We start from the raw sequence: 115,343 nt of genomic DNA, 5'->3' as shown, positions 1-115,343 counted from the left end.
TTGGGGAGAGGGGGGGAAGTAAGATTCACTGCTCATACCTCTCCACCTCACCATAAATCACCCCCAACACCACATCCGTATGCTGCAATATTTCATTATTCCAAAACCTCAGAACCCTGTAGCCCTGACGACTCAACCAGGCATCCCTCTCCTCATCACTGACCGAATCATTATGCTGCCCGCCATCCGCTTCAACGATCACCTTTGAACCAAAATGCACGAAATCAACAATATAAGGCCCAAGGGGTTGTTGGCGACGGAAACGTTTGCCGTTGAGGCGGTAGGCACGTAGGTGATACCAGAGGCGTTGTTCGGCCTCCGTCATGTTTTGGCGGAGGTGTTTGGCGAATTGCTTTTGGTGCATGGTTCTTCCTTGAATTATTGGGGGGCTTCCTGCCCCACCCTCTCTCCCCCGACCCCTCCCCCTCGAGGGGGGAGGGGAGCTCATTGGTCGCTGTATGCGGGTACCTACTTTTGGCCTATCTCTCCTGGCGTGAGAGGAGCTTAATCAGTGATACCCGCGTATCCCAAACCCATAAGCTCCCCTCCCCCCTCGAGGGGGAGGGGTCGGGGGAGAGGGGGAGAATGCAAAGCGGCGGCTCTACAAGAGCCAACATCCTTAAACATAAGGAATCAAAGACTCCCCATACAAATGCAACTCCTCCAAAACATGCCGTTTCTCCGGCGTCAGTTCCGGATCGGCCGCAAGGCGCTGTAATTCCTTCGCAAAAGCCTCCAGCGAACGCCACCCCTTCTTCGGCTGCATCAACCTTTGCTGGCGAAATGCCTCCCACTTTTCCATTTCTTCGCCAATCAGCGTATTGGGGTAGTTCCTGGCCCGGTAGCGGAACAGCAACTCCTCCAGGCGGGCATCTTCAAACCGCACCTCCTGCTCCGCCAGCGTCTCCACCGGTTGCTGCAGCAGCCAGTTAAGCTTTTCCCGGTCGGTTTTGCTGATAAAGCCGCCGGCGTAGAGTTGTTCGTCCGGGTCGGTCAGGTCGCCTTCGTGGGGCTGGTCGAAGGCCTGGGCGATTCGGGCGGGCAGGTCCGGGGCTTTGCGGAGGATGGCCAGGTGTTCCCGCAGTCTGTCGCCGTCCAGTTCCAGCTCCGCCAGCCGCTCTTCGGAGAGCGACTTCAGCATGGTGGCGGGGGCCATCACCGGGCACTTGTTCAGTTGCACGCCTTTGAGGGGGAATCGGCTTGTGCCCTCTCCCAGTTCCGCCTGGGAAGTGAACACCCGCTCACGGATCTGCTCAGGGGTGGCGTGGATCAGCTCACTGGGGTCTTCCCGTAGGTCGTAGACAATCACCAGGTTTTTGTTGGTGGGGTGATCCGCCACCGGCGCCACCATGGCACAACAGCCCCGGGTGGCCGGGTACTTGGCGGAGATGTGGAACACCGGCTTCATGGTGGCGGTGTCCAGCATGGCGCGGGCGGAGTGCTTGTCCTTGTTCTGCAGCACGAAGTCGAACAGCTTGGGCTGCTTTTCCTTGATCAGCTTAGCCACGGCAATGGTGGCTTCCACGTCCGACAGGGCATCGTGGGCCGCTTCGTGGGCGATGCCGTTAGCCTTGGTGAGTTCTTCCAGCTTGAAGCTGGGGCTGCCGCCTTCCTTTTTTGGCCAGTTGATGCCTTCCGGGCGCAGGGCGTAAGTCAGCCGCACCATGTCGATGATGTCCCAGCGGGAGTTGCCGTTCTGCCATTCCCGGGCGTAAGGGTCGCGAAGGTTGCGGTACAGGGTATGGCGGGTAACTTCGTCGTCGAAGCGCAGGCTGTTGTAGCCCACGGCGCAGGTGCCGGGCTGGCTGAAGGCTTCGTTGATCCGGGCGATGAACTCCGCCTCGGGAAACCCCTCTTCCAGGGCCTTCTGCGGGGTGATCCCGGTAATCAGGCAGGCTTCCGGCGACGGCACGTAATCGTCCGCGGGCGCGCAATAGATAATCAGGGGGTCTTCAATAATGTTCAGGTCCGCGTCGGTGCGCACACCGGCAAACTGGGAAGGGCGATCGTGTATCGGATCGACACCGAAGGTTTCGTAATCGTGCCAGTAGAAAGAGCGGATCACCGAAAGGACTCCTGCATTGTGTTAATGGGGCGAATGCAAGGTAGTGTAATGGAAATGATGGGAAAAATCGGGGGTTGATTGTCGGATTACGCTTCGCTAATCCGACCTACGGGGTTGGCCATGGCGGTACGGGATTGGCCATGGCGGTACGGGGTTGGCCATGGCGGTACGGGGTTGGCCATGGCGGTAGGTCGGATTAGGCGAAGCCGTAATCCGACAACCCTCAAAACATCCCCGTACCACGATCCACGTAGTGGGTGCGCTCCCGCTGCACACCATTCTGAAGGGTCTGCATATCCAGCGTCATACTGGTGGGCAGGTTCATGAACACCCCTTCCGGCCCCTGGATCACGTTGGAGCCGTCCAGGTGCTGCCAATCCACCGATTCGCGCTGGAACGCCAGGAACAGGTCTTCTGTGAAGCCAACAGTGCCATCGCCATTATCCACGCCAATATCCATGGACAGGAGGTTGGTCAGCGGCACGCATTCACTGCAGGTTCCGTCTTCGGCCGCCAGGCCTATCTGGGTAGCGTGGTGGTTGGTGGCTTCTCCAGCATCGTTGAACAGGGTCGCATCCACCGGGGTGCCACTGGCATCGTTGATTTTCAGGCCCAGGTTGCCGCTGAAGCTGGCAATCTCGCCGGAGAGCGTGCCCCGCGCCTGGTTCAGGCCAAAGCGAAAGCCGGAAAGCTGGCCATCCCGTTCAGCCAGTTCCAGGTAAGGCTCAATACCCTCAAACGGAACCACCTCATCCACGTTGTAGGTATTGCCGTCGATCTGAACGCGGGTATCGTCCCGCACATAATGGCCGAGCGCGAAATTCGCGATATCGATGTCCGAGCCGGAGTCATCCCCGCCCATCACCACACTGTCTGCATTCAGCCGGGTTTCGGCGTCAACGCCCAGTGTTACTCGGGTAAACCGATGGTTGGTTCCATCCACATGATCTACCGACATCATTGCCTGCCCTTGCACCTGGCTCATTTCCTTCTCGGAAATAAGCTCCAGATCTGCCAGGGCAACAGGCGACATACCCAGGCAAATGGTGAGAGGGACAGCATACCAATAAGCATCCTGTCTCATAGTGTTGTGTCTCTGAATAATTTCTTATTATGACCGCCGAACCACTATATCCCAGGCGCCCGGGCCAATAGAGTGAGATAGTTCACAGGGCATAGAATTCACTGGGGCCACTGCTATACTTTGGTAAATCACTAACGGAGCCCCCATGACCGCCCGCGTTCTTATCTGCGACGACTCCTCACTGGCCCGAAAACAAATGGCCCGTGCCTTGCCGAAAAACTGGAACGCTGAAGTTACCTTCGCATTTGATGGCCGTAATGCCCTGGAAAAACTCCGCGCCGGCGCCGGCGAATTGATGTTCCTGGACCTCAACATGCCGGAAATGGATGGCTACCAGGTGTTGGACGCCATTCTGAAAGAAGATCTCCCTGTACTGACGATCGTCGTTTCCGGCGATATCCAACCGGAAGCACGAGCTCGAGTTCGTAAACTCGGCGCCATCGAATTCATTAAAAAGCCCACGGACACTGACCTGGTTTTCAAGCTGCTTCAGGACTACGGCTTTCTGCGCCCTGAAGATCTGGTTAAGGAGCGTGAACACCCTGCCACCGACGCCCCTGATGCCCCTGCGGCCGAAACCCCGGCCAACCTGAACGAGTACCTCCAGGAAATTGCCAACGTCGCCATGGGCCGATCATCGGACTTGCTGGCAAGGCTTTTGCGCGTCTTCGTGAAACAACCCATCCCCCGGGTGGAAATGATCGCCCGCACTGAACTCAGCATGGCCATCTCCGCCGCCCAGGACGACAGCAGCTATTCCGCTGTATGCCAGGGATTCACCGGGGCCGGAATCGCCGGCGAGGCGCTGTTACTGTTCGCCGATGCCAGCTTCAACGACATGGCAGAACTGCTTCACTACGAAGACCTGGACACCGAGAGCATCCAGGTAGAGGTGCTGATGGACATGTCCAGCATCCTGTTCGGCGCCTTCCTCAAAGGCATCGGCGACCAGCTGGACCTCAAGCTCGGCCTGGGGCACCCGACCGTCCTGGGCCAGCACCGACAGATCGGAGACCTCCTGGAACACCACAGCACGCGCCAGGAAAAGCTGCTGTGCATTGAAATTAGCTATGAACTGGAAAACAGGGACATCAGTTGCGACATGCTGGTACTGCTCACAGAAGACTCAGTACCCTTCCTTGAACAACGACTGCAGTACCTGGTGGATTAGTTATGTCCATGAACGAGAAACAAGCAAGCACCTTCCACTGGCTGGTGGACATGCTGGAATCGGTGGAAGTGGGCCTGGTAGTACTGGACCTGGAATTCCGCGTACAAGCCTGGAACGGCTTTATGGAACACCACAGCGGCATCACCGCCAGCAAGATCCGGGAAAAAGTCCTGTTCGACGTGTTCCCGGACATCCCCAAGGCCTGGCTGACCCGCAAGGTAGACTCCGTGGCCATGCTCAACACCCGGGCCTTCACGTCCTGGGAGCAACGCCCCTACCTCTTCCAGTTTCGCAACACCCGGCCGATCACCGGCACCGAAGACTACATGTTCCAGAACCTGACCATCAGCCCCCTCTCCGGGCCCGACGGCCAGGTCGAGAAAATCTGCCTGATGGTCTACGACGTCACCGACATCGCCACCAGCAAACAGGCACTGGAAAAAGCCAACGAACAACTGGCCAAACTCAGTATGACCGACCGCCTCACCGGCCTGCTCAACCGCGGCACCTGGGAAAACCTCATCGACGCCGAATACGAGCGCTACCGCCGTTATGGCCACAGCACCTGCCTGGTGATGTTTGACATAGACCACTTCAAGCCGGTCAACGACACCTACGGCCATCTCGCCGGTGACGAAGTGATCAAATACACCGCCAGAGTCATGAGAGACAACCTGCGCCAGTCCGACAGCCCCGGCCGCTACGGCGGTGAGGAGTTCGGCATCATCCTGCCGGAAACCGACATAGAGGGCGCCACGATCATATGCGAGCGCATTCGCGAAGCCATCCAGAACAGCACCGTACAAACCACCGCCGCACCGATCCAGTACACCGTCAGCATTGGCATAGCGCCGCTAACCGATGGGCCGGAGAATCATATGCAGTGGTTACAGCAAGCGGATGAAGCGTTGTATGCAGCGAAGGAAGGGGGAAGGAACCGGGTGATGGTGTTTGGGGACAAAAGTAGGTCGGATTAGCCAAAGGCGTAATCCGACACACCCTAAAAACTACTCAATCAATCCTGCTGCCAACTCTGCACAGTTTCCTTCCCATGCTTCTGGCGCCACTCGTTCAGAACCTTATGGTTACCACCACGGGTCTTGACCACTTCCCCGGTGTGCGGGTTCTTGTAGGTCTTCATCGGGCGCTTGGGACGGCTACCAGTTGCTGTATCAGCCTTGGCACCGGAAATGGATGGATCAATCGCGCCCAGGATCTGAAGAACGTCTTTGGGCGACTTGTCATACTTCTTCATCAGTTCGCGAACCTTGTTTTCAAACTCAAGTTCGCTCTTCAGCGCCTGGTCCTGTTCCAGTTTCGCCAGTTCTTCAGAGAGCTTTTCCATAAGCTGCTTTTTCTGGTAGTAATCGTTAATCTTTGCCATGGATACAAACCCTTATTTAAATAACTTCTATTGATTTGCCGATATTCGCAGCCTGCCATTAGATTGGATTGCTAAATACAGCGCTTACGAATGAGGTAAAGCCAGAATATGACCAAAATTCACGGTAAATAATAAGCTATAAATCACATCAAGGCAAAATAATTCATTTACAAAACAGTAACCCATAAAAAAACCAGCCCGAAGGCTGGTTCTTATTTAAATAGCAATCAGGGTCACAGGCGCAAATCGGCCTCACCCAATGGCAATACACCCTTGAGATCAAACAACACGCCATTGTCCTTCAGGTATTCCCGCAATTCGCCGGAAGAACGCGCTGCATATTCCCGGTGCGGCACGGCTAGCAATACCGCGTCGTAGTATGCTTTCTCCGGATTCGGGTGCAGGGAAATACCATATTCATGCTCGGCCTCTTCATTGTTTGCCCAGCAATCCGTTACATCCACCTTGCAACCAAACTCCGACAACTCTTTAACCACATCAATTACGCGGGTATTGCGCAAATCAGGACAATTTTCTTTAAAAGTAAAACCCATAATCAGAACGCGGGCATTTGCCACCGTATGCCCGGCCTTGATCATAGCCTTCACCAGTTCAGACGCCGCATACGGCCCCATATTGTCATTCACACGGCGGCCCGCCAGGATGATTTCCGGATGATAGCCAATGGCCTGGGCCTTATGGGTCAGGTAATACGGATCCACACCAATACAATGCCCACCAACCAGGCCCGGCTTGAAAGGCAGGAAGTTCCATTTGGTGGAAGCAGCGGCGATCACTTCATGGGTATCGATCTTGAGCTTCGAGAAAATCATCGATAACTCATTCATCAGCGCAATGTTCAAATCCCGCTGTGTGTTCTCAATCACTTTCGCCGCCTCAGCCACCTTGATGGAACTCGCCTTATGGGTACCCGCTGTAATAATGCCGGCATAAAGTTCGTCCACTTCCGTGGCGATTTCCGGCGTCGAGCCAGAGGTAACCTTTTTAATCGTCGTCACACGGTGTTCTTTATCACCGGGATTAATCCGCTCCGGGCTGTAACCGACATGGAAGTCCTGGTTGAAAACAAGGCCGGATACTTTTTCAAGGATAGGAACACAAACCTCTTCCGTGGCACCGGGGTAAACCGTGGACTCATAAATAACAATATCACCACGCTTGAGAACCTTCCCCACACTCTCGCTGGCCTTAACCAGCGGCGTTAAATCCGGAGCCTTGAACTCATCAATCGGCGTGGGCACTGTCACTATATAAATCTGGCAATCGCGAATGGCTTCCAGAGTGTCCGCAAATGACAGCCCCTTTGATGTCGCCAACTCCTCCCTGGAAACCTCACGGGTAAAGTCCACGCCGTCCTTTAATTCAGCGATCCGCTTTGCATTGATATCAAAGCCAACAACATCGCGCTTTTCCCCAAAAGCTGCTGCTAACGGCAGCCCGACATATCCAAGGCCGACAACGGCGATTTTCTTCATGATTCCAACAATCCTTTAATAACAAATAACAGGTTCAGGCCAAACCAGGGATCATTATCCCCGTTAACCCAACGGAATGAAATTGGCTTTTCAGTGATTCTTTGGCTTGCGCATCCCCATGCACAATCCGGATTTCTGCAGGTGGCAGTTCAATACCGCTCACAAACCGAACCAGATCCGACTGCCCGGCATGGGCGGAATAGCCCCCCACCTGGTGTACCCGGGCGCGGATATCGCAACGCTCGCCATCGAACTCTACCCAGCCACCCCGTGGACCATAAGTCAGGATATCCCGCCCCGGGGTGCCCTTGGCCTGGTAGCCTACAAACAGCACATCGTTGCGCTTATCCGCCAGCATGGCCTTCAGATAGTTCACCACCCTGCCCCCGGCACACATACCGGAGCCAGCCAACACCACACAGGGCCGGTGTGAGTTTGCCAGGTACTCGACGGCATTGAGGTGGTCCTCGTGGCTATCGATAACGGTGAGCTGTTCAAAAGACAGAGGGTGTCGGCCCAGGCTCGCCAGTTCGGTGGCCTCATCATCCCAAAAGGGCTTGAGGTCCCGGTAGATTCGGGTGAAGGTGGCCGCCAAGGGCGAGTCCACAACGATTTCGAGATTCTTCCAGGTAAGCAGGGATGTCGGATTACGGCTTTGCCTAATCCAACCTACGGGGTGTGTGGCCTCATCGTAGGTCGGATTAGCATCGCCCCGCGATGCGTAATCCGACACCCAGTCATCCGGCCCATCACCAACCCCCGAATCCCCGAACTCAGCAATCAGGCTCTCAATCTCATACAACAACTCCTGCGTCCGCCCAATACTGAACGCCGGCACCAACACCGTTCCCCCATCTTCGAGGGCATGCTCCAACACCGCCTTAAGGCGATACCGCCGGTCTTCCCGGCTCTCATGGTCCTTGTCGCCATAAGTGCTTTCAATCACCACCCGGTCCGCACGCTCCGGCGGCTTTGGCTCAGGCAACAACGGCGCATGAGGTGCACCAAGGTCACCACTGAACACAATCCGCTCGAACTCGCCATCGCTCTCCGCTTCACACTCCACATAAGCCGAGCCCAGAATGTGCCCTGCCCGCTGCAACCGCACGGAAAGCGACTCGCCCTCGCCGTCAAACACCGAGTGCCACTGCCCATAAGGCACCGGAACAAGCCGCGACCGAATCAGTCCAAGCACCCGCTCAATCAAGGCCCGGTCCCGGGTAAACCCTATCTTCAGGGCATCCTCAAGAATTTCCGGCAGCATAATGGCCGAAGGCTCCGAACAGATAATCGGCCCTTCAAAACCGGCAGCCAGAAGATAGGGAATGCGACCGACATGGTCGATGTGCACATGGGTGACCACCAGCGCACGGATGTGGCTAATGGGAAAATCAACGGAGAGATTCGACGCACTCGCGCCGTTACTGGCCTCCTCGCCCTGGAAAAGGCCGCAGTCAATCAGAATGCCGGAACTGCCAACAACCAGCTCGTGGCAGGAACCGGTTACGCCTGCCACCGCTCCATGGTGTTTTATGTCAATCATCAGAAACGTCCTTGTTAATTTAACGACTGCTCTCTAATAGTTTGTCGGATTACGGCCCAAAGGGCCTAATCCCGACCTACGGGAGATACCCTCAAAACCTGTAGGTCGGATTAGCGAAGCGTAATCCGACAAATCCCAAAATCACCTGCAAAGCCGGAATCGGACCGGGGGTGGGGGTACCTTTTCTGCCAGAAAAAGGTGTCTGAGCGCAGCGAGTTCTTTTTCCAAAGAAAAGGTACCCCCACCTCCGGGCCAGCCTCAGAATCCATCAGGCCAAAAAATGTCGGATTACGGCCCGTAGGGCCTAATCCGACCTACGGGTCAGAAGGCCCAGACGAAGGGGATCAGGGCGATGGCGGTTGAGCCTACCAACAGGCTGAGGGGGAAGCCGAGGCGCACGTAGTCCATGAACTGGTACCGGCCGGGGCCGTAGACCATCAGGTTGGTTTGGTAGCCCAGCGGCGTAATGAACGACGCCGAAGCGGCGAACATCACGGCCACCGCAAAGGGCAGGAAATTAATCCCCAATTGCTCAGACACCGCCAACGCAATCGGAAACATCAGCACCGCCGCCGCATTGTTGGTGATCACTTCGGTAAACGCCGCCGTCAGGATATAAACCAGAGCCAACGCCAGCCAGGGCGTCAGCGGCCCGAACAAGCCCAGCAGGCCGTTGGCCACCCACTCCGCCCCACCGGTTTCCGTCATCGCATTACCCAGGGCAAAGGACGCCGCAATCACCACCAACACCGGCAAATCCACACTGCGCCGGGCACGGCTGGCGGTAATGCAACCGGTCATAATCATCGCGCCAGCCGCCAGAAACGCCGCTTCAATAATCTGCAACAGCCCCGTGGCACTGGCCAGCACCATCAGTAACAAAATACCCAACGCCCGCGGCGCCCGGCGGAAATCCGGCGGAGTGGAATCGTTCAGGGCGCTAACCAACAGAAAGTCCCGGCGAAAGCGGTATTGCTCCACAAACTGGTGGCTGGCCTCCAGCAACAGGGTGTCCCCCATCCTGAAGGTAATAGCCCCCAACTTGCCCGGCACCCGATTGCCCTCGCGGGATACCGAAAGAATCGCCGCATTGAAACGGGTACGGAAACGGCTTTCCCGTACCGTCTTGCCCAAAGCCGGGAATTCCTGGCCCAGCACCACTTCCACCAGACAGCGCTGATGATTGGCCAGGTCCAGCTTCTGGATACTGGCGTGGGCAGGTTTCAGGCCCTGGATCCGGCGCAGCTCACTGGCGCACTCCGGCGCCCCCACAAAATACAGCTTGTCGCCAGGCTGCAACATCCGGTCCGGCTCCACCGCCGTAATCAGCCGGCCACCCCGGTCGATTTCCGTCAGGTAGCCGTAATTCAGCGCCCGCAAACCAGCCTGGGCCACGGTTTTTCCCACCAACGGGCCAGTGGCGTCCACTTCCACCTCAACCCCGTATTCCCGAACCTGCTCCAGCTCTTCCCGCATACCACCCCGGTCCGGCAGTATGCGGGAGGCCATCAACACCAGGTAGCATCCGCCCACCAACAACAACGGCACACCCACCCAGGCCAACTCGAACAGCCCCAGGTTAATCCCCAGGCGCGCCTGCAGCATGCCGTCCACCACCAGGTTGGTACTGGTGCCAATCAGCGTACAGGTACCGCCCAGAATAGCGGCGTAACTCAGGGGTAAAAGAAGGCGGGAGGAAGGAATGCCCAGGCGCTGGGCCCAGTCCTGAATGGCGGGGATGAACATGGCCACAACGGCCGTATTGTTCATAAAACCGCTGAGAATACCGGTGGGCGCCAGCATCCGCAATTGCGCGCCCTTCTCGGTTTTTGGATGCCCCAGCAGCAAACGGGCAATCCACTGCACGGCACCGGTTTCTTTCAGGCCGGCAGCCACCACGTAAAGCGTGGCAATGGTAATCACACCCGGGTTCGCAAACCCTGCCAACGCCTCAGCCGGCCCAAGGATGCCGGTAATCAACAGGAAGGCCAGGGCCGCCATCAATACCAGGTCGGCAGACACCCGGGTAACCACCAGCGCCGCCAGAACCGTGAACAGGGTAAGCAGGGTAACAATGGCTTCCCATGCCATAGCTACTTACGCTCCGGTGGCTTGCGACGGGGCAAAGATCAGTTGTCGATCAAGCAGGTAGCTGATTAACCGGTTCACACAGTCATCAACCGACATCTGCGATGTATCCAGGCGAACTTCCGGCCGCTCCGGTGCCTCGTATGGGGAATCAACACCCGTAAAGTCCTTGATCTTGCCAGCCCTGGCTTTCTCATAGAGCCCCTTCGGGTCCCGCTCTTCACAGGTCTCAAGCGGCGTATCCATGAAAACCTCAATAAACTCCCCCGCCGGGAACAGATTGCGCACCAGGCGCCGGTCAGTGGTGAAGGGGGAAATAAACGCACTGAGCACGATTACGCCAGAATCCGTAAACAGCTTACTCACCTCGCCAATACGGCGAATGTTCTCAACCCGGTCCTCATCAGAAAATCCCAGATCCCTGTTCAGGCCATGGCGTACATTATCGCCGTCCAGCAGGAAAGTGTGGTATCCGCGCTCAAACAGGGCCACATCCAGCGCATTGGCAATGGTGGACTTACCGGAACCACTCAAGCCAGTAAACCACAACAGGCACGGGCTCTGGTTCTTGATGGAAGCCCGGTCCGCCCGGGTGACTTTCTGGTGATGCCAGACGATATTTTCAGACATGAACAGCAACCTTGCTTTTAACGTCACTTATTGGTAGCTGGTCAGAAGCTAGCCAGCTATTGAGGAAGGATGTAGCCAGGAATCGACTTTCGAATCATCATAACAATATACTTTGGAACGTGCTTTGACTGAATAGTCTTTCTAAGTGCCTGACCCGCTACCCGAAGGTTCAAACGGCCCGGAGGTGGGGGTACCTTTTCTGCCAGAAAAAGGTGTCTGAGCGAAGCGAGTTCTTTTTCCAAAGAAAAGGTACCCCCACCTTCGGGCCAGCCCCCGGAACCCATCAGGCCAAAGAATGTCGGATTACGGCTTTGCCTAATCCGACCTACACGGACAGGCGGCGTACCTTCTCGTCCTGGCGATCTGTTGCCACCACGTCTGACTGCCCGTTGCACCACACCAGGTCCTCCAGGTTGCCATTGGGCGCATAGCCCGTCTTGGCATTCTTCAGCACGTCGATAATAGCGCCGCAATCGAAGGATTGACTGGCACGCTGTAGCTGGCTGAGGAAGTCTTCAACCTGCTCCCAGGGAAGGGACACCTCCCGCGCCATCATAATGCGAGGGTGTGAGGTACCCTGCGGGTCGTCACCAATCAACAGCTCTTCATAGAGCTTCTCCCCCGGGCGAAGGCCCGTAAAGGTCACTTCAACATCGCCGACAGGGTTACTCTCCGTTTTCTCTTCCAGCCCCATCAGGTGAATCATCTTCCGGGCCAGGTCCGCAATCTTCACCGGCTCGCCCATGTCCAACACAAACACCTCACCGCCCAGGCCGATGCTGCCAGCCTGCAGCACCAGTTGACTGGCTTCAGGGATAGTCATGAAGTAACGGATAATATCCGGGTGAGTAACGGTAACCGGGCCGCCATCACGAATCTGGTCCCGGAACAGGGGCACCACGGAACCGGAAGAGCCCAGCACGTTACCAAACCGCACCATGGAGAAAATCGTCTTCTGCTGCCGCTGGGCCAACGCCTGCAGCACCAGCTCTGCCAGCCGCTTGCTGGCCCCCATCACATTGGTGGGGCGAACCGCCTTGTCCGTGGAAATCAATACAAAACGCTCAACACCCGCAGCAATAGCAGCTTCCGCCGTATGCCAAGTGCCGAAGACATTGTTCTGCACCCCCTCAATCACATTGTGCTCAACCAATGGCACATGCTTATAAGCGGCGGCGTGGTACACCGTCTCAACGCCAAACGCCCGCATGGCGGACTCGCACCGCCGGCGATGGTTCACGTTGCCAAGCAACGGATGCAGCTCCACCCCAAGCGCCTCAACCCGGTTAAGGGAACTCAACTCCCGCTCAATGGCGTACAGGGAAAACTCGGACTGCTCGAACAACACCAGAACGCGCGGGCGGTGGCGAATAATCTGGCGGCACAGCTCGGAGCCGATCGAGCCACCCGCGCCGGTCACCATTACGGATTTCTGATACAGGCTTTTGGCAACAACAGCCGAATCCGGCCGAACCGGATCTCGCCCCAGCAAGTCCTCGATTTCCAGATCCCGGATGTCGTTAATCCGCGCCTGACCAGCCACCAGTTCCGACATGGAAGGAACGGTCTGTACTGGAATGGAAAGCGGCTCGAGTTGTTTCAGGAGCTTCTTGCGGTCAATCTGCGAATGCTCATCCAGCGCCAGCAATATCCGCTGTACACGGTGCTTCGGCATATGCTTGGCGATGTGATTAATGCTCACTACCGGCAAGCCATTGATCATGGACTTGTGGTTGGCACGATCAAACGTCACGAAGACCACCGGCCGGTATTCCGTGCCCTGCTCCAGCGCTGACGCCAGTTGCATGCCGGTTTCGCCTGCGCCAACGATGGCAACCGCCTCCTTGGCCATCTGTTTGGGGTGGTTCACAATCATCCGCACACCCAGGCGGGTGCCGCTTACAAACAGGAAAGCCAGGGCGCCATAAATGATGGGCACGGAACGGGGCACAAACACCTGCAACAGGTAGCCCAAGGTAATCAGGGCTACGCTGGAAGCAATCACTCCGTAGATGATAGTGAGGAAAGCCCGGTCACCCAGATAGCGGATAACCGCCCGGTAAAGCCCCAGGCGAATAAACACGGCAATGGTAAACACCACCGTAATGGCTGCAATCGTCAGTTGCTCTCGAGTAGGCAACCAAAGGTGCTGTTCCAGGCGCAGAGCAAACGCAGCCCAGATCGCGAAGAACAGGAAGAACGCATCCGACAGCACGGAAACAACCCGTTTATAAAATCTGGGAAGGTTCAGAAACGACCTGATCATAAGATTGCCATCTCTATGCTTGGCCAACTTGTCCCTGTTCAAGCGATTGCCTCCTCCATTACCCGTGCGAGTACCTCGCACGTGAGTTTGATTTCATCGGCCGTCAACGTGGGGTGAACCAAAAACATCAGGCTGGTATCACCCAGTTCCCTCGCCACCGGCAAGCGCTCCACCGGGGCCATACCTGCATCCTGTATCGCTTTCTCAAAATACACTTCCGAGCAGGAGCCGGAAAAACAGGGCACGCCGGCACCGACAATCTCCGACATTACCCTATCCCTGTCCCACTCTGATCTAAGAGTAGTAGGCTCTACAAAAACATAACACTTATAACCGGCGTGGCCGATGTGTTCCGGAACGTCCGGCACTCGCAGCCCTTTGCACTCCCGGGCTGTCTGCCAGATAGCCTCACAGTTGGCCCGGCGGCGTGCGGCCCATTCAGGCATACGCCTTAACTGAATACGGCCGATAGCAGCCTGCATTTCAGTCATTCGCCAATTGGTCCCAAAACTTTCATGCAACCAGCGAAAGCCCGGCGGATGCTCGCGCTCGTAAACCGCTTCCCAGCTCTTGCCATGATCCTTGTAGGACCACATGCGCGACCACAGTTCCAGGTCATTAGTGGTCACCATGCCACCCTCACCACCAGTGGTCATGATCTTGTCCTGGCAGAAGGACCAGGCTGCTACGTGCCCCAGGGACCCGACCGGTTTGCCCTTGTAGGTCGCACCATGGGCCTGGGCGCAATCCTCGATCACCGATAAGCCATGGCGGCAAGCCAATTCATTCAGGCCATCCATGTCACAGGGCCAGCCCGCAAGGTGAACCGCAATGACCGCCTTGGTGTTGTCATTAATCAGCGGCGCAACCGTCTCAGCCGAAATCCCCTGAGAATCCGCATCCACATCCGCAAACACAGGCCAAGCGCCCGCGTTAACAATACACGTTACCGAGGCCAGGAAGGTTCGGGAAGTGACAATTACTTCATCACCGGCGCCAATACCCAGCGCCTTCAGGGCAAGATCCAAAGCGACCGTACCGTTCGCCACAGCCACGGCATAGTCAGTGCCGGCAAATTCCGCGAATTCCCGTTCGAACTCACGGCATTCCTGACCTGTCCAGTAATTGACTCGATTGGAGAGCAGTACTTGGGAGGCCGCGTCGGCCTCTTCCTGAGTATAGGAGGGCCAGGGAGAAAATGATGTGTTAAGCATTAAGGCGCCTTTTAAATCTACAAGAACTACTAAAAACTAGAGAGGCTTGGCAGGATTACCGACTACAACCTGGCCGGCAATTACGTTCCGGAGTACAACACTTCCCATCCCTACAACCGCTTCATCACCGATGGAGACCTGTTGTTTAACGCACGCATTAGCGCCTACCCACACTAGTCGGCCAAGCACTGCCCCACCCGCCAACGTGGCGTTGGGGCTAACATGTGCGCACTCACCCAAGAGACAGTCGTGCTCTATAACAGATCCGGTGTTAATAATGGCCCCTAGCCCAATTACCGCGTCAGCATTGATCACTGAATTCGCGAATACAACGGAACCTACTCCGAGCTTTACATACGGGCTTACCGCTGCATAGGGGTGGATGACAGAAACAATGTTAGCGCCGGCGGCACCGAGCTGCTGGAGCTTTTGGCAGCGAATGCGGTTGTCACCGATACCCACCACAACGCCATCATACTTCTCCAGATTGGCCAGGAGTTCCGCACTACTTCCAACCACTGACCAGCGACCGTTCGAAGTCAGCTCAGGCCAGGCATCATCAAAAAAGACGATGCTACCCCAACCACTTTGCTCTGCCGCATCTGCGATAACTTTTCCATGGCCACTCGCACCCAGGATAGCGAGGCGATTCATTTGTCTGAGTTTCCGGTAAATTTAGACATGGTCGCTTCACCTTCGCCACTTATCCCGTCTCTGGCCAAGACTTTTTTTACGGTGAGATAGAGAATTTTTATATCTAGCAGAAAACTCTGATTGTCTACATACCAGACGTCTAGCTTGAACCTGTCTTCCCAAGAAACCGCATTGCGACCGTTCACTTGTGCCCAACCTGTAATGCCTGGACGTATCTCATGGCGACGATACTGGTTTTTTGAATATAACGGCAAGTACTCCACCAATAGTGGCCGGGGCCCAACAAGACTCATGTCGCCTTTCAACACATTCCACAGTTCGGGAAGCTCGTCCAGGCTGGTTGAGCGAAGAAAACTACCAAACTGTGTCATTCGTTGATCATCCGGCAATAGCTCTCCCCTCGCATCAGCCGCGCCCAGCATCGTACGAAACTTCACCATCTGAAAAGGTCTACCGCCCTTACCTGGCCGAGTCTGACGGAAAAACACCGGGGAACCAAGCTTGACGCGCACCAACATGAAAACAATCAGGATTACCGGAAGTAGTGCTAGCAAGACCAGTAGTGCGCAAATTACATCAAACAAGCGCTTCATCATCGGGCTACTCCTGTCACCCAATCCACCCACTCGCTAGCCATTATCTCCCGATCAAACTCTCTCTTGGCCAGCGCCTTAGCTCTCTGGCCCATTGCTGGTAACAATTCGCGGTCATCCGCAGCCTGCTCCAATGCCTTTGCAAAAGCGACAGCGTCTGCTGGCGGCACAACAAATCCACACTGCTCACGTTCGATCATCTCAGCCAGCCAGCCGGGGTAATTGTTCAAGACCGGAAGTCCAGCAGAAATATAATCAAAGAACTTGTTGGGGGAAGTGCCGTAATAAAAGGCAGGCACATTGGCCAACACCTGCATGCCAAGATCTGCTGCCCTCATTAAACCTGCTAAATCTGCCTTTTTCACTGGGTCGTGAAACACTACATTGGTCAGGCTTTCACGTTGCGCCCTAGCCTGCAAAGCTGGCTTGAGTTTGCCATCGCCAATCAGCAAGATCTTAATGTTCGTGCGCTCACGTCTTTTCAATTCCATGGCTGCATCCAATACCGCATCTAGGCCGTTCGCCACACCATGAGTGCCAGCAAACACCGCCACGAGGTCTGACTCCAGAACACCTTTGGGGAGCCAGGGCTTCGCTTTCTCAGTGAAGATATCGAGGTCACATCCATTCGGTACCAAAGCAATTCGCTCAGCAGGCACACCCCGCTTTCGGATGCCCTCAACAATCCCAGGTGACAGTCCGACCAGCCGATTGGCGGACCGATAACTGGCCCACTCGAGTATCCCCATGGCCCAAAGCACTGCTGGATTGGTGATTACCCCCATTTCCCGGGGAAGCTCCGGCCACAGATCCCGGACTTCAAACACAAACGGCTTTTTTCTCAGCCAACGCGCAAAAATGCCAGGAATACCAGCCGTAAGCGGAGTCGTGGTTGCAAACACCACATCGTATTTTTCGGTCAGCGCAATAATGATGCTACGCCATGCAAATAATAGAAATGTCAGCGCCCGTTTCATGAAGCCATCGTTATTCGAGTAGGCAAGATCAAGCTCTACTACCTTAATGCCATCTACGGTGCCCCGGCGCTGACCTCTGTGGAACGGTCCCTCAAGACCGGTGGTCCCCGTGGTATTGCTCCCACATACCATCGTGACGGTGTGACCTTGTTCGATCAATTTTCTAGCCATGGCATAGGATCGAATTGCGCCTGCGCCTTTCGGCGTTACAAAGTGCTGATGAAAATAGAGAACTTTCAAGACTGATTCCAAGTAATATCTGTGACAAGGTGACCAACGCGGGCCACCTCAACTTCGAGGACGGGCAAGGGCGTTTTCAGGCCGTAATACCGGGATTCCCAGCCTTCAACCAATTCCACACGTTTCAACGGTACGTCGGCACTTACTTCAATCTTTACCCCCCTCAAGGCTACGGAATGCCCTGACACCTCCCAATCGCCCGGCTGCAATCGCCAACGCAATATCGCCCTCTCGCGAAAGCCGCTGACATCGTCCTCGATTCGAAGCATACTATCAGAAAGGCTCAGCCTCCGCGTATGGCGTGCGCCCAGATAATCCCTGTATCCGGCTGCCACCCGCTGGCCTTCGCTGGTCACTTTAAGTGGTTCAAGCGTAGATGTTTTCAGCCACTCCCCAAAAAGAAACCGACTGATTCTCGGCATTGGCTCCCTGTCGTCAAACTGAACTGTATTGTGGGCCCTCACACCGGGGAAATAGCTTTGCAATGGCTCTGTGGTGTTGTAGCTAAAAGATCCCCCGTCACGCAGAAGATTTTCGCCATTCAACCAAAGGTCAACATGTAGGGCGTCCGCATGCCCGGGGCGAAAGCGAAAGCGCGGATACCGAAAAAGAACAAAACATCCTGAGTCCCGCATTATTGCATAGCCGCCGCAATCGAAAAGCTGACTCTCCACTGCTGGAGCCTGACGCAGCGGAGCATCTACGCCTAACAGCTTTAAAGCTATGTCCCACTCTCCGACCTCTGGCACCGCTCTTTCATTCCTGAACAAGGCCGCAGCCATCTGCACCGATGGGCGAAAATCTCTATAATCGGTCGCAGCAAGAGGCAATAAACGGGCGCCATCGTTTGCGCCAATATTTGGAACATCACCGTTTGACTGCAGCATCGCCCAAAGCCAATTGGTTGCCGCCACCGCTTTTTCGTACCAATGCTTGCTGAGTTCAGGCAACGACAATTTGCGCCGCCAAAGCTCTACCATAGAAAATGTATCGAGCACGACCCGGTGATAATTGACCGAATACTGGCTAAAGCTACCATCCGGCTCAATCAAACGGCGTGCCCGATTCTCCAGCCACTTTCGGCCTTCGTTTTGCCAGTATTCACCTTTTGAGCTCCCGTGACTAGCGAGCCAGCTTCCTCCAATAAATAATGCCGCCGCCTCCGAAGTGCCATGATTATTGTCTTGCGCAATCGCATAGAGGATTGTTGGAGCAATACGCTGCAGGTGTACCTCAATCAAGTGAAGCAGAGACGCCTCTGGCTCATCAACCTGCTCAAGTATAATTGCGGTCATAGCCAAGTGCATTGTACGAATCGAAGCTTCTTGCCCACACTTCCAGTTCGGGCCGTAATAAGGAGGGTTAGCTCTTACCCAATCCTCCAGCCACCCCTCCAGCTTGGCGAGCGATGTGGTGTCACCTTCGCGATGCTCTCTGGAAAACCCCAAAACCCAGTCAAACCGAGACAGCTCCCAGACACCCTTGATGTCACCTAGCTCTGTAGTGAAATCAGGAATAGAAAACCATGGCAGCTCCGAGTCCAGACAGCGATTACCCGTCAGGATATTTAAATGCCAATTGGGGGGAACTAGGCTTGTCCCCAGAGGGATATAACCAAACCCCATCGTTACATATTCATAACCTGAACTGGCTTCTTCAAACAAAACCTTGGATTTGAAAAACGGGCCTTTTGGTATGACAGCACGCAAGCGCCTCACTGGATTGAGACTCAAACGCACACAAAGACGAAACCATATAACCCTGAAAACATTTGCAATCCCCAGAGCAAACACGGCCTTAATTTTGGTTAACATAGGCAGCAAAATCTCCTAATGACGATTTTTGGGCCAGCAAATTAAGACAGGTCATAGATTATTTGCTGAGAGCATCGTGATAATTGCAGGTTTATATACCCACTACTTGGGCAAGGAAGAATCGTCCCAATTACCTTTAAACCATTCGATTTGGCCAAGAAACTCCGGGATTTCATTGTCCCTCAGAAGATTCGCGATACGGTTTTAACCAAATCGAAGACTCAACCACAAAGCAACTTCTCTAAGTTAGTCACAATACGTTCACCGGTTTTTCCATCCCAAAGCGGAGGTATGCCGCCCTGTTTCCAGTCGCCTGTAAACAGTCGCTCCAGGGCCGGCGCAAGTGCAGCAGGGTCAGTGCCTACCAATTCGTTCGTGCCCTGCTCCACCGTTTCCGGTCGCTCAGTATTATTTCTTAGCGTCAGGCAGGGAACACCCATCACGGTGGTCTCCTCAGTAATACCGCCGGAATCCGTAATCACCGCTTTGGCATGCTTGACCAGATAATTAAACTGCAGGTAGGGCTGAGGTTCCGCCAGAATGAAGTTTTCAGGCAAATCCATCATATCCCTAAGGGTTTTAGCAGTACGTGGATGCACCGGGAACACTACTGGTAAACCACGGGTATTACGCCCGATGGCCTGCAACATCTCGGCAAAATCCCCAGCGGAATCCACGTTGGCGGGGCGATGCAAAGTCACTACGAAGTATTGGCTGGGTTTGAGCTTATACCTTTCCCAGAAATCTGGCGGGCTAAACCTAGGCATGTTGGCCATAAGCGTATCGATCATGGTGTTACCCACGAAAAAAATCCGCTCTTCTTCAACGCCAGATTTCCGAAGATTGCCGCCGGCCCACTCACTGGTCGTGAAAAACCAGTTGGTAATACTGTCCGTGACCATCCGGTTGATTTCCTCCGGCATGCTCCAGTCGCCGGAGCGGATACCCGCTTCCACATGAGCCACTGGAATCCGCAACTTCTGAGCCGTAATTGCGCATGCCATCGTAGATGTTACATCGCCTACAACCAGGCACAGGGCACCAGGTGCTTCCAGAAGCAGGCTTTCATAGCGGGTCATAATGCCGGCCGCCTGCTCAGCCTGGGTGCCGCTCCCTACCTCAAGATTCACATCCGGCTCAGGAATACCCAATTGCTCAAAAAAAGCCCCGGACATACTCGCATCATAGTGCTGGCCGGTATGGATCAGGCGGTAACTTAACTTACTGCCTGCTTCCTGGCGAACCTGCAAAGCCCGAATAATCGGAGCAATCTTCATGAAATTCGGGCGGGCGCCTGCAATGATATCAATCAGCATCAGCTCTGCTTCCTCAGTTGTTCTGCGACTTCCAGAGTTACCCGGGACACCTCAAAAATCTCTTCCCGAGGTATGGGCGACTGACCACCACCGGAAACCGCCTTCACAAACTCATTGGCACAAGCGCCCTGCCCCTTATTCTGGCGCCACAGGCGATTATCTTTTGCGCCTGGCCAACCATAGGTTTTCAGCTTGCGGAAGTTATCCAACTGCAGCACCCGGCCTGCGCAGAATACTTCCAGCCGTTCTTTGGGAAAGCTTTTGTCGCCGTTAGCAAGGTAATGAATGGTGCCGACGGAGCCATCGGCAAAGGTCAAGGTGATGGTAGCTCTATCTTCAGTAATTTCGACGGCAGGGTGGCGCCCCACAGCAATACTGTAGTGACCGGTAATGGACGTTCCCACCAAGTGCCTCAACAGATCAATAAAATGACACGCTTCGCCCACAATACGGCCACCACCGACCTCCGGATCCTGTGTCCAGTGGTCCACAGGAATAGCGCCGGCATTTACCGTCATCACCATATTCTTAGGCTCAGCTACTGTCTCCAGAAGCGCCTTTGCTGTGACCACATGAGGGGCAAAGCGACGATTGAAACCGATCACTAGTAATTGTTCTGGCCGTCCGGCAGCTTCTGCCTCAATCTCTGTCAGTTCCTCATGGGTTAAGCAAAGTGGTTTTTCGCAGAAAATATGTTTGCCTGCCCTCAACCCGTCAAGCACCTGGCGGGCATGACTATCATGGCGAGTGGCGATAACCAGCGTGTTAACAGATGCATCTTCCACTAACGCCTTGCCATCAGTGGAGGCCTGCCGGAAGCCGTGTTTCTTGCCGTAATGAACAGAACTCACTCCGCCACCACTGACAACGGTATGCATTTCAGCCCCCGCAGCCTTGAATGCAGGAATAAGCACCCGCCCCGCATAATTACCCGCACCCAGGAAACCAACTGTTGCCTTTCCGGCAGCCGGTGCCCTGTTCACCACCCCGCCGTCACTGCCACTTCCCTCGTTGTCTGTAAGCGACACCACCCGGGGGCCCACGCCTTGTTGCTGCGGGTATTCCAACAAAATTCCCAAAGACGGCTCACCGGAAGACAAAAGGTCGTAGGCTTCTTCTGCCTGTTCCAGACTAAAGCGATGGCTGATCAAGGACTCTATATCCAGAAGACCAGAGGCCATCAGATCCAACACCGCCTCAAAGTTACGCTGCTCTGTCCAGCGCACAAAGCCAACGGGATAATCCTGGCCGCCCTGCTCATAGGCAGGGTCGTACCGACCGGGCCCATAGGAGCAACTGACCTGAAAGCTGAGCTCTTTCTCGTAAAAATCCGCCCGGGACAGCTCCAGCCCGGTGACACCAACCAGCACGATACGGCCACGTTTGCGACACATGGTCGCAGCCTGGCTGACAGGCTCATTGCTCTTGGTGGACGCGGTAATAATCACCGCATCTACGCCCCGCCCTCGGGAAAACCCTGCAGCAGCTGCCAGCACGTCCTCACCTTTGCCGGGATTCACTACCTCCGCGCCGAATTTGCGGGCCAGTTCCAAGCGGGCAGGGTCAAAGTCTATACCCAGAACCCGGCAACCCTGTGCCCGCAGCATCTGTACAGTAAGCAACCCAATCAGGCCAAGGCCGGTTACCACCACACATTCACCAAGCGTTGGGTTTACAAGCCGGATACCTTGAAGCCCAATAGCCGCCAGGACCGTGAAGCTGGCCTGCTCGTCGGTAACGCTGTCGGGAATTTTTGCAGTGAGATTTCTAGGCACACACACAACCTGCGCATGCCCACCATTACTGACAATACGCTCTCCTAAGGCTAAACCGTTGATTCCAGCGCCAACTTCAGCAATAGCACCGACGTTGCAATATCCCAGCGCCAAAGGCTGATCAAGTTTGCTTTGAACGGCGTCCAGTGTTGTTGCCAAGCCATCGGTACGAACCTTATCCAGCACCATGCGCACCTTGTCTGGCTGCTGGCGGGCCTTATCGACCCAGTTAGCCTTACCAAAACCCACCAGTGTCCTCTCGGTTCCGGCGGAAACGAGGGTATGAGAGGTATTAATCAGAATATGGCCGCTACGCATAGACGGGGCAGGCACATCGGCTACCGTTGTTTCGCCGGTTTTCAGGCTTTGTAAAATCTGTTTCATAAAAAACCCCTAATCCAAAAACTGCTGACACCAAAACTCAAAGCACAACGATCCGAAATCAGGGTCAGAGTAATCTGCCTCGTTAGCACCTTGGCTTTGATCAGTTGCTGTACTCTCTAAGGTATAAAACACTGCGTTGGGAGGCTGTTCTTCACTCAGGCAATAACCCACCATCGGAGCGAGGTCCGTTCTTAGTTATGTTCATAGCGGTGCGGCGAAGCAGGCTTTAGCCCGATATATGATCCTCAAATATAAAGAGTTTTCTGCGGCCTATGTGAGAATTCATTATCCGGCATGGCAAGCACTCCAGATTCAGGCTGGCAGAATACCGCATAGAGTTGACTTCGTAAGGGTGGTCTGTGGCCGGGTCGCTGAGATCGTTGAATAGCTGAGTCCCGAGAGTCATCTTCTCCCATCCGCTCCAGAAAAATCTTGCTGCTAGTCTTTCACTTCTTAATTCTTGCACTCAACCTTGGAGAAAGTTGTCTGATCCATGATGGCAACGACTATTATACGATTGGCGATTACCATAATATCTCTGATCTTGGAGACCTATTCAGCATCGCCCTAATTTTTTCAACTGTAAAATGATTTTAATCAGTTACGTCCGAGACTGTTCGTTCAGTTACATCAGAGATGATCTGACAAATGCGCTCAACAGCTGGCTCCACACCATAATTCGAGGCTGCGAGCTCATGAGCGCAATAGGCGAGCCTCGTCCGAAGCTCATGACCATCAATAACCTGACTTAGTGCGGTTTGAAGTTGCGCGACATCGTGTGGCGTAACAAGCAGACCATTCTCGCCGTTCTTGATCACATCGGTGATATTTCCCACCGATGTCACTACCACTGCCAGGCGAGCGGCCATCGCTTCTATCATCGCATTCGGTAAGCCCTCTGCCCAAGAGGGCAACACAAAAATATCGGCATCACGGAATGCCTGAATCAGATCATCTCCATTGAGCCAACCGGAAAAGTGAATTACGTTAGTCAAACCCAGTTGTTGAACTCGTTTTCGGGCTAGACTTGAAACGTTTCCTTCGCCGACAAGATTGAGTTCAAACTTGTGATCTGGGGCTAGCTTTTCACAGGCTTCAAGTAAATCTAAAACACCTTTTTCACGGTCTAGCCAGCCGACAAATAGTACCCGGACGACTACCCCTGCTTCTGGCATAACAGGCCGCCTTCCTATCTCCAGCAGATCAGGGGTGGCTGTCCAGTTTCTCACTATAGGCGCATCATTTAGCGAACGCCCCAGGGGGCCAGTCACAAAATCCCGCCAGGCCTCGCCCTGACACAGAACCTTCTCTGCTCCTGAGAAAGCAAAATGGGCGGCTAAACGAGTCACCCAAGAACGCTGGAAACTGTCAATTAGCCGTCCGCCTCGTGGAAACAGCAATGCAGGCACTCCTCGCAACTTCGCGTACCAAGCCATAGAGCCCTTCTCTATAACGCTAGCTCCAACTGAGGTAAAAAGTAAAACTGCATCAGGTCTCGTGCGCTCAAATCTCACTAAAAAAATCAAAAACCGCCTTGCCGCGAGTAAAAGGCGAACAAACAGGCCTGGCGGAGGATTGCTGAGCTGTGTGCTATCGATTAATTCAAGGTCAACACGCTGTGGCAGAGTCGACGCAAGCAACGTCCGACAGGCAGTGACGTTTCCACCGAAAACCTGACGATGAGGTGAAGGGAATGCCCCCACAAACAATAATTTTGGACGTGAATTTAATGGCTTCTTATGCATCTTTTTGCGCCCACAATGCAAGCTGCAAAAGTTTCCATAATAAAAAGCCGCGCTCTCGGCGTTGGTTTCGGTGTTCCTTAAAAGCACACTCTACCGATTTGCGATCAAACCCGAACTGTTGCAGGAACCCTGTATTTAGTATCATGTCACGAGAAAAATCATGTAATGGCCCCCTCAGCCAATGTTCGTATGGCACACCAAATCCAGTCTTGGGGCCATCAAGAATGGAGGCGGGAACACGCCCTCGTTGGGAGTTCCGCAATACGATTTTCTTCTCCATTCCATGTGCTTTCCAGCTTGAAGGCATACCAACCGCCAGTTCTGCAACTCGCTCATCCAATAAAGGCACTCTTGCTTCTATACCCGCCGCCATGGTGGCACGGTCCACCTTGGTCAGGAATTGGGACGGCAATTGCACTGAAATATCCGTTAACAGCATTTGCTGTACCGGGTCATGTGCTGCAAAGCGCCCTGCGGCATTTCGATAAGCCAGAAAGGGATCTGTGGAAGAGGATAAAGCCGTTCGTCGGCCGGGCTCCAGTATGGCCTCTGGTGGATCATGTAGTGTTTCTACCGTCAATAACAACCCCATTCGAAGAGCTGCATCGGAGTTACCCGTCGCTTCCCCTATTCGGGCAAGGCGCCGCCCCCTCTCACCGCCATTTCGCAGTAACGACGATAACATTCGCGGCCAAAGTCTCCACCAGTGAGTATTGCGAAGGATCGCATAACGCCGGTAACCAGCGAACATCTCATCACCACCATCTCCTTGTAACACGACTTTTATATCACTACCCAATTGCTGGCAGAGTAGGTAGAGGGGAATATTCGCTGCGTCCGCAAAGGGCTCGTCATGGGCCCGTGCAAGGGTCATAAGGGTTTCTGGAAGGTTGGCACCCTCGATCTTCAATTCGTGATGGTTAAGTCTGAAATGCTCCGCAACCTGGCGCGCGCGGGGCAACTCATTGACACCGCCCTCAAAATCAAAACCCACGGAATAACTGGAAAGGGGGTGCGATTGCACATTCATAGCTGATGCGGCTATAGCCGAGGAATCTATTCCTCCACTTAAAAAAAGACCTACAGGCACATCGGCCACAAGCTGTCGTTTTACGGATGCGTCCAATGCCTCCCTGACCTGAACTGCTGCCTCCTGTGGAGTATTCGCAGTGGGAGCTCTTTCAAGCCATTCTTCAATACGCCACCAAGGCTCAATTCGTTCCTCGCCATTTTCAACAATCATCCAGTGACCAGGCTTTAGTGCTTGTACGCCGCGATATAAAGATCGTTCTTCATAGGAATTCCCATACCAGAGATACTCAGCGAAGGCCTGTTCGTTGAGTGAAGTGTCCACGCCTCCCGCAGCCAGTACGGCTTTGATTTCAGATCCGAATGCCAATCCATAATTAGAATTAGCATAGAACAACGGCTTAACGCCAAGCCGGTCCCGCATCAAAATAAGCCGCCTACGAATCGGATCCCAGAGGGAAAAGGCGAAAATACCCTCCAACCGTTTAAGGCCTTCCAGGCCCCAGGCATCGTATACGTGCAATATAACTTCCGTGTCAGAATGCCCGCGGAAAGCATGATCTCTTTCCGCCAATAATTCCTTTCTTAATTCCAGAAAGTTGTACACTTCACCATTAAAGGCAATCACGGGGCCACCCGGGCGAAGTACCATAGGCTGGGCACCCATCGCGGATAAATCCTGAATGCTCAATCGCTGATGCCCCAGCGCAATGCCCGGCTCAATATGAATGCCTTGAGCATCGGGACCGCGAGGGCGAAGAGTGCCAACCATATTAGACACGACTTCACGCCCTACTGTAATTTGAGATGACACTAATATTCCGCACAACCCGCACATAAAAAATACCGAGAAATTTGTTTAAAACTTATTATTGCATGGTTTTATTGAAAATAACGATAAGCCTACATTAGTACCTTCACCTATTTAAAAAGTAGTTCTTTCAGCCATTTTGTAGCGATTTAGCACAAGAAACAAAAATACGAAAAATACGAAAAGGTAAATTCTCGTCGACAAGAAAAATATCTTGTAGTGACCAATTAAACCGAAGATAAAAATCACTATCATAAGTTGACTTAAAATTTTAAAAAATCTCCGATCAACCAAATTTGAAGTTTTTAACAGCAAGTTCTTCATTGTGAACCTAGCATGCATTATAGGAACTATAAACACGCCGACCAAGAAAACAAATAATCCAAAAAAACCTACACCATGCAACATCCTAAGATAACCTACATCCGTATGCAAATTAGAGCTAGGCATCGGTCCGAAATAATTGTTACCAAACAAAAACCGCATAGGATCTTCAGGGAATACAACCATGTCTATCAAAAGGGTCCTAACTGTATTATCAGAGTATGATCCAGACTTCTGCATTTCTATAAATCCGCGCAATAGGCGAACCACCGGATGTTCGTAACCATGATCATCCAAAATATCTTGCCCGAAATTTCCCAAGGCATTTCCCAAGAAAAACAAAACTACAATTAACAAAAAAACGCAAACAAAAACACGATACATTTTCCCAATATCGAAATATCTTTTTTTTTGAATTAGAATAAGCGTTACCATAAAGAAAAAACCTAAGTATAGCCCGCTCCTACCGGTAAACGCTGCTCCAAGCATAGAAATAAACAGAATAGTAATAATGAAACAACGAAGCTGATTTGGAGGAGATGTTACATAAATTCCAGCCAGCCCCATTACGCATAGAAGAGCATGGTTCATAGAAAGACCATCACCACCGGTAGAAACAAAACCCGGAACGCGAAGTAGTATTAAATGATCCGCATCCCTACTGAAGTCCCGATAAAATAGGACAGACATCCATTCCCTTACGATCGGAAACAGAAAACTTAACCATAATATTGCACCCTGCAACAATGCACAGAAAATAACTAACTTTACGAAGATTGAAAGCCCTTTCTCACCATATAGTTTGATAAGCGCTTGCGTGCAACCATAAGCAACGATCACGGTAATGAGTGACCGTGCCGCAAGGGATATCCCCGTATAGTCTCCATGTCCATATATTATTTCTAGAAAAATCATTTGGCTAAGCAGCAACAGAAATACTGAAATAATGAGCAGTAGCGTAAGAGGCGCCTTCATACGATGGAGTGTAAAAAGTGTAAATACTATAAGAAATGCGAACGCGGCATAAACATCTAAGCTTTTTATAAAAAATGGGCCGGGTATGTTAATTGCTGGAGTGAGCAGCATCAAAACAATTGACAAACTCACAATAGCCTTAAGAAAGATATTCTTAATATTTATTCCTCTCATACTTTGATGCTATATTGAGTGAGGGACAGACCACTTTCAGACGGATCCAAAGAAACTTGCGTAATGTTTACTTTAGCTTTCATTTGCAAGATGAGGGATCGTAGCAGCCATTGAGAACGCCAAACTCTTGCGACCAATGCCCCCAACCGGCGAATGCGCCATGCGAAGGTTTCTTCAGTCGCCTAAAGAACGATTTTTCCATTCTCAACACTGGCATACAGTTATGCCGGGACAGTTTATCAATGAACTCGACGCGTATCTCCATTGGCACAACGGGAAACAAGTCAAGATGTCACTTGATGGCCTAAGCCGTCTTGAGTGTCACGAGTGCCTAGAATTTGCAGCGTAAATTAGTCCAAGGAAGGTACCGCTCTTCTTTTAGGGTGTTTTTCCGGTGCTGTCAACAGCTCGTCTCACAATATGTCGATGACCAGCTCACAGAGCTCGATGTTTTCGACCAACTTTACAGGATCTACACAAAGAACGGGCCGAACGAGCTATGCCAGCATCATAGGACTGACCACCATCAGCAATACCTCACCGGAAATGGCACGAAGTCGGGTACTCGAGCGCTTCAGGCACATGAGCATAAGGCAGTCGATGATGTTGAGAATGAGCTTCTATAAAAACAGAGGCTCTCTATTATAAGGGGTTGCACTTAATTATTAACCTTTTCGAAGCCTCTATCCAATCCTAAAATAACTGCAAGCACCTTGGTTATTATATTTTAAAGACTCGGTTTCTGGCCGAAATCAAAATCCTCGCAATTCGCGGCGTGTGCTGGAGAATACGCAATACAGTTTGACTATTTGATGCGAATTTCTTAAACGACCAACTATTATTTATATATTTGAAAAATCCATTATAGTCGCCAAACTTTAAAGATTGTGTCGCACAATTTTGAGCCACCTTAGATTTGTACCAAAGGATGTCGCCACTATAATCTTTATTAAAATGATCATCCAAGTTCTCTAAAGCCAAGATTGATTTATTGTAAAATATTTCCAAGTCCTTACCAAAAATATCGCTATTCTTTTTACTAACAGAGAATGGTGTTTGCTTCCGATATACCGAGTGTGGCTCTGGAAAATAATAGGCTCCATTTATAGAAGCCATGGCTTGAATAAAATAATCTCCAAACGGAACATCATAGATCCATGATGGCAGACTATCATATATCGAACGATGAATTAAAAGTGATGCCGTTGGCATCGCGCCGCCGCCATTTTTGATTGGAAACGAAACATCAAAAACCCTTGGTTCGCAGCCGTAGTTATTTATTGCCCTTACTATCTCGTTGTCCTTCATTAACAATGCTTGATGAAAAAAAAGAAGAATGTCATTATTTTTTTTTGCCAAATTTATTTGAATTTGGAGTTTTTTGTTATTTATCCAAAAATCATCTCCTTCACAACAGGCTATATAGTTCCCTTTGGCACGGGGAGCACTCAAACTTGTAGGCTTTATCCCTTTTGAGTATTGATTTTCTACCTGAAATATGGGCCTTATAATGTGGGGGTATTTTTTTTTAAATCGATCTATAATTTTTGGCGTTTCGTCAGTAGAAGCATCATCATGCACAATTACTTCGAAGGGAAAATTGGTCTTCTGCGTAAGAAACCCTCGTAACGCATCTTCAATATAAGGTGCATGGTTGAATGTGTGGCACAACACAGTAACTAAAGTTTCGTCTGAAGAGCCTTCCCAGTCTTTCATTATTTCACTTTCAGTGGGAAGAGGCTGATTTCGAAAACCAGCCAAGTCAAAGTCAGTACGTTTAGACAAATCAATTACTCCTAGATTTTTAGTTTGCACCCTCTAGCTAGACAACCTGTTAAAAACTTAAAAGAGGTTAGGCTGTTCTTTCTTGCTTTCCAAATGTTTCTTCAAAAGAAATTGAATCGGCTTCCCAGAGACTGCCATACTCACAATGGCAAGACGTTGGGTAGAAGCTCGACGAAATCGTTGGGTGACCCTATATGTATCAGATTAATACGGACGCCGCTTTATGAAATAAGCTCCAATTGAACATAACTGTAGATGTTGGGAAAGCCCCTCTCCCAGTGAACTGAACCTCCTGTCTGGACAACTTGACGGCTAACCTCCGACTCGGCTGCGTAACTGTCACGGAATTATCTTTTCCATATGTCCCAGAATATGTCACGGTGCGCCTTTCGTTTCTGTACTGGGCTTCAGAGAAGACCATCTGATCCAAGCCGCAAACAGAATCATATTTGGTTGGCCAAGGGCGTATTATCACTGATTGAGAGTTTTTTTTCAGGACCTCCCTAGCTTGCTTTGCATTGTTAGTAAAAAAGTAACAAATATAGAAACTAATGTAATGCTGCTTAGAACTACCGCACCACCCAACTGCGTTATTTCTGAGTGTATATCAAATAGGTTATCTAAAATATTTATTACAACAATTGATACTAAAAATCCAGGAAGCACGTCAATCAGCATCCATTGCTTGTGAAGGCCAGGGTAAAACTTACGATGCACATATGGAACCCACAACAAAAATGAGAATGCACGAAACCCAAACCAGACCCAAGCAACTCCAACAGGGCCATAATTAAATGCTGCGAAAACAATGAGTGGTATATTGACTACTACGGACGCGGTATTATATAAAACGTGATATTTTAAAATTCCAAATGCGTATTGAAGATAATATTGAAAAGCGATGATAACTAAAAGACCACTTCCGAGCACGAACAAGGGTAATATGGGAGCTGTCCAGCTGGCGGCCTCTCTATCTCCGGTCCATGTATAAACCACTAGTTCTGGCATCAGCGCAATCACTAGCGTAACCGGCGCAACGAACAAGACGACCATTCGTGTTGATCGACGATAGATGGCTATCATTTCTTCCTTTTTCTCTACAGCCAGCAGAACCGTCATTCGGGGCAAAACCGCTTTGCTTACCGGACCCGCTAACATTGTAACGCCGGATGCAATCGTCGCAACGAGGGTGAAGTAGCCGTAATCCGCCAAGGTTAAGACTTTGGATAGAATCAGTTTATCGAGTTGTGTGAGCAGCACCCAAACTGCACCTGTATACCCTATACTCAGGGCAAATGGTGCCACTCTTTTCAGTTCCTTCGTGGAAAACCGCTTTACTCCGCTTATTCCATGTGGCATAAGAGTGCGGAGTTTCAATCGAATAACAACAATTTCAATCAATACGATAACGAGCTGAAAGTAGAAAAAGGCCATGACGCTTCCATTGGTCCAGATGACCAACAAGAGCGAGCCAGGGAATCTGAGGGTATTAACGATGATATCAATAACGTTCATCCACACCTGAGCTTCATAAGCATTTATGCCGCTTCGGTTAATGGATGAAACCCAGCGTACGGCTACAGTGACAGCAATAACCCCAACTGCCGTAGATACCGTTTCCAATGACAGCGATTCAACCTTTAGCCAGTCGCTTGCAACCCAGTCTCGGGAGAGAAAAAGCGTTAGCCCCAATGAAGCTGCCAATACCAAGAACAGAGATTCGAGAGTATTTACTACCGTTACAAGGCGCCAGTGCTCCGATGGGTGCTCCTTCAGCCGGGCGACCTCCCGTCCCAAGGTTGGCGTCATTCCCATATCAAGAAGATTCATCCATGCTTGTACAAGCACATAAAAGCCTACTAGCCCGTAAGCTTCCGGGCCCATATACTGAAGGTACATAGGCAGGATTAATATACCAATCAGCGTTGTATACAGTTGCCCAATGTAGTTGAAAAAAATGTTCTTTTTAAATGAGCTAATAAGTGCATTATCCCTAAATGAAGTCCGTCTATCAGAATGGTGACCAGCCAACTCAGTTCAAAACAAATATTATGCTGAATCTTTATTCCAAGGTATACCTTAGGAGACTCTGAATAACGTTGATTTTGGTTTTAGTCGGCGAAAATTCGAAGGTTCAGACACCATTCATTCTCCCAATATTTGTGTGTCTTTTGCCCGTCTCCCGCCATTCTGGCGGAAAACAGGCGTATTGGCCCTGAGCAGGCAAGTATTTTCACCAATCAGCACGTTGCTGAACGCAGCTAGTAAATGCAGCTGGTTATTGTTCTTGGCCAAGCTGCGATAGCAAACCTTGCCATATCTAAGGACCTGCTTGATGTAGCGGAAGGGATGCTCCACTTTGACACGAACACTAGTTTTTTGTTTTTTTCGGCTTTCAGTTTGTCGGCATCTAGCGTCTTCTGGGTGCCAAGGCGCTTAGCGATGAACCAAGAAACGTGTTTGCGATTTATATATTCTTCCCGTTTCTGAATGCCAAGGTAACCGGTGCCACCGAATACATGTTGCTCCTGACCGTGGAGAAGGTTGCCAGTGGGCACGATGTCGTGAATGTTGGCAGCGGTCGCATCAATACTGTGAATCAGGCCCAGTGTATCATCGACACCAATATGCATCTTCATGCCGAAGTGCCATTCGTTGCATTTTCTGGTCTGGTGCATTTCCGGATCGCGCTTGCCAGTTTGATTATTAGTAGAGCCGGGAGCAGAGAAAATGGTGGCATCTATTATACTGCCTTCACACAATATCAGGCCGTGCTTCTCCCGGAAATGCTAGAAGTTGAGAATGGTCGCCTCGTCCGGTAAGCGATCCAGCTTCAGACCAGCGAAGTGCCGAATGGATTCGATCTCGTACAAAGCATCTTCCATAACGCAACGAGTTCCATGCCGTATCACCGCTGATTTTGGAGACTTATTCAGAGTCTCCTTATAGGACCTTGGTTATATTTGATTTTTTGAACGAAAAACAATCCTTGACATTCTCAAGATAGATCTGACTTACTAATTTTACGGCGTCAGGTCATTGCCTAGCATAAGGAATACCCTTTTGCCTTGTCAGCTCATTAAAATCTTCTAATTTATAATAAAATCAACAATTTTTTCGGGAGTATCCAGCTCCTCGGCCTGATCATCACTAATCGTAACCCCCGCGGCCTCACCCACGTCCATTATTACCAACATCACATCAAGAGAGTCCACACCAATGTCTACCAGGGTTTTATCCATCTTGTCTTCAGACATTTCCAACCCATTAACATTCTTTTCCAACATGGACATAACAATTCTTACAGCATCTTCACGATTCATAATTTTCCGGCTCTCTTTTTACTTAACCTGTGTGTAAATTGCCGTCGCCCAGGATAACCCAACACCGAATCCTGACATCAGGATAGTTCCGGGGCTCTTGCCCAGTTCTTTTTCCAGTAATAGGGGGATGGAGGACGATACCGTATTACCAGTCTCAGATAATCTTATTGGTGCTTTTTCCAACGGTATGCCCGCTCTCTTGATCGTATTCTCCAGCATGAAACGGCTGCCTTGATGAAGGAGGAAGAGGTCGATGTCTTCTGCCTTCAGTTCTGCATTTTCCAGAACTCGTCTGATCTGTTTGGGTACGTCCTGCAGCGCAAAGTTGAACACAGCGCGACCGTTCATTTCGAGCTGGCTGCCATTCTTCTGGAGCGCCTCACTGCCAGCGCCCTTGGTTGAGAATTTCGCGCTGGCAAGGGTGTAGCGGGGTGTTTCACTGATCAGCGTCACCGATGCGGCATCGCCAAAGAGTAGGCAGGTATTCTTGTCTTCGGGGTCCAGAATTCTTGAATAGGGGTCACAAGTGAAAAGAAGCCCTTTCTTCATGCCGTTCGCCGCCATGAAGGACTGGATCACGCTCAAGCCATACACATAGCCTGAACATCCAAGGCCTATATCAAAGCAGGCACAGTCTTCTGGCAAGCCCAGTTCGGCATGCACCAGGGCGGAGTTGTGAGGCAAGCCGCCTTTATCGGGATTCTGGGTGCACAACACCACGCATTCGATTTCAGCGAGGTCAATGGATTCCTTCGCGCATAGATTACTGAATGCCGCTACGCTCGCGCTGACGACAGAATCCTGCTCCTCGAATCTCGGCAGGCTGGAGACTCCGATTTTCTGTTCCACAAACTCCCGATCTGTCTCAAACCGGTCTGCCTGTTCAAGGTTATCGACACGCCCTTTTGGCAGGTAACTGGCAATGGACTGAATCCCTAGCATGGGCTCGCTCCCTGGTCACTGAGTTTGTTATGAAAAGTACATGGTGGCGATTTTCTGGTCGTTAACCAGTACATCACTGCAGGTCAGCCGTGTACCAATCTGCTTACTGATTCGGAGTTCGACTTTGCCCGGTGTGGGAATGGGGAACTGGCCGTCATAACGGGAAAAGACCCATCTTTTGGAAGAATCAATGCATTCCTGGTGCATTTTTTTGCAGAGTGATACCAGCAACTCGATCCGATCATGATGATGAGGATTTTCTTGCACAATGCACTTGTCACCTATTACCGCACCCCGGCACACTTCCGGCTCGTCGAACTCCTGGCGGTCAGCGGTCTCTGTTTGGGAAGCCTCGTTGAGGCATAGCACGAAGTGCTCATCGTTTTGCCCGGAAACCCGCGCAACGACCGAATCTTCCGACATTGGCGAGCGCTGTTCCAGCACACACACCGGATTGCGGATCATGTGTTTAAAGGAAACATCGATTTTTCCGTGCGCCAGGCCCTGCTGGCTTGCCGCACACGCCAGCGCATTGAACAGACTGGTTCCGTGGACATAATCCCTGTTACCCTTGAAAGCAAATTTCAGGACTTCGGACACTGTTACTCCCTTCCTATCTCTTGGGCCCGGTTTTAAGGCCGATCATTCTTTTGGCCGGATTGCCGAACATGGAGTGTTTTGCCTCGACATTTTTGACAACAACACTTCCCATTCCAAGCGATGCGCTCTCACCAATCACCAAATTATCACGAATCGTAACACCCATTGCTATGGTGGCTCCGGCGTGAACCCTGGTGTGCCCCCCCAGCAGTGAGCCGACAGACATCCATACCGCGTCTTCAACGACCGCTCCGTGTCCAATGTTGCACAAGTTGCCAACAACAACGTCGTTGCCAATATGAGTCGACGCCAGTATGCCGCCGGCAATCACGGCGCAGGCCCCGACCTCGGTATTGCTGCCGATGTACACACCACCCACATGAGGAAATTTCAATAGCCGGCCATCTTCAGCCCGGTACACGGTGACACCATCACTGCCAATAACCACATTTTCACGAATGACAGAATTTTCTCCAACACGGGTGCCTGTTTTTAATACTACACCAGCACTGATGATGCTCCCCGCTCCCACTTCAACCCCCGGCTCGATAACCGCTGTGGGTGCGATTTGGGCCTCCGGTGAAATGCCCGCTTCTTCAGTGAAACCTCTTCTGTGGGCATCTACACCAACGGCTTCGATCAACCAACACAGTGCGTCCATGAACGCAGCTCTGGGGTCGGCGACCATACAAAATTCGTTGGACCCCCGAATCCTTTTGTCCGGAATATTCTCTATCACAACCAATGACTCTGTCAGTGTTTGGACACCGGGGAAATCGTCATAGCTGGAGAAAGCCAGTTGTTTTTGGCCGCCATCCCGGGAATCGCAGATGCCTTCCAGCAACAGATCTTTTGCGCTGGCGGATTCTATCTGGCAAGAATGTCTTTCCGTGAGAAAAGCAATTACGCGGCCCGCGCTGACCGGGGTTCGAAAATAGGTGCCCAAAGGTGGCTGAGTCACTTGAGCACCTCTAAAACCGTGTCTGCAATGCTGACGACATTTTCTTTGGTTAACCCGGAATAAATTGGCAGGCACGCAATTCGCTCTGCCAGTTTTCGAGACTCGGGACAGCCCAGAGAATCAGTTTCAAGACAGGCTACAGACTCGAGTGAAGGGTAAAAGTATCGTCGCGCGACTATCTTCGAGTTACTCAGTGAAGATATGACCTTCGCCAACTCATCACTATCTTTGAATGCAACTGGATAGTATGCGTGATTGCGTGTTGCCCCAGCTAAAATCCGCTGCCTCTGACCCTTGCCGCCCAGGCAAGCCTCATAAGTTTCAGTTAATTCTCGCCGGTCTCGTTCTATTAATTCAATCTCATCCAGTACACAAAGTCCCATCGCCGCCTGGAGCTCATTCATCTTGGCATTGATACCCAGTTCCCTGATCGTCTCGGGGCCGGCGATACCGAAGTTAATCATTTTCTTCGCCCGCTCCAGATCTTCCTTGCGCTTGAAGATAATAGCCCCGCCCTCGCAGGTATGAAACAGTTTGGTGGCATGGAAGCTCAGGGTGGCAGCATCGCCATGTTTGAGCAGGCTTTCACCTTTATATTTCACTCCGAAGGCGTGGGAGGCGTCGTAGATCACCTTCAGGCTGTGCGCACTCGCTATTTTGTCGATGGTCTCGACATCGCAGGCGTTCCCGAATACGTGTACGGGAACTATCGCACGAGTCCTTGGGGTAATTGCTGCTTTGATGTTGGCCGGGCTCAAACACCAGGCATCTGGGTCTATGTCTGTAAATACCGGCTGTACACCATCCCACTTCAGAGAGCTGGCGGTGGCGATAAAGGTAAATGGGGTGGTGATCGCTTCCGGCTGTGCGGCGGGCGTTGCATCACTTACACCTAGAGCGCGGTAAGCGATTTGCAGCGCCAGGGTGCCGTTGGATACCAGCAGAAGATTTTCTACACCCAAATAGTCTTCCAGCCTTTGGGTGAGTTGCTGCACCAGTTGGCCATTGTTGGTAAGCCATTGGCGCTCGTAGATGCCGTCTATGTACTGGTTCAGCTTTTCCCGATTCGGGAGGTATGGCTTGGTTACCGGGATCATAGAGTGTCTTCCAGAATGTCTTGCAAGTAGTCGCCATAACCATTTTTCTTCAATTGGTCGGCTTGGGCCTGCAATTGTTCCCTGCCTAACCATTCCTGGTTGAACGCAATTTCTTCCAGACAGGCAATCTTGTAGCCTTGCCGTTTTTCAATTGTTTCCACAAACTGCGCGGCTTCCAGCAGACTTTCATGGGTACCGGTATCCAACCAGGCAAAGCCACGGCCAAGCAGTTCTACGTTCAGCCGGCCCTGCTCCAGGTAGCCGCGATTTATGTCTGAGATTTCCAGTTCCCCACGGTGACTGGGTTTTACCTGTTTGGCAATTTCTACCACGCTGTTGTCGTAGAAATAGAGGCCGGTTACCGCGTAGTGGGATTTTGGCTTTTCCGGCTTTTCCTCAATGGAGATGGCTCTTTTGTTGTCATCAAACTCCACTACTCCGAAGCGCTCGGGGTCTTTTACCTGATATCCGAATACGGTAGCCCCTTCAGAACGCTGTGCAGCTTGCTTTAGCTTTGGGGTAAAGCCTTGGCCATAGAAAATGTTATCACCCAACACCAGGCATACATTGCTGCTGCCTATGAACTCTTCGCCAATGATAAACGCCTGGGCCAGGCCGTCTGGGTTTGGCTGTACTTCGTAGCTCAGGTTTATGCCGAACTGTTCGCCCGTACCAAGGGCGCGTTTGAAGTTTGCCTGATCTTCCGGGGTGGTGATGATGAGGATGTCCCGGATACCCGCCAGCATAAGTACAGAGAGCGGGTAGTAGATCATGGGTTTGTCATACACTGGCAGAAGTTGCTTAGAAGTACCCAAGGTTATGGGATACAAGCGGGTTCCTGAACCACCAGCTAGAACGATGCCCTTCATGCCGTTACTCCTAAACGTTCTCTTTGATAGCTGCCGTCCTGTACACGCTGACACCAATCGAGATTATTCAGGTACCACTCTACAGTTTTGCGGATGCCGGTTTCGAAAGTTTCATCTGGTGACCAGCCAAGCTCACGCTGAATTTTGCCGGCATCTATGGCGTAACGCAGGTCATGGCCCGGGCGGTCTTTTACGTGCGTGATCAGACCCCGGTAGCTATTTTCCTGAGGGCGTAGCTCCTGAAGAATGTCGCAGATGGTCTGGACTACCTCGATGTTCTGCTTTTCGTTATGGCCGCCTATGTTGTACGTTTCGCCCGGTTTGCCTTCGGTGACCACCTTGTAGAGGGCGCGGGCGTGATCTTCTACGTAGAGCCAGTCGCGGATCTGGTCGCCTTTGCCGTAGACAGGCAGCGGTTTGTTTTCCAGGGCATTGAGGATAACCAGTGGGATGAGTTTTTCCGGGAAGTGATAGGGGCCGTAGTTGTTTGAGCAGTTGGTGACGAGTACCGGGAGCCCGTAGGTGCGCTGCCAGGCTCTTGCCAGGTGGTCGGAGCTGGCTTTGCTTGCGCTGTAGGGGCTGCTTGGGGCGTAGGGGGTTTGTTCGGTGAACAGTGGCAGCGTATCTGGTTGTCGGATTTCGCTGCGCTCTATCCGACCTACGGGGTCTAGCCCCCTCTCCCCTTGCCCCTCTCCCGCGAGGGGAGAGGGGAGCTCACCTAAGTCCCCGTAAACTTCGTCTGTGCTTATGTGGTGGAAGCGGAAATTGGTGCGGCGTTGCTCGTCCAGGCCTTGCCAGTATTGGCGGACGGCTTCGAGTAGGGTGTAGGTGCCGACTATGTTGGTTTCGATGAAGGCTGCGGGGCCGTCTATGGAGCGGTCTACGTGGCTTTCGGCTGCCAGGTGCATGATGGCGTCTGGTTTATGCTCTGCCAGTACGCGGTCTACTTCGGTGCGATTGCAGATGTCGACTTGTTCGAACACGTAGCGGTTGCTCTCGCACACTTCCGCCAGGCTTTCGAGGTTGCCGGCGTAGGTGAGTTTGTCCAGGTTGACCACTTCATCTTTGGTGTTGTTGATGATGTGGCGGATGACTGCGGAGCCTATGAAGCCGGCGCCGCCGGTTATCAGGAGTTTCATAATCAGGTCGTTATTGGGTGTTTGTGGATGTTGCTTGGGTAGTCCGGTCTTGCTTGGGGTGTCGGATTTCGCTTTGCTCTATCCGACCTACGTTGTTTCCCTTGCCATTGCGGATGAACGCTCGGACGAAGACGATGAATACGCTTAGCATTCCGCCCAGCATTGTAGCGATGATGGCGATCAGGGCCCGTTTTGGTTCGGTTTTTTCCTGGGGGACGACGGCTGGATCGACGGTCTTGAAGACGTATTCTTGCTGTGCGTTTGCCAGCATTACCGTTCGTGTTTCACTTTCTATTAGCTGGTAGAACACTTGTTGCATGCCGGCGATGTTGGTTTCGTCGAGCTTGGCTTCCAGATAATTGATGCTGGCTTCCGCATCTTCAATATCCTGGGCTCGCATGTGTTCGTTTATGTCTTTGACCAACCACTCAGTCCACTGCATTGCAGCCACTGGAGAGCGGCTTTTTACACTTACGGTTACCATGCCGTTATCTTGATTTTCACTAACGCTTAGATGGCTTTCCCTGAATTTCTTTACGAGGTCCCAGTTGGTTGGCTCCAAGCTCTCACCGTCTTCATCAGTACCCCACTCTCTCGTCTCGGGGTTGTAAATTTCCCGGTTATAGACCCATTCGCTCTGTCGAATATTCCATGCTTCTGTCGCCATTAACGGTGCCGCGAGTTCATGACGACGGATGAAATCAGTCAGAAACACCCGTGACTGAAGCACTTCTTTGGCGATAACGGTATTGCTGGAGCCATCCTCACCGATGTTAACACCTGCAAGGCTGGCCAGGCTGCCTAGCTGCCCACCGAGCCGGCCACTATTCTCTCCATCCGCAGGCGCTAGAAGAGCATTGGCCTGGTAGATATCCGGCTTGTAAAGCGCATAGGCAACGCCGCCTGCAGCGAACAGTATGGTCATCAGGATGACTATCCACTTACCCGCCCATAGAGTGGCAAAGAGTTCCCGAAGGTCAATCTCATCATCCGGGTAATGTCCGGCCTCAGGTGTTTCTAGTACACGTTCGTAACGGGTCATTACAGGTTCCCCACAGCCGCTGCACCCAGCGCCATCTGATAAACAATCTGGCTCACGTTACTCCAGAGCTCCAACTGATTCAGTCTGTCCACATCAATGGGTACGATAATGGTGTCACCCGGCGCCAGTTGCTGGCTGCGGCCGCCGAACCAGCGGCTTTTCTCTGGCAGCATTACCGAGCCGTCTGCCTTCACTACGTACACCCTTTCCTCATCCGCCTGGCGGGTGGGGCCACCGCTGCGTTCAAGGTAGTCATCCACGGTCAGGCCTTCTGTGTGCAGATGGCTGGTGGGGAACTGGACTTCGCCAAATACGCTGACGGCTTGTGGGATAATCGGCACGGTTAAGGTGTCACCATCCTGAAGGCGGATGGGTTGGTAATCGTCGTTTCCCACAACCGATGCGAGGTTAATTACCATTCGGCCTACGGGGCGGGAGTCCTGCACTTCTTCCAATAGATCCTGAACCTGTTGAGTGCGTTCTGCGTTCTGGCCACCGAAGTCGTCGCCTTCCAATTGCACACCCACCAGGTCGCCCTGCAGTCTTTCTTCCGCTTCGCGCAGGCGCTGGGCTTCCAGTTGGCGTAGTTTTTCGCGGGTGAATACGGCACCTTCCGGGAAGGCGTTCTCCGTCAGCCCACCAGCGCGTTCGATCACTTCCCGCAGGGTTTCGCCATCACGGATGGTGTATTGGCCTGGGTAACGTACTTCACCGTTAAGTTCAATGGTTTTGGCCTGGGCGAATTCCGGAATGGACTTTATCAGCAGGCGATCCCGGCTTTTAAGGGTGACGGATACCTGGCCTTCCATAACGGCCTGTAGGTTCAGGTTCTGGATCCTGGTGTTACCGGTGCCTTCGTCGTCCACTCCGAAGCGCGCGAGCTCTGCGGTGTATAAAGAAGCAGAGTCTTTGAGGCCGCCGGCTACATAAATGGCGTCTGCTACCTGCCTTGAGGCCGGCAGTGGGTATTCACCCGGGTAGCGTACCGGGCCAGTTACGCGGATGGTTTGTTGGGGCGCGCCCGGTTTGGCCTGGGCCTTAAGCCTTTGCAATACGGGGGCAAACAAGGCTTCCCGACTGAACCGGCTGTAATCGGTCTCTTCAGCTTCTGCCGCAGCCATTTCTCCACGCTGCGCCTTTTCCTGCTCGCTGTCATTTCGATCACTGGCTTTTGCGCTTACCTTGCCTTCATCTGCAAAAATCAGGAACTGGTCTTTCTCCTGCAAAAGAATGTCGTTCTCGCCGCCGGGGTTGTCCAGCGCGTGCCGCAGGCGCAGGTTGATGACGGATACAGTGTCGGTCTCCGGATCAGTACGTACGATGGCCGCGTAGCGCTTGTCGGCTTCCCGGAGCAGGTCGTTGTCCAGGGACTGAATAACGGAGCTCACCCGCATGCCCGGCACCCAGGCGTAACGACCGGGGCGAGTGGCGGCACCCTTCACTTCCACATACTGGCCAGTGATGTCGGAGATGGAGGCGACTTCTATACGGTCACCGGGTTTAACCTTTGCCTGTCTGCCTTTTGGCGTGGTGAGGTTGGCTTCGGCGATAATGCGCAGGAAGTCGTCGTTGTTGCGTTCAATGCGCACCAGTTGCGGATAGGCCTGGGGGGTCAGGCCGCCGGCCAGGTTCACCAGTTCCTGCAGGTTGGTGCCGTTTTTCAGTTCGTAGAGTGCGGGGCGGTAGACTTCGCCGTCTATACCTACGCGGTCCCCTACTGGCGGGATGAAAATTACATCGCCGGGTTGCAGGCGATTGTCGTTGGAGGTGTCGCCTGCCAGCAGCAGGTCGTACAGGTCCAGTTCGCCGACCAGCTTGCCGTCCCGCTTGTGTTGGATTTTACGCAGGGAGCCGGTGCGTTTGATGCCGCCGGATACGTAGAGTGCGTTGGTAATGGTGGAGAGCGAGCTGACGGTATAGGAACCGGCGTTTCTTGCCTCACCCAACACAAACACCCGCATGCTGCGCAGTTCGCCCAGGGTAACGCTGGCTTGCACGCCTATGTATTGCTCGGAGACCAGCTTCTTGATTTGCTGCCTGGCCTGGTCGAAGCTCAGGCCGGCGATGACCTGGGGGCCGGACTGGGGGAAGCTGATGGTGCCATCCCGGGAGACGGGCAGTTCCAGTTGCTGGTTTTCCTTGCCCCAGAGCTGTACCCGCAATACGTCACCGGGGCCCAGGGTGTAGTCGTTGGGAATGGGTATTTCGGTGACCGGCGCAAAGGTTGTGGGGCTGCCGGCGAACAGGTCGTAGCCGAAGGGCTTCAGGCCGCCGTTCTTGCGGTCCTGTTCTTCGTTGCTTTCCTGTTCTTGCCGGGCCTGTTCCCGCTCCTGGTCAGTGATGGCATCAACCGGCTCTACCACGTTCACGTTTTGTGGCCGCTGATTCTGCTGCCCATTGGATCCGGCAATGGAATCCAGATCCACCCCATACTGGCTGGCCAGGGCTTCCTGCTGGGCCCGGGGCATGCTCTTGAACTGTTCAATCTGGGACTGGCTTATGGATTGGGCGGCGGTGGTTACTGGCAAAGCAAGAGCCAGTGACAGCAGAAGTCGTTTAGTCAGGTTCACTTAGTCAAATCCGTTTTTTAGAAGCGATAACGCCAGGCGGCACCGACAGACCATTGGTCTTTCTCGCCGCTCAGGAATTCTATCTTTTTGTCGGTGGCCTGGGCCGTGAGGTCCAGCCAGCCGTTGAGAAATTGTGTGCCGTAACCCATAGATACCACGGCTGCTTTCTGGCCGCCGCGCGGTACGTTGTAGAAAATATCGCTGTCGGTGATGACAGTGCGGTTACCGCCGTCTTTGTTCAGGTCCAGATAACCCAAAGAGGCGGAGAGGTTACGGCCATCCGGGAAGAAATTGAATACGCCCAAAGTCAGGGTTTCCGCGTCGCCGTCAAAGGTGGAGGCCATGTTGCGGCCCTTGTAGCGGTAGCCACTGCGGTAGCGGGAATGGTCGTAGGTGATATTGGGCATGGCGTTGCCGAGAAAGTCGTCGGCCAGGGTGTTGCTGTATTCGACGAACCATTGCTGGTCACTGCTTAGCAGTTGGGTGGTCCAGTCGGTGCCCAGTAGCCAGGATTTTCGGGCCGGGAAGGCGCCGGCTTCGTCTTCACCCATCATCTGGCCGTACACACCCATGGCCTGGTCGCCGATGGCGAAGCCATAGCGGGCGTCGATGCTGGCCAGTTGGTTGCCGGGGTCGTTCTCTTCCAGTTGGCCGTTGTCGCGACCGATCAGGGCGTTCCAGATGGTGGAGGCACCTTCCGGCCTGCCTTCACCGCCGAACATGATGGCGCGGGAGAAGCCAATATCCAGGCCGTCAATGGGCCTTACGGTCAGGCGCATGCCGATCATCTTGGCTTCCGGCACCGCGCGCTCGTCTTCCAGTTGGCTGGCAAATACGGTGAACTGCCAGGGGCCGACCCATTTCAGCCAGTTGGCTTCCGGTTCGCTGGCATCTTTACGGTTCAGCCAGATGGCGGGCATGGGGCGGGCGTTGTTGGAAAGGATCAAACTGCTCTGCCACCCAGGGCCCCACCAGCGGTCGATGGCACCAGCGCCAAATACCCAGTTGCCGGCGGTTGCGGCAAGGTAGGAGCCGTCCAGCCGCAGGGATTCATCGTCTTCCGGGTTGGCAGCAAAGGCAGGTTTTAAACCGAAAGCCCAGGATTCACCCTGCCATTGCACGTTCAGGCTGGTTTCCGCCGTTTCACGGGGGCCGGCCTGGAAGCCTCTCACAAACGCCGGTTCACTGGTTGCGCCCAGTTCGTATTCCGCGCGCCAGCCCTGCTTGCCCTGCTCGTCCATCTCGAACTTGAGATAGGCCAGCGGGCCGCCGATGGCCGGGGCATCGCTGCCGGTTTCCTGGCTCAGGCCGCTGTGTACGGTGCCCATCATCACCGGCCAGGTGGAGGTGGTGCGGTTCAGATGGCCCCGGTCTGCCAGTTTCTGCAGGGCAAAGCGGGCACGGTTGTCACCGGGTTCCAGCCAGGGGGCGGAAAAAGCCACTGATGAATGCGTGGAGGCGATCAGGCACGCTACCGCCCCACCGACCAGGGTCCAGTGTTTTGAGGTCATATAAAATAACTATCTGAAAAGACAGGGGGAAAAACAAACACAACGGAGGGAACAACTGAATCCCAACTGTATCCCTGTCGGTTAATGAAGAATCTGTTTCAGAAGCGTGACGATTCTACGGCATCCCATGTTACACGCAAGTGACAATAGCCCTGACATGCCGGCCGTTGGCCGTATCAGTGGTTAAGAATTGTTAAACCTTTTTTGAACATGGGTTCGGTTGATCATATTTCAGACGTTCGATCCTTCACCAAACCAATAAACTCCGCTAGAAAGGCAGCAAAGACACCCGCCATCAACCCGAGCATTATTGCGAGCACCACTATCAGGGCCCGTGATGGGCCAGCACCTTTGCCACTTTGCCTGCTGACCACCAGGGCCTCGAACGGTGCCAGGGATTCAAGGTCCGATTCCAGCGAAAGCTGATTTTCAACCGCTGAGGCAATGGCTTCTCCGGTATTTTGCCCGCCTTCGAGCATGTCGATTGTTGAATCCATGGATTCGATTTGCGTCTCCAGGCTCTTGCGTAGTCTAGCCAAAGCCTCATTTTGCTCAGCCCCCACTCGCTCAATCAGTTGCCGGTGACTTTTCTCAACCAGCTCTGCATCAGAGGGCGATGCCTCCGACACGATGCGAACCAGACCCGTGTCTTCAGGATTACTGGCCGTTATTTTAAACGGCAAATTGCGGTTGTGCTCCGAGCGATGCGCGGCCTCCAGATCGGGTACCCACAGGCTGTCCAGTTCGGCAATTATGGTTGAGGGCTCTTCGAGGTACTCACCGTTCGCCTTTTCAGCCACTTTCATGAGGCTGACGTATTCGTGTTTTTCTGGTGCCAACAATGCGTATGCCACGCCCGCGAGAGAGACCATTATAAATACGACGTAGAATACCCTCCGGCGTTTAAGAAATGTCGTCGCCAGATCAACCAGGCTGATTTCGTCATCGTATTGGGGGCGTGACGGCCCTTGGGGTGGTTCTACCATTCTGCAACCATTGTTTGTTAAGTGTTCGTGACATTATGACTGTTTGGAGGACGAAAAGAAGTGAGTAGGCGTTCCCTTTTTGGGATTGGGTTGTCGGATTACGCTTTGCTAATCCGACCTACTGGGGGGAGTTGTGGGGTGTCGGATTACGGCTTTGCCTAATCCGACCTACGGGTACGGGGGTTGAGGGTGGAGAGGGGGACTTTTACGGTTTGTTGTTTTTGCATGAAGCTGATCAGGACGATGGCGCGCTCTTCGCCGTCGTAGGCCTGGAAGATGGCGCTGATGCCTTTGAAGGGGCCATCCTCTAGCTCCACAGGCTGGCCGGGTTTGATGCCACCCTGCTCCGCCACGGTGTGCAGGCTGTCTTTGATGTGCTGGATGACGTCATCCGGGATGGCGGCGGGCTTGTTGGCGAAGCTGACGATGCGCAGGATTCCCCGCGTGGAGCGCAGCTTGCCCCACATGGGATCGGTTTTCTCCAGGTTCACGAACAGGTAGCCGGGGAACAGGGGTTCCAGCTTTTTGGTGCGCTTGCCGGCCTTGATTTTTTCTACCGTGATTTTCGGGTAGAAGCAGGCGATGTCCTGGTTTTGCAGGTGTGTCAGGGCACGGTCGCCCTGGCTGGGCTTGTGTTGGAGGGCGTACCAGGTCATTGGTGCCTCTTGGTTTGGATGTTACAGATGTGGCCCACCTAACAACTCTTCCAAGGATATTGCTTTCAAATACCTACCACTCATCACGCATTTCCCTTTGTATGTCCATGCCATCCTTGCCTTCAAAAGCTTTTATTCCGCAGTTGCTCAGATCCAGAGCGCTCTCTGCAAGCTCCCGGGAGCCTTGGTCCGTTATCATTACCACGATTCTGGCGTGGCTATTATCCAGTTGGCTGTACTTTTCTGGAAGTTTAACGACACCGTTCTGAATATCTGCTTCAAACTCTATCGCGTACATGTCCGGGTCCTCAATTTCGCTATGTTTCGGATTATATCAGAGTTGTCGAGCCACGGCCCTTGGTGCCCTTTACGGGCAGATACGAGGTACCGGGCAGGAAGTTTCGCGGGGCTTGTGTTCGGAGTGCGGAGGGAGTACCAAGTCATGCGAAGTGGGCAATCTGCTCTTCAATGCTCTCCGGCAGCGGAATCGAAAGAAAAAAATCCTTGGGGTACAAGTAGCTTTCACCGGATTCATCGATAACGCGGATCATGCCCAATTCATCAGTTGTAGAGTCTTCTACAACCTCGTAGAGCTTACGAGGCTCCAGGGACGCCTCATAGCCGGTGTTTTTTGTGCAGACTACGAAATGGTGTGACATAGATTTGGCTTGATCTCTTGTTCGACATGGTAATTATTGCCAAATTTGAAAGCTCAATACCAGTCACCGGATGCGACAAAATGGGGGTTCAGTACGTTTTCCTTGCCGTACTGCAGGGGCTCGCCTTCCAGCGTTTCCACTTTGCCCCCGGCCGCTGAGAGCACCGCATGGGCCGCACCGGTATCCCACTCGCAGGTTGGCCCCAGCCTTGGGTAGATATCCGCATGGCCTTCGGCGATTTTGCAGAATTTGAGGGAGCTGCCCGCCTGCACCAGTTCATGGGCGCCGAGCTTGTCAATGAAGGCTCTGGTTTCTTCGTTCAGGTGGTTCTTGCTGGCGACAACGCGTTTGGTTTCACCCGGCTCCACCACGCTGATCCGCCGGGTGCGGCCTGTGCGATCCCGCTTGTAGGCGCCCTCACCTTTCAGGCCCCAGTAGGCTTCTTTTAGGGCAGGCGCGGTGACCACGCCGAGAATGGGTTCGCCGTTTTCGATCAACGCAATGTTGACGGTGAATTCTCCGGTACGTTGGGTGAAATCCCTGGTGCCGTCGATGGGATCGATCAGCCAGAACCGCTGCCAGTGTTTGCGCTCGCTCCAGGGGATCTCAGCGCCCTCTTCAGACAGTACCGGAATATCGTGGCTGAGGTTGCGCAGGCCTTCCACAATCACCCGATGGCTGGCGACGTCCGCTGCGGTAATGGGCGACTCATCTGCCTTAAACTCCACCTTGAAGTCCGTCATGTAGATGCTGAGGACTTTTTCACTGGCGGCGTCGGCGATTTTGAGGACATCGGGGAGGATGGAGCTGTAGTGCATGAGGGGCGGCTTCCTGCGTCAGATCAATAACTTTTGGCCTCTATTCTCTCATAATCCTGATTGCTTTTGGGTTTAAGCAGCTCCTCATAAACTGATTCATTTCGCTCATATCACCGCTTTCATAAAACCAGAGCATCAGTTGGTTGAACTCCAGTTGCCGGGTTGCTGGTACGTTGATCGCCGGAAAGCCCATCGACAACAGGTGTCCATTCATCATCAGGCGTCCCATCCGTTTGTTGACGTCATAGAAGAACTGGTTCCTGGCCATGGTCAGGAAAACGTGGATTGCCTGATCATAAACGTCTTTGTAGGCAGCCATGTTTTCAACCATCTGATCAAACAGTGCGGGCAATGCGCTCGCGTTCGGGGGCTCGTACTCGGTTCCCGCTATCAAGATATCACCGGTGCGAAATCGCCCCCATTCGAGCGCCTCTTCTTTCACTGCGATGGCATGAAGCTGACGTGCGCAGGCCTGCGAGACCTCAAACTCACCCGCCTTCAACAACTTGAAGAGCTCCTTCCAGGCCTCGCCCTGATTAACCGCAATTTGCTGGTCACTCAGCTTGTGCCCGCCGATGGTGATTCCCTGCAGCAGCGTCTGAACCTCTGGCAGCGTAAAATTGATGCCCTCCAGTTGCACGGCGTCATACACAAAAACGGACACGTCCCGCTGGGCGAGCATGAGCGCTTTTGCCTGATTGGGAGGCATTCCCCAGTGCTTGTCTGTTGGTTTCTTCATTACGGGTTGCCGTCAGGGGGAATTTGACCGCAGGGCTTCCTGCTTTAGATCAATAACGTTTGCGCTATTATGGGCGATAGTGATGTAACACATCAAAACTAATACAAGGATGCCCCCATGAAGCTGCAATTCCTTGGCGCTGCAGGCACGGTAACCGGTTCCCGCTATCTGCTGTCCGATGACAAGCATCGGCTGCTGGTGGACTGTGGCATGTACCAGGGCGTGAAGAACCTGCGCAAACGCAACTGGGCGCCGTTTCCAGTGGAACCCTCATCAATTAATGCGGTGGTGCTGACCCACGCCCATATCGACCACACCGGCTACTTGCCCGCACTGGTAAAGAACGGCTTCAAGGGAAAGATTTACTGCACGAAAGCAACTCATGAACTGTGCAAGGTTCTGCTGCCGGATGCCGGCTATCTGCAGGAAGAGGACGCCAAATATGCGTTCCGAAAGGGGTTCTCAAAGCATGAGAAGCCGGAACCTCTTTTTACCGTTAAGGATGCGCAAGAAGCCCTGAAACACTTCGAGCCCCTGCACTATCACGAACGCTTCGAGCCGGTGAAAGGCATGGAGGTTACCTTTACCCCCGCCGGACACATCCTTGGGTCGTCCTGCGTTCACGTCCATCACCGTGGCAGCGACCGCACGGTGGTGTTCAGCGGCGATGTGGGCCGACAGAACGACGTAATCATGCGCCCGCCAGAACCTATCAACAAAGCGGACGTGCTGGTGTGTGAATCCACCTACGGCGACCGGTTGCACGCGAACAGCGATCCGGAATCGGAACTGGCTGACATAATCACCAAAACCGCCGGGCGCGGTGGCATCGTGCTGATGCCCTCCTTTGCCGTGGGCCGGGCGCAGATGCTTTTGTACCTGGTTCACAAGCTCATCGCCGAAGGCCGGGTACCGAAAATGCCGGTATACCTGAACAGCCCCATGGCAATAAAAGCCACCGAGATCTTTTCCCGGCATCACAAGGAGCACAAGCTCAGTGCCGCCCAGTGCGAGATGATTGACGAGAACACCGAGTTTGTCCGCACGGTGGATGAGTCCATTGAGCTCAACAATGTGCGCTTCCCTTGCATTATTATTTCTGCCAGCGGAATGGCCAGCGGTGGCCGTGTGCTACATCACTTGAAGACACTGCTGCCCAATCCGCGGAACAGCATTGTGTTTGCGGGGTTCCAGGCCCCGGGTACCCGTGGTGATGCGCTGGTGAATGGGGCGGAATCGGTGAAGATTCATGGGGAGTATTGGCCGGTTAAGGCGGAGGTGTATAACCTGGATTCGCTGTCAGCTCATGGGGATTACAATGAGATTTTGCAGTGGCTTGGGGCTGGGACGCTGAAGCCGGAGAAGGTTTATATTACTCACGGTGAAGTTGTTGCCAGTGATGTTATGCGGAAGCGGATCAGAGATCGGTTTGGGTGGGATGTTGAGGTGGCGGAGTTGTTTGATGAAGTAGAGGTATAACCTCTTGATGACAGGGAAGGGATCTGGACAGCTTCCCTGTCATTACAAGCCTGGTAACGCGATCAGATCACGGTACACCCATTAGGACTGTATCTGCCCTTCCAGTTACCCGCCCCGCTCGGATCAATGACACATTGCCAGTTACCGGCAACAGAACGCTCCATCCTGATGACAACCCCCGCCAAGTCGCTATGTGCGTTGCCGCCCATGGTCACCTGAATGTGACCAGAACCGTCAGGATTTAACACCGCGATGTCGACCCCCTGAACCCCTGTGGTCAATGATGAGGGCAAATAACCAATGTCGGAATTATCGATTGTAGCTCCATTCGCCAGGCGCTCCTCTACTGCAGATTTGTAAGCAGAAAGTTCTCCAAGTGCCCGATTTACCTGGGATTGCATTACGTGCCCTCGGTAAGCCGGTATGGCAATGGACGCAATTATGCCAATGATAGCGACAACAATCATGAGCTCAATGAGGGTGAAACCGCTGTTTTTCTCAGACATGCTTTGTATTCCGAAGACCCAAAGATACTTTTACGGAGCAAAGTCCGGACCAATACTTTTACAGGCCTTATAGGAGGTGATCCCCGTACAACAAGAATGAACATGCCGAGATTACCGACGAGGGAAATTTCCATGAAACCAGAAACGTGGCAGTGTCCGTCCTTTTGATTGCTCCTGATAATTGATCTCGTCTGCTTTCATATCGAGATAATAGGTATGCACCTGGCCCGCCCACAACAGCCAAAGTACCAAGATGACTGCCGCAGAGGACGCCGCAAAAGCCAGTTTTGCAGGGGATCTTGCGTGATTGCCCTTGCCTCCTTCATGGCAAAATTCTGGTGGGGCGATCAACGCCCAGAACCCCACCAAAACAAGCAGACCGACTAGCATTGAACCGGGCGCTATAAATACAGCTGACACCCCCGCATGTATCAACGCGCCGACTACGGATGCAGTAACACCGGAAAGCGTGAAAACGCCCCCCGCTTTGCCCTCAATCAATAAAACGGTGCGCCACCTCCAAAAATGGAGAGTTAGCTGGAGCACCAGCAAGAGGAGCAGGAGAATCAACAGCCAGCCATACTCGGCAGCCCACATCAGATACATGTTGTGCGGGTGCCCAAACTTACTACTTTCCGAATACGCCTGCGTAAGCAGATCATGAGTTAACCAGGATTGTGGCCCCATACCCAACGGAAAATGCTGGAGACTCATCTGCCAGGCTTCAATAAAAAGCGGCACCCTGCCAGAGCTGGCTGTCTTGACCGAACGTAATTCTGTTTCACCAAAAAGCAGTGATGGCACCAAAACGGAGAGGAAAAACCAAATAGCCACTCCAATTAGAAGGTAGATCAAGAACTGCCTTAGCCAAGGCCAGCTTTGACGGCCAAAGAACACCGTTGCGAGGAGTACACCACTCGCAATTCCGAGGATCGACCCCCGGGACGTCGACAGGATAATGATCCACCACCAGAGCCCGGCTCCGGTAGCGACAATCGTGCGCCATAACCGGAACTTGCCCAGGGGACCTACCAGTACCGCCAGCGGCAGAATTGGCAGAAGCCAGGTTGCCACATGACTCCAGTATCGTATATTCACGAAGCCCCACGGAATCAGACCTGAAAGATCGGCTTGGCCATCAACTAATGCGAACAAGTAAACGTTCACCGACATGGCACCATAAAAAAAGCAGGCCGCTGCTGCGACAGACACCAAAATCTCTACGTAGCGATTGGCGGCTCCCTGCATCGCAAGAACAAGCCCCCCTGCCACCATTGCAGCGAAGTAAAACGAATACAAACCGGGCTCTACGAAAGCATAAATCTGCTCACGGAAGGTGAAAGACAGGGCGGGAAAACCAAGGATAAATAAAATAGCAGGTAGCAAGGAAAATGCTGATTTTGTTGAGGGTAATCCTCGGATCGCAATAAAAAACGTGGCACCAACTGAAACACAACCGATCAACCCCGCCAAAAGGAAGCGCTGGTCCGCGTATGAACCCGCAAACATCGGCAAGAAATCAGCAAACAGAACAGCGATTAAAGACAAGGCGACCGCCGACCCTGCCAAGGCACACGTTATCTGACTGGCTCTCAATTTTGCGGTCCTCCAACTCGAAGGTTTATGTTGCCCAACGAAAATCCAACGTTGTCACGTGTACTATCCAATAAAAAAGCCCGGGGCCTTGGCCCCGGGCTTTCAGACTACCGCATTGATTTTAACGAATCTCTGCGGAAGCTATTTTACGACACCCTTATTAGGATACCGGGCAGCCAGCAGGTGCGTAGCTGTCTTTCCAACCGTTGCTTGTAGTCGGAGGGGTGGTTTCACAGGTGTAAGCACCGTTTGCAGTGCGAGACACGGTGATAGTCGCGCCACGAACAGCCGCAGAGGCGTCAGTACCCAAAGTGACTTCCCAAGACATAGTTGCGGTATCGCCGCCGTTGATAGTCAGACCATGATTGGGAGCAGTGTCAGCGTTAGCGACGAGGTTAGAACCGGTCCAACCAATGCCGATTTCGCGCTGAGGAGTCGCATTGAGATTATCCACATTCGCTACAGCACCACCGTTGTTGAAAATGCTTTCTGCATTTGACTTCAGTGCACTAACCTCGCCAACCACACGAGAAACCTGTGTACGGGCGGTGTAGTCCTGATACTGAGGAATGGCAACAGCTGCCAAGATACCGATGATCGCAACAACGATCATCAATTCGATGAGTGTGAAACCCTTCTGGGCGTGATTCATTTGAATGTTCTTCATTGGTCGACCTCTGTGTTTGTCGTTAATCCACTCGATACGGCCCGGGCCCGGTGGAGTTGCACCCCGTGACCGGTATCTAGAGCCTGAACTTCATTAAGCATTGCTCGTGCCAAGTAGATAACATCAACGATAGCCCCGTTATTATCAGCACTTTATAAAACATTGTGAAACGCGTCACATCGACAAAAGCGGTCAAATCGATGCCCTCATGCGTCACTGGGTGACAATAATTGTCAGATGAAGTAAATGATCACACGCCTTTCCAAACGGTGGTCAGCCATCTAAACTCACTCCATTAGACGAATATCCGTTTCAGTAACTTAGGCTGCGTTTCTTACACAATTTATGTCTACCAATAAAAGCAATGTGACGCTTACGGGCTTGGCAAGACGCTTCGTCGATGACGGGCTTATTGATGAACCCACCGCGAAAGATGCCTTTCTCCAGGCATCCCACAATCGCATCCCCCTCATTACCTACCTCGTGCAGAACAACCTGGCGAACAGCAGTGGGCTTGCCTTTTCCGCCGCGATGGAGTTCGGCGTTTCGGTTCTGGATCTCAGCGCTTTCACGCCGGAAATGATGCCCGAGAAGGTAGTAGACGAGAAGCTGGTTCGAAAACACAACGCCCTGCCTCTCTATAAGCGAGGGAACCGGCTTTTTATTGCGGTCTCTGACCCAACCAATATCCAGGCGCTGGATGAAATCAAGTTCAATACGGGTTTGAGTACTGACGCCATCCTGGTTGATGACGCCAAGCTTCGGGAAGCTATCGAAAAGTACCTTGAATCCCACGATACCTCGATGGGTGATCTCGATGATGCGGATCTGGAGGGTGTAGAAACTGAAAGTGGTGATCAGGAGGACGAGGCCGTTGTCGCAGCCACTGATGTGGACGACGCGCCCATAGTAAAGTACGTGAACAAGATGCTTCTTGACGCCATTCGGGGCGGCGCCTCAGACGTACACTTCGAACCCTATGAAAAGACCTACCGTGTTCGATACCGCACGGATGGCATTCTCAAGGAAATGTCGCGCCCCTCTATCAAACTGGCGCCGAAGATCTCTGCCCGTATAAAGATTATGGCGCAACTGGATATTTCGGAGCGCCGGGTCCCCCAGGATGGCCGGATCAAGATGAAGCTGTCCAAGACAAAGGCCATCGACTTCCGGGTAAACACCCTGCCGACACTCTGGGGTGAAAAGATTGTTCTGCGGATTCTGGACCCAAGCCAGGCCAAGCTGGGCATTGACGTTCTGGGTTATGAAGAAGAACAGAAAAAGCTGTATATGGATGCCCTGGAGCAGCCGCAGGGCATGATACTGGTTACCGGGCCGACCGGTTCCGGTAAAACGGTGTCGCTGTATACCGGCCTTAACATTCTGAACACGCCCGAAAGAAACATTTCGACCGCGGAAGACCCGGCGGAGATTAACCTGGAGGGTGTGAACCAGGTGAACGTAAACAACCGGGTCGGCCTTGGTTTTGCCGAAGCGTTGCGCGCATTCCTGCGGCAGGATCCGGACATCATCATGGTGGGCGAGATCCGGGACCTGGAAACGGCGAACATTGCCATCAAGGCGGCGCAAACTGGGCACTTGGTGCTTTCAACCCTCCACACCAACAGTGCGGCGGAAACACTGACCCGTATGATGAATATGGGCGTGCCCTCCTTCAACATCGCAACGTCTGTGAGCCTGATTATTGCCCAGCGCCTGGGGCGGCGGCTGTGCAATTCCTGTAAAAAGGCTGCTGACATCCCCAAGGACGTGCTTTTAGCGGAGGGGTTCACACAGGAACAAATTGATACAGGGTTCACGTTGTACCGCCCCAAGGGCTGTGATAAATGCAATGGAGGATATAAAGGCCGCGTCGGGATTTACGAGGTGGTCAAGATTACCGACGAGCTGGCAAACATGATTATGGAAGAGGCCAGTTCGATTAAAATTGCAAAGCAGGCACAGGCCGAAGGCTTCCCGAACTTGCGGCAGTCTGCCCTCAAAAAGGTAATTGAGGGTGTGACCAGCCTTGAGGAAGCCAACCGCGTGACGAAGGATTAAGTATGGCAGAAAAAGCAGAGAAACTTCAGGCGTTCGTCTGGGAAGGTAAAGACCGCAAGGGCAACAAAACCAAGGGGGAGGTATCAGGTACCAACCTGGCTTTGGTCAAAGCCCAACTGCGCAAGCAGGGCATCATCCCAGACAAGGTGAAGAAGAAACCGAAACCGCTGTTTGGCGGCAGCAAGAAAATCACGCCATTTGATATTGCCATGCTCACTCGCCAGCTCGCCACTATGATGAAGGCTGGCGTGCCCCTGGTTCAGAGTTTCGATATTGTTGCTGACGGCCTTGAGAACAGAGGTCTTCAGGAGCTGGTCACAAACATTCGTAACGATATCTCTTCAGGCACCAGCTTTGCCGGCGCCCTGAGAAAACACCCAAGGCATTTCGACGATCTGTACTGCAACCTTGTGGATTCCGGCGAAAAAGCTGGTGCGCTGGAGGGTATGCTGGATCGTATTGCCACGTATCTTGAGAAAACTGAAATTCTTAAGAAGAAAGTAAAGAAGGCCATGACCTACCCCGCAGCCATCGTTGTGGTCGCCATCATTGTAACAGCGATCCTGCTGGTGAAAGTTGTGCCTCAGTTTGAAAGCCTCTTCCAGGGGTTTGGCGCTGAACTACCAGTGTTCACGCAGATGGTTGTGAGGCTATCAGAGTGGCTTCAAACCTGGTGGTTTGTAGTATTGCTTGGAATTGTGGGTACGATTTTTTTATTCAAAGAGGCTGTACACAGATCCCAGAAATTCTCCGACTTTGTCGATAAATATGTACTGAAACTGCCTATTGTTGGCGAAATTCTGGATAAGTCCGCTGTCGCCAAGTTCGGACGCGTGCTTTCCACGACCTTTGCAGCGGGTGTGCCGCTTGTTGATGCGCTTGATTCGGTTGCTGGAGCGACCGGTAATGCCGTCTATCGGGATGCCATTCAACGAATCAAGAATGATGTTTCGAGTGGTACCCAACTGCAGGCCTCTATGCGTCAGCAGGATATCTTCCCGGTTATGGCAGTGCAGTTGACAGCCATTGGTGAAGAGTCCGGTAACCTGGATGAGATGCTGGAAAAGGTAGCGATTCATTACGAAGCAGTAGTGGATGATATGGTCGACAACCTGACAGCCCTGCTGGAGCCGGTGATTATGGCCGTACTCGGCGTGCTTGTGGGCGGCTTGATTATCGCCATGTACCTGCCGATCTTCCAGATGGGTCAGGTTGTTGGTTGATAACGCCTTCCCCCTCTCCCCAACCCCTCTCCCGCAAGGGGAGAGGGGCTTTGATGGCGCGAACAGAGAGTTTTGATGGTTTCCCTTGATACGTTTCTAGCTACCCCCTGGCTTCTTTACACTGCGGTTATTTTCTTCTCCCTCTGCGTCGGCAGCTTCCTGAACGTTGTCATCCTGCGCCTGCCAAAGATGATGCAGCAGGACTGGCGTTGCCAGTGTGAGGAGTTTCTGGAGCTTCCAGAGAAACAGCGCAAGAAAGATGAGCCGGTTACGCTTTCCAGGCCTGCCTCCACCTGCCCTTCCTGTGGCCACGGGATTCGTGCCTGGGAGAATATTCCGGTAATCAGTTACCTTGTGCTGGGTGGTAAGTGCGCTTCCTGCAAGGCTGGTATTTCGCCGCGTTACCCGATTATTGAGGCGGTCACGGCGCTGTTTTCGGTGGTGACCCTTCTTGTGATGGGGCCCACGGAGGCGGCGCTTTGGTCACTGGTGTTGGTGTGGGTACTGATTGCGCTGACGGTGATTGATTTTGATACCCAGTTGCTGCCAGACAGTATGACGCTGCCGCTGATGTGGCTGGGGTTGATACTGAATTATTTCGGGGTGTTGGTGGATTTCAGCAGTGCTTTCTGGGGTGCTGTGGTTGGGTATCTGTCGCTTTGGTCGGTTTACTGGTTGTTCAAGTTGGTGACAGGCAAGGAAGGCATGGGGCATGGTGACTTTAAATTGTTGGCCGCTCTTGGCGCCTGGCTGGGATGGGAGTTGTTGCCTGCGGTGATTTTGTTGTCGTCGTTGGTGGGTGCCGTTGTGGGGATCAGTTTGATGGTGTTCCGTAAGCATGGGCGCGAGGTGCCGATTCCGTTTGGGCCGTATCTGGCGGCGGCGGGGTTGTTGTGCCTTTGGTTTGGGGCGGAGATTCAGGCAGTTTGGTTTGCTTATCTTGGGGTTTAGGTTGGGTTGTCGGATTACGGCTTTGCCTAATCCGACCTACCGCCATGGTTTGTGTTGCCCACGTAGGTCGGATTAGCGAAGCGTAATCCGACAACAAGGTTCCTTTTTTGGAGGCATTATGACGGTCATCGGCCTCACTGGCGGAATTGGTTCCGGAAAATCCACCGTGGCGCGGCTGTTTGGCGCCCTGGGCGTTCATTGGGTGGATGCGGATGATGTCGCCCGCGAGGTTGTCGAACCCGGAACGCCTGCGCTGGAGCGCATTGCTGAACACTTTGGGAAAGACATTCTTTTACCCAATGGCAGCCTGGACCGGGCGGCGTTGCGGCGGGTTGTGTTTGATGCGCCGGAGGAGCGTGCCTGGCTGGAAGGGTTGTTGCACCCGGTGATTCGCGAGGAGCTGATGCGCCAGCTAACTCCGGACAACTATGCCCTGCCCTACGTAATGCTGGTGTCGCCGTTGCTGCTGGAAACCAACCAGCACGAGTTGGTCGAGAAGGTGGTTGTGGTGGATGTACCCGTAGATGTGCAAATCCAACGGACCATGGCCAGGGATGAGAATACCAGGGAACAGGTGGAGCGCATTATTGATGCCCAGATGCCCCGCGATCAGCGGCTGCAGAAAGCCGATGAGGTGGTGGACAACAGTCAGCCTATTGTTGACGTTGAGCGCAGGGTGGAAGAGCTGCACCGGCAGTTTCTGGTGGCCTTTGGGCAGTAGTGTTCGAGCCTTTCTCTCACTTTACGGCGTTGTTGCCGCCCTGCTTTGGGCCGCTCCGGCATTAGCCTACGCGGAGCCACCGTTTGTCATTTCCGAGCGTTCGCCGGTTGAAGAGCTCGCCCTGGAAAACTTGCCTCCGTCGTTCTATACCTTTTCTCCCGATGAATTCTGGGCCGAGCCCCGGGATTCCTATTGGCTGATTGCCAGCAACTGGGTTCTGACGCAAGAGCGTACCCAGAGTGACCGCGTTCAGGCTCTGGGCGAATGGGCGGACCGCACCCTGTCTGGCAGCAGCCAGGCGTTGCCGGATAATGAAAGCTATTTACGTGTGGGCTTTGCCACGGAGTCTGAGTATGGCGACCCTGCCCAGTTCGAGCCCGAGGCGCGTTTCCGGCTGGACATTCCGACGGTTGAGGAGAAGCTGCGGCTGGTGATTGAGAGTGAGAGCGATGAGCTGATTCCGCTCTCGGAGCGGCGGCGCAATCGGCAACTGACGGAAGACGAGCGAAGTGATACCGAGGCCACGGGGGCCTTTCGCTATCTTTCCAATGTGGGGGATGCGATCAATCTGAGCAATGATGTGGGTGTGCGCCTGCGGCTGCCGGCTGATGCCTTCTGGCGGGCGACGGCGGAGAAGCAGTGGCAGCCGGGGGAGACCTGGAATCTGGCGGTTAAGCAGCGGGTTTATTATTTCCATCAGCAGGGCTGGGGTTCCCGGTCCTGGTTTGGGGCGGGGCGGGCCCTTGGGAATGGATGGAATGCGCTGCTGTCTTCGGAGATGGAGTGGGTTCATGATGAGCGCAAGTTTGAGCTTTCCCAGACGGCGAATTTTTACAAGCGGCTGAATAACCGTTCTACGCTGAATCCGCGGGTGGGTGTTTTGGGTGAGAGTCAGCCTAACTGGCGGCACACGTCGGTGTTTGCGGATGTGACGTTTCGGTACCGTTTGCACAGTGATTGGTTGTTTGGTGAAGTTATTCCGGCTTTGGAGTTTCCGCGGGATGAGAGTTTTAAGGATCGGGGTTCTTTGATTTTGCGGATTGAATTGTATTTTTCTGGCAGTATTGATCGGCCCTACTGATGGAGTTCAGTGATTTCTGGCCGAGCTTCAGAATTTCCCCGGTCGAGCTTCAGCAGGTGGGCCCTTCCAAAACACGCTCAAGCACATCCTTGTGGCGCTTGAGCTCCGCCATCCATGGCTCCGCACAGTTTTGGAAGGGCCCACCTGCTGAATCTCTAACTTGAGTTGTCTATAGCGCTTATGAGTCGTCATCAATCCCGCCCTTCTGTCGATGCGTTAACGCTTACGCCCGTTGCCATTACCCGCTCCTGTTTCCGCGACAAGTTTGGGGTGCCCCGCCAGCCGGGGTTAACCCGGTTTGCCCATGCCGATCTGGTGATTCAACCGCCGTTTGACCGGGAGGATGCGTTTCGGGGGCTGGAGACGGCGAGTCACCTGTGGCTGACGTTTCAGTTTCATGAGGCGGTGCGGGCGGAGTGGCGGCCGGTGGTGAGGCCGCCGCGGTTGGGTGGGAACAGGAAGATGGGGGTGTTTGCCAGTCGGTCGCCGTTTCGGCCGAACAGTCTGGGGCTTTCGGTGGTGCGGAATGAGGGGTTGATGCGGGATGCGGATGGGCGGCTGGTGTTGCGAGTTGGGGATCATGATTTGATTGACGGTACGCCGATTCTGGATATCAAGCCGTATCTGCCGTTTGCGGATTCGGTGCCTGAGGCGACCCTGGGCTGGGCGGATTCTGCGCCGACCGAGCGGTTGCCGGTGGTGTTTCTGGAGGAGGCGGAGCAGCAGCTCGCGGCGTTGCCGGCAGAGCGGTATCCGGACTTTCGGGGGCTGATCGAGGATGTGGTAAGTTACGATCCGCGGCCGTCGTTTCGGCGGGGCCGGGATGAGGAAAGAATTTACGGGGCGCATCTGTACGATCTGAACGTACGATTTCGCTTTATCCATGGAGATTCACAGGAACGTGTCGAAGTGCTGACGGTCTGTTAAACTGCAGATCGGTTGTTTTTTCGACACAGGGAATGCGTGCCTTGCCTCCGATCCGGTTATTCAGACGAATAGGTGTACGGCCACTGGCTGCCAGGCTGCTGGTTTACGTTCTGTTATTCAGCCTTATCCTGTCATTGGCTGCAACGGGCGTTCAGATGATTGGCGAATTTGAGCGCCGCACTGACGAGTTGCGCAGCACCCAGGAGCGTGCAGCGGAGCTGGTGGCGGGCAGTATGAGCAATAACCTCTGGCTGATGAATTACAGCGAGGTGGCCAACAGCCTGGATGACATGCGTGCCATTCCAGTTATCCAGCACGCCCGGGTGATTACCGCTGCCGGCGAGGAGTTCAGCACCGGCACCTACCCGGAGGGCCGGGTGATCAGCCAGTCCTATCCCCTGGTTTTCAACCGCGCTTCTTTCGATGCCCCGGAAGCCATGGGCACGCTCACGGTGACCTCTTCCGTTGAAACGGTCTACAACGAGCTGATGGACCGGGCGTTGCTGACGCTGCTGTTCCAGTCGATGATTGTGATGTTGGGCACCCTGGGGCTACTGATCATTGTTCGGCTCACGCTCTCCCGTCACCTTGAAACCATTGCCGATTACGCCGCCCGGCTGAACCTGGATGCGTTGATTGAACCGCTCCAGCTTCGCCGCAAACGCCCCAAGCGGGGTGATGAGTTGAGTGAGCTGGAACAGGCGCTGAATACCATGCGCCTGCAGTTGCTGGAAGATACCCGTTCCCTTCGCCAGACATCCATACAGTCCCAGGATGAGCGGGATGCGGCCGTGCGGGCCAATCATGCCAAGAACCAGTTCCTTGCCAATGTCAGCCATGAGCTGCGCATTCCGCTGCAGTCGGTTCTGGGCTATGCCAACCTGCTGTCAGACACGCCCCTGGACCAGGACCAGCGAGAGTATGTCCATACCTTGCTCAATGCCTCCGAGAGCCTGTCGGCCATCATCAATGACCTGCTGGATATTTCCAGCATGGAGGCGGGCAAGCTGGTACTGGATGATATTCCGTTTGACCTTCGCGACACCCTGAACGATCTGGTGCATATGCTCGGCGCCCGGGCACGAGAGAAGGGCCTGGCGCTGGAACTGAGGATTGATGAGAACCTGCCCTGGGCGCTGAAAGGCGACCCGGTGCGGCTGCGGCAGATTCTGCTGAACATGACGTCCAACGCCATCAAGTTTACCGATTCCGGCCATGTGCTGATCAGCATTGAGGTGCTGGGGCGGCGGGACAATAATGTGCGCCTGCGGATGGCGGTTGAGGACACCGGAGTGGGCATTAACCCGGAGGATATTCCCCTGGTCTATGAGCCCTACGTTCAGCTTGGCCAACGTTTTCAGCGCCAGTTGCCAGGCGCGGGGCTGGGCCTGACCATCTGTCGCCAGTTGGTTCAGTTGATGGATGGCTCGCTGGACCTGGAAAGCAGGCCCGGCGAGGGCTCTACGTTCTGGATGGAACTGACCCTGGAAGTGGCTCCCGAGAGTGCCGCCCGTGGCCGCCCGGATACCAGTATGATCCGCGGCAGGCGCATTCTGGTGGTGGACTCCTATGAGCTGTCCCGCAAGATCACCCTGGAAATGCTGGCGCGCCACGAGCTGGATATCGAGGCGGTCAAGTCCGCCGGTGAGGCGCTGACTTCCCTGCGGCTGGCCTCCGATAACCAGGACTCCTTTGATGCCATTGTGCTGGATGGGTTCGTGCCGGATATGGACAGCGACCTGCTGTGCCGCCAGATCCGCAGCAATCCGGAATGGGGCCACACCCGGTTGCTGATCCTGTCATCCAACCCCCAGCGGGGGGATGCGGAGCATTTCCGCCAGGCCGGTGCCGATGCGTTCCTGAGCAAATCCCTGCGGGAATCGTGCCTCACGCCGATTCTCCACCAGCTGTTCTCGGACGCCAGCAGGAGCGAGCGCCATTTTCTGACCCGTTTCTCCCTGCAGGCGGTCAGCGACAACACCCGCCGCCAGGAGTTGCCCTGTGGCCGCATGAAGGTGCTGCTGGTGGAAGACAACCCGGTCAACCGCACCCTCACTCGCCGGCTGCTGGAAAAACTGGGCTGCGATGTCATGACGGCCAACGACGGTGAAGCCGCTTCCAGCCTGTGGCAATGGCATCCCTTTGATCTGATTTTCATGGATTGCATTATGCCCCGGGTGGACGGTTTCGAGGCCACCCGCCGCCTGCGCCAGTGGGAAAAGGGTCACCATCGCAACCGGGTACCGGTGGTGGCGCTGACAGCCAGCGCCATGGAAAAAGACGAGGAGCGTTGCCGCGAGGCGGGTATGGATTCGTTTGTTGCCAAGCCTGTCAATATTGAAATGCTGCGAGCGGTTCTGGAACAATACTGCAAAGCGTCTGCATCCACCTGAATATCCGACAAGGCCACCATGAACGTAGAATGCCCCACTTGTAAGAAGTCTGTGGAATGGAATGAGGACAACCCTTTTCGCCCTTTCTGTTCCGAACGTTGTAAACTGATTGATCTGGGCGCCTGGGCCAATGAGGAATACCGTGTTCCCGCGGAGAACGTGTCCCCCGATGATCTGGATCAGGGCGGTGATACCACAAGCCACTGATCGCCTGTATTAACCAGCCCTTAACCCGTTTTAAGTTGAGCCACCCGAGCCGGGCCGTTACCATTCCGGCGGTTACATTCAATAAATGAGAAGGTCGAAGAATGAAAGCGTCCCGAATTCCCCTTATCGTTCTGTCACTTGCGGCAGCACCTGTTTTTGCCGCCGATGCGGACCTGAGCCTGACCAACGACTCGGTCAAGGGCCAGGTCAACTTCTTCGGCACCAATTCCGACATTCAGGTGGGCACTGGCTATACCTACCATGAAGGCAGCCGTCATATTGGCAACGTGGATTTTCACGCCCAGGGCCGCACGGCACTTGGGAACCTGCCTACCACGGCTGGTATTGGTGTTCGTGCCTTTGGCTGGGATGACGACCGGCTCGACGGCGGTGCCGTTGGCCTTGGTGGTTATGCCACGGTGAACATTCCCACTGTGCCGGGGCTGTCCTTCACGGGCGGGCTCCACTACGCGCCCAGCATCCTTTCGTTCGGCGATTCCGACGATCTGAGCAGCGTTGAACTGCGCGGCAGCTATCGCGTTATCCGCAACGCCGAGGTATTCGCCGGTTACCGTTACCTGAATACCAATTTCGAAGGCCGTGGTGACCTGAACCTGGACGAAGGTGTGATGGCCGGTATGAAGATCTTCTTCTGACCCGCGCCTGATACCTGAAAACGTAACCCCGCCGGCCTGTAACGCGGTGGGGTTACCGCTCCCCATTTCGTGCCCTTCCTCACTCTTTGCCCATTGCCAACTTGGTAGACTTCTGGCTCACGCTCCGGGAACGTTTATCTGGCATGGACAACCTTATGTTTCAATCGGCTGCACGGGCTTTTACCCTACTGTTCACCCTTATCCTGACAACCGGCTGTGGCAGTGGTGAAGACGCCATAGACGGCGCGGCAGGCCAGGAGAACAGCTTCCCGCCCGCCAAAAACCCCATTGATGATTTCACCTCCGGCTCTACTGGCGATTCCAGCAACGCCTCCGGCCTGGAGCGCAATGAGGTTCGGGTAACCATGGAGGTGCCTGAACTGGTAGCCCCGGGCGGCGAGCAGACACGCCGCAACCTGCGGATTGTGGAGCCGGATACTGTCCGTGCATACCGGACCGACCAGACACTTCGCGAACTCGGATCGGTAAACATCCGCTACCGTGAGGAGGACAACGGGCGCACTGTCATCACCTTTGAGGATGGGCTGCCGGTAGGGCCGGATGTGGTTATCGAAGCCACCTACGGCAACACCCGGCTGCGCGCCCTGGCAGCGGATGCGGACCGGGATGTAAAGGTGAACCCGTTTTCGGAATACCTGGTAACCCATTCACTGAGCGACTACAGCTCCGGTGAGTTCACCCAGATTATGGATTGTGTGAACGATGCCAACAGCACCCTTTGCCTGAACAAGTATGTCTGGTCCACCCTCGCGGACCAGGTTCACGATTTTGAAATCGACATACCCGGCAATCTTGACGTCCAGGGCGCCCTCACCCTGCTTGAAGAGCGGGGAGATTTCGCCCGTTACGTGTCCGCCATGGCGGACTATGCGCTGCTGGGTGAGGACTCGTCAGGCAAGATCGAAGCAAGCTCCGCTAACTATCACTCGGTGTTCTGGGGCCTGGAGCTGGGCCAGACCTTTCTGGAGCCCAGTGTTGCCGGTTCCGGTCAGTGGGGTGTGCGGATTGCCCGGGAAGAAACCATTACCGATCAGGCCGGCACCGGCTATATCTATCCGGGCCTGACGCTAACCTCGTTCGACGCCTTCAACATCAGGGTCACGTCACTGGCCAGCGATATTCCCTACGACCGCAGGGCGTTGATTCACGCCGACGGCAACGAATTCTTCAACCGCCCGGGTTGGGACCTGAACACCCATTCCTCCTCCCCCGGCGCTGCCACGCTGGAGGACGATACTCGCCTGCTGGCGGGCCGTGCCCTTTACCAGAGTATCACCGGCCGTGGCAGTTCACGGATCATTGGCTGGACCCGCAATCCGTATTTCCTCGACGCCTACGTGGGTGGCGGCACCGAGCAGCCGGACCGTGTTCTCGGCGGCTATTTCAGTGCCGGCAAGGCCATTGAACTGCGTTCCGAAAGCGGGGAGCTGAAGCGGGAACGTACACTGGAAGACCATTACCTGTCGGTGTTTGAACTCAACCTGCTGCGAGAGGAAGGATTCCAGCGGGAGAGCCTGGATGGCCGTGACTATAACGTGGTTTATCTCGCTACCCGCATGGGCGATGAGACCGAGCCCATGGTGGCCGAGGCCGGCGTGGGAAACTGGCAGATCAGTGGCCAGTCTGTCGTCCAGACCATGGCGTCCACCAGCCTGCGCCGGGACAACACCGGCACCGTCACTGTCTCCGTTCCGGCCGATAATCCCGGCCAGCGCGATGCCAGTTGGGTGATCAGTGAGCGGGAGTCACGAATATATTCCCCCAACAGTGGAAACCAAATTGTCAGCAACGGGCGCCTGAACCTGGACCGGGACAGCGCTTCCGGCATCGACGAAAAGCCCGATATCGGCATCGGCGCGTCAACGCCAGACGGCACCCTTATGGCCTTCAACCTTGATACCAGCGCCATCGGTGACGGCCTGATGATCGCCGCCGAGCAGCCAGATGCCTCGCCACCCACCCAGGGGCGTTACCGGCTACAGGGCGCGGGCCTGGGAATGAGCCAGTCCAGCAACCGGCTGGGCCATTTTGATAATGCCCTACTGGTGATAGAGTCCTCTGGCAGTGCCCGCCTGGAAGGCCGGCGACTCGATATTGTCCATCAGGTAGATGCTGAAACGGTTTCTTCTCCCCAGGCTCAGGTTCCCGGTGCAGTTTCTCTCGCATACAGCACAAACAGTGATGGATCGGCATCATTTACGGGTGGCAACCTGTCGATGGACGGCTTTTATACCGGCGATCAGGACCAGTTTTTCCTGCAATTGCGACAAACAGAAGGCCAGGAGGAAATGCTCGGGCTGGTGATGGCTACGCGCCTGCCGGAATAGCCGGCACCAAACCACTCGGGCGACGTTCACGTATAACCTGTTATAATCGCTGTCATATCGATTGTAACGAGAGGTTTTATGTCTTCTGGTATCCGGGCACTTTGGCTGTTTGTTCCACTGGTGGTTTTTGGTTTTTGGGGCACACTGCACACGCCGGACCCTGACCACGACCGCGACGACGAAACATCGGATATTGCCCTGTCGAAGCTGCCGTCCCTCCCCGATTGGTCGCGGGCGGATCTGCCGGATTTTTCGACCTATCGCGATACCACGGAGAAGAAAGCAGCGTTTTTCTCGTTTCTCTATCCACGCATTGTGCTGGCAAACTCCCGCATTCTGATTGAACGCGAGTACCTCGAAAGCCTCGCGGGCAAGGACGAACTCAGTAAATCGGAGCTGACCTGGCTTAAAAGCCAGGCAGAACGACTGCGCGTCGACGAAGAACCAGCCAGCGAGGACATGTTCCGGCGGCTTCGGAACCGCCTGGATGTGATTCCCCCCTCCCTTGTAATGGCTCAGGCCGCCAACGAATCTGCCTGGGGTACTTCCCGCTTTGCTCTGCGGGGCAACAACCTGTTCGGCCAGTGGTGTTTTTCCAGGGGCTGCGGCCTGGTGCCACAGGCCCGTGTTGAAGGTGCCAGCCATGAAGTGGCAGATTTTTCCTCTCCGTACCGGTCGGTGCGCTCCTATATCCAGAACCTGAATCGCCATCCTACCTATCAACGGCTCAGAGACATTCGCCTGAAGGCGCGCAATAGCGGTGACTTCGCCAGTGGCTCAAGGCTTGCAGCCGGCCTGCTGGGATACTCTGAGCGCGGCGAGGATTATGTGGAAGAAATCCGCAGCATGATCAGCTACAACAATCTGGACTACTACGACGAAGAGTTCCAGAACACTGTTCGGGAAGACGATCCGCAAGGATTGTTTCAACTGGCCTCGGCCAAACAGGAAAAAGCGCTCCTGCCCGGCAACACCGTCGCTGATGAAACCAGTGACGAAGGCTGAACACGCCACAAGACAACCGAGCTGATTTGTATTCCGGAGACAAGCGTCAATGTTCAAGTTCTTGCCTGCACCAGTCAAAGGTGTGCTTGCAATTCTGTGTATTGTCCTCAACACCCTTTGGCTCTTCCTGATCCTGATGGTGTTTGCCGTTATCAAGCTGGTGATCCCCGTGCCTCCGGTCCGCAAGGGTTGCACCATTATCCTGAACCGGATCGCCTGGTTCTGGATCGGGTTCAACAATCTGCTGGCTGATGGTCTTCACGAGATTGAGTGGGATGTTCGCGGCGCCGAGGGACTGAGCCGGAAGCACTGGTATTTCGTCACCTGTAACCACCAGAGCTGGGCGGATATTCCCGCCATTCAGTATGTGCTGAACAGCCGCATTCCGCTGCTCAAGTTCTTCCTCAAGCAACAACTGATCTGGGTGCCTTTGCTGGGAGTGGCCTGGTGGGCACTGGATTTTCCGTTCATGCAGCGCCATACCAAGGAACAGATTGCCCGCCGCCCGGAACTCAAGGGCCGGGACGTGGAAGCCACCAGGGCTGCCTGCGAGAAGTTCCGCTACACCCCCGTGACCATTTTCAATTTCATGGAAGGGACACGGCGGACCCCGGCCAAACACCAGAGCCAGAACTCTCCCTACAAACACCTGCTCAGGCCCCGCGCTGGCGGCACCGCCTTTGTGCTGGAAGCCATGGGCGAATCCCTGCATACCATGCTGGATGTGACCATTGTCTACCCCGACGGCCGCTCCGGCATCTGGGATTACCTGTGCGGACGGGTGCAGCGGATTGTCATTGATATACGGACCCGTGAAATTCCACAACGGTTCCTGGGCATGGACTACGAGAACAGTCGTGAGGCGCGGGCGAACTTCCAGCGCTGGGTAAGCCAGATCTGGCAGGAAAAGGATGCTCGTATAGAGGAACTGAAGCTGCCCGCCGTAGAGCTACAGAAGCCCCAGCTCACGGGCACGGACGATGGCCTGGGTGCGTGATTTCACCTCGAGCTTGGCGTTGATACGGCGGGCATGGGTTTTCACCGTGTGCAGGGAAATGTGCAGGCGGTCGGCAATATCCTGATTTGACAGCCCCTGGGCAATCAATTCAAGCACGCCCTGCTCCCGGTCGCTGATTGGCTCGGCGAGGGGTGCCTGTTCCTTCATGTCCGTCAGACCATACAGCCGGCCGATCGACTCCACAAACGGCGTATGAGGTAACTGCGGCCAGGTCTTCTCCAGCAACTCCTGCAACTCCCCCCTGAGCTCCGCAAAGGGGCTGATGTAATGCTCTTCTCCCGCCATGGCAATCGCTGTAGTCAGGATCTTCTGGGCTGCAGCGGAGCCTTTCTGGCGCCAACTGAGGACACTTTCCAGCAGCCGCGAGTGGAGATCCAGCCCGAACGGCAGTGTCTCGCCGTTATTTTCGCGAATGCCCCTGACCGTTTCGGCGGCCTTGATGTCATCACCACGAGCCAGCTCGATTCTGGTTTGCAGGCACTGCAACATGCCCGGCATCATCGGGAACATTTCCGGAACGCAATTCACTTCCCGCCAGGGTTTGAGCCGGGCCATCGCCTGTGCGGCGGTATCCGGCTGCCCCAGTGTCAGCCAGCCACTGATTTTGAGTGCTTCGAGAACGGGCACATACACTGACTCATCCACTTGCCAGGACTGCATGGTGCGCTCGGCACGGCCAATCCAGGCGAAGGCGTCGTCCATTCGGTTCTGGGTTCGGCAAATCAGCACCCGCAAGGCCATGGCCAGTAACAGGCCGAGGTCCCGGGTCTGCTCCGCATGGCGGATGCAGGTGACCAGCAAACGGTCCGCTTCCGCTTCACGCCCCTGGTGCCAGAGCACCATTACAAGGTTCAGCTGCAACCGGGTTTCGCCCACTCGGGCAGGCCGGGCGGATTCGTTCATGGCGGTGTCCAGGCCGGTTCGCAACAATTGCTCGGCGTGTTTCAGCGACCCTTTTCCGAGCTCAATCCGCGCGTGGGCATAGACCGCCAGGATCTCGGAGCCGGAGTCGCCGGCCTCCCTGGCCAGCCTGGCGGCGATGCGGTTGGCTTCCCTGGCATCACCAAATTTACCGCCAGCGCATAACGCACTGGACCGGACCAGTTGCGTAACCAGCTGGCCCTGGGTAGACAGTTCTTCCGCCTGCAGGGCCCTGTCCGCTACCGCCAAAGCTTCGTCTACGCTGCCTTCACCACGAAGGATAAAGGCCCTGAGGGCGTCGATCCGGCCGGCAAGCTCGGGGTGCTCTCCATTATCCAGATCGTTGATCAGGGTTCTTGCCTGGCTGAACTGGCCACCAATGGCATGAACCCAACCATAGACAATTTTCAGGCGTGCGCTGCGTTCCAGCAATCCCGGTGGCAGCGAACGACGAAGCCGCAGCAATGAGGCGGTATCCTGGCCGATCAGCAAGGCTTCGGAGCCTTCAGAAGCTATCCGGACCGACTCCTCCAGGTTGCCACTGACCAACGCATAACGCAGTGCCTCGGGGAACTGATTTCGATCACTGAACCAGCGGCTGGCTTTCAACGCCCGCTCCCGCGAACCGTCCAGGGCAGGTGTCTGAAGCCAGTCGTGAAGCAGTGGGTTCAACCGGTACCAGCGCCCACGCCCCGGCAATGGACGCAACGGGATGCCACTTTCCGATGCAGCGGAAGGCCGGAAGGCGTGGTCGCATCCGGCATCGGCCAGTGCCAGGAACAGTTCGTCAGAGACGATTTCCATCTCCGCCATGATTCGCAACGAGCGCTGTTGGCCGGGCGTCAGGTGGATAAGCACCGCGTCCCTGAGAAAACGTTCAACGCTGAAGGTTTCCTGGATGGGCGGCCGCGACTCCGGCGCAGACTCCAGTTCCCGCTGGTAGAGCCCCAACGGTGTGATCCAGCCTTCGGTGAGCGAATAGAGGTGCTCTACGGCAACCGTGGTGAGCTGGTTGCGGCTGACTGCTGTCTGGAAAAACTCGAAGGTCTCCGATCTTGTCAGCTCAAGGGAGTCGGTTCCGATCCGGTTGAACCGCCCTTCCAGTTCAAAAGTGTGGGTCTCAAAGGGTAACGGCTTTCTGGACACCATCACCAGGGCCAGGCCTGCGGGTGTGCTCGCTACCAGCTGTTGCAGCAAGGCAATAGCAGCAGGATTGGCAACCGTGCCTACGTTATCGATCACCAATACGTTGTCGTTATCCGGGTTGGCCCAGTGAGCGTCAGACAGTAATAATGAGAGCGCATCCGTATAGCTGGCGGCCTTTTGTTGGCCGGAAGGTCGAGAGGTCGTCCGGGGTGGCGTCAACGCAATTTCAAGCAGCGCCAATAAACGCCCGGCATCATTCTCCTGCCCTGTCAGGCCCAGCCATTTCAGGGTGTCGGGGTTGCGGCCGGTTTCACGGAAGACCGCACTCAGGGCATGGGTTTTTCCAAAGCCGGACGGCGCCTCCAACAGCAGGACCGACCCCGGCTTTATGGCTGAAGTCAGCTTTTCTGTGAGCGCCGGCCTTTTGAGGTAATTGGGAACGGGTTCTGGCATCCGTACCCGCTGACGCAGCAAATCCCTGATCAACTCGCCACGATGCATTCCGCCTAACGTTGACTGGAACTCATCGTTGGCCGCACAGCCATCATCGAATGGTTTCACTCTTTGCCCCGTTGAAAACCCGGAATTTGCGAGCCCTGCGGGCCCTTTTCCGGCAAATGTGATCTCTGCTTTGTCTTTGTTGTGGCGTCCTGCATCGGGTACGCCTTTAGTATTAGTAGGGAGAGGTTAAACCAAATCAGGGGTAGGCTGCAAAAATTTGACGGGAAGCCCCTAAAACACCGGCAAATTTCCAACAATCGTGAAAGGTTAATAGCGCCCATAAAAAAACGGCGAGCCAGGGCCCGCCGTTTTTTCGTGCCCCGGGATCACTCCCGGGAAAGTATTGATTTACCGGGTGCCCGCACGACGCAGGGCTGCTGGTGTGTAGTCACGGGAACGGCGCTCAACACCGAACTCGTACGGATTGGTTTCCTCATTGGTCAGACCAAGCACCAGGTAGCGACCGGACAGCAAATCATACAGGGTTTCGATGGCGTACCAGGGAACAACCTGATCGTAGAACTGCATGCTGTGCGCCTCGGCAACACGCCACAGTTCACCACGGCCGTCGTAGTGATCAATGACCGCCGCCTGCCATGAGTCTTCATCGATGTAGAAGTCACGCTGGGCGTATATATGACGCTCACCATCCTTCAGGGTCGCACGTACGTGCCACACGCGATGCAGTTCATAGCGGGTCAGGTTCTGGTTGATGTGGCCCGCTTTAATGATCTGGTCATAAGACAGGTCCCGATCAACCAGCTTGTAGGAGTTGTACGGGATGTACATTTCCTTCTTGCCGATCAACTCCCAGTTATATCGATCAGGAGCGCCGTTGAACATGTCGAAGTTGTCGGAGGTACGCATGCCGTCAGCAGCGGTACCCGGCCCATCGTAAGCTACCTGCGGAGCCCGGCGCACACGACGCTGGCCCGCGTTGTATACCCACGCGCGACGCGGCTCTTCAACCTGGTCAATGGTCTCGTGGACCAGCAGGACGTTACCAGCCAGACGCGCCGGAGCGGTAATGGCCTGCTTGAAATAGAACAGGACGTTGGGGTCCATTCCTGGCTCGTAGTCTTCCAGGTAGGTTTTCCAGGTCAGTTCGTCCTGGAATTTTACAACACTGAATGCGCCGTCCTCGGTCGGAGTCACCTGCCCGACGTTACGCTGCACGGAACCGCCACGGTAACGGGTAATGTGGTTCCAGATAACTTCCAGGCCATTCTGCGGAATGGGGAAAGGCGTCGCCGTCTGGTAGTTGCCCAGACCGTTACCATCCTTGATCAGTTCCACGGTTGTCGCATTCTCAACCGTCTCCTCCATTACCTCCTCAGGATACGCAGCGGTACGGTGCGTTTCATACACCGGCATGATGTAGTCATCATAGCGCTTGATCATGGCAACCTGCCCGGGAGAGAGGTTGTCTGCGTACTGGTCAACGTTGCTCTGGTCGATCGTAAACAGGGGTTCCTCATTCGGGAACGGGTTCACATAGATGCCATCACCTTCGTAGCCTGCCGGTGCAGTCGTCAGGCCGCCATCCCAGGCCGGAATTTCATCCCCGTTACCGGCCTTCTCCGCACCCATTGGCGTGAGCGAGTTGCCGAGCTTGGCCGCTTCCTCTGCGGAAACCGCACCAAAGGCGTTACCCGCAATCAGGGATGCGGACAGGATGCCAGTGGCCAGTAGCTTCTTGTTCAGTTTCATTTAAATTACCTCGTTAAACGAATTCAGGCCGAATCAGAATGAGTAGGAAACGCTCGCACTCACGAAGTCACGGTCGGTCAACTCGTTATACGGCTTGCCACCGAAAAAGTTTGTGTAACCGATATTACCGGTTATACGGTTCTGGTACACGCCCTGGAGCGACACACCAATGGCTTTGTTGCCTTCGTTGAAGTTGCCGCCAGGTTGTGGCGCATAGCCCTGAACGTCATGGCTCCAGGCCAGTTGCGGCGACAGGTTGATGCCGGCGATTGCGTTCGGGTAGCTCCAGACCAGACGAGTACGGTAGCCCCAGGAGAAGGAAGTGGTGAAGCCTTCGTTGTTGCAGTAGTTGGTGTTGATGTTGGCGCCAGCCTCACAGAAGTCACCGGTAAAGTTGGATCCAGCCACCGGAAGGGTACCAATGCCGAAGGTACCTGAGCGGCCATAACGGGCTTCATCTTCATCCGGCAGATCATGAACGTATGTGGCACCAAACTCGGTGATCAGGGACAGACGGCTTGCGCCCATGACCTGGTCGAAGAACTTGATCAGCGTGAACTGCGCCTGCGAAACATTGAAGCGGTCATAGCCATCAGTCGCCTTGCCCGCAAGATTCGCTCCATTGGCTTCTTCAAGACGCTGCTTCTCAAGTTTACTCAGGATCTCGCCATTGGGACCACGCTGCTGAAGACCGCCATAGATAAGCTCAAAAGCGTTCCACTGCAAGGGCATGTTGTCACGGAAGCTGTACTCCGCGCCCAGAGACCAGCCACCCGGCGTTGTAGTGTTGATACTGATACCGTATAGATTGATGTTCTCTGGATACTCAATAAAGTAACTGGGGAACGTAGAGAAATCTTTACTGGGATCATTCTGCTGGGATCCACTCGGAGAAGACGGGTTGTTTACAAGGCCACTGACGTAAGGCAGACGGCTGTTGTACTTGATGTAATAAAAGCCAATTTCCGAGTCATTCAGCGCGGGCACATACCAGCGCAACGCTACACCAAACTGATCCTTGGAATCCGCTTCGCGGTCTGCCAGACGAGGCGCAATGAAACCTTGTTTGTAAGCCTGCTCATCAGACAATTGACCAGCCAGCAACACCGGGCCACAACCATCAGCCGCAAAGTCGTTTGTGGAGAAGAAGGTACCACAGTCGTCCGGACGAACCGGTTCCCAATCTGCCTGCACAAAGGCTTCAACGGTCACATTTTCCGTGATGCCAGCGGAGGCATAGAACATCTCGACCGGCAGGAGCGCGTCTTTCAGTTCTGACCCCGGAGCGCGGAAGGCTGGCACGTCAATCGGGTTAATGGTGTTGATACCACCCTGTATAAAGGTGCTTTCACCCCAGCTCAGCACTTGTTTACCGTAGCGAAGACTGACCGGCACATTGCCGAAGTACCAGTCCGAGAAGATGTAGGCGTCGAGGATTTCACCACCGGAGGCGTTATCCTTGGCTTCCTCGTTCAGTTCCCGACGATTACCGACAGGGTCCACGGCCCGGTTCTCGTCTTTCAATTCGAAGTCATACCAGTAACGGCCACGGACAAAGCCACCAACGCGAGTCAGCGTGTCACTGTCTACGTTATAGTTCAGGAACAGTTCGCTGTTGCCTTTGACGATCTTGGAGTAGGTATCCCCCTTCTCGAAGTTGAGGTTACCGTCATCGTAGTTGTTGGTGGAAGCACCGATGTTTTCCATTGACCCACCGGGAGCATACTCGGGGCCAAGGTTACCCTGGGCAATCAACCTTCTGTCCTGTGACTCGGTACGCCAGCCAATACCCGCCGACAGCGTGGTGTTAAAAGAGGCTTCCACATCCCCCACATAAAATGAATAGGCAGCTGCCTGCCCGGACATTCCGGCTGCAACTGCTACGGCCAGCGGCAATTTGGTCCACTGCTGCCATTGATGTGTTTTTCTTGTCATTGGAAGGCTACTCCATTGTTGTTCTGAGTCGCTGCTCTGATTATTGGTGTTCACGATGTTTGGAGGCTTCATGCACAGTGCTCGTGATGTTGGCACTATAGCTAACGCCATCGAACGCTTTGATCAGTCAAAAGTATGATTTTACGATTACGCCCCTCTCAGCGGCAGACTTCCCTCGCACTGAATCACTATAGTCAACATTTTTGGATGCAACCAGCCGGCTCTGGAGACGAGTTTTCCGGGGTGGAACAGCAGGTTTGTCGGATTGCGTTTCACTTAATCCACCTACGGGGGCTTGGTTGTCGGATTACGGCTTTGCCTAATCCGACCTACGGGTTCTATCCGTGTTTTCGTAGGTCGGATTAGCGAAGCGTAATCCGACACCTGTCAGGCTTTATGAGGCGCCTCAAGGTACTCCCTCGACTGCATTTCCAATAACCGCGATTCCGTTCGCTCAAACTCAAACCCGAGCCGGCCGCCGGCGTATAATTCGGTGATGGCTGCCTCCGCGGAAATAATCACCTTCACGTTCCGGTCGTAAAACTCGTCGATCATGTTGATAAACCGACGGGCCTGGTCTTCCTTGTCTTTACCGAGGACCGGCACGTTGCTGATGATAACGGCGTGAAACTCCCGGGCCAGTTCAATGTAGTCATTCTGGCTTCGTGGGCCGTCGCACAGGGTTTTGAAATCGAACCAGACTACGTCGTCCGCGTGACTGATCGCCTTTAGCTTACGGCCATTGATATCCAGCTCGAGGCTGTGGCTGCCGGCCTCAAGCGCAAGGCCGTCGTAGCTTTGCTGGAGGCTGGTGTCGGCCTCCTCATCCAGCGGGTAGTGGTAAAGCTCTGCTTGCTCCAGGGTTCTCAGGCGATAGTCCACCCCCCCATCCACATTCACCACGTCGGTGTGCTTCTTGACCAGTTCAATGGCAGGCAGGAACCTGGCACGCTGGAGACCATCCTTGTAGAGACCGTCCGGGACGATATTGGAGGTACAGACCAGGGTCACACCACGGCTGAACAGGCCATCCATCAATGTCGCCAGGATCATGGCGTCGCCGATATCCGAGACAAAAAACTCGTCGAAACAGATAACCCGGGTTTCATCGGCGAACATTCTGGCCACAATATCCAACGGGTTTTTCTCGCCCTTCAGGCTTTTCAGTTCCTTATGGACCCGCTGCATAAAGCGATGGAAGTGGACTCGCATTTTGCGGTCAAACGGCAGAGCTTCGTAGAAGGTGTCCATCAGGTAGGTCTTGCCACGGCCGACGCCACCCCAGAAGTACAGACCCTTGACCGGATCTTCTTTACCCTTCCTGAGTTTGAGGCGGAGTTTGACCATCGGTTTATCGCGCTCCCTTTCCGCCGCCACCAGTTTGTCGTAAAGTGACTGCAAACGGCGGACGGCATCTTCCTGGGCCGCGTCCTTATGGAATTCGGGCCGTTCGAGGTCCTGCTGGTATCGTTCCCATGGGGTCATATGGATGCGCTTTTGGGGTGTCATTAAGGCGTTTCCCGAAGTATGGTCATTCATAACGGCGGCGTATTGTGGCCGATTTTGGCTTTTTTCGCCACGTTCGATAGTCCCCGGAACCGCTGCAGCCGCGGGGGCCGGGCAGTGATCCGATGCAATACGACGATTGGCGCAGGAGCCAATCGTGCGTGAGAGGGCGTTCGGACGTTATACTTAAGGAAGGACTTCCTATTCATCAAAAGGATGACACAGCTTATGACAAACCTGATTCTGGCAGCCATCGCCGCATTGATTGTTGGCATTGTCATCGGGGTTCTGTTTGGCCGCTCCGGTCAGGGCTCCACCCTGAGGCAGCGCCGGGCCGAACAGCAGATTGAAGAGCTGAGGAACGAGTACACCCGCTACCAGGCGCAGGTTAATGAGCACTTTATGGAATCCGCGCACCTGTTGCGCCGCTTCAACGACACCTATCGGGATGTGAACCAGCACATGGCCAGGGGCGCTAATCGCCTGTGTAACGATGAAGACTGGCTGCTGGAGCTGGAGAAGGAAAACGCCAAGGCGCGCCTGGAAGAAGGTTCCGGCAGCAAGGACGATGCAGAACCACCCCGGGACTACGCCCCCAAGAGCGATCCGCAAGAGAAAGGCACGCTGGCCGAGGATTTCGGGCTGACCGAGAAACAGCAGAAAGCCTGACGGACGATTAAACGGGGTTGTCGCAATCGATAAACCGGTGGCTGACCCCAAACGTTTTCTCCAGGGCCCGGGCCAGGGCCTGAACACCATAGCGCTCTGTGGCGTGATGCCCGGCGGCATAGTAGTGGATGCCACACTCACGGGCGGTATGGGTTGTCGGCTCTGAAATCTCACCGCTGATATACGCATCCAGCCCGGCTTCCAGTGCCTTGCCGATGAATCCTTGGGCAGCGCCGGTACACCAGCCAACCCTGGAAATCTCCGCGGGCCCCGCCCCTACCAGAAGAGGCTCTCGGGCGAGCCGTTCGCCAATCAGATCCCTGAACGCCTGTGGCGACATGGGCGCATCCAGCGTCCCCTGCCATACGAGGCCACCTAATGGTTCGGGATCACGAATACCCAGCACATCAGCCAACTGGCGATTGTTACCGTAGTCCGGATGGTCATCCAGCGGCAGGTGATAGGCAACCAGGTTGATATCGTGATCCAGCAGGCGTTTGATCCGGTCCCGCTTCATGCCCCGAATGGCCTGGTCCTCACCTTTCCAGAAGTACCCATGGTGCACCAGGATCATGTCGGCGCCGGCGTCGATGGCTGCGTCAATCAGCGCCCGGGAGGCGGTTACACCGGTGACAATGGTATTCACCTCTTCCCTGCCCTCAACCTGCAGACCGTTAGGACAGTAATCCTGGAAGTTCTCCGGGGTAAGCCATTCGTTCATCGTGCGGATGATATCGCTGCGTGATGCCATGGGATCTCCGTGGTTATTGCTTGGAAATTATCGTATCACACCCGCGTTTTCAGGCATTCAATCAGCCGCTTGTTCTGGTCCGCCGTGCCGATGGTGATGCGCAGGAAGTCCGAGATACGGGGCTTGTTGAAGTGGCGCACGATCACGCCCTGCTCGCGCAATCCCTTTGCCAGCGCCTCGCCGGCGTGGTCCGGATGACGGGCGAAGATAAAGTTGGCTTTCGAAGGCAGAACCTCAAAACCCAGGGCTTCGAGCTTTGAGGTGACCCAGTCCCGCTCGCCAATCACGCCTTCACAGGTGGCCCGGAACCAGTCTTCGTCCTGGAAGGCGGCGATGGCACCAGCCTGAGCCAGGCGGTCCAGCGGGTAGGAGTTGAAGCTGTTCTTGACCCGGTTCAGGGCTTCGATAACTTCGGGACTGCCAATGGCAAAACCGACCCGCAACCCGGCCAGGGAACGCGCCTTGGAGAGCGTCTGGCAAACCAGCAGATTGGGGTATTGCCCCACCAGTTTGATGGCGCTTTCGCCGCCGAAATCCACGTAGGCCTCGTCCACGACCACAACGCGGTCGGGATTGGCAGCGACAATGGCTTCGACCTTGTCCAACGCCAGGTAACGCCCTGTCGGGGCATTGGGATTGGGGAAGATGATGCCGCCGTTGGGCTGTTTGTAGTCTTCGGGGTTGATTTCGAAGCTGTCGGTCAGTGGTACGGTCTTGCCTTCGATGTTGTAGAGGCCGCAGTACACCGGGTAGAAGCTGTAGGTGACGTCCGGGTACAGGACGGGTTCACCGTGCTGGAACAGGCCGTAGAATATGTGCGCGAGCACTTCGTCGGAGCCGTTGCCCAGGAATACCTGTTCGCTCTGGACGCTGTAGTATTGTGCGATGGTGGCTTTCAGCGCTTCGCTTTCGGGGTCCGGGTAGAGCCGGAGGTTGTCGTTGAGTTCCAATGTGATGGCCTCGACAACCCTCGGCGAGGGGCCGAAGGGGTTTTCGTTGGTATTCAGCTTCACCAGATTGGCCATCTTCGGCTGCTCCCCCGGTACATAAGGGGTCAGCTTTTCAACCAATGGGCTCCAGTACTTGCTCATTTTCCTTCGACTCCTGAGGGGGCGGGTGGTGCGGAGGGCTTCCCGGGGCACGCTACGAGCACATCCATGTGCGCTTGACTCCGGCCATCCATGGCCGGAGACATCCCCGGGAAGCCCTCCGCACCACCCTCGCAGACTTTGACGATAGTCTTCTCAAAAAGTAGGTCGGATTAGGCCCAACGGGCCGTAATCCGACAACCCAGCCAACGTATAAATCGAATTCATCGCAGCACAATCCGACAAAACCTGCCTGTCTGATTACGCTGCGCTAATCCGACCTACCTGCTAATCCTTAACCCGATACTCCGCAGACCGGGCATGCGCCGTAAGCCCCTCACCCCGGGCCAGAACCGACGCCACTCTGCCCATCCGGTCCGCACCCGCGGCAGAAAACCCGATAATGGATGACCGCTTCTGGAAGTCATAAACCCCCAGCGGCGACGAAAACCGCGCAGTACCAGAAGTCGGCAACACGTGGTTCGGCCCGGCACAATAGTCACCCAGCGCCTCGGCCGTGAAGCGGCCCATAAAGATTGCACCTGCGTGGCGGATTTCTTCCACCAGGCTCTCCGGGTCTTCCACCGAAAGCTCCAAATGCTCGGGCGCAATGCGGTTGGAAACCAGAGCAGCTTCGGACAGATTCGCCACGTGAATCAGTGCAGCCCGGTCGGTCATGGACGTGGCGATAATATCGGCGCGTTCCATGGTGGGCAGCAGTTTGCTGATGCTGGCTTCCACCGCATCCAGAAAATCCGCGTCCGGGCTGATCAGAATAGACTGGGCCTGCTCGTCATGCTCCGCCTGGGAGAACAGGTCCATTGCAATCCAGTCCGGATCGGTTTTGCCGTCACAGATCACCAGAATCTCGGATGGACCGGCGATCATGTCGATGCCTACGGTGCCAAACACTTCCCGCTTGGCGGTGGCCACAAAAATATTGCCGGGGCCAACGATCTTATCAACCGCAGGAATGGTTTCCGTGCCATAAGCCAGCGCGCCCACCGCCTGGGCACCGCCCACACAGAAGACGCGATCCACTCCGGCAATCGCCGCAGCGGCCAGAACCATATCGTTCACCACACCATCCGGCGTGGGAACCACCATGATCACCTCGCCTACTCCCGCCACCTTTGCCGGAATGGCGTTCATCAGCACAGATGACGGATAAGCCGCCTTGCCACCAGGCACATACAGCCCTGCCCGATCCAACGGCGTCACCTTCTGCCCCAGTACCGTGCCGTCTTCGTCCTCGTACTGCCAGGACTTCTGATTCTGGCGCTCGTGATAATCACGAACCCGCTCAGCGGCTTTCTCAAGTGCAATACGCTGATCCTGGGGAATCGCCGTCAGAGCCTTCTGCAAGCGGTCCTGCCCCATCTCCAGCTCGGCAACAGAGCCAACCTTCAACCGGTCAAACTTCTCGGTAAATTCCAGAACCGCTGCATCACCGCGAGTTTTTACCTGATGCAGTATATGACGAACCGATTCATTCACCTGATGATCAACACTGTCATCCCACGCCAGCAGCTTGGCCAGCGCGCTGTCGAAGTCACTTTGGGAGGCGTTCAATCGTCTGATGCTGATATCCGTCATTTCGTCTTTCCTGCTTTGCGGGATTCTCCCCACGGTTTGAAAGTCACTTGCTTGAAGGCACGGCAAAGGCTCCGGGGACGGCTCAGGAAGGGCTTTCCAAAACTGTACGGAGCCATGGATGGCGGAGTCCAAGCGTCACATGGATGTGCCGAAGGAGCGTGTTTTGGAAAGCCCTTCCTGAGCCGTTCTTACTCCGAAGCCCGCCTTTTCTCGACGGCAACCGCCATTTTCTCAATTATGGGATTAATGCCTTCGTGTTTCATCTTCATGGACGCACGATTCACAACCAGGCGGCTACTGATGTGCTCAATGAGCTCGCGCGGCTCAAGACCGTTTGCTTTCAGGGTGTTGCCCGTATCCACTATGTCGACGATTTCATCGGCCAGACCGAGAATTGGTGCAAGCTCCATAGCGCCGTAAAGCTTAATGATGTCAGCCTGTCGCCCCTGAGCGGAGTAGTAACGACGCGCTAAGTTCACAAACTTGGTCGCTACACGCAGGCGACCTTCTGGAGCAGCGGTATTTTTCTTACCGGCCGTCATCAACCGACACCGGGAAATATTCAGATCCAGCGGCTCATAAAGCCCCTCACCGCCATGCTCCATCAGCACGTCCTTGCCGGTCACGCCCAGGTCCGCCCCGCCATATTGAACATAGGTGGGCACATCCGTTGCGCGAAGAATCAGCACCCGCACGTTCGGATCGGTAGTGGGAAACACCAGTTTACGGGACTTTTTTACATCGTCGACCAGCTCGATACCCGCTTCTTTCAACAGCGGCAGGGTCTCGTCGAGGATTCGCCCCTTCGACAGTGCGATGGTGATGGAGTCGGTCATGCGTCCTTCCGGTTCAATGTGTTCAGGCTGGCAGGCGGCGGATACTGGCGCCCAGCAGCTGCAATTTCTCTTCGATACACTCGTAACCACGGTCGATGTGGTAGATGCGATCGACGATGGTATCGCCATCCGCCACCAGCCCGGCAATGACCAGGCTCGCGGACGCCCGCAAGTCCGTCGCCATAACCGGGGCGCCGGTGAGGTGGTCCACGCCCTTGATGATGGCTGCGTTGCCCTCAAGGGTGATGTCCGCGCCCATGCGGATCAGTTCCTGCAAGTGCATGAAACGGTTTTCGAAGACCGTTTCCACGATGGTGCCGGTCCCCTCGGACACAGCATTCATTGCTGCAAACTGGGCCTGCATGTCGGTCGGGAACGCCGGGTACGGCGCCGTGCGCAGGCTGACCGCCTTTGGTTGGTTCCCTTTCATGTCCAGGGAAATCCAGTCCTTGCCGGTATCGATGTGGGCACCCGCCTCTTCCAGCTTCAGCAGGACGGCTTCCAACAAGTCTTCACGAGTGTCCTTGAGCTTTACCCGGCCGCGGCTTGCTGCCGCAGCAACCAGATAGGTGCCGGTTTCAACCCGGTCCGGAAGGACATCGTAGTGACAGCCGTGCAGCCGCTCAACGCCGTTGATCTCAATGGTCGCGGAGCCATGGCCCTTGATGTCGGCGCCCATGGCGATCAGGCATTCGGCGAGATCCACCACTTCCGGTTCCCGTGCGGCGTTCTCAAGGATGGTTTTACCATCCGCAAGCGCCGCCGCCATCATCAGGTTCTCGGTACCGGTGACAGTAACCGTATCCAGGAAGATGTGAGCCCCTTTCAGGCGACCGTTGGTTTTCGCCTTGATATAGCCGTTCTCGACCTTGATCTCGGCGCCCATCATTTCCAGGCCGTGAATGTGCAGGTTCACCGGCCGGCTGCCGATGGCGCAACCACCGGGCAGTGACACTTCTGCTTCGCCAAAGTGTGCTACCAGCGGCCCGAGCACCAGGATCGAGGCGCGCATGGTCTTCACCAGCTCGTAGGGCGCATGGAATTGCTTGATGGTATTGGCGTGAACCTCGACGCTCATTTTCTCATCGATCATCAGTTCCACGCCCATGCGGCCAAGCAGCTCGATCATGGTGGTGATGTCGTTCAGGTGCGGCAGGTTGCCTACGGTCACCGGTTCGTCCGCCAGCAATGTGGCGGCGAGAATCGGGAGCGCAGCGTTCTTGGCACCGGAAATCCGGATTTCGCCGTCGAGAGGCTTGCGGCCCCTGATCAGAAGTTTATCCACAATTGTGTCCTGTAGTTTGCGGGCTTATCAGCCCTGGCGCGCAGCCCATTCAGCCGGGGTAAAGGCCTTGGGGTGCAGGGCGTGAATGGTGCCATCGACAATGTGCTGGAAAAGCGCCTTGTTGATCAGTTGCTGCCGTTTGATGGTGGGCAGCCCTTCAAAAACATCACCCACCACAACAACGAGATAATGATTACCGTCGATCTGCACTTCAACTTCGCAGCCAGGCAGTGCCTCTTTGACCAACTCGGCGACTTCGGTGGCTTCCATAAAAAATCCTCGGGCGTTTTCGAATCAGGGGCGAGATTGTAACCAATTATGGCATTCGGGTCAGCTTTGGTGCAGGTTTTCGGGCAATGACTGTGAGCAAAAACCCGACAACTGCCGGTCAAGGCCACTCAGCGCCGCCAGTGATACCAGCCGATCGCCAACGCCGGTAAAGCGGAGGGTCTGGCTGCGACTGTCCGCAAGACGCTGCCAGCAAAGCAAAAGAGAGAGCACCACGCTGTGGGCGGTGCCCATGGCGGACAGATCTACAACCAGGTCCGCCTCGCTGTCCAGGATAAGCTTTTCGCCCTCCCGTCTCACAGTAGCCACTGTCAACGGGTCAACGCTGCCGCTGACAGAGAGGGTATCGCCGTCCAGGGTCACAGAGGCCGGGCACCCAGTCATGAGTTGTCGACTTCGCCTTCAAGGTTCAGGGACTCAACCGCATCGCCCCAACTGTCAATCACGGCCTGGACCTTGCCGCCGTTCTTTTCCATTTCCTGGCTGAAACGGTCACGGAACGCCAAGCCTATATTCACACCTTCGACGATCACGTTCTCCATCATCCAGCGCCCCTCCTCCGTTTTGTACATGGAGTAGGTCACCGGATATCGATTACCGGAGGCACTGATGACTTCCATACGCACGGAGGCGCGCTCATCATCGTTCGGGTTGATAACCGCGTCTTTTACCTCAATGGTGAAATCGTCAGCGCTGACCAGGGCCTGGGCATAGCTGTCGAAGAGGCTGCGCTTGAACTTTTCCACGAACTCATCCCGCTGCTCGGGCGACGTCTGCCGCGCATAGCGGCCCATGACCCGGGCCGCTATGCGGCGGAAGTCCACGAAGTTTTTCAACTCCTCGTCCATGCTCCGATAAAAAGCCTGTGGATTTTCCTCGTACAGACCCTTTTCCTCGTGAAGCTTGTCGACAAGGCGCTGGGTGTTTTCGTCAACGTATTCGCGTAGATCTTCCTCCGAGCTGGCGTGGGCGGGAGCTGCCAGCACCGTCATTAGCAATGCAACGAACAGCAGGCTGTGTCTGATCAGAACCATGGTTGTCTCCTGTAAACCACTTTCTTCATTGTGACTGCCCGGAGGCAAAGTTGGATATGAGCCGCTCAAGATTCATGGCTGACTGCGTGGAGTAAAAGGTGTCCCCGTCCTTCAGGGACTCCATATCGCCACCCACGGAAATATCAATGTACTGTTCACCGAGCAGGCCGGATGTACGTATTACTGCGGAGCTGTCCGCCGGGATATTGTCGACACTGGCATTGACGTCAATGACCACCCGGGCCTGATAGGTTTCCCTGTTGAGGGAAATTTCCCGGATCTTGCCCACGGTCACCCCCGCCATCGACACCTTTGCCCGCGGTGTCAGCCCGCCAGCATCGTTGAAATTGGCATAGAGCGTGTAGGAGCTCTCCGGCGCTTTCGGTGTCAACCCGCTGACCTGCAACGCCAGGAACATCAAGGCGGCAATGCCGGCGATCATGAAAAGCCCCACAATGACTTCTGTTGTTCTCTGTGCCATTCCGGCCCCCTGCTTCCTGTTGTTTCAGTATACCGCGATCAGAAATCACCAAACATGACGGCGGTGAGCACAAAATCCAGCCCGAGCACGGCCAGCGACGAATACACCACCGTTTTGGTGGTCGCAGAACTGATGCCGGCCGAGGTGGGCACACAGTCATAACCCTGGTAGACCGCAATCCAGGTACAGACAAACCCGAAGACGATGCTCTTGATCACGCCATTCATCACGTCACTGGCAAAGCTGACCGATGACTGCATGTTGCCCCAGAACGAACCTTCGAAGACGCCGAGCCATTCAACGCCCACCAGCATGCCACCCCAGATACCCACCACCGAAAAAACCGCCGCCAGTATGGGCACGGAAATAAAGCCGGCCCAGAGCCTGGGAGCAATGACCCGGCGAAGCGGATCAACGCCCATCATCTCCATGCTGGAGAGCTGTTCGGTGGTTTTCATCAGCCCTATTTCAGCGGTCAGCGCTGAACCGGCCCGGCCGGCAAATAACAAGGCGGTCACCACGGGCCCCAGCTCACGCACCAGGGTCAATGCAATCATCTGGCCGATGGCAGCTTCAGAACCGTAATCGCTGAGAATAGTGTAGCCCTGCAGCCCCAGCACCATGCCTATAAACAGGCCTGAGACCACGATAATGGCCAGGGACAACACACCAACCGAGTACAGTTGCTTCAGCAGCAGTGGAAAGCCCACAGAGGGTTTTGGCACGCCGCCCAGGGCACCAGCCAGGAAACGCCCGGAGCGCCCCAGCGACGCAATAACATCAAGCCCTGAGCGGCCAAATGCCGCCAGCCTTTCAGCCAGCCAGTTCATCGGCGCTCCCTCCCAGACAAACCCCAGTCCTGCCCCGCTTCCGCCGCCGGGTAATGGAACGGTACCGGGCCATCGGGATGGCCACGCAGGAACTGCTGGACCCGATCCGAGGGATGCGCCCTCAGCTCCTCCGGAGTACCGTCACCAATAATTTGACCGTCCGCCACGATGCAGGCGTAGTGGCAGATGCTGAGGGATTCCGGCACGTCGTGGGAGACGAGCACACTGGTCAATCCCATGGAGCTGTTGAGGTCCCGGATCAACTTGACCAGCACACCCATGGCAATCGGGTCCTGGCCAGCGAAGGGCTCGTCGTACATGATCAGTTCCGGGTCCAGTGCAATACTGCGGGCCAGGGCCACCCGCCGGGTCATGCCGCCGGAGAGCTCCGCGGGCATCAGGTCACGGGCACCCCGCAGGCCAACCGCTTCCAGTTTCATCAGAACGATGTCCCGGATCATGTCTTCCGGCAAAGCGGTATGGACCCGCAGTGGAAACGCCACGTTCTCGAACACGCTGAGATCGGTAAACAGGGCGCCACTCTGGAACAACATCCCCATTTTCTCCCGCAGGCGATAGAGGGCCTTGCGCCTGAGCTGCGGCACATTCTCGCCGGCTACGGTTATGGTGCCGGAGTCCGGTTTCAACTGGCCACCGATCAGCCGCAGCAACGTAGTCTTGCCGGTGCCGCTCGGCCCCATGATGGCCGTAATCCTGCCACGGGGAATGTCCAGGCTCACCCCATCAAAAATACGGCGGTTTCCGCGGGTGAAAACCACGTCTCTCAATTCGATGTAGGGGGATGCGTCCATACCTGCTTCCAATAAACCGCCCGGCCTTTAATGAGTGCGCTACATTATGCCAACCTGCCGTGAACCTCAATCCATCCTTTACAAAATGAACTGATGTCAATGATCAGTTTTACTGAACGTCTTGTCAGGAAGGGCAGCCAAAGCCATTGAAGTGATATACTCTCGCCACGATGAAAAGCATTAACATTTCGGACCCGGAAGCCAGATGAACACCGAGACGAGTCATAAGTTCAGAGAATCCGCCCTGCGGGCCATCGAGATCGAGCGCGAAGCCATTCACGCGCTGACTGACAGGATCGATGACCGGTTTGTCCGGGCCTGCGAAGTTATCATGGCCTGCAAGGGCCGCGTTGTGGTGACCGGTATGGGCAAGTCAGGCCATATCGGCAACAAGATTGCCGCCACCCTGGCCAGCACCGGCACACCCTCGTTCTTTGTACACCCGGGCGAAGCCAGCCACGGCGACCTGGGCATGATCACCAGCCAGGATGTGGTACTGGGCATCTCCAACAGCGGCAACACCAGCGAAGTGCTGACCATTCTGCCGCTGATCAAGCGCATGGGGGCCCCGTTGATCAGTATGACTGGCAACGAGAACTCCATCCTGGCGCGGGAAGCCGTTGCCAACCTGGATATCAGTGTTGCGCTGGAGGCCTGCCCCCTCGGGCTGGCCCCCACCTCCAGCACCACGGCCACCCTGGTAATGGGAGATGCCCTGGCCGTTGCACTGCTTGAAGCCCGCGGCTTCAGTACCGAAGACTTTGCGCTTTCACACCCCGGTGGCAGCCTGGGCCGCAGACTGCTGCTGCGTGTGACCGACATTATGCACACAGGAGACCGGATTCCCCGCGTTCAGGAGGACGTCACCCTCAGCGGCGCCCTGCTGGAAATCTCCCGCAAGGGCCTGGGCATGACCACCGTGATCAATGCCAACGGCGACCTGGTCGGCGTGTTCACGGACGGTGACCTTCGTCGCACCCTGGACCGCTCCGTTGACATACACAACACTCCTATCGCCGAGGTGATGACACGCAACGGGCGGGTTATCCACGATGACCAGCTGGCGGCGGAAGCCCTGAATATGATGGAAGAGTTGAAGATCAATGCCCTGCCGGTCATTGACCGGGACGGCAAGCTCACCGGCGCCATCAACATGCATGACCTGTTGCGGGCAGGAGTGATCTGATGGCAGAGAATCTGCGGCCACAATGGCCGGCGGACCTGATTGAGAAAGCCGCTGTGGTGCGCCTGCTGGCACTGGATGTCGACGGCATCATGACGGACGGCACGCTGCTGTTCAGTGCCTCGGGCGATGAAATGAAAGGCTTCAATATCCTCGACGGCCTGGGCATCAAACAGGTCATGGCGGCCGGCATTGAGGTCGCCGTCATTACCGGGCGCCGATCGCCACTGACAGAAAAGCGCATGAATGACCTGGGCATCCCGCACTTGATGCAGGGTCGCGAAGACAAGAAGGTTGCCCTGAGGGAACTGGTGGGGCAACTGAACATCACCCCGCACCAGATTGCCTACATGGGCGACGACCTGCCGGACCTGCCCGCTATTCGCTACGCCGGGCTGGGCATTACCGTGCCCAATGGCTACTGGCTGGTGCGTCAGCATGCGGATTTCTGTACCACGGCGGCCGGCGGCAGCGGCGCCGTCCGGGAAGCCTGCGAGTTGCTGCTGTGTGCCTGCGGACAACTCAACGCCAGCCTGCAACCCTACCTGGAGCAGGACTGATGGCCAGCGCCGCCTTCCATACCCGGCCCTGGTTCCGGACCCTGGCGCTGGCTGGCACGATAGTGGCACTGTTTTTCCTGCTCTGGCAAAGTGACGAACGATCGGAGCCAGTGGATGCAGCGGCGTTAAGAGGAGAATCCGAACCAGACGGCTTCGTCGTCAACGGCCGTTATCTCTCCTTCAACGAAACCGGGCGGCTCACAACCCGCTTCCAGAGCCCGCGAATTGAACAGTTTGACGCCCGCAGCCTAACCCTTATGGAATCGCCCATGGCCACACTCTATGGTGAATCCGGTACCGCACCCTGGCACGTCCAGGCCAACGAGGGTCGGTTCCTCGAGGATGAGAACCTTGTCCATCTGACAGGTGATGTACGGATAACCCGGGAATCGGAAGACGGTCGCCCACTGGTGCTGACCACGTCGGTGCTGACACTGGATAACTCAGAGCGTACGGTTTATACAGAGGCACCGGTTGAACTGACCGACGCGTTCAGCATGACCCGCGCAACCGGCATGAAGGCCTGGATTGATGACCGAATTCTTCAACTCGACTCGCAAGTGGAAGGACGCTATGAGCCTGGCAAATAAATTCATCTCCCGCCCCGAGAGCAGGTGCCGTCGGCCCGTTGCGGCGCTTCCGGCAATAGCGGTGCTTTTCCTGGTATTGGGCACTTCGCCCGCCACCGGGTTTGATCTGGAGTCGGACGAGCCTATCCGGGTCAATGCCGACAGCGCCAGGCTTGATGATGGCCAGGGCATAGCAACCTACACCGGGTCCGTGAAAATGACCCAGGGTGACGCCAATCTGATGGCCGACAAGGTTGTGCTTTATCGAGACGAAAATGGTGTCAGCCGTATTGAAGCCACCGGCACCCCGGCCCGCTATCGGCAACCGGCCATGGAAGGCCAGGGGGAAACCGATGCCCGCGCCCTGAGTATTACCTGGTCTGCGTCCGACAATCGGGTCACTTTCGAGCGCGAGGCCGTGATCGAACAGGGCGGCAACCTGTTCCGGGGCGACGTTATCCACTACGACAGCGCCGAACGCGTCGTCACCGCTGAAGGCTCCGCCGACCAGGGTGAAGGCAGCGGCCGCGTCGAAATGGTGATACAGCCACGCAGCAACCCAGACAACAACTCCGACAGACAGGATACCGATGGCAGTTCTCAGGGCCAGTAACCTGGCAAAAAGCTACAAGCAGAAGAAAGTCGTCATCGATGTTTCGCTGGAAATCCGCAGCGGCGAGATTGTCGGGCTGCTGGGCCCCAATGGCGCCGGCAAAACCACCTGCTTCTACATGATTGTTGGCCTGGTGCCCGCTGACAATGGCCGCATCACCATCGACAATCAGGACATCACACCCCTGCCCATGCATGGCCGGGCCCGCAAAGGCATCGGTTACCTGCCCCAGGAAGCCTCGGTGTTCCGCAAACTGACGGTGCGTGACAACATCATGGCCATCCTGGAGACCCGCCGCGAACTCAAGCGCGGCGACCGGGACGCCAAACTTGAAGAGCTACTGGCAGAGTTCCACATCACCCACATCCGTGACAGTGTCGGCATGGCGCTGTCTGGTGGTGAGCGCCGGCGGGTGGAAATCGCCCGGGCACTGGCGATGGAACCCGCCTTTATCCTGCTGGATGAGCCTTTTGCCGGGGTCGACCCGATTTCGGTGAGCGATATCAAGCAGATTATCCGCCACCTGCGGGACAAGGGCATAGGCGTGCTGATCACCGACCACAACGTGCGGGAAACCCTCGATATCTGTGAGAACGCCTACATTGTCAGCGGCGGTCACATCATTGCCTCTGGAAACTCGGACGATATACTGGCCAACCAGCAGGTCAAGGAAGTGTATCTGGGCAATGAGTTTCGCCTGTAGTACACTCGGCAAAGAACTTGCTTGGCACGGCAAGTAGCCAGCATACAAAGACTTTTTGTGCAACCCCAACTCCCGAGAGAGACCGAGTGACGGATCCTGAACCATGGTTATGAAAGCCTCATTACAGTTAAAGCTGGGTCAAAGCCTGACCATGACGCCCCAGCTGCAACAGGCTATCAGGCTTCTACAGCTCTCCACTCTGGACCTCCAGCAAGAAATCCAGCAGGCACTGGAATCCAACCCGATGCTGGAAACCTCGGAAGACGACGACAACCAGAATCCGGAATCGACGGACAGTGAAAACGAGGCTGCGGAAACGGCGTCAGCCGAAGAGGCCAACACCGCTTCTGAATCCTCACCGGATTGGGATGAATCTGAAAACGGACCGGACTGGTCGTCGGAAACCGACAGCCCGGACACCATCCCCGATGACCTGCCCGTGGACACAGCCTGGGACGACATCTACCAGTCCGCTCCCGCTTCCGCTGCCCGCAACGACGACGAAAACGACAACGACTTCGAAACCCGCAACTCCCCCACGGAAACCCTACAGGACCACCTGGAATGGCAACTGAACCTGACGCCCATGAGCGAGCGGGACCAGGCCATTGCCCATGCCCTGCTGGATGCGGTTGATAACCATGGCTACCTGACCTCCCCGCTCGAGGAAATCCATTCAGGGATGGTTGAGGAGTCCGATGAAGACCCCCTGGAACTGGATGAGGTGGAAGCAGTACTGCATCGCCTGCAACACTTCGATCCGCCCGGTGTTTTTGCCCGGAACCTGCAGGAGTGCCTGCTGATCCAGTTGAACCAGCTGCCCCCCGACACGCCCTGGCTGGCCCAGGCGCGGCTGGTGATCACCCATTATATAAATCTGCTCGGCAACCGGGATTACGCCCAGCTACTGCGCCGCAGCCGCCTTAAGGAAGATCAGCTGCGGGATGTACTGGCTCTGATTACCGGGCTGAACCCGCGCCCCGGCGACACGCTGGACCAGGCCGAACCGGACTACGTGATCCCTGATGTGATCGTTCGCAAGCACAATGAGCGCTGGCGAGTGGAACTGAATCCTGAAATTGCACCGCGCATTCGCGTCAATGCGAGCTATGCTTCTCTTATAAAGCGTGCGGATAGCAGTGCCGACAATACCTACCTGCGGGATCAACTGCAGGAGGCGAAGTGGTTCATCAAGAGCCTGCAAAGCCGCAACGAAACCCTGCTCAAGGTGGCCACGCGTATTGTCGAGCATCAGCAAGGATTCCTGGACCATGGCGAGGAATACATGAAGCCACTGATCCTTTCGGACATTGCCCAGGCTGTGGAGATGCACGAGTCGACCATTTCCCGGGTGACCACCCAAAAGTACATGCATACGCCCCGGGGCATATTCGAGCTTAAGTATTTTTTCTCAAGCCATGTCAGTACCGACGAGGGTGGGGAGTGCTCCTCCACTGCAATCCGCGCCATGATCAAGAAGCTGATTGCAACGGAAACTCCGAAAAAGCCATTGAGCGATAGCAAAATTGCAGCCATGCTAGGAGAACAGGGTATCAAGGTGGCGAGACGAACCGTGGCCAAGTACCGTGAGGCAATGCACGTTCCTCCCTCTAACGAGAGGAAGCGACTGGTCTAGAAACATCCGAAAAACAGGAGACGCCTATGCAACTCAATATTTCAGGCCATCACGTAGAACTGACTCCCGCACTGAAGGATTATGTATCCGGAAAATTTGAAAAGCTTGAGCGGCACTTTGACCATATCAGCAATTGCCAGGTTACCCTTGAGGTGGAAAAAGTGCGCCAGATGGCGGAAGCTACGCTTCACGTGATAGGTGGTGAGATTCACGCAAAGGCCGAAAACAGCGATATGTACGCTGCCATTGATGCATTGGTAGACAAGCTGGACAGGCAGATCCTGAAGCACAAGGAAAAGAACGTAGACCGGATGCATGGGAACGGCGCCCGCTAGGACACCACCTCCCTGCATGACAGTTAATCGAGCTGCGGCACTGCTAACCAGCCTAACTGGCTAAAGAGTGCCGCAGCCTTTTTTTACGGAACTGCAGTCGATTCATGACCGACACATCCCTGACTATCGAGAACATTCTCGCGCCGGAGCTGACCCTTTGCCGGGTGCCTGCTTCCAGTAAAAAGCGGGTTATGGAAACCATTGCCGAGCAGATCCAGCAACACGACACGGCGCTCAGCGATACCCAGATTTTCAACAACCTGGTTGCCCGGGAGCGGCTGGGGAGCACTGGAATCGGACAGGGAATCGCTATCCCCCACTGCCGTCTGGAAGGGCTGGATCACGTTGTGGGTGTATTGCTGACTCTGGACGAAGGTGTTGCGTTTGACGCCATCGACAACCAGCCGGTGGATCTTGTGTTCACACTCATTGTCCCCAAAGAGGCAACCAGCGAACATCTTGAGCTTTTGAGCCAGCTTGCCGAGAAGTTTAACGAGCGCGCATTCTGCGATCAGTTGCGTCAATGCACCGATGCAGACTCTCTCTATCGCCGGATGACAGCCAAGGCGAGCTGAACAACTCCACATCCGAGGTTAACGGGCTATGAAACTGATCATCGTCAGCGGCCGATCAGGTTCCGGGAAAAGTACGGCGCTGCATGTGCTGGAAGACCTGGGCTATTATTGCATCGATAACCTGCCCATCGGCCTGCTGTTCCCCCTCACACAGGAAGCAACCAGCCAGAACTCGCCTGGCCGTCTGCGCAAGATGGCGGTCAGCATTGACGCTCGCAACCTCTCCGGCGAACTCAGCAATTTCGAGGACATTTACCGCAGCCTGCAGGACACCGGTGTGACCATCGAGATCATCTATCTTGACGCCGATGAACAATCCCTTTTGCAGCGATTCCACGCCACGCGACGCAAGCATCCGCTGAGTGACGACAAGACCTCACTGCGCGAGGCTATCGGTAACGAGAAAAAGTTACTGGAACCCCTTTCCAAACTGGCGGACCTCTACATCGACACCACTGGCCTGTCCATGTACGAGCTGAGGGACATGGTGAAACAGCGTGTGGCGGGCAGGCGCGACCAGGAACTGGCGTTGCTGTTCCAGTCATTCGGCTTCAAGCATGGGGTCCCGCTGGATTCCGACTATGTGTTTGATGTGCGTTGCCTGCCCAATCCGTACTGGGATACCAGCCTCCGGCAATTCGTGGGAACCGATCAGCCCGTCATCGATTTTCTGGAGAAGGAGCCCCTGAGCCGGAAAATGGTGGAAGACCTGACCCGGTTCCTGGAAAGCTGGCTGCCTTCGTTTGCAGACAGTAATCGCAGCTACATGACCATTTCCATCGGCTGCACCGGCGGCCAGCATCGCTCGGTTTACATGTGTGATCAGTTGGGCCGATATTTCTCGGGCAAATACAGTAATGTGCAGGTTCGCCACACCGAACTGCCCCACCTGCAGAGCCGGGAAAGCTGAACCGTTTATGATTCGCCGCCCCATTACCATCATCAACAAACTCGGGCTCCATGCCCGGGCAGCCGCCAAACTGGTTGCAAAGGCCTCCGAATTCGAGAGCAGCGTCCAGATCAGTCGTAACGGGCGCCAGGTGGACGCCAAAAGCATCATGCCGGTGATGATGCTGGCCGCCAGCCAGGGCACAGAGGTGGAGTTGATTGTGGACGGGCCGGACGAATCCGAGGCTATCGACGGGCTGGTAGCGCTGATCAACGATTACTTCGGGGAAGGCGAATAGCAGCCAGCGCAGAACGAGAGCTTGTCTACGGCATTCACCTACAACTCTTTCTCACCTGTGCCACCTAACTCCGCTATAATACGGGGGTTTTCTGACTGTGGGTGATCCATGACCGATATTCTGGAGAAAAGCCAGGCTCGCCAACGCCTTCGCTCGCTGAGCGAAGCGCTTGACAGTGGCGCCCTGAAACAGGTTGCCCGCATTCTCAATGGCGGCCTGAGCCCCAGCGATATCGCCCACCTGCTGGAATCATCACCACCCCGCCAGCGGGCGCTGTTGTGGAATCTGGTCGATAAACAGCTGGAAGGCGAAGTCCTCCAGTACCTCAACGATGATATTCGCGGCTACTTCCTGAGCCAGCTGAACGCCCAGGAACTCGCCGATATCATCGAGGATTTCGAGTCGGACGACCTGGCCGACTTACTGCAACAGCTGCCGGATACGGTGATTCAGGAAGTCCTGGACACCATGGACGAGCAGGACCGCCAGCGTGTAGAGGAAGTCCTTTCCTACCCGGAAGACACCGCCGGCGGCCTGATGAACACGGACACCATCACGGTGCGCCCGGACATCAGCATCGACGTGGTTCTGCGCTACCTGCGCCGACATCGTAACCTGCCCCCGATGACGGACAGCCTGATTGTGGTGAGCCGGCGCGACGAATTCATCGGCATGTTGCCAATCACCAAGATGCTTGTGTCAAACCCGGCCGCCACGGTGCGGGAAGTGATGGACACGGACATCGAGCCGATACCGGTTACGCTGTCTGACACCAAGGTAGCAACCCTGTTCGAGCGCTACGACCTTATCTCCGCACCGGTGGTCAGCGAAGAGGGCAAGCTTCTCGGCCGTATCACCATCGATGACGTGGTTGACGTTATCCGTGAGGACGCCGACCACTCCCTCATGAGCATGGCCGGCCTTGACGAGGACGAGGATACCTTCGCGCCCATTTTCAAGACCACCCGGCGCAGGGCTGTGTGGCTGGGCATTAACCTGCTCACCGCCTTTACCGCCTCTGCCGTGATTGGCCTGTTTGAAGCCACCATCGAGAAAGTGGTGGCACTGGCCGTATTGATGCCTATTGTGGCCTCTATGGGCGGCATCGCCGGCAGCCAGACCCTGACTCTGGTCATCCGCGGCATGGCCGTGGGACAAATCAGCGGTGCCAACGTGGGCTGGCTGCTGAACCGTGAATTTATTGCCGGCGCCCTCAACGGATTGCTCTGGGCCGTGGTGGTTGCCTCCGCAGCAACTCTCTGGTTCAAGGACATCATGATTGGCGCCATTATTGCGGCAGCGCTGATCATCAACCTGATTGCCGCTGCGCTGGTGGGCACCGTGTTGCCCCTGTTCCTGAAATCCCGCAACATTGATCCGGCGCTGGCTGGTAGCGTTATACTGACCACCGTAACCGATGTGGTCGGGTTTATGGCGTTTCTCGGCCTGGCTACGATATTTTATGGCTGACAGGGGCGTCGGATTACGCCTTCGGCTAATCCGGACCTACGAGGCCTTATCGATGTCCCGGTGTCGGATTACGCCTTCGGCTAATCCGACCTACGGGGCTTAATCGATGTCCTGGTGTCGGATTACGCGTCGCTAATCCGACCTACGGGCGGGACACTTAACTTAATGTAGGTCGGATTAGCGAAGCGTAATCCGACAAAACAGGCACTTCATGAACGACACTCAAGACGACTCCCCGGAATACCTGGGCCCCAGCAAATCCCAGCTCAAGCGGGAAATGCACCAGCTGCAGGACCTCGGCAAGCGCATGCTCGACCTGAGCAACGACCAGCTCAATACCCTGCCCATCAGCGATACCCTGCGGGCGGCCATCGAGGAGTCCCGCCGCATTCGCCAGAACGAGGCCCGCCGCCGTCACCTGCAGTACATCGGCAAGATTATCCGCCAGGAGGATGATCCGGAGGGCCTGACCCGGGCCATTGACGCGTTCGATGCCGGAAGTGAAGAGCATACACGCCGCCATCACCTGGCGGAGCGCTGGCGCGACCGGATGATTGAAGAAGGCGATTCAGCCGTGGGCGAGTTTCTGGATTACTGCGCGACAGCCGATATCCAGCATCTGCGCAATCTCGCCCGCAACGCCCGCAGGGACGTGCAGAACGAAAAGAATACCGGCCAGCCAAGAAAGCTGTTCCGTTATCTGAGGGAATGCATCGACGATGCGGAATCCGCCGGCAACTAGAGTCTCCGGTGTTCCCAGACGGGCATCCGGGTGCGGATATCGCGGAGCCGCTCCGGATCCAGCTCTGAGGTGACCACTCCCGGCCCCTCACCGATCTCCGATAACACGCGTCCCCAGGGATCCACGATCATACTGTGGCCGTAAGTATGGCGGCGCTCACTGTTCTGACCGCCCTGCCCCGCTGCCACTATCCAGAACTGATTCTCAATAGCCCTGGCCCGCAATAGCGCATGCCAATGGGCATCGCCGGTGTTCCATGTAAATGCACTGGGCAGTGATACCCATTCGGCATCCTGCTCCCGCAATTTACGGAACAATTCAGGGAAGCGAAGATCGTAGCAGATAGCCAATCCGAGCCGGCCGGCAGGCGTGTCAATCACAACCACATCCTCTCCGGGTTCGAAGGTGTCCGATTCCCGGTATTGGCCCTGTGCGTCCTCAACCATGGCGTCAAACAAATGAATCTTGTCATAGCGGGCCACTTCCTCACCCTGACTGTTATAGACAAGACAACAGGCCCTGACACGATCTGTCACGGTGGAGCCGTCCGGTCGTGAGGCAATTGGTAGCGAACCGCCGACAATCCAGATACCCAGTTCGGCAGATTGCTCAGCCAGAAAACGACGTATTAGGTTGTCAGGCTCGGCCTCGCGACGGCCACAACCAATCATCTGCCTGGTTGCCAGAACGGCGAAATTTTCTGGCAACACCGCCATGCTGGCTCCGGATGCTGCCGCCTCTGCAAGCAAACGGCCGGCTTCCCTGAGGTTAGTGGCGATATCGTGGGTGCTTACCATCTGAATTGCCGCAACCCTGCTAGCCTGCCTGTTCACTGCCTGATGTGCTTGCGCTGACATTCAATGACCTCCGGGTAAAATCGTTACTGGCCGGTATCAAATACCCGCCTGAGCCGAACATCCGGTTCGTCCCAGCTCCCAGTTACACTATAGGTTGCACTGGTCAGTTTACTCAATGGGTCACCCAACACTTTATCGAGGACAAAAAGCGCACCGCCAATCGGGGCACCCGCCCCCATCAGTAAAGCGGCCAGGGGCAGGTTCTGGGTCAGCGGCAGCACCACCACCATCCTCATGTCGAGGGTTTCCTCAATCATGTTGGAGGTGCCTGTCAGCTTGAAGGCTCCGGAAGGGCCAACCACCTGCAGTTCCGGATCCAGCGTCAGCAGGCCGTTGATCATGCTGGCCTTGCCGGAAATGGCATCGAAGGCAACGCCAGCCTCGTACAGGTCCGAGAAATCCAGTTTCAGGCGGCGCCAGAGAGTATCGGCGTTGAGCAGGTTGAATACCCGAAATAACTGTGCGGTGTTGTTGCCCTCGAGAATAACGCCATCGTCAAAGCGCACACTGACTGAGCCACTCAGGCCCGACACGTCAAACTCATCCGGGCGTCCGGGCCAATCGATATCGAGCTCAATCGCTGTACTTTTGCTGCGAAAGGGAATCTCAGTGCCAAACAGGGTTCCCAGATCCGCCAGGGACTCGCCGTTAATATTGCCAGCAAATCGGGTGGTTTCGCCCCCGGCGGCAATGCGCCAGGTCAGCTCTCCATTCAGGGTCAGCGATTTCAGGGTTCCGACAATGTCCTGTACCTGTAGCCGGGTGGCTCCCGGCCTCAGTTTGAAGGACCATGTACCTGCTTCATCACCACCCAGATTGAGATTCGCGATCCGGACATCAATATCCGGCCAGCTATCCATTTCCAGTTCCCGCAACGCATGGACCGGCTGTTCGGGATCCTGTGACGGAGGCGTGGCCTCTGCCGCATCATCTCCCCTGGACAACTTCAGGCGTTCCAGCTCAACGCTGACGGGCCGTTGTTCGTCCGCAGGCCAGACGACACGCCCTGACGCCCATTCAGACTCTGTCGTCACCAACCACTCGCCATCACCTTGCCGCGCAGAAGCTGTAATATTGGTCAGTTGGTGATCACCAAGGAGCATCTCGTTCAGGGTCAGATCCACCATTCCCGGCTGCCAGGTCAGATCCAGGTTGAGACGTTCCTGCCAGTCGACCGACATATCGACACCAGTGTCTTGCCGGGGGGTTACCGTCACCTCCAGCGGCGTTTCGTCCGCAGCCTTTTTGGCCAAAGGCTCCGGCCAGTCAACCTCAAGCCCTGAAAGGTCCGAATAGAGTGTAACTGCGGAGGCTGTGTCTGGAGATACGTTGAGGGTTGCCTGGTAGCCAATCTCACCACTGAGTCCCAGGTCCGTACCCTCCGGCAGCGCGGTTTTTCCAAGGAGTTCACGAATTCCGAGGCGGCCGGATTGACGGATATTGAGCGATTGACCCTCTTCCCCTCTGCGCAGCAATACCGTCACCGGTGAGCCTATAAACCGGGCTCGCAGGGGACCATTGGAGAAACCCTCCTCGCTACTGAAACTCAACTCTCCGTTCAACTGGGTCCACTGAAGGTCGGCCGCTGGATAACCCAGGGTGCCGGAGTCGGCCCTGACAGTTGCGTTGATATCCGGTGGCGTATCGGAAACCAGGTGCAGGCCAAGGCCAAGATCCAGGTGGAAGTCACCCTCCAGCGTGATATTGCGACCAGCCTCTCCAGCCAGTTCGCCCAGGGGGCTATTGTTCATCCAATAATCCAGCCTGTCACCGGGAACCGGCGCCGAGGCGTCGACATACACCATAATGTCTTCACCCTGCGGTTCAACCCTCACCTCGCCCGGCTCGAGCTCAAGCCCACCAGTGCGCCCCGAGGCCAGATCAACCCGGGTATGGCCGTTCTGTACGTGAACCTCCCCACTGGCGTCAGTGACTTCCGGCCATCGCTCGTCATAGCGCACCGTTGCATCCTGGAACCGGTAAACCATTGAGGACACAAAAGACCCTTCTGGCGCGTCGCGGTTGATCTGGCCATGACCGTAGTACTCACCACTGGTGATGTCCGCTTCGGTGATCGCCGTTGTCAGCCAGTCGTAGAGGCCCGGGTCAACAACCTTCACTGGCACAAAGTCCGCGAGCATGCTGGCCTTGCCGTCACGCACGCCCACTTTCAGCCCAAGGTTATCCTCGCCATCCCGATCCATCCTCAGGTCGAACGCGCCGTTCAGTTGGGTATTGTCGCCATAGGTCATGCGGATATCATTCGCGAAGACCCGGGTTATCTCCCCCTCAAAACGCCAGGCCACACCAGCCTTTAGGTTACGGAAATCCCAGGAACCACGGAACAGATCGGGGAACCCCAGGGTTACTTTATTGCTGCGTGCCTCTACGAAGCCGCCGTCGTTGTCAATGGTCAACGTGCCGCCGAAGCCAGACACTCCCGGCGCACCGCCGTAGGCCCTGACTCCAACGTTGTTCAACTCGGCAGCAAGTTCAAAATTTCCACTATCGCCGGGCGGAAGGTTAAGTACCATCTGATCAAGCTGGCCGGTGGGGCGATAATTTTCCAGGGCCCTTGCAGCCCTGTCTGGCAACAGGCCGATGCTTGTAATCAGCCGGCGCAGAGGTTGCAGTGGGAGCTCGTCGGCAATCAGCCTGGGGCCGTCCTCACGGTGGCTGAACCGGATACTGAACGGCGACACCTGATCGCCGTTCCATGTCCACTCCAGCTCCTGGAGATGGAACTCTCCGGTGGTGTACCAGGGTTGCACTGGCGCCTCCGGGCCAGCTTCCCCCATGTCATCATGCCGGCGCCAACCAAATCTCGCCCTGATATCTTCAATGGGTGCCAGGGATTCATTGCCAACACCGAGCTGAAGATAAGGTGTTTCCACGTTACCGCTGACCTGTTCCATGCGGCCGTCCCGGAAGGTCATCCAGACCTGGCCACCGAGATCAAACCCCTCGGCCCGTATATTCCGCCAGGTGTACTCTTCAGCGAGCCCGTCAAACAAACGGCCGGAATTGATATCGGCATAGACCTGGCCGGTAAAATCACCGCGGAAAAAGTGCCGGCCAACCAGCCCGAAGCTGGCCAACTGTTCTGTAGTACCCGGGCGCATGGCACGGCCTGAGGCATGGAAGAGCCCCCGCCGGTAGACCAGGTCCAACTGGGGGATCTCCACATGTCGTAACTGGCCATTGTTGTCCCGTATGCCAAGATCCAGGCGGGTAATCTTCACGAAAGGGTCTGAAAGCCATTTCCCGGCGATATCCAGCCAGAGTTCCAGGTCGTTCGCTACCGGGTCGGGGATATCAACGCCCTCAACAGTCACTTCTCCTCTTGGTGTCTGGTTGATGGTCAGTTCAAGCCCGTTCGCCTCGAAGTCCGCAAACACAATACGAAAACGCATCAGCGATGCGAGAAAATCAAGTCCTACCCGAACACTCTGCAACGAACCGGCAACATCCCCACTGTCTTCTTCCGACAGCACCACGATGTCGCGGGCTACAATGGTAGGGTCCAGCCAGTTCCAACTGGATGAGAGGGCGCCAATGGTGACGGGCTGGCCGAGTTCAGACGATAGCCGTTGCTCGATCCGGGCACGATAGTCGTTGATATTCTGGGTGACCTGCCGCCCCACCCCGGCATAGAGCGCCAGCAAGACAATGACGATCAGCAACAGCCACCAGATCAGGCTGGCAACGCCTGATAACAGTCGCACAAACAGATGTTTTGGTGTTTGATCAGCCACACTGGATGCCATCAGGTGAAATCGCCCTGCCTAACCACCGATACCCACCAGGCTGACGTTACAGCAGTACCACATCATATTGCTCCTGACTGTAGAAGGGCTCAACCTGGAAGCGGATGGTCTTGCTGATAAAGGTCTCAAGGTCGGCTACGTTGTCGGACTCTTCATCCAGCAAGCGGTCTACCACACTCTGGGAAGCCATCACCAGGTAGCTTTCAGCGTCGTAGGCACGGTTGACTCGCAGGATTTCGCGAAACACTTCGTAGCAGACCGTTTCGCTGGTTTTAAGGAAGCCGCGACCATCGCAGATCGGGCAGGGCTCGCAGAGAATCTGGCCAAGGCTTTCGGTGGTGCGCTTGCGCGTCATTTCCACCAGCCCAAGTTCCGATACGCCGGTAATCTTGGTTTTGGCGTGATCCCGCTCCAGCATTTTTTCCAGCATGCGATGCACCTGGCGCTGATGCTCGGAATCTTCCATATCAATGAAATCGATGATGATAATGCCACCGAGATTCCGTAGCCTCAACTGACGGCTGATAGCACGCGCCGCCTCAAGGTTGGTCTTGAAGATGGTTTCCTCAAGGTTACGATGGCCAACGAAGGCGCCGGTATTGATATCAATGGTGGTCATCGCCTCGGTCTGGTCGATGATCACGTAGCCGCCGGATTTAAGCTGCACCTTGCGGCTGAGCGCTTTCTGGATTTCATCTTCAACTGAGTAGAGATCAAAGATCGGCCGTTCACCGGGGTAATACTCGACCTTGTCGGAAAATTCGGTCACGAACTCTTCGACAAACTCCATCACCCGCTGGTGACTTTCGCGGCTGTCGATGCGGACCTTTTCGGTCTGGGGGCGAATCAGGTCCCGTATGGTGCGGATAAACAGCGGCAGATCCTGATACACCACGGAAGGTGCCTCACTGCGGCCTATGCGCTCCTGAATCGACTGGTTCAGGCGGTGAAGGTAGGTCATATCGCCAATCAGGTCGTCTTCGGACGCAGCCTCCGCGGCCGTGCGAATAATATAACCACCAGAGATGTCCGGTTCGGCTGCCGCTCCTTCTTCCACCAGATTTTTCAGCCGGGCACGCTCGTTTTCATCCTCAATTCGCTGGGAAATACCAACGTGGCTGACGCCAGGCATGAATACCAGGTACCGCGATGGGATAGAAAGCTGCGTTGTCAGTCGCGCGCCTTTTGTACCGATGGGATCCTTGGTGACCTGCACCACCAGAGACTGACCTTCGCGGAGCAGAGTGCGGATATCCGGGACGGCTTTTGGCGTTTCGGGCGCCTCGCCCGCCAATTGTTGACTGGTGACCACATCCGACGCATGGATAAACGCGGCCCGTTCCAGGCCGATGTCCACAAACGCCGCCTCCATGCCCGGTAGTACGCGAACCACTTTGCCTTTATAGATATTGCCGACAATTCCCTTGCGACTGGTACGCTCAATGTAGGCCTCCTGGAGCATACCATTCTCCACGAGCGCCACCCGGGTTTCCACCGGAGTCACATTGATCAGTATTTCTTCACTCATTGCGGCTCTCCTGCCTGCTGTTCCAGGTTTCCCACACCGGGTATCCGGCACCGGCCAGTAATGTTGCTATTTCCTGCAGGGGCAGGCCGACAACGGCGCTGTAACTGCCACGGAGTTCCTCCACAAAAATACCACCCCGCCCCTGGATACCATAGCCTCCGGCCTTGTCCATGGGTTCTCCGGTTGCCACGTAAGCCTCTATTTCCGGGGCTGACAGTTCTCGGAAGCGAACATCGGTCGCCACCAGGCAGGATTCACAGGAGCCCTTGCAGGCGATGGCCACAGCCGTCAGCACCTGGTGGGTTTGTCCCGACAATTCCTCCAGCATACACGTCGCATCGTCGGCATTGGCAGGTTTGCCCAGAATCCGGCCATTGAGCACCACCGACGTATCCGCACCAATCACCAGGCTACCGGGCCCGAAAGCACTCCCTGCGAGGGCTTTCTCCCGTGCCAGGCGCTCGACATAATGCTCTGCTGATTCATCGCTGGCGGGGGTTTCATCGATATCCGCCGGGCGAACCAGGAACGACAGACCGATCTGTGTTAACAGTTCGGCTCTTCGCGGGGAGGCCGAGGCAAGAACGATAGACTGCATGAAACTCTCCTACCCAAAATGATACCAGCCCCTGAAAAGGTCCGAATCCTAGCCCAGCTTACGGTTCAGGTTATCCAGCAACACACACAGGACAGGCCAGACGATGGCGCTGGTCAGTGCCGGCCACAGATAGCTGAAGCCCGAGTCGCCGGCCCCCAGGGTCTGCTTGATAAAATGCACCAGCATCTGGTTGATACCCAGCAACAGGAAGACCATCAGGCACTGCTGTGGTAATGGGTACATTCGCAGGCGCTGGTGAATGGTCAGCACCAGAAATGCAATCACGCCCATCGCCAGGGCATTAACGCCCAGCGGCGTGGCTTCCAGCACATCCAGCAACAGGCCCAGACACCAGGCCAGGAGGATACCGAACTGGGCCGGGGCCCGGAACGTCCAGTAAAATACCATCAGCCCCAGCCATTCCGGCCTGAACTCAAACCAGCCCACCGGGAACAGGGAACTGCTGAGCACCAGTGAAAACACAATACTCAGGGCAAAAACGGGATAACTGATCACCGACAGCATCAGCGCACCTCGCTCTGTTCTGACGATGCAGGTTCAGCAGCATCGGCATCGCTCCGGGCTTCATCGGTGGCGTCCTGTTCCGGGGAAAACACCACCAGCACCAGTCGGCTCCGGTTCAGCTCCGCCATGGGCGTAGCGCGGATTTTCACAAACGGTTCCCCCGGCTCCTTGGTAATCTGGTCCACTTCCGCCACCGGGTAGCCCTTGGGGAAACGACCACCAAGACCGGAGCTTACCAACAGGTCCCCTTCGCGGATGTCAGCGGTATCGGGCACATGGACGAGTTCCAGCGCGCTGGTGTCACCGTTTCCCAGAAGGATTGCCCGCAAGCCATTGCGAACCACTTCCACCGGCACCGCATGGCTGCTGTCCGACACCAGCAATACCCTGGAGGTAAAGCTGCTGGTCTGCTGGACCTGGCCCATCAAGCCGTTGGCATCCAGGATGGCCTGGCCGACTTCAACACCGTCACGGCTGCCCTTGTTAATAACCACTTCGTGGGAAAACGGATCGGGGGAAACGGCCACGACTTCGCCAACGATGACCCTGTCATCCAGTACTTCGGAGGAATTCATCAGTTTTCGTAGTTCGTTATTCTCCGACGCCAGGGCGGCGTACTTGAGGGCACGGCGTTCCAGTATCAGCAGGCGGGCACGCAGTGCTTCGTTTTCTTCCTGGAGATCTTCCTTGGAGGTAAACAGGCTGGCGACCCAGTCACTGAACTCGGAGGGCGCATTCCCGAACCAATGGACGGGGGCCAGGCCGGTGCCGATGGCACTACGCACGGGGGTCAGCTTATCGAAACGGGCATCCGCCACGATCAGTACCGCCGACAGCACAATAACCAGCAACAGCCTGAAGCCGGGAACGGGGCCCTGAACAAAGATGGTTTTAATGGCGTACCCTCCCGCAATCTCTGCAGGGAGCCATACGACAACCGCCGCCGTGATCATTCACGAGCGGCGGCCGGGTCAAGCCAATGTCGGGGCGTAAAGCCGGGGTCAAGGTCAGCCCTCCTGGGAGAACATTCCGATTCCGCCACGGTCAATCACTTCCAGCGCCTTGCCGCCACCACGGGCGACACAGGTCAGCGGGTCTTCGGCAATAATCACCGGCAACCCGGTTTCTTCGCTGATCAGTTTGTCCAGCCCTCGCAACAGTGCACCACCGCCGGTCAGTACAATGCCACGCTCGGCGATGTCCGACGCCAGTTCCGGCGGAGACTGTTCCAGGGCGCTTTTAACGGTCTGGACAATCTGGGCCAGGGATTCCTGAAGGGCATCGAGGATTTCCTCGCTGTTCAGGGTAAAGGCACGGGGCACGCCCTCGGCCAGGTTGCGGCCGCGAACGTCGATTTCACGGATGTCCAGGCCTTCGTAAGCACAGCCAATTTCGTGCTTGATGCGCTCAGCCGTGGAATCGCCAATCAGGCTGCCGTAGTTCCGGCGCACGTAGGTGACGATGGCTTCGTCGAACTTGTCACCACCGGTACGGACGGATTCCGCATAGACAATGCCGTTCAGGGAGATGATGGCAATTTCGGTGGTACCGCCGCCGATGTCCACGATCATGGAGCCGCTGGCTTCCTCGACCGGCAGGCCGGCGCCGATAGCGGCAGCCATGGGTTCTTCGATGAGGAACACTTCCCTTGCACCGGCACCCATGGCGGACTCACGAATGGCCTTGCGTTCCACCTGGGTGGATTTGCTCGGCACGCAGACGAGTACGCGGGGGCTGGGAGTAATGAAGCTGTTCTCGTGCACCTTGTGTATAAAGTGCTGGAGCATTTTTTCGGTGACGACAAAATCGGCAATCACGCCGTCTTTCATCGGGCGGATGGCGGTGATGTTGCCCGGTGTACGGCCCAGCATGCGTTTGGCCTCGGCGCCAACGGCTGCGACCATTTTCTGGGAGCCACTCGTGCGTATGGCTACTACAGAGGGCTCGTTCAGTACGATACCGCGTTCGCGCACGTAAATAAGGGTGTTGGCGGTGCCCAGGTCGATGGACAGGTCGCTGGAAAATAAACCTCGGAGTCTTTTGATCAACATTCGTGTAGTTTCAACCTGAGAGTTGCAGTCGCAGAAATGATGCGGCAACTTTAGCAGTGAGCACCCCTGCAGGCAAGGCACCATCGGGGCTCCCGAGGCGCCATTCACGCTTTCCCCCTTTGTTTTGGCCCCTCCCGCGATTGTTTGAATCTGTTACCATAGCGCTTTTATTTTTCTGGCCTTGGTGGAGGGCCATTCGGGGGAAGCTTTCCAAAACACGCTCGAGCACGTCCGTGTGGCGCTTGGGCTACGCCATCCATGGCTCCGCACAGTTTTGGAAAGCTTCCCCCGAACGCCCCCGGAAACCTGTGCGGCCTTCACTGACACGAACCATATTATTAAAGACATTTCACACAATTGAACCTGGGAGGCAATGTGACCATTTCCCGCAAGGACATTGAGAAAGTCGCTGTGCTCGCCCGCATTCGGGTGGACGAGGAGCAGGTTTCGGCGCTGGAGAAGGATCTGGGCAATATTCTGGATCTGGTGGACCAGTTGAGCGCGGCGGATACGGATTCGGTGGCGCCCATGGCCCATCCGTTGGATGCCGTCCAGCGCCTGCGCCCGGATGAGGTGACGGAGACCGATCAGCGGGAGGCTTTCCAGGCGATTGCGCCGGCTACCGAGAATGGCCTTTATCTGGTGCCCCGAGTGATTGAATAACCCGAGTGATTGAATAAAGGGTATTGAGTGATCTGACGAACAGCGATTTCAGGATTCATCATGCATAACAAATCCGTAGCAGAGCTTTCCCGCGAACTGGAAAGCGGCAAGATTTCCAGTGTGGAGCTGACCCGGGAGTTCCTGGGCCGCCTCAAGAAGGAAGACGAGCAGCTCAACAGTTTTATTTCCATCACCGAAGAGCAGGCCCTGGCGGATGCCCATGCGGCAGACGAGCAACGGGCGGCTGGCAGGGCCACACCGTGGACCGGTGTGCCGTTTGCCCATAAGGACATTTTCTGCACCAATGGCGTGGCGACCACCTGTGGGTCGAAGATGCTGGCGAATTTTGTGCCGCCTTATGATGCCACGGTCACGGCGAATTTCCGCAAGGCCGGCGCAGTGTGTCTCGGCAAGACCAACATGGATGAATTCGCCATGGGGTCGTCCACCGAGTCCAGTTATTTTGGCGCGACCACCAATCCCTGGGGCCTGAGCAAGGGCGAGAAGCGGGTTCCGGGTGGTTCTTCCGGTGGTTCGGCGGCGGCGGTTGCGGCGCGGCTGGTGCCGGCGGCGACGGCAACGGATACCGGCGGTTCCATCCGCCAGCCGGCGGCTCTGTGTGGCGTCACCGGGCTAAAGCCCACCTATGGTCGGGTGTCCCGCTACGGGATGATTGCCTTTGCCTCCAGCCTGGACCAGGGCGGCACCATTGCCCGGAGCGCAGAGGATAACGCGTTGATGCTGAACGTGATGGCCGGGTTTGACCCGAAGGATTCCACGTCCATTGACCGGGAGGTGCCGGACTATACCGCGACACTGAACGAGCCGCTGAAAGGCCTGCGTATCGGGCTGCCGAAGGAATACTTTACCGGCAATCTCAGTGCGGCCATGGAGGAACAGGTTCGTAGCGCTATCCGGGAGTATGAGAAACTGGGCGCCACGGTAAAGGAAGTGTCCCTGCCCCACGCCGACCTGGCCATAGCGGCCTACTACGTGATTGCACCGGCTGAGGCCTCCGCCAACCTGTCGCGGTTTGACGGCGCCCGTTATGGCTATCGCTGCGAGGACCCGAAAGACTTGCTGGACATGTACACCCGCACCCGGGCCGAAGGCTTTGGTGCCGAGGTAAAGCGCCGGATTCTGGTGGGTACCTACGCCCTGTCCGCCGGTTATTTCGATGCCTATTACCTGAAGGCCCAGAAGGTTCGCCGGCTGATCCAGCAGGACTTTATCAATGCCTTCAGCGAAGTGGACGTGCTGATGAGCCCGACCACGCCCTCCCCGGCGTTCATCCAGGGCGAGAAGACCAGTGACCCGGTGACCATGTACCTGGAAGATGTGTTTACCATCGCCATCAACCTGGCAGGGGTTCCGGCCATGTCGGTGCCGGCCGGTTTCGTGGACGGCCTGCCGGTGGGCCTGCAGATTATCGGGGATTATTTCTCCGAAGCGCGGCTGCTGAACGCCGCCCATCAATTCCAGCAGGTGACCGACTGGCACCAGCGTGAACCGCAATAAGCCCGATAAGGAGAACGACTATGCAGTGGGACATTGTGATCGGGCTGGAAATTCACGTTCAGCTCGCCACCCAGACAAAGATCTTTTCCGGCTCCAGCACCGCCTACGGTGCCGAGCCCAACACCCAGGCCAATGCCGTTGACCTGGCGATGCCGGGCACACTGCCTGTGCCGAATGAGCAGGCGTTCCGTTACGCGGTGATGTTTGGCCTGGCGGTCAACGCCGAGATTGAGCGTCGCTCGGTGTTCGAGCGCAAGAACTACTTCTATCCGGATCTGCCCAAGGGCTACCAGACCACTCAGCTTGAGCGGCCGATTGTAGGCCCCGGCTATGTGGATATTGACCTGGCCAACGGCGAAACCAAGCGCGTGCGCATCCATCACGCCCACCTGGAAGAGGACGCCGGCAAGTCCCTGCACGAAGACTTTCACGGCATGACGGGTATCGATCTGAACCGCGCGGGCACGCCGCTGATCGAGGTGGTCACCGAGCCGGACATGAACAATGCGGACGAAGCCGTCGCCTTTGCCAAGAAGCTCCACGGCATCGTGACCTCACTGGGCATCTGTGACGGCGACATGTCCCAGGGCTCCATGCGCTTTGATGTGAACATTTCGCTCAAACCGAAGGGGGCGGACACCCTGGGCACCCGTACCGAAACCAAGAACCTGAACTCCTTCCGTTTCATGGAACAGGCCATCGCCCACGAGGTGGAGCGGCAGATGGATATCCTGGAAGACGGCGGCACCATTGTGCAGGAAACCCGCCTGTACAACGGCGACCGAGACGAATCCCGTTCCATGCGCACCAAGGAGGAAGCCAACGACTATCGCTACTTCCCCTGCCCGGACCTGCTGCCGGTGGAAATCGACGAGGCCTTCATAGACGAAGCCCGCAACAGCCTCCCGGAACTGCCGGACGCCCGCAAGGCAAGGTTCATGGAGCAGTACGGCCTGAACGACTACGACGCGAGCCTGCTGGCCAGCGATTCCAAACTGGCCGTGTTTTTCGAAGCCGTCGCCGAGCGCGGGAAGGATGCCAAACTGGCCTCCAACTGGGTCCAGGGCGAGTTCTCCGCAAGACTGAATGCGGAGGAGAAGTCTGTGGCTGACTCTCCGATTTCGGGCGCCCAATTGGGTGACCTGGTGGTTCGCATTGCCGATAACACTATCTCGTCAGCCGGCGCCAAGAAGGTGTTCGAAGCCTTGTGGACCGGCGAAAACGACAATGTGGACGCCATCATCGATGCCAAGGGTCTGAAGCAGGTATCTGATACCGGCGAACTGGAGAAGATGGTGGACGATGTTCTGGCGTCGATGCCGGACCAGGTTGCCCAGTACCAGCAGGAGTCCGACCCCAAGAAGCAGAAGAAAATGCTCGGCGGGTTTATGGGGCCGCTGATGAAGGCGTCAAAGGGCCAGGGGAATCCCAAGCTGTTTAATGAGATCCTGGTGAAGAAACTGGGAGGCTGATTTCTCAGCGTTTTCCTACAGGCTATGGGGGTGCCTTTTGCTGCAACCCTAGCCTGCTTGATTTGGGGGAGGCCTCGGTGGGAGGCTTCTCCCACCAAGGCCTATCAACTCCGAGATAACGCCCCGTAAACACCTCACCGTAGGTCGGATTAGCGAAGCGTAATCCGACACCGTATTAACGGCCGACCCCATTTGTCGGATTACGGCTTCGCCTAATCCAACCTACGTTTGGCGCTGACTTCGAGTTCCGCCAGCCGTGCGTCACCTCCAGCCCGAGCAGGCTAGTAGACCAGCTCAAGATCTATCAAACCAGGCTAGCCCACAAATCATGCTCATCCGCATGCTCAACCACGGCCCGGACAATCTGCCCGGGAACCAGATCGGTCTCGTCATTGAGGTAAACCATGCCGTCAATCTCCGGGGCATCCGCCTTGGAACGACCGATGGCACCTTCTTCGTCGACTTCATCGATCAGCACCTCAACAGTCTGGCCAATCTTGGCCTGCAAGCGGGCCGCTGAGATCTGGGCCTGTTTTTCCATGAAGCGGGCCAGGCGCTCTTCCTTTACCTCCTCGGGAACCGCGCCTTCCAGCTCGTTGGCCCTGGCACCTTCCACCGGGCTGTACTTGAAAGCGCCGACACGATCCAACTGCGCCTCATCCAGCCAGTCCAGCAGGTACTGGAAATCCTCCTCGGTCTCGCCGGGGAATCCGACAATAAAGGTGGAGCGAATGGTCAGCTCCGGGCAAATCTCCCGCCACTTGCGAATGCGCTCCAGGGTTTTGCTGTCGTGGGCCGGGCGTTTCATGGCCTTGAGCACTTTCGGGCTGGCGTGTTGGAACGGGATGTCCAGGTACGGCAGGATCTTGCCCTCGGCCATCAGCGGGATGATGTCGTCCACATGGGGATAAGGGTAAACGTAATGCAAACGCACCCAGACACCCATCTCGCCCAAGGCCTCACACAATGACTGCATTTTCGTTTTCAGCGGGCGCCCCTGCCAGAAGCCGGTACGGTATTTGGTGTCCACACCATAGGCGGAGGTGTCCTGGGAAATCACCAGCAGCTCTTTGACCCCGGCATCCACCAGACGCTTTGCTTCGTCCATCACATCACCAATGGGACGGCTGACCAGGTCGCCGCGCATGGATGGGATGATGCAGAAGGTGCAGCGGTGGTTGCAGCCTTCGGAAATCTTCAGGTAGGCGTAGTGCCGGGGCGTCAGTTTTATGCCCTGGGGTGGAACCAGATCGGTGAAGGGATCGTGTTGTTTGCTGGGTGGTACAAACTGGTGCACGGCACCCACCACTTCCTCGTAGGCGTGTGGGCCGGAAACGGCAAGTACGCCAGGATGGGTGGCGCGGATCCGTTCGGCCTCAACGCCCATGCAACCGGTGACGATCACCCTGCCGTTTTCGTTGATGGCTTCGCCAATGGCATCCAGGGACTCCTGCTTGGCCGCGTCGATGAAGCCGCAGGTGTTGACCACGACTATGTCGGCGTCGTTGTAGGTTGGCACCACGTCATAACCATCCAGCCGCAGCTGGGTGAGGATGCGCTCTGAATCAACCAGGGCCTTGGGGCAGCCAAGGCTGATAAAACCCACTTTTCCGTTGCCTGTGTGAACGGAGGAAATTTTGTCTGTCATAACCTGTACGGAGTCGCGGAGCCTTAACTGGCTCAGGGTGAATGTCGGTGGATAGTTTACCTCAGCCACTCAGGCGCCGTAAGTGACGTGTGCGCCGAAAACCCAGCCACCGGAAGGGGGTGTCTATCAATATCGATGACGCCATGTTCACATTCAGTTCACAAATCTGACAGTTTTGACGACAGGCAACTTGCTGACCACCAAACAAACAACTAGACTTTCAGGAAGTTAAGGCCGAAACAATAAGCGCTTGCCGTTGCCCCGCACCTGTCATGTTAAAATGTCATGACGTTCTGCGGCGTTTTCTTGCGTATATGACAAAGCGCAACAGCGAGTATAAAAAGGACTGAACGATGGGTAAGGCAGCCTGCTTTAAAACCAGAGATGCCAGAAGAATGCGTATGAAACCAGTTGCCGCCAAGCCAAACCTTCGCAACCAACAACGCGTTGATGTTGCCACCGAAGCCCGTATCGAAAAAACCGATGGCAGTTGCCTTACCTGCAAAGTGTCCAACATCTCCCGCACCGGCATTATGATTCTGTGCGACCAGGATGCAGTCGGCAAACTGGTTCCCGGCCATAAAACCCCGGCGCCCGGCAACTGGATTTCCGTCACCACCACCTTTACCGTGCCGGTCGTTGCCAACCAGCCTGTTTCCGTCATCGCCGGCGGCAACATCGTCCACATGCGCCGCATCGCCCGCGATCAGTTCCAACTCGGAATCCAGTTCGCCGAATTCGAGGGCAATGGTTTCGATTACGTGGACAATTACGTCAGCAAACTGCTCTCCAACTCTCCTCCCTGAAATCAACGGGCAGACCCTGCCCGACTACCCTGCCGCTATATTGTTATAGCAGTAAACTCTAGTTACCTGGCTTCTTATGCCATGGCCTGATCTGGTATCATTGCCGCATTCACACGCCCAGCCTCTTTCTAATCTATAGGCACGCAAACGCGGTAACAGGATACGATGACCACTTACAACCTGACGCATCTCAAACAGCTGGAAGCTGAAAGCATCCATATCATCCGGGAAGTCGCAGCCGAATTCGACAACCCGGTCATGCTCTACTCGATTGGCAAGGACTCCGCGGTGATGCTTCACCTGGCGCGCAAGGCCTTCTACCCGGGTAAGCCACCTTTCCCGCTGATGCACGTGGATACCACGTGGAAGTTCAAGGACATGATCGAATTCCGTGACCGCAAGGTGAAGGAATACGGCCTGGACCTGATCGTTCACAAGAACGAGGACGGCATCAAGCAGGGTATTGGTCCGTTTACCCACGGTAGTGCCAAGCACACAGACGTGATGAAAACCCAGGCCCTCAAACAGGCCCTGGACAAGTACAAGTTTGATGCCGCCTTTGGTGGTGCCCGCCGGGACGAGGAAAAATCCCGCGCCAAGGAGCGTGTGTATTCCTTCCGCGACGAATACCACCGCTGGGACCCGAAGAACCAGCGCCCCGAGCTGTGGAACATCTACAACGGCAAGATCAATAAAGGCGAAAGTATTCGCGTTTTCCCGCTGTCCAACTGGACCGAGCTGGATATCTGGCAGTACATCTACCTGGAAAACATTGAGATCGTTCCCCTCTATTACGCCGCCAAACGCCCGGTGGTAGAGCGCGACGGCACGCTGATCATGGTGGACGACGACCGCATGCCGCTGAAAGAAGGCGAAAAGCCAATGATGAAGTCCATCCGCTTCCGTACCCTGGGCTGCTACCCGCTGACCGGCGCTATTGAATCCGAGGCAGACACCCTGCCGGAGATCATTCAGGAAATGCTGCTGGCCACCAGCTCCGAACGTCAGGGCCGCGTGATTGACCACGATTCGGCAGGCTCCATGGAACAGAAAAAGCGGGAAGGGTACTTCTAAGATGTCACACCAGTCTGATCTGATTGCAGAAGATATTCAGGCCTACCTGAAGCAACATGAGAACAAGGAACTGCTGCGCCTGCTGACCTGCGGCAGTGTCGATGATGGCAAGAGCACCCTGATTGGCCGCCTGCTGCACGATACCAAGATGATCTACGAAGACCATATGGCGAGCCTGAAGACCGACAGTGCCAAGATGGGCACCACTGGCGAGAAGCTGGACCTGGCCCTGCTGGTGGACGGCCTGCAGGCAGAGCGGGAACAGGGCATCACCATTGATGTGGCCTACCGCTATTTTTCCACCGACAAGCGCAAGTTCATCATTGCCGATACCCCGGGCCATGAGCAGTACACCCGCAACATGGCCACCGGCGCATCCACCGCCCAGGTGGCAATCCTGATGATCGATGCGCGCCATGGTGTGCTCACACAGACTCGCCGTCATTCCTACATTGCGTCCCTGCTGGGCATTCGCCATATCGTGGTGGCCATCAACAAGATGGACCTGGTGGATTACAGCGAAGAGCGCTTCAATGAAATCAAGGATGACTATCTGGCCTTCGCCAACAAGCTGGGCCTGAAGGATATTCGCTTTGTGCCAATTTCCGCTCTGGAAGGCGACAACGTCGTCAACAAGAGTGAGAGCACGCCCTGGTTTACCGGCCAGCCGTTGATGGAGATCCTGGAGACGGTTCAGGTTTCCCATGACAAAAACCTGGAGCACTTCCGTTTCCCGGTGCAGTACGTAACACGTCCGAACCTGAACTTCCGTGGCTTCTGCGGCACCATCGCCTCCGGTGTGATTCGCCCTGGCGACAAGGTGATGGCCCTGCCCTCACGACGCACCAGCACTGTCAAGGATGTGGTGACGTTTGACGGCAACTTGGACGAAGCCTACATCGACCAGGCAGTGACACTGACACTGACCGACGAGATTGATGTCAGCCGCGGCGATATGCTGGTGAAGGCCGAGGACGAGCCGGAAGTGGGTAACCGCTTTACCGCCAATATTGTCTGGATGACCGATGGGCCGCTGGAAACCGGTCGCCTGTACGATATCAAGCTTGGCCCTACGTTCACCTCCGGTACGGTGAAGAAGATTCATCACCAGACTGACGTCAACACTCTGGAGAAGAACGACAACCCTTCTGCCCTTCAGTTGAACGAAATCGGATTGTGTGAGCTGACTCTGAGCCAGCCTATTGCATTTGATGCCTACCCACGCAATCACGCCACGGGCAGCTTCATTGTCATTGACCGGCTGACCAACGTAACCATTGGCGCGGGCATGATTGCCGGCACGGCGGGTACGGTTGAGTCGCTTGACCCGGTAACCAGCGAGGAACGCCAGCGCCGGCTGGCACAGAAGCCTGCCATTATTGCCTGTAACGGCAAGCAGGCCACGGCTCTGGCCCTGGCGGTTGAGCGGGCTCTGTTTGACCAGGGTAAGACGTCCGTGGTGCTGAGCGAGGACAATACCGGCGATGCCGACGACAGGCGCCGCGCCGCCCAGGTAATCAGCACCCATGGCCTGATTGCCATTGCGGTGAACCTGGGTACGGATGTGGCCTCGGCGTCTGTTTCCGCGGACGACGATCAGGGCATTACGGAAGCGGTTAATACGCTGCTTCAGGACCTGATGCGGCATAAGCGGGTTTAACCTCGCTTTCGGGACCTGAGCACAGCCCCCATAGTCTTGGACCTTGGGGGCTGATTCGTTTTGGGGGCTGGTCCCGGGGCGGAGGTACCCCCACCCCGTGACCGATCGCACATTGTTCATATCTCTCCCCCGTAGGTCGGATTAGGCCCAAAGGGCCGTAATCCGACAAATTGGTTTCACCCTCCCCTCAACCCCAACCTTCCCCCAAAACCCTACAAAATCCATTACAATCCCTACCCCTGAAGGTTTACCCTCAGAGCCTCTCACGTATTACCAAGCAAGGATCCGAAAACTCCATGGCCATCAAGCACCTCCGCACCCTCTACGCCAGCCAGCTTCAACCCGGCCAACCAGCCCAGGTCCGCCCCGGCGAGGCCCTGCCCGAGCCCGGTGGCGACTATGAGGCCCTTCACAAGCAGATGAAGCGTCTGTTCAACAGCAAACCGGGCAAGAAGTACGGTCGTTTCTCAGAAGACATTGGCGAGTCGCCTTTCAGTGCCTGGCTTAAGGACTATCTGGAAGACAAGCAGAGCTTCACGTCCCTGACCGACCGTATTTTCGGCCAGTGGCAGGAATTGCTGAACGGCAGCCAGGAGGAGCATCAGGGGCATCTGATGCTGGTGCACGAGGCGCTTGCGGATGGGGAGGTGATGTATCTTCTGGTGCTGGAGAGCGACAGTGCTTTGCGGTTTGACGGCCAGCAGTCGCTGGACACGACGGATGTGCTCAGCCTGTCCCGGTTGAATCTGGCGGTGCGTATTGAGCTGGAGGACTGGCAGGGTGAGAACGCCGCGGAGAATTATCTGACGCTGGTTCACGCCCGTGGCAGCGGTGAGCCGGGTGAGTTGTTTATCCGGCTGTGTGGCTTTACGAACCAGGTGGATGTGGAGAAGGAAACCCTGACGTTCATGGATGCGGTGGAGGCGTTTGCCAAGTCTTCCGAGCCGGAGGAAGCGGGTAAGATTCGGGCGCGGGCCTATGAGTTTTCCAAGGAGCAGCATGCGCTGGGCGAGCCGGTGGCGATTGAGGCGCTGTCGGGGTATCTGGATGAGGACCAGCCGCAGCGGTTCAAGGAGTTTGCCAGTGAGACGGCTGAGCTTCCTGAGAGCGGGGTGTTGCATCCGGATCATCGCAAGGTGAAGAAGCTGGTTCGGATTGCGGGGTCTGGGGGCGGTATGAGTGTGTCGTTTTCTTCCGATCTGGTTAATCAGGCGGTTTACTATGACCGTGACAACGACGCGTTGACTATTACGAAGCTGCCTAAGGCTTTGCGGGAGCAGTTGCAGCGCTACTTGGAAGGCCGCGAGGATTGACATTGCTGATCGTCTAGCCTGAGGGGCTTGGGGGCTGGTCCCGCCATGGGGGAGCATTTTCTTCTGGAAAAAGAACTCGCTGCGCTCGGACACCTTTTTCCGGCAGAAAATGCTCCCCCACACCGGGACCGATCAAGGCTTTCAGTTTTGCCTGCTCTATTCCGCTTCGTTGGTTGTGACCGGGTTTGTGTCGGTCCAACGTGGACGATTTGCCCTCAGTTTTCGGACTTCTCGCATCCAGCCTACGCCGTCGACCAGTTCTCCGGTTTCCGGGTCGATGGGTGGGTACGGCAGGTTGCGGTCGTCGCAGTAGCGTTTTACGAGTGGCTGGCACCAACGGAATAGCAGACGGTTGTATTCTTCGTCCGGTAGCCGCCGATTGTCATACAACCCGGCCAGTTTGCGCTGCCGTTGTGCCTCGGAAAGGATAATGGCGCAGGCTGATGAGACGTTCAGGGATTCCACCATGCCCATCATGGGAATTACGATGTGCTCGTCTGCCTGTTCGGCGGCGCTGTCGCTGACGCCGTCTACTTCGTTACCCATGATCACCGTGCAGGGCACGGTGAAATCCGCTTCCCGGTAATCAATCGCCCTGTCCGACAGCTGCGCTGCGTATAGCTTGTGCACCTGCCCTTTTAGCGTCGACACCGCATCATCCATGTTCGGGTGGGTATGGGTCGTCACCCAGTTGTAGCTGCCACCTGCGGTTTTGCGGAATGCGCGGAAGCCTTCCCGCGGCCATACCACGTGCATGTTGGCCAGGCCGAAGGCGTCGCAGGAGCGGATGATGGCGGAGAGATTGCGGGGTTTGTGGACCTGGTCGGTGAGGACGCGGAGGTCTGGTTGGCGGGTGTTTAGGGTTTGTTTGATTCGGGCTAGGCGTTCGGGGGTCATTGGAGTTTTGGTTAGTGATCAGTGGTGTTTCAGGCTTCGGTTGTCGGATTACGGCTTTGCCTAATCCGACCTACGTGGATGAGGTTTTGCACGTCAGCCGGGGAAGTGGTTGGGGCGAGGCTTTCCAAAAACGTGGAGCGCCAGGGATGGCGCGACCGAGCCCTACAGGGACGTATTCACGGGCGTTTTTTGGAAAGCCTCGCCCCAACCGCTTCAACTCCCGAGCCCAGGAAAACGAATAATACCACAAGCGATTTAGAGGATTGCCGAGACAGAGGTGGTTGCGGATTGATCACCCCGTTATAATGGCCAGCTAACTTTTTTAAGCGCCAACCCCAACCTCCCGGCGCATATCACACACCACCATGCACCAAAGACGTTGAGAAACATGGCCAAGAAGCTGTACATCAAGACCCATGGCTGCCAGATGAACGAGTACGACTCGTCCAGAATGGCGGATCTGCTGAAAACCGGCGAAGCTGTCGAAATGACGGACTCGCCGGACGACGCCGACATTCTGTTGCTGAATACCTGCTCTATCCGGGAAAAAGCCCAGGAAAAAGTGTTCCACCAACTGGGTCGCTGGAAAAAACTGAAAAACAGCAAACCGGACCTGATTATCGGCGTGGGCGGCTGCGTGGCCAGTCAGGAAGGACAGGCCATCATCGACCGCGCGCCCTACGTGGACATGGTCTTCGGCCCGCAAACCCTGCACCGCCTGCCGGACATGATCACCGAAGTGCGTGCCAAGGGTAACGGCGTGGGCGTGGTGGACGTCAGCTTCCCGGAGATCGAGAAATTCGACAACCTGCCAGACCCCGGCGCCGATGGCCCTTCAGCCTTTGTATCCATCATGGAAGGCTGCAGCAAGTACTGCACTTTCTGCGTGGTGCCCTACACTCGCGGTGAGGAAGTCAGCCGCCCGGTGGACGACGTGATTGCGGAAGTGGCGCACCTGGCCGGTCAGGGCGTGCGCGAGGTGAACCTGCTGGGTCAGAACGTGAACGCCTACCGTGGCGAAACCCACGATGGCGACGTGATGGACATGGCCGAACTGGTGACTCTGATCGCCACAATCGACGGCATTGACCGCATCCGTTACACCACGTCCCACCCGGTGGAGTTCTCGGATTCGCTGATCGAGGTCTATGAGCAGGTGCCGGAGCTGGTCAGCCACTTGCACTTACCCGTCCAGAGCGGTTCCGACCGTATTCTGGCGGCCATGAAGCGCGGCCATACGGCGTTGGAGTACAAATCCAAACTCCGCCGCCTGCGCAAGATCCGCCCGGACATCAGTTTCTCCTCGGATTTCATTATTGGCTTCCCGGGTGAAACGGAAAAAGACTTTGAAGACACGATGAAGCTGATCAACGATATCGGTTTCGATATGTCCTTCAGCTTCGTCTACAGCGCCCGGCCCGGCACTCCGGCGGCAGACCTGCCGGACGACACGCCTATGGAGGTGAAGAAGCAGCGCCTGAGCATCCTCCAGGACCGGCTGAACCAGAACGTGATGGACATCAGTCGCAAGATGGTGGGCACGACCCAGCGTATCCTGGTTACGGGCCTGTCCAAGAAGGACCCGGGTGAGTATGCGGGCCGTACTGAGAACAACCGTATTGTAAACTTCCGGCATGAGAATCCGGAGGTGGTTGGGCACTTTATTGATGTGGAGATTCGGGAGGCTATGCCTAATTCTCTTCGCGGGGTTCCTGT

General features: G+C 55.5%; 100 protein-coding genes and 1 pseudogene (1 of these 101 running past the window's edge). 36 read left to right on the top strand and 65 right to left on the bottom strand.

All coding sequences use genetic code 11. The features are described from left to right. Positions 1-25: 25 nt before the first annotated feature. The 3 genes from NLU14_RS01885 to NLU14_RS01875 all read right to left on the bottom strand — a co-directional run bounded on the left by NLU14_RS01885 (position 26) and on the right by NLU14_RS01875 (position 3,149). On the bottom strand, positions 26-364 hold the full coding sequence (locus NLU14_RS01885) for an endonuclease domain-containing protein (protein WP_275704460.1): 339 nt from the start codon (positions 362-364) through the stop codon (positions 26-28). Positions 365-619: 255 nt separating this feature from the next. Beyond that, positions 620-2,065: an exodeoxyribonuclease I gene (gene sbcB, locus NLU14_RS01880; RefSeq protein ID WP_275704458.1), complete on the bottom strand. Its 1,446-nt coding sequence runs from the start codon at positions 2,063-2,065 to the stop codon at positions 620-622. A gap of 223 nt (positions 2,066-2,288) precedes the next feature. Further along, positions 2,289-3,149: a hypothetical protein gene (locus tag NLU14_RS01875; RefSeq protein ID WP_275704457.1), complete on the bottom strand. Its 861-nt coding sequence runs from the start codon at positions 3,147-3,149 to the stop codon at positions 2,289-2,291. A 145-nt stretch (positions 3,150-3,294) separates the two neighbouring features. Here NLU14_RS01875 and NLU14_RS01870 point away from each other — a divergent pair, with 145 nt between their 5' ends. After that, positions 3,295-4,320 (top strand): response regulator, encoded by a 1,026-nt coding sequence (locus NLU14_RS01870; protein ID WP_275704456.1) that lies wholly within the window; start codon positions 3,295-3,297, stop codon positions 4,318-4,320. Between the two features lie 2 nt (positions 4,321-4,322). Continuing rightward, positions 4,323-5,297: a sensor domain-containing diguanylate cyclase gene (locus NLU14_RS01865; protein ID WP_275704455.1), complete on the top strand. Its 975-nt coding sequence runs from the start codon at positions 4,323-4,325 to the stop codon at positions 5,295-5,297. 38 nt (positions 5,298-5,335) lie between these two features. Here the strand turns inward: NLU14_RS01865 and NLU14_RS01860 are convergent, their stop codons facing one another. From NLU14_RS01860 to NLU14_RS01690, 35 genes and pseudogenes are all read right to left on the bottom strand, one after another. Further along, entirely contained in the window at positions 5,336-5,704 is a 369-nt protein-coding gene (locus NLU14_RS01860; RefSeq protein WP_275704454.1) for a histone-like nucleoid-structuring protein, MvaT/MvaU family, read from the bottom strand. 233 nt (positions 5,705-5,937) lie between these two features. Continuing rightward, entirely contained in the window at positions 5,938-7,200 is a 1,263-nt protein-coding gene (gene tviB / locus NLU14_RS01855) for a Vi polysaccharide biosynthesis UDP-N-acetylglucosamine C-6 dehydrogenase TviB (RefSeq protein ID WP_275704453.1), read from the bottom strand. Between the two features lie 34 nt (positions 7,201-7,234). Continuing rightward, positions 7,235-8,743: an MBL fold metallo-hydrolase gene (locus NLU14_RS01850; RefSeq protein WP_275704451.1), complete on the bottom strand. Its 1,509-nt coding sequence runs from the start codon at positions 8,741-8,743 to the stop codon at positions 7,235-7,237. Positions 8,744-9,064: 321 nt separating this feature from the next. Beyond that, a complete protein-coding gene (locus tag NLU14_RS01845) occupies positions 9,065-10,834 on the bottom strand; it encodes an SLC13 family permease (RefSeq protein ID WP_275704450.1) in 1,770 nt (589 codons plus the stop codon). A 6-nt stretch (positions 10,835-10,840) separates the two neighbouring features. Beyond that, a complete protein-coding gene (gene cysC, locus NLU14_RS01840; protein WP_275704449.1) occupies positions 10,841-11,461 on the bottom strand; it encodes an adenylyl-sulfate kinase in 621 nt (206 codons plus the stop codon). A 325-nt stretch (positions 11,462-11,786) separates the two neighbouring features. Then, entirely contained in the window at positions 11,787-13,727 is a 1,941-nt protein-coding gene (locus NLU14_RS01835; protein ID WP_275704448.1) for a polysaccharide biosynthesis protein, read from the bottom strand. A gap of 38 nt (positions 13,728-13,765) precedes the next feature. After that, positions 13,766-14,941 (bottom strand): DegT/DnrJ/EryC1/StrS family aminotransferase, encoded by a 1,176-nt coding sequence (locus tag NLU14_RS01830; protein WP_275704447.1) that lies wholly within the window; start codon positions 14,939-14,941, stop codon positions 13,766-13,768. 36 nt (positions 14,942-14,977) lie between these two features. Next, entirely contained in the window at positions 14,978-15,595 is a 618-nt protein-coding gene (locus NLU14_RS01825) for an acetyltransferase (RefSeq protein ID WP_275704446.1), read from the bottom strand. After that, positions 15,592-16,191, bottom strand: coding sequence for a sugar transferase (locus NLU14_RS01820; RefSeq protein WP_275704445.1), 600 nt, complete (start codon positions 16,189-16,191; stop codon positions 15,592-15,594). Before NLU14_RS01820 ends, NLU14_RS01825 begins: the two co-directional genes overlap by 4 nt. Beyond that, a complete protein-coding gene (locus NLU14_RS01815) occupies positions 16,188-17,405 on the bottom strand; it encodes a glycosyltransferase family 4 protein (RefSeq protein WP_275704444.1) in 1,218 nt (405 codons plus the stop codon). The genes NLU14_RS01820 and NLU14_RS01815 overlap by 4 nt, the downstream gene beginning before the upstream one ends. Next, entirely contained in the window at positions 17,402-19,219 is a 1,818-nt protein-coding gene (locus NLU14_RS01810) for a heparinase II/III family protein (protein ID WP_275704443.1), read from the bottom strand. The genes NLU14_RS01815 and NLU14_RS01810 overlap by 4 nt, the downstream gene beginning before the upstream one ends. 221 nt (positions 19,220-19,440) lie before the next feature. Then, on the bottom strand, positions 19,441-20,535 hold the full coding sequence (gene wecB / locus NLU14_RS01805; RefSeq protein WP_275704441.1) for a non-hydrolyzing UDP-N-acetylglucosamine 2-epimerase: 1,095 nt from the start codon (positions 20,533-20,535) through the stop codon (positions 19,441-19,443). Continuing rightward, on the bottom strand, positions 20,535-22,694 hold the full coding sequence (locus tag NLU14_RS01800) for a bi-domain-containing oxidoreductase (protein ID WP_275704440.1): 2,160 nt from the start codon (positions 22,692-22,694) through the stop codon (positions 20,535-20,537). The genes wecB and NLU14_RS01800 overlap by 1 nt, the downstream gene beginning before the upstream one ends. A gap of 593 nt (positions 22,695-23,287) precedes the next feature. Then, positions 23,288-24,439, bottom strand: a complete 1,152-nt coding sequence (locus NLU14_RS01795) for a glycosyltransferase (protein ID WP_275704438.1) — start codon at positions 24,437-24,439, stop codon at positions 23,288-23,290. Then, a complete protein-coding gene (asnB, locus tag NLU14_RS01790; protein ID WP_275704437.1) occupies positions 24,432-26,306 on the bottom strand; it encodes an asparagine synthase (glutamine-hydrolyzing) in 1,875 nt (624 codons plus the stop codon). The genes NLU14_RS01795 and asnB overlap by 8 nt, the downstream gene beginning before the upstream one ends. A gap of 87 nt (positions 26,307-26,393) precedes the next feature. After that, positions 26,394-27,752 carry a hypothetical protein gene (locus NLU14_RS01785; RefSeq protein ID WP_275704436.1) on the bottom strand — a complete coding sequence of 453 codons (1,359 nt, stop codon included), beginning with the start codon at positions 27,750-27,752 and terminating at the stop codon, positions 26,394-26,396. 720 nt (positions 27,753-28,472) lie between these two features. Beyond that, a complete protein-coding gene (locus NLU14_RS01780) occupies positions 28,473-29,537 on the bottom strand; it encodes a glycosyltransferase (RefSeq protein WP_275704435.1) in 1,065 nt (354 codons plus the stop codon). Between the two features lie 492 nt (positions 29,538-30,029). Beyond that, entirely contained in the window at positions 30,030-31,568 is a 1,539-nt protein-coding gene (locus NLU14_RS01775; RefSeq protein ID WP_275704434.1) for a lipopolysaccharide biosynthesis protein, read from the bottom strand. A gap of 114 nt (positions 31,569-31,682) precedes the next feature. Then, positions 31,683-32,299: pseudogene (locus NLU14_RS01770) on the bottom strand (IS5 family transposase). Positions 32,300-32,626: 327 nt separating this feature from the next. Further along, entirely contained in the window at positions 32,627-32,860 is a 234-nt protein-coding gene (locus NLU14_RS01765) for a phosphopantetheine-binding protein (protein WP_275704433.1), read from the bottom strand. An 18-nt stretch (positions 32,861-32,878) separates the two neighbouring features. Next, a complete protein-coding gene (locus NLU14_RS01760; RefSeq protein ID WP_275704432.1) occupies positions 32,879-33,802 on the bottom strand; it encodes a ketoacyl-ACP synthase III in 924 nt (307 codons plus the stop codon). Positions 33,803-33,829: 27 nt separating this feature from the next. Further along, on the bottom strand, positions 33,830-34,402 hold the full coding sequence (locus NLU14_RS01755; RefSeq protein ID WP_275704431.1) for a hypothetical protein: 573 nt from the start codon (positions 34,400-34,402) through the stop codon (positions 33,830-33,832). Positions 34,403-34,415: 13 nt separating this feature from the next. Further along, positions 34,416-35,363: an LbetaH domain-containing protein gene (locus NLU14_RS01750; RefSeq protein ID WP_275704430.1), complete on the bottom strand. Its 948-nt coding sequence runs from the start codon at positions 35,361-35,363 to the stop codon at positions 34,416-34,418. Then, positions 35,360-36,460, bottom strand: a complete 1,101-nt coding sequence (locus NLU14_RS01745; protein WP_275704429.1) for a DegT/DnrJ/EryC1/StrS family aminotransferase — start codon at positions 36,458-36,460, stop codon at positions 35,360-35,362. Before NLU14_RS01745 ends, NLU14_RS01750 begins: the two co-directional genes overlap by 4 nt. Further along, positions 36,457-37,329 (bottom strand): glucose-1-phosphate thymidylyltransferase RfbA, encoded by an 873-nt coding sequence (gene rfbA / locus NLU14_RS01740; protein ID WP_275704428.1) that lies wholly within the window; start codon positions 37,327-37,329, stop codon positions 36,457-36,459. The genes NLU14_RS01745 and rfbA overlap by 4 nt, the downstream gene beginning before the upstream one ends. Beyond that, entirely contained in the window at positions 37,326-38,468 is a 1,143-nt protein-coding gene (locus tag NLU14_RS01735; RefSeq protein WP_275704427.1) for a dTDP-glucose 4,6-dehydratase, read from the bottom strand. The genes rfbA and NLU14_RS01735 overlap by 4 nt, the downstream gene beginning before the upstream one ends. A gap of 10 nt (positions 38,469-38,478) precedes the next feature. Continuing rightward, entirely contained in the window at positions 38,479-39,510 is a 1,032-nt protein-coding gene (locus NLU14_RS01730) for a Wzz/FepE/Etk N-terminal domain-containing protein (protein ID WP_275704426.1), read from the bottom strand. Continuing rightward, on the bottom strand, positions 39,510-42,080 hold the full coding sequence (locus tag NLU14_RS01725; protein WP_275704425.1) for an SLBB domain-containing protein: 2,571 nt from the start codon (positions 42,078-42,080) through the stop codon (positions 39,510-39,512). The genes NLU14_RS01730 and NLU14_RS01725 overlap by 1 nt, the downstream gene beginning before the upstream one ends. A 17-nt stretch (positions 42,081-42,097) precedes the next feature. Then, positions 42,098-43,591 carry a capsule assembly Wzi family protein gene (locus NLU14_RS01720; RefSeq protein WP_275704424.1) on the bottom strand — a complete coding sequence of 498 codons (1,494 nt, stop codon included), beginning with the start codon at positions 43,589-43,591 and terminating at the stop codon, positions 42,098-42,100. A gap of 224 nt (positions 43,592-43,815) precedes the next feature. Continuing rightward, positions 43,816-44,577 (bottom strand): GumC domain-containing protein, encoded by a 762-nt coding sequence (locus NLU14_RS01715; RefSeq protein WP_275704423.1) that lies wholly within the window; start codon positions 44,575-44,577, stop codon positions 43,816-43,818. 158 nt (positions 44,578-44,735) lie between these two features. Then, on the bottom strand, positions 44,736-45,233 hold the full coding sequence (gene rfaH / locus NLU14_RS01710; RefSeq protein ID WP_275704422.1) for a transcription/translation regulatory transformer protein RfaH: 498 nt from the start codon (positions 45,231-45,233) through the stop codon (positions 44,736-44,738). Positions 45,234-45,306: 73 nt separating this feature from the next. Next, positions 45,307-45,531 carry a hypothetical protein gene (locus NLU14_RS01705; protein WP_275704421.1) on the bottom strand — a complete coding sequence of 75 codons (225 nt, stop codon included), beginning with the start codon at positions 45,529-45,531 and terminating at the stop codon, positions 45,307-45,309. 142 nt (positions 45,532-45,673) lie between these two features. Next, a complete protein-coding gene (locus tag NLU14_RS01700) occupies positions 45,674-45,892 on the bottom strand; it encodes a hypothetical protein (protein WP_275704420.1) in 219 nt (72 codons plus the stop codon). Positions 45,893-45,945: 53 nt separating this feature from the next. Next, on the bottom strand, positions 45,946-46,710 hold the full coding sequence (gene cysQ / locus NLU14_RS01695) for a 3'(2'),5'-bisphosphate nucleotidase CysQ (RefSeq protein ID WP_275704419.1): 765 nt from the start codon (positions 46,708-46,710) through the stop codon (positions 45,946-45,948). 40 nt (positions 46,711-46,750) lie between these two features. Beyond that, the gene (locus NLU14_RS01690) at positions 46,751-47,449 is read right to left on the bottom strand and encodes a Fic family protein (protein ID WP_275704418.1); all 699 of its coding nucleotides are present in this window, start codon (positions 47,447-47,449) and stop codon (positions 46,751-46,753) included. 117 nt (positions 47,450-47,566) lie between these two features. Between NLU14_RS01690 and NLU14_RS01685 the strand changes: the two genes are divergently transcribed. Further along, a complete protein-coding gene (locus NLU14_RS01685) occupies positions 47,567-48,928 on the top strand; it encodes an MBL fold metallo-hydrolase (RefSeq protein WP_275704417.1) in 1,362 nt (453 codons plus the stop codon). 62 nt (positions 48,929-48,990) lie between these two features. Here the strand turns inward: NLU14_RS01685 and NLU14_RS01680 are convergent, their stop codons facing one another. From NLU14_RS01680 to NLU14_RS01670, 3 genes are all read right to left on the bottom strand, one after another. After that, entirely contained in the window at positions 48,991-49,434 is a 444-nt protein-coding gene (locus NLU14_RS01680) for a pilin (RefSeq protein WP_275704416.1), read from the bottom strand. 111 nt (positions 49,435-49,545) lie between these two features. Continuing rightward, positions 49,546-50,982 (bottom strand): O-antigen ligase family protein, encoded by a 1,437-nt coding sequence (locus NLU14_RS01675; protein WP_275704415.1) that lies wholly within the window; start codon positions 50,980-50,982, stop codon positions 49,546-49,548. A 208-nt stretch (positions 50,983-51,190) separates the two neighbouring features. Next, the gene (locus NLU14_RS01670; protein ID WP_275704414.1) at positions 51,191-51,697 is read right to left on the bottom strand and encodes a pilin; all 507 of its coding nucleotides are present in this window, start codon (positions 51,695-51,697) and stop codon (positions 51,191-51,193) included. 345 nt (positions 51,698-52,042) lie between these two features. On the opposite strand from NLU14_RS01670, the gene pilB reads away from it, so the two are divergent. The 12 genes from pilB (at position 52,043) to NLU14_RS01610 (ending at position 66,267) form a co-directional block, all read left to right on the top strand. Next, complete coding sequence (gene pilB, locus NLU14_RS01665; RefSeq protein ID WP_275704413.1) at positions 52,043-53,758, top strand: type IV-A pilus assembly ATPase PilB; 1,716 nt, start codon at positions 52,043-52,045, stop codon at positions 53,756-53,758. Between the two features lie 2 nt (positions 53,759-53,760). Further along, positions 53,761-54,981, top strand: coding sequence for a type II secretion system F family protein (locus NLU14_RS01660; protein ID WP_275704412.1), 1,221 nt, complete (start codon positions 53,761-53,763; stop codon positions 54,979-54,981). 75 nt (positions 54,982-55,056) lie between these two features. Continuing rightward, positions 55,057-55,932, top strand: a complete 876-nt coding sequence (locus NLU14_RS01655; protein WP_275704411.1) for a prepilin peptidase — start codon at positions 55,057-55,059, stop codon at positions 55,930-55,932. Between the two features lie 118 nt (positions 55,933-56,050). Further along, the gene (gene coaE, locus NLU14_RS01650) at positions 56,051-56,653 is read left to right on the top strand and encodes a dephospho-CoA kinase (protein ID WP_275704410.1); all 603 of its coding nucleotides are present in this window, start codon (positions 56,051-56,053) and stop codon (positions 56,651-56,653) included. Beyond that, the gene (locus NLU14_RS01645) at positions 56,643-57,734 is read left to right on the top strand and encodes a hypothetical protein (protein WP_338040775.1); all 1,092 of its coding nucleotides are present in this window, start codon (positions 56,643-56,645) and stop codon (positions 57,732-57,734) included. Before coaE ends, NLU14_RS01645 begins: the two co-directional genes overlap by 11 nt. 180 nt (positions 57,735-57,914) lie before the next feature. Continuing rightward, complete coding sequence (gene tsaA / locus NLU14_RS01640) at positions 57,915-58,661, top strand: tRNA (N6-threonylcarbamoyladenosine(37)-N6)-methyltransferase TrmO (protein ID WP_275704409.1); 747 nt, start codon at positions 57,915-57,917, stop codon at positions 58,659-58,661. A gap of 155 nt (positions 58,662-58,816) precedes the next feature. After that, complete coding sequence (locus tag NLU14_RS01635; protein ID WP_275704408.1) at positions 58,817-61,054, top strand: response regulator; 2,238 nt, start codon at positions 58,817-58,819, stop codon at positions 61,052-61,054. Between the two features lie 18 nt (positions 61,055-61,072). Continuing rightward, positions 61,073-61,261 carry a DNA gyrase inhibitor YacG gene (yacG, locus tag NLU14_RS01630; protein WP_275704407.1) on the top strand — a complete coding sequence of 63 codons (189 nt, stop codon included), beginning with the start codon at positions 61,073-61,075 and terminating at the stop codon, positions 61,259-61,261. A gap of 101 nt (positions 61,262-61,362) precedes the next feature. Further along, a complete protein-coding gene (locus NLU14_RS01625; protein WP_275704406.1) occupies positions 61,363-61,917 on the top strand; it encodes a YfaZ family outer membrane protein in 555 nt (184 codons plus the stop codon). 155 nt (positions 61,918-62,072) lie between these two features. Continuing rightward, on the top strand, positions 62,073-64,265 hold the full coding sequence (locus NLU14_RS01620; protein WP_275704405.1) for a hypothetical protein: 2,193 nt from the start codon (positions 62,073-62,075) through the stop codon (positions 64,263-64,265). A 78-nt stretch (positions 64,266-64,343) separates the two neighbouring features. Next, positions 64,344-65,270, top strand: a complete 927-nt coding sequence (locus NLU14_RS01615; protein ID WP_275704404.1) for a glucosaminidase domain-containing protein — start codon at positions 64,344-64,346, stop codon at positions 65,268-65,270. Between the two features lie 49 nt (positions 65,271-65,319). After that, entirely contained in the window at positions 65,320-66,267 is a 948-nt protein-coding gene (locus NLU14_RS01610) for an acyltransferase (RefSeq protein WP_275704403.1), read from the top strand. Here NLU14_RS01610 and NLU14_RS01605 read toward each other — a convergent pair. The 4 genes from NLU14_RS01605 to zapE form a co-directional block, all read right to left on the bottom strand. Continuing rightward, entirely contained in the window at positions 66,220-68,916 is a 2,697-nt protein-coding gene (locus NLU14_RS01605; protein ID WP_275704402.1) for a LuxR C-terminal-related transcriptional regulator, read from the bottom strand. The two genes, NLU14_RS01610 and NLU14_RS01605, sit on opposite strands and share 48 nt — an antisense overlap. 288 nt (positions 68,917-69,204) lie before the next feature. Continuing rightward, positions 69,205-70,566 (bottom strand): DUF1329 domain-containing protein, encoded by a 1,362-nt coding sequence (locus NLU14_RS01600; RefSeq protein WP_275704401.1) that lies wholly within the window; start codon positions 70,564-70,566, stop codon positions 69,205-69,207. A 33-nt stretch (positions 70,567-70,599) separates the two neighbouring features. Further along, complete coding sequence (locus NLU14_RS01595) at positions 70,600-72,501, bottom strand: DUF1302 domain-containing protein (protein WP_275704400.1); 1,902 nt, start codon at positions 72,499-72,501, stop codon at positions 70,600-70,602. A gap of 387 nt (positions 72,502-72,888) precedes the next feature. After that, the gene (gene zapE / locus NLU14_RS01590; protein WP_275704728.1) at positions 72,889-73,986 is read right to left on the bottom strand and encodes a cell division protein ZapE; all 1,098 of its coding nucleotides are present in this window, start codon (positions 73,984-73,986) and stop codon (positions 72,889-72,891) included. A 249-nt stretch (positions 73,987-74,235) separates the two neighbouring features. Here zapE and NLU14_RS01585 point away from each other — a divergent pair, with 249 nt between their 5' ends. Continuing rightward, positions 74,236-74,676, top strand: a complete 441-nt coding sequence (locus NLU14_RS01585) for a Z-ring associated ZapG family protein (protein WP_275704399.1) — start codon at positions 74,236-74,238, stop codon at positions 74,674-74,676. Positions 74,677-74,683: 7 nt separating this feature from the next. Here the strand turns inward: NLU14_RS01585 and NLU14_RS01580 are convergent, their stop codons facing one another. The 11 genes from NLU14_RS01580 to NLU14_RS01530 form a co-directional block, all read right to left on the bottom strand. Further along, entirely contained in the window at positions 74,684-75,427 is a 744-nt protein-coding gene (locus NLU14_RS01580) for a Nif3-like dinuclear metal center hexameric protein (RefSeq protein WP_275704398.1), read from the bottom strand. Positions 75,428-75,462: 35 nt separating this feature from the next. Continuing rightward, positions 75,463-76,518: a histidinol-phosphate transaminase gene (gene hisC, locus NLU14_RS01575; RefSeq protein WP_275704397.1), complete on the bottom strand. Its 1,056-nt coding sequence runs from the start codon at positions 76,516-76,518 to the stop codon at positions 75,463-75,465. A gap of 285 nt (positions 76,519-76,803) precedes the next feature. Next, positions 76,804-78,111, bottom strand: coding sequence for a histidinol dehydrogenase (gene hisD, locus NLU14_RS01570; protein ID WP_275704396.1), 1,308 nt, complete (start codon positions 78,109-78,111; stop codon positions 76,804-76,806). Between the two features lie 188 nt (positions 78,112-78,299). Beyond that, entirely contained in the window at positions 78,300-78,947 is a 648-nt protein-coding gene (hisG, locus tag NLU14_RS01565) for an ATP phosphoribosyltransferase (protein ID WP_275704395.1), read from the bottom strand. A 22-nt stretch (positions 78,948-78,969) separates the two neighbouring features. Then, positions 78,970-80,232 carry a UDP-N-acetylglucosamine 1-carboxyvinyltransferase gene (gene murA / locus NLU14_RS01560; protein WP_275704394.1) on the bottom strand — a complete coding sequence of 421 codons (1,263 nt, stop codon included), beginning with the start codon at positions 80,230-80,232 and terminating at the stop codon, positions 78,970-78,972. 27 nt (positions 80,233-80,259) lie between these two features. Then, entirely contained in the window at positions 80,260-80,502 is a 243-nt protein-coding gene (locus NLU14_RS01555; RefSeq protein ID WP_275704393.1) for a BolA family protein, read from the bottom strand. Between the two features lie 60 nt (positions 80,503-80,562). Next, complete coding sequence (locus NLU14_RS01550; RefSeq protein ID WP_275704392.1) at positions 80,563-80,904, bottom strand: STAS domain-containing protein; 342 nt, start codon at positions 80,902-80,904, stop codon at positions 80,563-80,565. Continuing rightward, entirely contained in the window at positions 80,901-81,554 is a 654-nt protein-coding gene (locus NLU14_RS01545) for an MlaC/ttg2D family ABC transporter substrate-binding protein (protein WP_275704391.1), read from the bottom strand. Before NLU14_RS01545 ends, NLU14_RS01550 begins: the two co-directional genes overlap by 4 nt. Before the next feature lie 25 nt (positions 81,555-81,579). Further along, positions 81,580-82,035 (bottom strand): outer membrane lipid asymmetry maintenance protein MlaD, encoded by a 456-nt coding sequence (mlaD, locus tag NLU14_RS01540; protein ID WP_275704390.1) that lies wholly within the window; start codon positions 82,033-82,035, stop codon positions 81,580-81,582. Between the two features lie 38 nt (positions 82,036-82,073). After that, positions 82,074-82,865 (bottom strand): lipid asymmetry maintenance ABC transporter permease subunit MlaE, encoded by a 792-nt coding sequence (gene mlaE / locus NLU14_RS01535; RefSeq protein WP_275704389.1) that lies wholly within the window; start codon positions 82,863-82,865, stop codon positions 82,074-82,076. Then, positions 82,862-83,677 (bottom strand): ATP-binding cassette domain-containing protein, encoded by an 816-nt coding sequence (locus tag NLU14_RS01530; protein ID WP_275704388.1) that lies wholly within the window; start codon positions 83,675-83,677, stop codon positions 82,862-82,864. Before NLU14_RS01530 ends, mlaE begins: the two co-directional genes overlap by 4 nt. A gap of 205 nt (positions 83,678-83,882) precedes the next feature. Between NLU14_RS01530 and NLU14_RS01525 the strand changes: the two genes are divergently transcribed. The 12 genes from NLU14_RS01525 (at position 83,883) to yjgA (ending at position 93,250) form a co-directional block, all read left to right on the top strand. Beyond that, the gene (locus NLU14_RS01525; RefSeq protein WP_275704387.1) at positions 83,883-84,863 is read left to right on the top strand and encodes a KpsF/GutQ family sugar-phosphate isomerase; all 981 of its coding nucleotides are present in this window, start codon (positions 83,883-83,885) and stop codon (positions 84,861-84,863) included. Next, on the top strand, positions 84,863-85,420 hold the full coding sequence (locus tag NLU14_RS01520) for a KdsC family phosphatase (RefSeq protein WP_275704386.1): 558 nt from the start codon (positions 84,863-84,865) through the stop codon (positions 85,418-85,420). The genes NLU14_RS01525 and NLU14_RS01520 overlap by 1 nt, the downstream gene beginning before the upstream one ends. Further along, on the top strand, positions 85,420-86,010 hold the full coding sequence (gene lptC / locus NLU14_RS01515) for an LPS export ABC transporter periplasmic protein LptC (RefSeq protein ID WP_275704385.1): 591 nt from the start codon (positions 85,420-85,422) through the stop codon (positions 86,008-86,010). Before NLU14_RS01520 ends, lptC begins: the two co-directional genes overlap by 1 nt. Continuing rightward, entirely contained in the window at positions 85,994-86,602 is a 609-nt protein-coding gene (lptA, locus tag NLU14_RS01510) for a lipopolysaccharide transport periplasmic protein LptA (RefSeq protein ID WP_275704384.1), read from the top strand. Before lptC ends, lptA begins: the two co-directional genes overlap by 17 nt. Beyond that, the gene (lptB, locus tag NLU14_RS01505; RefSeq protein WP_275704383.1) at positions 86,580-87,305 is read left to right on the top strand and encodes an LPS export ABC transporter ATP-binding protein; all 726 of its coding nucleotides are present in this window, start codon (positions 86,580-86,582) and stop codon (positions 87,303-87,305) included. Before lptA ends, lptB begins: the two co-directional genes overlap by 23 nt. 109 nt (positions 87,306-87,414) lie before the next feature. After that, positions 87,415-88,941, top strand: a complete 1,527-nt coding sequence (locus NLU14_RS01500; protein WP_275704727.1) for an RNA polymerase factor sigma-54 — start codon at positions 87,415-87,417, stop codon at positions 88,939-88,941. Between the two features lie 26 nt (positions 88,942-88,967). Further along, positions 88,968-89,276, top strand: a complete 309-nt coding sequence (gene hpf / locus NLU14_RS01495; protein WP_007155319.1) for a ribosome hibernation promoting factor — start codon at positions 88,968-88,970, stop codon at positions 89,274-89,276. A gap of 104 nt (positions 89,277-89,380) precedes the next feature. Beyond that, on the top strand, positions 89,381-89,851 hold the full coding sequence (ptsN, locus tag NLU14_RS01490; protein ID WP_275704382.1) for a PTS IIA-like nitrogen regulatory protein PtsN: 471 nt from the start codon (positions 89,381-89,383) through the stop codon (positions 89,849-89,851). A 28-nt stretch (positions 89,852-89,879) separates the two neighbouring features. Then, positions 89,880-90,761 carry an RNase adapter RapZ gene (rapZ, locus tag NLU14_RS01485; protein WP_275704381.1) on the top strand — a complete coding sequence of 294 codons (882 nt, stop codon included), beginning with the start codon at positions 89,880-89,882 and terminating at the stop codon, positions 90,759-90,761. A gap of 7 nt (positions 90,762-90,768) precedes the next feature. Further along, a complete protein-coding gene (locus NLU14_RS01480) occupies positions 90,769-91,038 on the top strand; it encodes an HPr family phosphocarrier protein (protein WP_275704380.1) in 270 nt (89 codons plus the stop codon). 108 nt (positions 91,039-91,146) lie between these two features. Continuing rightward, positions 91,147-92,508 carry a magnesium transporter gene (gene mgtE, locus NLU14_RS01475; RefSeq protein WP_275704379.1) on the top strand — a complete coding sequence of 454 codons (1,362 nt, stop codon included), beginning with the start codon at positions 91,147-91,149 and terminating at the stop codon, positions 92,506-92,508. Between the two features lie 211 nt (positions 92,509-92,719). Beyond that, entirely contained in the window at positions 92,720-93,250 is a 531-nt protein-coding gene (yjgA, locus tag NLU14_RS01470; protein ID WP_275704378.1) for a ribosome biogenesis factor YjgA, read from the top strand. Here the strand turns inward: yjgA and NLU14_RS01465 are convergent. The 7 genes from NLU14_RS01465 to NLU14_RS01435 are packed head-to-tail and all read right to left on the bottom strand — an operon-like array spanning position 93,247 to position 102,573. Continuing rightward, positions 93,247-94,107 carry a carbon-nitrogen hydrolase family protein gene (locus NLU14_RS01465; protein ID WP_275704377.1) on the bottom strand — a complete coding sequence of 287 codons (861 nt, stop codon included), beginning with the start codon at positions 94,105-94,107 and terminating at the stop codon, positions 93,247-93,249. The two genes, yjgA and NLU14_RS01465, sit on opposite strands and share 4 nt — an antisense overlap. A gap of 23 nt (positions 94,108-94,130) precedes the next feature. Next, positions 94,131-97,874: a YhdP family phospholipid transporter gene (locus NLU14_RS01460; protein ID WP_275704376.1), complete on the bottom strand. Its 3,744-nt coding sequence runs from the start codon at positions 97,872-97,874 to the stop codon at positions 94,131-94,133. A 46-nt stretch (positions 97,875-97,920) separates the two neighbouring features. Beyond that, positions 97,921-99,402 (bottom strand): ribonuclease G, encoded by a 1,482-nt coding sequence (gene rng, locus NLU14_RS01455; protein WP_275704375.1) that lies wholly within the window; start codon positions 99,400-99,402, stop codon positions 97,921-97,923. Next, the gene (locus tag NLU14_RS01450) at positions 99,395-100,000 is read right to left on the bottom strand and encodes a Maf family protein (RefSeq protein WP_275704374.1); all 606 of its coding nucleotides are present in this window, start codon (positions 99,998-100,000) and stop codon (positions 99,395-99,397) included. The genes rng and NLU14_RS01450 overlap by 8 nt, the downstream gene beginning before the upstream one ends. Positions 100,001-100,048: 48 nt before the next feature. Continuing rightward, complete coding sequence (gene mreD / locus NLU14_RS01445; protein WP_275704373.1) at positions 100,049-100,525, bottom strand: rod shape-determining protein MreD; 477 nt, start codon at positions 100,523-100,525, stop codon at positions 100,049-100,051. Continuing rightward, entirely contained in the window at positions 100,525-101,478 is a 954-nt protein-coding gene (gene mreC, locus NLU14_RS01440) for a rod shape-determining protein MreC (RefSeq protein ID WP_275704372.1), read from the bottom strand. Before mreC ends, mreD begins: the two co-directional genes overlap by 1 nt. Positions 101,479-101,532: 54 nt before the next feature. Next, positions 101,533-102,573 carry a rod shape-determining protein gene (locus tag NLU14_RS01435; protein ID WP_275704726.1) on the bottom strand — a complete coding sequence of 347 codons (1,041 nt, stop codon included), beginning with the start codon at positions 102,571-102,573 and terminating at the stop codon, positions 101,533-101,535. Between the two features lie 378 nt (positions 102,574-102,951). On the opposite strand from NLU14_RS01435, the gene gatC reads away from it, so the two are divergent. The 3 genes from gatC to gatB are packed head-to-tail and all read left to right on the top strand — an operon-like array spanning position 102,952 to position 106,229. Further along, positions 102,952-103,239 carry an Asp-tRNA(Asn)/Glu-tRNA(Gln) amidotransferase subunit GatC gene (gatC, locus tag NLU14_RS01430; protein ID WP_275704371.1) on the top strand — a complete coding sequence of 96 codons (288 nt, stop codon included), beginning with the start codon at positions 102,952-102,954 and terminating at the stop codon, positions 103,237-103,239. Positions 103,240-103,299: 60 nt separating this feature from the next. Continuing rightward, entirely contained in the window at positions 103,300-104,757 is a 1,458-nt protein-coding gene (gene gatA, locus NLU14_RS01425) for an Asp-tRNA(Asn)/Glu-tRNA(Gln) amidotransferase subunit GatA (RefSeq protein WP_275704370.1), read from the top strand. Between the two features lie 5 nt (positions 104,758-104,762). Beyond that, positions 104,763-106,229 (top strand): Asp-tRNA(Asn)/Glu-tRNA(Gln) amidotransferase subunit GatB, encoded by a 1,467-nt coding sequence (gatB, locus tag NLU14_RS01420; RefSeq protein ID WP_275704725.1) that lies wholly within the window; start codon positions 104,763-104,765, stop codon positions 106,227-106,229. Positions 106,230-106,533: 304 nt separating this feature from the next. Here the strand turns inward: gatB and rimO are convergent, their stop codons facing one another. After that, complete coding sequence (rimO, locus tag NLU14_RS01415) at positions 106,534-107,877, bottom strand: 30S ribosomal protein S12 methylthiotransferase RimO (RefSeq protein WP_275704724.1); 1,344 nt, start codon at positions 107,875-107,877, stop codon at positions 106,534-106,536. A 401-nt stretch (positions 107,878-108,278) separates the two neighbouring features. Here rimO and NLU14_RS01410 point away from each other — a divergent pair, with 401 nt between their 5' ends. The 4 genes from NLU14_RS01410 to NLU14_RS01395 all read left to right on the top strand — a co-directional run bounded on the left by NLU14_RS01410 (position 108,279) and on the right by NLU14_RS01395 (position 112,730). Next, complete coding sequence (locus NLU14_RS01410) at positions 108,279-108,683, top strand: PilZ domain-containing protein (protein ID WP_275704369.1); 405 nt, start codon at positions 108,279-108,281, stop codon at positions 108,681-108,683. 165 nt (positions 108,684-108,848) lie between these two features. After that, positions 108,849-109,757, top strand: coding sequence for a sulfate adenylyltransferase subunit CysD (gene cysD / locus NLU14_RS01405; RefSeq protein ID WP_275704368.1), 909 nt, complete (start codon positions 108,849-108,851; stop codon positions 109,755-109,757). A 1-nt stretch (position 109,758) separates the two neighbouring features. After that, positions 109,759-111,417 (top strand): sulfate adenylyltransferase subunit CysN, encoded by a 1,659-nt coding sequence (cysN, locus tag NLU14_RS01400; RefSeq protein WP_275704367.1) that lies wholly within the window; start codon positions 109,759-109,761, stop codon positions 111,415-111,417. A gap of 296 nt (positions 111,418-111,713) precedes the next feature. Further along, a complete protein-coding gene (locus NLU14_RS01395) occupies positions 111,714-112,730 on the top strand; it encodes a nucleoid-associated protein (RefSeq protein ID WP_275704366.1) in 1,017 nt (338 codons plus the stop codon). A gap of 156 nt (positions 112,731-112,886) precedes the next feature. On the opposite strand, the gene trmH is transcribed toward NLU14_RS01395, so the two are convergent. Continuing rightward, positions 112,887-113,627: a tRNA (guanosine(18)-2'-O)-methyltransferase TrmH gene (gene trmH, locus NLU14_RS01390; protein ID WP_275704365.1), complete on the bottom strand. Its 741-nt coding sequence runs from the start codon at positions 113,625-113,627 to the stop codon at positions 112,887-112,889. 388 nt (positions 113,628-114,015) lie between these two features. On the opposite strand from trmH, the gene miaB reads away from it, so the two are divergent. After that, positions 114,016-115,343: the 5' portion of a tRNA (N6-isopentenyl adenosine(37)-C2)-methylthiotransferase MiaB gene (miaB, locus tag NLU14_RS01385; protein WP_275704364.1), read on the top strand. Its footprint extends 19 nt past the window's final position; 1,328 of the gene's 1,347 nt are visible here — the first part of the coding sequence; the start codon lies at positions 114,016-114,018; its stop codon lies off the right edge, out of view.

It is taken from the genome of Marinobacter iranensis, from assembly GCF_029207565.1.
GTDB lineage: Bacteria > Pseudomonadota > Gammaproteobacteria > Pseudomonadales > Oleiphilaceae > Marinobacter > Marinobacter iranensis.
The sequence above is the reverse complement of the archived record's forward strand: the minus strand, read 5'-3'. Positions and strand labels throughout refer to the sequence as shown.

Coding starts and splice junctions, on each gene's coding strand:
- NLU14_RS01885 (WP_275704460.1), bottom strand. CDS start 364: ATGCACCAAAAGCAATTCGCCAAACACCTCCGCCAAAACATGACGGAG.
- NLU14_RS01875 (WP_275704457.1), bottom strand. CDS start 3,149: ATGAGACAGGATGCTTATTGGTATGCTGTCCCTCTCACCATTTGCCTG.
- NLU14_RS01870 (WP_275704456.1), top strand. CDS start 3,295: ATGACCGCCCGCGTTCTTATCTGCGACGACTCCTCACTGGCCCGAAAA.
- NLU14_RS01865 (WP_275704455.1), top strand. CDS start 4,323: ATGTCCATGAACGAGAAACAAGCAAGCACCTTCCACTGGCTGGTGGAC.
- NLU14_RS01860 (WP_275704454.1), bottom strand. CDS start 5,704: ATGGCAAAGATTAACGATTACTACCAGAAAAAGCAGCTTATGGAAAAG.
- tviB (WP_275704453.1), bottom strand. CDS start 7,200: ATGAAGAAAATCGCCGTTGTCGGCCTTGGATATGTCGGGCTGCCGTTA.
- NLU14_RS01850 (WP_275704451.1), bottom strand. CDS start 8,743: ATGATTGACATAAAACACCATGGAGCGGTGGCAGGCGTAACCGGTTCC.
- NLU14_RS01845 (WP_275704450.1), bottom strand. CDS start 10,834: ATGGCATGGGAAGCCATTGTTACCCTGCTTACCCTGTTCACGGTTCTG.
- cysC (WP_275704449.1), bottom strand. CDS start 11,461: ATGTCTGAAAATATCGTCTGGCATCACCAGAAAGTCACCCGGGCGGAC.
- NLU14_RS01835 (WP_275704448.1), bottom strand. CDS start 13,727: ATGATCAGGTCGTTTCTGAACCTTCCCAGATTTTATAAACGGGTTGTT.
- NLU14_RS01830 (WP_275704447.1), bottom strand. CDS start 14,941: ATGCTTAACACATCATTTTCTCCCTGGCCCTCCTATACTCAGGAAGAG.
- NLU14_RS01825 (WP_275704446.1), bottom strand. CDS start 15,595: ATGAATCGCCTCGCTATCCTGGGTGCGAGTGGCCATGGAAAAGTTATC.
- NLU14_RS01820 (WP_275704445.1), bottom strand. CDS start 16,191: ATGATGAAGCGCTTGTTTGATGTAATTTGCGCACTACTGGTCTTGCTA.
- NLU14_RS01810 (WP_275704443.1), bottom strand. CDS start 19,219: ATGTTAACCAAAATTAAGGCCGTGTTTGCTCTGGGGATTGCAAATGTT.
- wecB (WP_275704441.1), bottom strand. CDS start 20,535: ATGCTGATTGATATCATTGCAGGCGCCCGCCCGAATTTCATGAAGATT.
- NLU14_RS01800 (WP_275704440.1), bottom strand. CDS start 22,694: ATGAAACAGATTTTACAAAGCCTGAAAACCGGCGAAACAACGGTAGCC.
- NLU14_RS01795 (WP_275704438.1), bottom strand. CDS start 24,439: ATGCATAAGAAGCCATTAAATTCACGTCCAAAATTATTGTTTGTGGGG.
- asnB (WP_275704437.1), bottom strand. CDS start 26,306: ATGTGCGGGTTGTGCGGAATATTAGTGTCATCTCAAATTACAGTAGGG.
- NLU14_RS01785 (WP_275704436.1), bottom strand. CDS start 27,752: ATGAGAGGAATAAATATTAAGAATATCTTTCTTAAGGCTATTGTGAGT.
- NLU14_RS01765 (WP_275704433.1), bottom strand. CDS start 32,860: ATGAATCGTGAAGATGCTGTAAGAATTGTTATGTCCATGTTGGAAAAG.
- NLU14_RS01760 (WP_275704432.1), bottom strand. CDS start 33,802: ATGCTAGGGATTCAGTCCATTGCCAGTTACCTGCCAAAAGGGCGTGTC.
- NLU14_RS01745 (WP_275704429.1), bottom strand. CDS start 36,460: ATGATCCCGGTAACCAAGCCATACCTCCCGAATCGGGAAAAGCTGAAC.
- rfbA (WP_275704428.1), bottom strand. CDS start 37,329: ATGAAGGGCATCGTTCTAGCTGGTGGTTCAGGAACCCGCTTGTATCCC.
- NLU14_RS01735 (WP_275704427.1), bottom strand. CDS start 38,468: ATGAAACTCCTGATAACCGGCGGCGCCGGCTTCATAGGCTCCGCAGTC.
- NLU14_RS01730 (WP_275704426.1), bottom strand. CDS start 39,510: ATGACCCGTTACGAACGTGTACTAGAAACACCTGAGGCCGGACATTAC.
- NLU14_RS01720 (WP_275704424.1), bottom strand. CDS start 43,591: ATGACCTCAAAACACTGGACCCTGGTCGGTGGGGCGGTAGCGTGCCTG.
- NLU14_RS01715 (WP_275704423.1), bottom strand. CDS start 44,577: ATGGTAGAACCACCCCAAGGGCCGTCACGCCCCCAATACGATGACGAA.
- rfaH (WP_275704422.1), bottom strand. CDS start 45,233: ATGACCTGGTACGCCCTCCAACACAAGCCCAGCCAGGGCGACCGTGCC.
- NLU14_RS01705 (WP_275704421.1), bottom strand. CDS start 45,531: ATGTACGCGATAGAGTTTGAAGCAGATATTCAGAACGGTGTCGTTAAA.
- NLU14_RS01700 (WP_275704420.1), bottom strand. CDS start 45,892: ATGTCACACCATTTCGTAGTCTGCACAAAAAACACCGGCTATGAGGCG.
- cysQ (WP_275704419.1), bottom strand. CDS start 46,710: ATGCACTACAGCTCCATCCTCCCCGATGTCCTCAAAATCGCCGACGCC.
- NLU14_RS01690 (WP_275704418.1), bottom strand. CDS start 47,449: ATGAAGAAACCAACAGACAAGCACTGGGGAATGCCTCCCAATCAGGCA.
- NLU14_RS01685 (WP_275704417.1), top strand. CDS start 47,567: ATGAAGCTGCAATTCCTTGGCGCTGCAGGCACGGTAACCGGTTCCCGC.
- NLU14_RS01680 (WP_275704416.1), bottom strand. CDS start 49,434: ATGTCTGAGAAAAACAGCGGTTTCACCCTCATTGAGCTCATGATTGTT.
- NLU14_RS01670 (WP_275704414.1), bottom strand. CDS start 51,697: ATGAAGAACATTCAAATGAATCACGCCCAGAAGGGTTTCACACTCATC.
- pilB (WP_275704413.1), top strand. CDS start 52,043: ATGTCTACCAATAAAAGCAATGTGACGCTTACGGGCTTGGCAAGACGC.
- NLU14_RS01660 (WP_275704412.1), top strand. CDS start 53,761: ATGGCAGAAAAAGCAGAGAAACTTCAGGCGTTCGTCTGGGAAGGTAAA.
- NLU14_RS01655 (WP_275704411.1), top strand. CDS start 55,057: ATGGTTTCCCTTGATACGTTTCTAGCTACCCCCTGGCTTCTTTACACT.
- coaE (WP_275704410.1), top strand. CDS start 56,051: ATGACGGTCATCGGCCTCACTGGCGGAATTGGTTCCGGAAAATCCACC.
- tsaA (WP_275704409.1), top strand. CDS start 57,915: ATGAGTCGTCATCAATCCCGCCCTTCTGTCGATGCGTTAACGCTTACG.
- NLU14_RS01635 (WP_275704408.1), top strand. CDS start 58,817: ATGATTGGCGAATTTGAGCGCCGCACTGACGAGTTGCGCAGCACCCAG.
- yacG (WP_275704407.1), top strand. CDS start 61,073: ATGAACGTAGAATGCCCCACTTGTAAGAAGTCTGTGGAATGGAATGAG.
- NLU14_RS01625 (WP_275704406.1), top strand. CDS start 61,363: ATGAAAGCGTCCCGAATTCCCCTTATCGTTCTGTCACTTGCGGCAGCA.
- NLU14_RS01620 (WP_275704405.1), top strand. CDS start 62,073: ATGTTTCAATCGGCTGCACGGGCTTTTACCCTACTGTTCACCCTTATC.
- NLU14_RS01615 (WP_275704404.1), top strand. CDS start 64,344: ATGTCTTCTGGTATCCGGGCACTTTGGCTGTTTGTTCCACTGGTGGTT.
- NLU14_RS01610 (WP_275704403.1), top strand. CDS start 65,320: ATGTTCAAGTTCTTGCCTGCACCAGTCAAAGGTGTGCTTGCAATTCTG.
- NLU14_RS01600 (WP_275704401.1), bottom strand. CDS start 70,566: ATGAAACTGAACAAGAAGCTACTGGCCACTGGCATCCTGTCCGCATCC.
- NLU14_RS01595 (WP_275704400.1), bottom strand. CDS start 72,501: ATGACAAGAAAAACACATCAATGGCAGCAGTGGACCAAATTGCCGCTG.
- zapE (WP_275704728.1), bottom strand. CDS start 73,986: ATGACCCCATGGGAACGATACCAGCAGGACCTCGAACGGCCCGAATTC.
- NLU14_RS01585 (WP_275704399.1), top strand. CDS start 74,236: ATGACAAACCTGATTCTGGCAGCCATCGCCGCATTGATTGTTGGCATT.
- NLU14_RS01580 (WP_275704398.1), bottom strand. CDS start 75,427: ATGGCATCACGCAGCGATATCATCCGCACGATGAACGAATGGCTTACC.
- hisC (WP_275704397.1), bottom strand. CDS start 76,518: ATGAGCAAGTACTGGAGCCCATTGGTTGAAAAGCTGACCCCTTATGTA.
- hisD (WP_275704396.1), bottom strand. CDS start 78,111: ATGACGGATATCAGCATCAGACGATTGAACGCCTCCCAAAGTGACTTC.
- hisG (WP_275704395.1), bottom strand. CDS start 78,947: ATGACCGACTCCATCACCATCGCACTGTCGAAGGGGCGAATCCTCGAC.
- NLU14_RS01555 (WP_275704393.1), bottom strand. CDS start 80,502: ATGGAAGCCACCGAAGTCGCCGAGTTGGTCAAAGAGGCACTGCCTGGC.
- NLU14_RS01550 (WP_275704392.1), bottom strand. CDS start 80,904: ATGACTGGGTGCCCGGCCTCTGTGACCCTGGACGGCGATACCCTCTCT.
- NLU14_RS01545 (WP_275704391.1), bottom strand. CDS start 81,554: ATGGTTCTGATCAGACACAGCCTGCTGTTCGTTGCATTGCTAATGACG.
- mlaD (WP_275704390.1), bottom strand. CDS start 82,035: ATGGCACAGAGAACAACAGAAGTCATTGTGGGGCTTTTCATGATCGCC.
- mlaE (WP_275704389.1), bottom strand. CDS start 82,865: ATGAACTGGCTGGCTGAAAGGCTGGCGGCATTTGGCCGCTCAGGGCTT.
- NLU14_RS01530 (WP_275704388.1), bottom strand. CDS start 83,677: ATGGACGCATCCCCCTACATCGAATTGAGAGACGTGGTTTTCACCCGC.
- NLU14_RS01525 (WP_275704387.1), top strand. CDS start 83,883: ATGAACACCGAGACGAGTCATAAGTTCAGAGAATCCGCCCTGCGGGCC.
- NLU14_RS01520 (WP_275704386.1), top strand. CDS start 84,863: ATGGCAGAGAATCTGCGGCCACAATGGCCGGCGGACCTGATTGAGAAA.
- lptC (WP_275704385.1), top strand. CDS start 85,420: ATGGCCAGCGCCGCCTTCCATACCCGGCCCTGGTTCCGGACCCTGGCG.
- lptA (WP_275704384.1), top strand. CDS start 85,994: ATGAGCCTGGCAAATAAATTCATCTCCCGCCCCGAGAGCAGGTGCCGT.
- lptB (WP_275704383.1), top strand. CDS start 86,580: ATGGCAGTTCTCAGGGCCAGTAACCTGGCAAAAAGCTACAAGCAGAAG.
- NLU14_RS01500 (WP_275704727.1), top strand. CDS start 87,415: ATGAAAGCCTCATTACAGTTAAAGCTGGGTCAAAGCCTGACCATGACG.
- hpf (WP_007155319.1), top strand. CDS start 88,968: ATGCAACTCAATATTTCAGGCCATCACGTAGAACTGACTCCCGCACTG.
- ptsN (WP_275704382.1), top strand. CDS start 89,381: ATGACCGACACATCCCTGACTATCGAGAACATTCTCGCGCCGGAGCTG.
- rapZ (WP_275704381.1), top strand. CDS start 89,880: ATGAAACTGATCATCGTCAGCGGCCGATCAGGTTCCGGGAAAAGTACG.
- NLU14_RS01480 (WP_275704380.1), top strand. CDS start 90,769: ATGATTCGCCGCCCCATTACCATCATCAACAAACTCGGGCTCCATGCC.
- mgtE (WP_275704379.1), top strand. CDS start 91,147: ATGACCGATATTCTGGAGAAAAGCCAGGCTCGCCAACGCCTTCGCTCG.
- yjgA (WP_275704378.1), top strand. CDS start 92,720: ATGAACGACACTCAAGACGACTCCCCGGAATACCTGGGCCCCAGCAAA.
- NLU14_RS01465 (WP_275704377.1), bottom strand. CDS start 94,107: ATGTCAGCGCAAGCACATCAGGCAGTGAACAGGCAGGCTAGCAGGGTT.
- NLU14_RS01460 (WP_275704376.1), bottom strand. CDS start 97,874: ATGGCATCCAGTGTGGCTGATCAAACACCAAAACATCTGTTTGTGCGA.
- rng (WP_275704375.1), bottom strand. CDS start 99,402: ATGAGTGAAGAAATACTGATCAATGTGACTCCGGTGGAAACCCGGGTG.
- NLU14_RS01450 (WP_275704374.1), bottom strand. CDS start 100,000: ATGCAGTCTATCGTTCTTGCCTCGGCCTCCCCGCGAAGAGCCGAACTG.
- mreD (WP_275704373.1), bottom strand. CDS start 100,525: ATGCTGTCGGTGATCAGTTATCCCGTTTTTGCCCTGAGTATTGTGTTT.
- mreC (WP_275704372.1), bottom strand. CDS start 101,478: ATGATCACGGCGGCGGTTGTCGTATGGCTCCCTGCAGAGATTGCGGGA.
- gatA (WP_275704370.1), top strand. CDS start 103,300: ATGCATAACAAATCCGTAGCAGAGCTTTCCCGCGAACTGGAAAGCGGC.
- rimO (WP_275704724.1), bottom strand. CDS start 107,877: ATGACAGACAAAATTTCCTCCGTTCACACAGGCAACGGAAAAGTGGGT.
- NLU14_RS01410 (WP_275704369.1), top strand. CDS start 108,279: ATGAAACCAGTTGCCGCCAAGCCAAACCTTCGCAACCAACAACGCGTT.
- cysD (WP_275704368.1), top strand. CDS start 108,849: ATGACCACTTACAACCTGACGCATCTCAAACAGCTGGAAGCTGAAAGC.
- cysN (WP_275704367.1), top strand. CDS start 109,759: ATGTCACACCAGTCTGATCTGATTGCAGAAGATATTCAGGCCTACCTG.
- NLU14_RS01395 (WP_275704366.1), top strand. CDS start 111,714: ATGGCCATCAAGCACCTCCGCACCCTCTACGCCAGCCAGCTTCAACCC.
- trmH (WP_275704365.1), bottom strand. CDS start 113,627: ATGACCCCCGAACGCCTAGCCCGAATCAAACAAACCCTAAACACCCGC.